Here is a 115,343-nt window from a genome sequence, read left to right on the forward strand (position 1 = left end):
GTAGTTGATGCCCCGCTTCAGGGCGCCGACCGGTTCACCGCCGTGGGTGTACGACGTGGCGTCCCGCCACACCACGCAGTGGTACTTGCCGCCGCCGATGTCACTGCACACCGGGGCGGCGTCGGCACTGGAGGCCGGGGACGCCTTGCCGGTGGACGCGCCACCGCCGCCCTTGCCGTCCGGCGCGCCGTCTTCCGGCGCGTCCTTCGAGCTGCCCTCCGCGCCGCCCGGCGCGCGCGAGGCCGGTGGGGACGCCACCCCGCTCGCCCTCGGGCTGCTCGCGCCCGCCTCGCCGGTCGCCTCGCGGCCCCCTCCCCCGGCCCCCGACGACCCGGGTCCCGTCGGCCCCGGCGACCGGCCCGCCGTCGTACGGCCGCTCTCGCCGCCGAGCAGCGCGTACGTCACCCCGCCCCCGACCAGCACCACACCGGCCACCGCCGCCGCCACCAGCGCGCGCGTCCGCCCGCGCCCCGGCCCCGGCGCGGCGTCCGGCGCGGCGGCGACGTCCGGCGCGGTCGGGGTCCGCGGGACCTGCGGCGGCTGTGGGCTCCGCGACGCCCCAGGCACCCGCGGAGGAGACGGCCGAAGCGGCGGCGGGCCGGGCTCCGGCGCGGCCCCGGCGGCGACGGCCTCCAGCAGCTGCCGCGCCTCGGCCGCCGTGGGACGCCCCTCCGGATCCTTGTCCATCAGCTCGCGCAGGACGGGCCCCAGCGGACCGGCCAGCCGGGGCTCCGGCAGCGGCTCGTTGACGATGGCGGTCAGCGTCGACCACACGGAGGTGCGGCGGAACGGCGACGAACCCTCCACCGCCGCGTACAGCGTCATGCCCAGCGCCCACACGTCCGAGGCCGGGCCCGGATCCTGGCCCTGGGCGCGCTCCGGGGCCAGGTAGTCCAGCGAGCCGATCAGTTCGCCGCTGCGGGTCAGCTTGGTGGTCGCGCCGTCGTCGGGCGCCTCCATGCTCGCGATGCCGAAGTCGGTGAGCACCACCCGGCCCCCGCGGTCGATCAGCACATTGCCCGGCTTCACATCGCGGTGCAGCACCCCGACGTCATGGCCCGCGGCGAGCGCGTCGGCCACCTTCGCGCCGATCCGCGCGGCCTCCAGGGGCTCGACGACGCCGCGCTCGTCGATCAGGTCGTCCAGTGACGGGCCGTCGATCAGCTCCATGACGATGACCGGCAGCCCGTCCTCGTCCGCCACATCGTGCACGGTGATCACACCCGGATGGCGGATCCGGGCCGCGGCGCGCGCCTCCCGCCGCATCCGGGTGCGCAGATCGGCCAGCTCCGCGCCGGACGCGTCGGTGTAGGCGCGCAGCACCTTGACCGCGACCTCCCGGCCCAGTACCTCGTCCACCGCTGCGCAGACCACGCCCATGCCACCGCGGCCGAGCTGCCCCGTCACCCGGTAGCGACCGCCCAGCAGTCTGCCGGTCAGATCACCGCCCATGTCCCCCGGTACCACCATCGGTCCCCTCGCATCGCAAGCAGTGAGCGAACAGCTTAGGCCCTGCCCGGCGGATCTTCGTGGATCAGGCCGCGGCGTCTGGTAGGGGGCACCTCCCGGCCGTAGCCGGGGCGCGTCGCAAGGCGGAGGAGCGCTCGTACTGGGCGTACTCGGACGGCTTTGACAACGCGGCGAGGTGCGGCCCGCCGCGGCAGCGGCTGATGTCACAGCGGCGTCGCCGGCCCGCGAAGATCCGCCGGGCAGGGCCTACGGGCAGGGGGTGACCGTGCGGCTCAACCCGGGCTACCAGGCGTGGCCTGCGGGCCGAAACCCTCCAGCCGCTGTTCCTGTGCCGCCGCGGCGGCCGCGCCGACCAGACCCGCGTCGGTGCCCATCTGCGCCGGTACGACCTCCAGCCCCGTCACGAACGACAGGGTCGCGTAGTCGCGCAGGGCGCGCCGCAGGGGCGCGAAGAGCACGTCACCGGCGCCCGCCACGCCGCCGCCGATCACCGCCACCTCGATCTCGACGAGCGCCGCGGTCGCGGCGATCCCGGCGGCCAGGGCCTGGGCCGCACGGTCGAAGGAGGAGCGCGCGACCGGGTCACCGGCGTGCGCGGCGGCGGCGACGGCCGCGGCGCTGGTGTCGCCGTCCGGGCCCGGCCGCCAGCCGCCGGACAGTGCCCGGCGCGCGATGTTGGGGCCGCTGGCGATGCGCTCGACGCAGCCGCGCCCGCCGCAGGGGCACAGATCTCCGTCGAGGTCGACGCTGATGTGGCCGATGTGCCCGGCGTTGCCCGTGGGGCCGGGGTGGAGCCGCCCGTTCAGCACCAGCCCGCCGCCGACGCCGGTGGACACCACCATGCACAGCGCGCTCGCCCGCCCGCGCGCGGCGCCCTGCCAGTGCTCGGCCGCGGTCATCGCCGGTCCGTCGCCGACGAGGGTGACCGGCAGCTCGCCGGTGGTCTCCCGGACCCCGGCGACCAGCGGGAAGTCGCGCCAGCCGGGGATGTTGACCGGGTTGACGGTGCCCACCGAGGCATCCACGGGGCCCGCGCTGCCGATGCCGACGGCGGCCACCCGGGACCAGTGCGCGGTGGCCGCGAGTTCGGCCAGCACCGCGGAGACCTCCGCCATCACCGCCGGGCCGCCGGCCTGCGCGGGGGTCGCCCGCCGGGCCCGTACGACCAGCTTGCCGCCGCCGTCCACCAGAGCACCCGCGATCTTGGTGCCGCCGATGTCCAGCGCGGCGATGAGGTCACGTGCCATGGCTGTCGGCTCTCCTGGTGGGCGGTGTGTCATCCGTACGCGGCCACAGTCTTCCCTGCCGCTGACAACGTTGTCCAGAGGCTATGCTCGACACCCCTTCCACCACGACGACCAGCGACGGGACGAGCACACCGTGACCGACACCGCCCGGGACACCGCCACCGGCACCCCACCCCGCCGCTACGGCTCCCGGCCCACGATGAAGGACGTCGCCACCCGGGCCGGGGTCGGCCTCAAGACGGTCTCGCGCGTGGTCAACGGCGAGCCGGGGGTCACCCCCGACACCGAGCACCGCGTCCAGGAGGCGATCACCGCGCTCGGCTTCCGCCGCAACGACAGCGCCCGGATCCTCCGCAAGGGGCGCACCGCGAGCGTCGGCCTCGTCCTGGAGGACCTCGCCGATCCGTTCTACGGCCCGCTCAGCCGGGCCGTCGAAGAGGTGGCCCGGGCCCATGGCGCGCTGCTGATCAACGGCTCCAGCGCCGAGGACCCGGTCCGCGAGCAGGAGTTGGTGCTCGCCCTGTGCGCGCGCCGGGTGGACGGCCTCGTCATCATCCCGGCGGGTGACGACCACCGCTATCTGGCCCCCGAGCTGGCGGCCGGTGTGGCCACCGTCTTCGTCGACCGCCCGGCGGGCCGCATCGACGCCGACGCGGTGCTCTCCGACAGCTTCGGCGGCGCGCGGGACGCGGTCGCCCATCTGATCGCCCATGGCCACCGCCGGATCGGTTTCCTCGGCGACCAGCCGGGCATCCACACCGCCGCCGAGCGGCTGCGCGGCTACCACGCCGCGATGGCCGCGGCCGGGCTGCCGGTCCACGACGGCTGGCTCTCCCTGGGCCCCACCGACCCGGAGCGGGTGCGCGGCGCGGCCGCCGCCATGCTGGACGCCGCCGAGCCGGTCACCGCGCTCTTCGCGGGCAACAACCGGGTGACGGTCACGGTGGTGCGGGTCCTCACCGAGCGCGCCGCCGCCGCGCCCGTCGCCCTGGTCGGCTTCGACGACTTCGAACTCGCCGATCTGCTCTCCCCCGGCATCACCGTGGTCGCCCAGGACGCGGGCAGACTCGGCCGCACCGCCGCGGATCTGCTCTTCCGCCGTCTCGACGGCGGCGGCGGCGAACCGCGCCGGGTCGTACTGCCGACCCGGCTGATCGCCCGCGGCTCCGGCGAACTGTCCCCCTCCCCGGCCTGACGGGCGTCCCGGGCGGCGTCCTGAACGGCCCCGCCCCGGTTGCCCCGGCTCCCGGCCCCGGCCACGGTGGGGTGCGGAGGGCCGGGAGACGCCGGCCGACGGGACGCCAGGAGGTGCGATGACCGGGCGCCGTACGCGAACGATCCGCGCGGCGGTCCCCATGGCCGCGCCGGCACCGGTCACCGCGGGCCGCTCGCAGGAGGGCGGCACCCCGTCGGCCGCGCTGTCCCGGACCTCCGCCGCCTGCGCCTCGTCCTGACCGTCTCGCCGTCTCACCGTCTCCTCAGGCGGCGAGCACCTTGGCCTTGGCGCGTTCGTACTCCTCGGCCGTGATGTCACCGTGGTTCTTCAGCTCCACCAGCCGTGAGAGCTCATCGGCGTGGCCGGTCGCCGCGGTCCCGCGCACGAACTCCCGGAGTTCCTCCTCCGCCTGCTCGGCCCGCCTCATCTCGCGCCGGCCCATCCCGCTGCCCCGTGCCATCAGGTACACGAAGACGCCGAGGAAGGGCAGGACGATGACGAAGACGCACCAGCCCGCCTTGGCCCAGCCGTTCAGCGAGTCATCGCGGAACATGTCCCCGATCACCCGGAAGAGCAGCATCAGCCACAGGACCCATAGAAAGATCCACATCGTGGTCCAGAACACATTGAGCAGTGGGTAGTCCATCGTCTGCCTCCCATCGGACGCGCCCGGCGGGACCCACGACGGCCGCCACCGAGGCCGACGTATCCAGCGTACGGCGGCGGGCGCGCCGCGGCCGGAGGGTGCCCGGGACCCGGTCGGCGTAAGCCCGGGTGCGCCACGGGCCCGGCCGCGTACCAATGGAGGCAGGGCGACGGGGCCGGAAGGGCGGGCGATGGACCTCCAGATTCTCCCGCTGGCGGTCACCATGATGGCGGGGCCGCAGATCGTGGCCGCCGTGATCCTGGTGACCACCGCGCGGCCGGTACGGGTGTCCGTGGCGTTCCTGCTCGGGGTGGCGGTCGCGACGGCGGTGGGTGTCGCCGTCACCCGGGGGATCTTCGCGCTGCTGGGCGAGGCGGTCTCCCCGGGCCGCGCGTCCGACCGGGGGTCGGCCGCGACCATCGTGCAGCTGGTGCTGGTGGGGCTGCTGGTGCTGATCGCGGTGCGGAACCTGGTGCGCCGGGAGTCGGCCGAGCCGCCGAAGTGGCTGGGGTCGCTGATGGAGGCGGGCCCCGCGCGGGCGCTGACGACCGGGCTGATGGTCATCCTGCTGATGCCGTCCGACATCATGGTGCTGCTGACGGTGGGGGCGAATCTGGAGCAGCACCGGGCGGCCCTGACGGCGGCGCTGCCGTTCATCGGCGCCACCGTGCTGATCGCGGCGCTGCCGCTGCTGATCTATCTCGTCTTCCGGCAGCGGGCGCGGAGCGCGATGCCCCGGCTGCGGGAGTGGCTGAACACCCACAGCTGGGTGGTCAACATCGCCGCCTGTCTGCTGTTCATCGTCCTCATCCTCGCGCCCTAGTGCCGCGTCAGCCAAGGTTCACCCCGCTCGCCGCCCTGGCACGGCCATCTGCGGCGTTGCCGAATCGACCGAGTAGGCCCACTACGAGGCCGATCCGGCGCCTTGCATCTGACCGCACCAGGACGCCTCGCTACCGGGCAAACCTTGGCTGACGCGGCCCTAGCCAGGCGGTCTAGGCCTCGTCCTCGAAGTGGCGGCCGGTCGCGGCCAGCAGCGTGATCACCGCGAGGGCGGCCAGCAGGACCAGCACCAGGAACAGCACGGTCAGCACGGTGGGGTGGTTCCACAGCGCGAAGACGGCGGCCGGGGTCAGCAGCGCGGCGACGGTCAGCTCCCGCCGGTGGTCCGCGGTCCAGGCCCCGGCCCGTCCGGTGCGCATCCCCCGGGCCGCGCCCCACCGCGCGGCGGAGTCGGCCGCGCGCTCGGCCGCGGCCCGTACGGCGCGGGGCAGCCGCCCGGGACCGGCCAGATAGGCGCCCGCCGCGACGACGGAGCTGAGCACCAGCACGGTGAGCACGGTGACCCGCAGGAAGCGCACCACGGTGTCGAAGAGGGCCGAGGCGGCGGCGCGGGACAGCACGCCCGGCGGCACATGGTCGAGGCAGTACCGGCGGGCCACCGTGAGCGCGAGGGCCAGCGCCAGCGAGGCGGCGGCCGTGCCGAGGGCGGCGCCCACGAGCGCGCGGCGGCGGCCCCGGGCGAGCAGGACACCGGTGGCGCCGAGGGCGGCGGTCAGGGTGGGCAGCCAGTTGCCGGCCACGTCGAGCAGGTGTACCGCCCGCTTGACGCGGTCGAGTTGATGGGAGTGGAAGAGGATCGTGCGCCGGTGGATGTCGGGGATGTCCCTCGCCGAGGGGAATCCGGCGTTCACGAGCTGGAGTTTGACCTTCTCCACGGCGGCGCCGACGTTCAGGGTGACGGTGTCGCCGCGTACGCCGACCGGGCCGTGGCCCTCGCCGGTGAGGGCGTGCACGACGGCCGCGTGGGCGGCGCGGTTGGCGCCGGTCCAGACGGCGGCGAACTCCTCGGTGTGCACGATGTGCGTCGCGACCTTGCGCACGGCCTGGTCGAGGGCCGCGTCCAGCTGGGGGGCCAGGCCCTCGATGGTGTCGGCGGCCCGGGACGGCAGGCCCTGGTCGCGCAGCCAGTCGGCGATGTCGGAGGTGACCTTCCGGCTGTTGTGCCGGAGGTCCACGGCGTCGCCGATATGGTCCACGGCCGCCTCCTGGATCGCCGGATCGGTCGCCAGCGGGGCGACCGTCGCCACGTAGCGGTCGGTGTCCAGGACGATGCCGTCGACCCATACGGTCAGCACGGACACCGGCACGAGCAGGCAGCCGAGCAGGATCAGCAGGGCTGACACGGCACTTCTGACCATGCCACCATCTCCCGCCCTCCCCGGCGGCCGCGCATCCCGGGTGACACGCAGGGGTGAGCGAATGCGGCCGCCGGGTCAGCGCGCGGACCGGACCGCGGGCGGTTCAGCGCGGGGCGTGCCGGTTCAGCGCGGGGCGCGCCCGGCGAGGGCGTCGAGTTCGGCGCGGCCCAGCCCGGTCAGCTGCCCCACCTCGGCGGCGTCGACCGCGCCGCAGTCCAGACCGCGCAGCAGATGGCCGCTGAGCGCCTTGGCGGTGGCGGGCTCGTCCATGACGTCCCCGCCCGTGCGGTTCACATACGCCGCGAGCCGGGCCGCGGCGGTCTCCAGGCCCTCCCGGTAGAAGGCGTAGACGGCGGCGTAGCGGGTGGGCAGATGGCCGGGGTGCATGTCCCAGCCCTGGTAGTACGCGCGGGCCAGGGACCGCCGGACGAGGCGGTGGTGGAGCCGCCAGGCGTCGTGGACGTGCTCGGTGGGGCCTACGGGAAGCACATTGGTCGAGCCGTCGGAGAGCCGTACGCCGGTGCCCGCGGCGGCGACCTGCATGACGGCCTTGGCGTGGTCGGCGACGGGGTGGTCCATGGCCTGGTGGGCGGCGCTGACGCCGCAGGAGGCGCTGTAGTCGAAGGTGCCGTAGTGCAGTGCGGTGGCGCGGCCCCGGGCGGCGTCGATCATGCGGGCGACGGTGGCGCGGCCGTCGGAGCCCAGGATGGACTGGGTGGTCTCGATCTGGATCTCGAAGCCGATGCGGCCCTCGGTGAGCCCGCGGGCCTTCTCGAACTCCTCGCACAGCCGGACCATGGCGCTGACCTGTTCGGCGTACGTCACCTTGGGGAGGGTGAGCACGAGTCCGTCCGGCAGGCCTCCGGAGTCCATCAGTCCGGTGAGGAAGATGTCGAGGGTGCGGATGCCGCGGTCGCGGACGGCGGCCTCCATGCACTTCATGCGGATGCCGATGTAGGGCGGTGCGGTACCGGCCGCGTGGGCGGCGGCGACCAGGGCGGCGGCGTGGGCGGCCGCGGCGTCCTCCTCGGAGTCGGGGCGCGGTCCGTAGCCGTCCTCGAAGTCGATGCGCAGGTCCTCGACCGGTTCGCGCTCCAGCTTGGCGCGCACCCGCCGGTACACGGGCCCGGCCAGTTCGTCGGGGAGGCCGAGGACGGCGGCGAGGGCTCCGGCGTCGGGCGCGTGGGCGTCGAGCGCGGCGAGCGCCTGGTCGCCCCAGTCGCGCACGGTGCTCTCGGTGAGGGCGTCGGCGGGTACGTAGACGGTGTGCACGGGCTGGCGGGTGCCGGAGTCGCCCGGGTAGCGGCGGGCGAGGTCCGCGTCGACGGGGGCGAGGGACGCGGTGATCCCTTCGCGTACGCCGCGCGGCAGGCTGGTCCCCACCGTCTCGTGCTGAGTCATGCCCGCACCTCCGCCTTTCGCCTTCACTCCATCGACCAAAGTTTCCGCCCTGCGGAAACGAATATCCGTAGAGCGAAGTTATATGGGCTCCGAGTGGAGGTCAACACCCCATTGACGCACGTGAGGGCCCCGTACGCGCGGTGCGTACGGGGCCCTCACGAAACCGGCCGGACGGTCAGCCCTTGCGGGCCTTGACCTCCTCGGTCAGCTGCGGGACGACCTCGAAGAGGTCGCCGACCACGCCGTAGTCGACCAGGTCGAAGATCGGGGCCTCGGCGTCCTTGTTGACGGCCACGATGGTCTTCGAGGTCTGCATACCGGCCCGGTGCTGGATCGCGCCCGAGATGCCGGCCGCGATGTACAGCTGCGGGGACACGGACTTCCCCGTCTGGCCCACCTGGTTGGTGTGCGGGTACCAGCCCGCGTCCACCGCCGCGCGCGAGGCGCCGACCGCGGCACCGAGCGAGTCGGCGAGGGCCTCGACGACGGGGAAGTTCTCCGCGCCGCCGACACCCCGGCCGCCGGAGACCACGATCGCGGCCTCGGTCAGCTCCGGACGCCCCGTCGACTCCCGCGCCGCACGAGAGACGACCTTGGTGCCGGTGGCGGTCCCGGAGAAGGAGACCTCCAGCGTCTCGGCGGCGCCCGCGGCCGGGGCCGCCTCCGGCGCGGCCGAGTTGGGCTTGACGGTGATGACCGGCGTGCCCTTGGTGACCCGGGACTTGGTGGTGTAGGCGGCCGCGAACACCGACTGCGTCGCCACCGGGCCCTCGGCACCGGCCTCCAGGTCGACGGCGTCGGTGATCAGCCCTGAGCCGATGCGGACCGCGAGCCGGGCCGCGATCTCCTTGCCCTCCGCGGAGGACGGGACGAGCACGGCGGCCGGGTTCACGGCCTGGTACGCGGCCTGGAGCGCGTCCACCTTCGGTACGACGAGGTAGTCGGCGAACTCCGGGGCGTCGGCGGTCAGCACCCGCACCGCGCCGTACTCGGCGAGGGTGGCGGTGGTGTCCGCGGCACCGGCCCCGAGGGCGATGGCGACGGGCTCGCCGACGCGGCGGGCCAGCGTCAGCAGCTCCAGGGTGGGCTTGCGGACGGCACCGTCCACGTGGTCGACATAGACGAGGACTTCAGCCATGGGACTTCTTCTCTCCTGCGAATACGAGGGGGTCGGGGCGGTGAGGCGGCTCGGTGTGGGAGGTCCGACCCGCCGGGCTGCGCAATCAGACGAACTTGCGCTCCGCGAGGAATGCGGCGAGCTGCTTGCCGCCCTCACCCTCGTCCTTGACGATCGTGCCCGCCGTGCGGGCCGGGCGCTCCTCGGCGCCGTCGACCTTCGTCCAGGCACCCTCGAGGCCCACGTCCTCGGCCTCGATGTCGAGGTCGGACAGGTCCCAGGAGGTCACCGGCTTCTTCTTGGCCGCCATGATGCCCTTGAAGGACGGGTAGCGGGCCTCACCCGACTGGTCGGTCACCGACACGACCGCCGGGAGCGACGCCTCAAGGTGCTCGGTCGCGGTGTCGCCGTCCCGGCGGCCCTTGACCGTGCCGTCAGCGCCACCCTCGACTGAAACCTCCGACAGCAGCGTGACCTGCGGGACGCCCAGGCGCTCGGCGAGGATCGCCGGCAGCACGCCCATCGTGCCGTCGGTGGAGGCCATACCGCAGATGACCAGGTCGTAGCCGGCCTTCTCGACCGCCTTGGCCAGCACCAGCGAGGTGCCCAGCGCATCGGTGCCGTGCAGATCGTCGTCCTCGACGTGCACGGCCTTGTCGGCGCCCATCGACAGCGCCTTGCGCAGCGCGTCCTTGGCGTCCTCCGGGCCCACGGTCAACACCGTGATCTCCGCGTCGTCCGCCTCGTCGGCGATCTGGAGGGCCTGCTCGACCGCGTACTCGTCCAGCTCCGAGAGCAGGCCGTCCACATCGTCACGGTCGAGCGTCAGGTCCTCGGCGAAGTGCCGGTCGCCGGTGGCGTCGGGCACGTACTTCACACAGACAACGATCCTCAAGCTCACGCCGGCTCTCCTACTGCATCGTCTCTTCCGGGCTGCCTTGTGCTGGCAGCATAGGCGCCCTCGGGGGCTCTTCCCGGTCGGTTGGCGGCCGGGGGGCGGCCCATGCACCGAACGAAATATTACTCGTCAGTACACCCAGGGTGTTCCCCGTATGCAACCCGGTTGAACTGTGACCTTGCCAACGGATGATCAGTGGGACGGATCAGTCGCGCAGTGCGTTGAAGCGCCCCTGGTGGTACAGGAGCGGACGGCCCGCTCCCGCCGGGTCGCCCGCGACCACCTCGCCGATCACCACGCGATGGTCCCCGGCGGGTATCCGGGCCACCACCCGGCACACCAGCCACGCCAGCACGCCGTCCAGCACCGGCACCCCCTGGGGCCCGGTGTGCCAGCCGGTGCCGGGGCCGAAGCGGTCCGCGCCGCTGCGCGCGAAGGTCGCGGCCAGCTCCCGCTGGTGCTCGCCGAGGACGTGTACGCCGACGTGCTCGGCCTCGGCGATCACCGGCCAGCTGGAGGAGCCCTTGCCGACGCCGAAGGAGAGCAGCGGCGGCTCGGCGGCGACGGAGGCCAGGGAGGTCGCGGTGAAGCCGACGGGATGCGCCCCGTGCGCGGTGATCACCGCGACGCCGGCGGCGTGCCTGCGGAAGACGGAGCGGAAGAGTTCGGGGGCGCTGAGCCGGGGCGTGCCGAGGCCGGGCGAAGCCGTCATGAACATGTCCTTCTGCGGTGGGGTACGAGCGGGGGGAGCCGTGCTGTCGTCGTCGCTCACCCGCCCGGACACCGCGCACTCGCGGTCCGCGAGAGGTCCACGTGTACGCGTCCGCAGAGAAGAATAAGTCCAGGCCGCATGACGTCACCCTGACGATGCCCGCGGCGCACCGTCAAGTGCGGACCGCTGGTGGGACGTCCGCCGCGGGGCCCTCCCCCGCGATCTCACGCCGGATCAGACCGCCTCGCCCAGGGCGGCGATGACGTCCGCCGTCCGCGGCTGTCCGGCCGCCCGGCGCACGATCCGGCCGTCCGCGTCGAGCACCAGCACGGTGGGCGTCCGCACGATGTCCAGCATCCGTACGAGCTCCAACTGCGCCTCGGCGTCGATCTCGACATGGGCCACGCCGTCGACCATGTGCGCCACCTCGGCCAGGACCCGCCGGGTGGCCCGGCAGGGCTGGCAGAAGGCACTGGAGAACTGGACGAGGGTGGCCCGGGCGCCCAGATCCGCTCCCAGCTGGGCGGCTGCCAGCCGCCCGCCGTCGTCCGCCACGCCCTGCCCCTGCTCGTTTCGCACGTTGTCCTCCGCATCGGATGCCGTCATAGAGTGCAGCGACATGGGCTTCGAGGGGATTCCCCGGAGCCCGACGTGATGAGGATCTCCCGGCCCGGCGAGGACCCGCGCTAGCACAGAGAGATGACATAGGGCACCATCTGCCAGAAGCCGGGAAACCTACGGCTGCGTAACTTCCGCCGGGAGAGCCCTCCCAGGGAGAAAGATGAAGGGTCCCTCTATGGCAGAGCTCGTCTATCCGCCGGTGATCGGCGCGGCCCGCACCATGTTCAAGGCGCTGGACCTGCGTATCGACATGAAGGGCACCGAGAATGTCCCCGAGCGGGGTGGCGCTGTTCTGGTGAGCAACCACATCGGCTATCTCGACTTCGTGTTCGCCGGGCTCACCGCCCGCCCCTCGAAGCGGCTGGTGCGGTTCATGGCGAAGGAAGCGGTCTTCCGGCACAAGATCTCCGGGCCGCTGATGCGCGCCATGAAGCACATTCCGGTGGACCGGGCCGCGGGCATGGACGCCTACAAGCACGCCCTCAAGGCGCTGCGCTCCGGCGAGATCATCGGCATCTTCCCGGAGGCGACGATCTCGCGCTCGTTCACCCTCAAGAACTTCAAGTCGGGCGCCGCCCGGCTGGCCCAGGAGGCGGGCGTACCGCTGCTGCCGATGGCGCTGTGGGGCACGCAGCGGGTGTGGACCAAGGGCCACAAGCGAGCGCTGGGCCGCAATCACTTCCCGATCACCATGCGCGTCGGCGAGCCCGTCGAGGCCGATCCGACGGAGCCGTCCGACACGCTCACCGAGCGGGTGCGGACGCGGGTGCAGGAGCTGCTGGAGGCGGCGCAGCGGGCGTATCCGGTGCGGCCCAAGGGCCCCGACGACACCTGGTGGGTCCCGGCCCACCTGGGCGGTACGGCCCCCACCCCGGCGGAGGCCATCGCCCTGGACCGCGGGCGGTAGCCCTCATCCGGCCGGGCGGCGGCCGTCCCTCCCGGCGGGGGGACGGCCGCCGCCCGGGCAGGATCAAGCCCGGCCGGTCAGCGCTTCATCTCCTCCCGGAGAGCCGCCACGAAGCCGTCGACGTCCTCTTCCCGGGTGTCGAAGGAGCACATCCAGCGCACGTCGCCCGCCGCCTCGTCCCAGAAGTAGAAGCGGTACCGCTTCTGGAGGCGTTCGCTCACATCGTGCGGCAGCCGGGCGAAGACCGCGTTGGCCTGCACGGGGTGCAGGATCGTGACGCCGTCGACCGTGCGCACCCCCTCGGCGAGCCGCTGGGCCATCGCGTTGGCGTGGCGCGCGTTGCGCAGCCACAGGTCGCGGGCGAGCAGGGCCTCCAGCTGGACGGAGACGAACCGCATCTTGGACGCCAGCTGCATGGACAGCTTGCGCAGATGCTTCATGGCGCGCACCGCGTCCGGGTCGAGCACGACGACGGCCTCGCCGAAGAGCATGCCGTTCTTCGTGCCGCCGAAGGACAGCACGTCCACGCCCGGCACATTGGTGAACGACCGCATGGGCACGTCCAGCGCGGCGGCCGCGTTGGCTATCCGGGCCCCGTCGAGGTGGACCTTCATGCCGCGCTCATGGGCGTGCTCGCAGATCGCGCGGATCTCGTCGACCGTGTAGACGGTGCCCAGCTCGGTGTTCTGGGCGATCGAGACGACCTGCGGCATCGCCCGGTGCTCATCGTCCCAGCCGTACGCCTCACGGTCGATGAGGTCGGGGGTGAGCTTGCCGTCCTCGGTGGGCACGGTGAGCAGCTTCAGCCCGCCGACCCGCTCGGGCGCACCGCATTCGTCGACGTTGATGTGCGCGGTGTCCGCGCAGATGACCGCGCCCCAGCGGTCGGTGAGCGCCTGGAGCGCGACGACGTTGGCGCCGGTGCCGTTGAAGACGGGGAACGCCTGCGCGTAGGGCCCGAAGTGGCTGCGCATGACGTGCTGCAGATGCGCGGTGTAGTCGTCCTCGCCGTAGGAGACCTGATGGCCGCCGTTGGCGAGGGCGAGCGCGGCGAGGATCTCCGGGTGGCCACCCGCGTAGTTGTCACTGGCGAAGCCGCGTACCTCGGGGTCGTGATGACGGCGGGCGTCGGTCCTCACGGCTTGGGGGTCAGCCACAGTCGGGTTCCGTTCACTTCCCGGGCGGGCCGCTCCCAGACTCCGGCGATGGCCTCGGCCAGCTCCGTGACGTCGGTGAAGCCCGCGAACTTCGCGTTGGGGCGCTCCGCGCGCATGGCGTCGTGCACCAGCGCCTTGACCACCAGGATGACAGCCGCGGCCGCCGGGCCGCCCTCGCCCCCCAGCTTGGCGAAGGAGTCGCCGAGCGCGAGCGTCCACGCCTCGGCGGCGGCCTTGGCGGCGGCGTACGCGGCGTTGCCGGCGGTGGGCCGGGACGCGCCCGCCGCGCTGATCAGCACATAGCGGCCGTTGCGGGTGCGCCGCAGGGCGTCGTGGAAGGCGAGCGAGGTGTGCTGGGCGGTGCGGATGAGCAGATTGTGCAGGGTGTCCCAGTCGGCGAGCGGGGCGTCGGCGAAGGTCTTGCTGCCGCGCCAGCCGCCGACGAGGTGGACCAAGCCGTCGACGCGGCCGAATTCCTTCTCGATGCGGTCGGCCCAGGCGCGGGTGGCGTTCAGGTCGAGCAGGTCGACCGTCTCCCCGGTGACGCGGGCGCCGCCGTGGGCGTAGCGCGCCGCGTCGACCGCCTCGGCCAGCCGCGCCGGGTCGGAGTCGGAGGCGACGACGGTGGCCCCGGCCTCGGCGAGGCGGAGCAGCGTGGCGCGGCCCGCCGGGCCCGCCGCACCGGCCACCGCCACCACGGCGCCGTCCAGCGGCGTGCGGCCGTCCGGCTCGTTGGGGCTCGGGCTCGACGTCGGTGTGGTCATGCTCGCTGTCTCCTCATCGTCCGGTGCCGTGGGGCGGCCCTGCGGTGGTGGGGGGCGGTCCGCCACCGGGTCACGCCGCCGCTCGTATGCTGTCGTCGCCCGCCGTGATGCCCTTGGTGGAGGCGACCACGTCCCGCAGCTTCTTGGCGAGCGCCTCGTAGAACATGCTCAGCGGAAACTCGTCGGGGAGCACGTCGTCGACGAGCTTGCGCGGCGGCCGGCTCAGGTCCAGCGCGTCGGGGCCCTTGGCCCAGACGGATCCGGGGTGCGGGGCGAGATAGGTCGACACCAGCTCGTACGCCTTGAACCAGTGGACGAGCTTGGGCCGGTCGATGCCGTCCCGGTACAGCTTCTCGATCTCACCGCACAGCTGGTTGGTGACCTGCGAGGCGCGCGACCAGTCGATGTGCAGGGTGTTGTCCGTCCAGCGTACGACGTCGTGCTGGTGGAGGTAGGCGAACAGCAACTGGCCGCCGAGCCCGTCGTAGTTGCGGACCCGCTCGCCGGTGACGGGGAACCGGAACATCCGGTCGAAGATCACGGCGTACTGGACGTCACGGGCCTGGGCGAGCCCCTCCGCGTCGAGCTTCACGGCCTCCTTGAAGGCGGTGAGGTCGCAGCGCAGCTCCTCCAGGCCGTACATCCAGAACGGCTGGCGCTGTTTGATCATGAAGGGGTCGAACGGCAGGTCACCGTGGCTGTGGGTGCGGTCGTGGACCATGTCCCACAGGGCGAACGCCTCCTGGCAGCGCCGCTGGTCGGCCAGCATGTCCCGGATGTCGTCGGGGAGTTCGATGCCCAGCGCCCGGACGGCGGCCTCGCTGACCCGGCGGAAGCGGGCGGCCTCCCGGTCGCAGAAGATGCCGCCCCAGGTGAAGCGCTCGGGGGCCTCGCGCACGGCGATGGTCTCAGGGAAGAGCACCGCCGAGTTGGTGTCGTAGCCGGGGGTGAAGTCCTCGAAGGCCAGGCCCAGGTAGAGCGGGTTGTCGTAGCGGGTGCGCTCCAGCTCGGCCAGCCAGTCGGGCCAGACCATGCGCAGGACGACCGCCTCCAGATTGCGGTTCGGGTTGCCGTTCTGCGTGTACATGGGGAAGACGACCAGGTGCTGGAGGCCGTCGGCGCGCCCTTGCGCGGGCTGGAAGGCGAGCAGCGAGTCGAGGAAGTCGGGGACACCGAAGCCGTCGTCGGCCCAGCGGCGCAGATCGGCGACGAGCGCGCGGTGGTAGGCGGCGTTGTGCGGGAGCAGCGGGGCCAGCTCCTCGACGGCCGCGATCACCCTTTCGAGCGTGTCGCGGGCGCGGTGGCGCGGTGGCGCCCCCTCGGCGTCGAAGTCGATGGAACCGTCCTTGGACTGCCAGGGGCGAATCGTTTCTACAGCGTCCTTGAGGGCCGGCCAGGCCGGGTGCTCGATCACACGCCCCGCAGGCAGAATGCCACCGTCCGCTATCACGGACGAAAGAATTTCCGTCATGATGACCCCTTCGCCGAAGAACCTTCCGTCTAGACACCGTATCCGTGGATGATCCGCCACTCAAGGGCGGGTAACGGAAATCGTCCTGCGTCACCTCCGCACCACCGCTGTTTTTCCTGCCCCATCCGCCCCGGACCATGCCACGGCCACGCTTGAGCGGTCCTGCCGGAGCCGGCCGTTAGGCTGAGCGCCGGTCCGGCGAGCCCGTGCCTCCCTCACAGCCGAAAAGACGACAAAAAGCCCGACAGAAGAGCGAGATCACGTTGACCTTTCTCACCATCGGACACCGCGGAGTGATGGGCGTCGAACCGGAGAACACCCTGCGCTCGTTCGTCCGGGCCGAGCACGAGGGCCTGGATGTCATCGAACTGGACCTGCATCTCAGCAAGGACGGCGCGCTCGTCGTGATGCACGACGCCGACGTCGACCGCACGACCGACGGCAAGGGCCCCATCAGCGACTTCACCCTCGCCGAGCTGCGTGAATTCGACGCCGGGGAGGGCGAGCGGATCCCGGTCTTCGAGGAGGTCGTGGACGCGGTGAAGGCGCCGCTCCAGGCCGAGATCAAGGACGTGGCCGCCGCGCGGGCCCTGGCCGAGGTGCTGACCAGCCGCGATCTCCTCGGCCGGGTCGATGTGATCTCCTTCCACGACGAGGCCCTCGCCGAGATCCGCACCCTGCTGCCCAGCGCCCGCACCGCCCTGGTGGCCAGCCGCTACGGGCTCGACGCCATCGACCGGGCGCACGCCGTCGGCGCCGGGATGCTGGTGCTCAACATCCGCCGGCTCACCCTGGAGCTGGTGGAGCGCGCCCACGCCGCCGATCTCAAGGTCATCGGCTGGACGGTGAACACCCCGGACCATCTGAGGCTGGCCCGCGGCCTCGGCCTCGACGGCGGCACGACCGACTTCCCGGAGATCCGCCGGGCGGCGCGCTACACGGCGTGAGCGCGGCCCGCGTGACCTGGTTCAGCCCAGCGGCTTGACCAGCAGCTCGAACTCCAGGTCGGGGCGGCGCGGCACGCCGAAGCGCTCGTCGCCGTACGGGAACGGGGTCCTCCGTCCCGTACGGGCGTAGCCGCGCCGCTCGTACCAGGCGATCAGCTCCTCGCGGGCGGTGATCACGGTCATGTGCATCTCGCGGGCGGCCCACTCGGCCGCAGCGAACCGCTCGGCCTCGGCCAGGACCATCTTCCCGAGGCCGCCGCCCTGCTGCCCGGGCCGCACCGCGAACATGCCGAAGTAGGCGTGGTCGCCGCGACGCTCCAGCTGGCAGCAGGCGATCAGCTCGCCGTCGCGCTCGGCGACCATCATCCGGCCGTCCGCGTTCCGCACGACGGCCGTGACGCCCTCGGGGTCGGTGCGCTGTCCGCCCAGGATGTCCGCCTCCGTCGTCCATCCCGCCCGGCTGGCGTCCCCGCGATACGCCGACTCGATCAGCGCGACCAGCGGCTCCACGTCGGCCTCGGTGGCTCCGCGGTAGGTGAGCGCGGCGGTGCGGGTGGCGGGGGTGTTCATGGCGGCGGCGTCCTCTCCCTGGCGGCCCGGCTCCGGCCCGCGGCTCACGGCTCCCGGGTGCGGGGGGCGGGCGGGCGGATGACGAGAAGAAGACCCTAACCCGGTCCCGGCCGGGGCGGGGTGCGTAGGGTCACGGTCATGGTGCACGTACTGAGCAGCCGCACACTGCTGCGGCCGACGGACCCCGAGCGTTCACGGGCCTTCTACGGCGAGGCGCTGGGGCTGCCGATCTACCGTGAGTTCGGGACCGGCCCCGAGCGCGGCACGGTCTACTTCCTGGGCGGTGGCTTCCTGGAGGTCTCCGGCCGCTCCGACACCCCGCCCGCACCGGGGCTCCAGCTGTGGCTCCAGGTCGCGGACGCGGAAGCGGCCCACGAGGAGCTGGCGGCCCGGGACGTGGAGATCCTGCGGCCGCCGAAGAAGGAGCCGTGGGGGCTGGTCGAGATGTGGATCGCCGACCCCGATGGCGTACGGATCGCGGTCGTGGCGGTCCCCGAGGACCACCCCCTGCGCTACCGCCCCTGACACCGCTGCGGGACAGCCCTCAGACCACCCCGAGCAGACGCAGCCCGGCCGCTGTGACGGCCGCGGCCAGGACGACCACCAGGAACGGCGCCTTGCGCCAGGCGAGCACTCCGGCGACCGCGACCCCGGCGGGACGGGCGATCCCGGCGGGGCCGTGCCCCTCGGTGAGCGCCGCCGTCGCCACGACGGCGGCCAGCAGGACGACGGCTGAGGTCTCCATCAGCTTCTCCACCCGGGGTGGAAGCGTGATCCGGCTGCGCAGCAGCGGCCCGGCGAACCGGAGGGCGAACGTACCGGCCGCGAGCGCGAGGATCGCGGCGGTGAGCGTCAGGGGGCCGGGCACGGGCGCTCCTCCTCGGGGTTGCCGGTCTTGTGCGCCTTGTCTCGTTTGTGCGGTACGGCGGTGACCGCCACCCCGGCCAGGGCGAGCAGGACGGGCACTCCGGCGGGCAGGAAGGGGGTGGTGGCCAGGGCGATGGCGACGCCCACCGGGACCGCCCGCCGCTTGTCCCGGTCGCGCAGCCCGGGCAGGACCAGGGCCAGCAGGATGGCCGGGAACATCGCGTCGAGCCCGAGCAGATCGGTGTCGTCGATGGCCGCGCCGATCAGGCCGCCGGTCACCGCGCCCAGCGGCCAGCACAGCAGGACGCCCAGGCCGCAGGCCCAGTAGGCGGCGCGCTGCCGCGCGATGGTGTCCTGGGCGAGCGCGAAGACGACACTCTCGTCGTTCATCAGATGGCTGCCGAGGAGGCGCCGGCGGCCGCGTCCGAGGACATCGGGCAGGGCCAGCCCGAACGGCAGATGCCGGGCGTTGACCACCAGCCCGGCCAGCACCGCCGCGACGGGGCTGCCGCCCGCGGCGATGAGCCCGACGAACAGGAACTCCGAGGCACCGGCGAGCACCAGCACGCTCAGGGCCGCCGGAACCCACAGCGGCAGACCGGACGCCACGGCGACCGCCCCGTAGGACAGGCCGGTGACGCCGACGGCCAGGCAGACGAGCGCGATGTCCCGCAGCAGCACACGATCGAGCGTTCTCCATATCGAATGCATGACGCATAGAATGAACACAGCGCATGGCGTTCGTCAAATCGAACACGTCAACGTCTGGAGCGAACGGATGGCACAGGAAGTACCGGCGGCGCCTTCGGCGGCTCGGGCGGCTTCGGCCAAGGTCCCGATGGGCACGATCGCGGCCGTACTGCGACGCGAGCGCGGCCGGGCCGGGCTGTCGCTCACCGAGGTGGCCCGGCGCGCCGGAATCGCGAAGTCCACCCTGTCCCAGCTGGAGTCCGGCAGCGGAAACCCCAGCCTGGAGACCCTGTGGGCGCTGTGCGTCACCCTCGACGTGCCGCCCTCGCGGCTCCTCGACCCGCCGCGCCCCCGCGTCCAGGTGATCAGGGCCGACGAGGGCGCGACGCTCACCTCCGCGCAGGCCGACTACCAGGCCGCCATGCTGTCCGCGAGCCCGTCCGGCGCGCGCCGGGACATCTACCGCCTCAGCGCCGAACCCGGTGCGGCGCGCGCCTCCGAACCGCATATGCCCGGAGTGGTGGAGCACGTCGTCCTGGCGACGGGCCGGGCCCGGGTGGGCCTCGCCGACGACCCGGTGGAGTTGCGCCCCGGTGACTACATCGCCTATCCGGCCGACCTGCCCCATATCTTCGAGGCGCTCGAACCGGCGACGCGGGCCGTGCTGATCTCCGAGCACAACTGACCCGCCCGCACCGACCGCCGGGCATCCGCGCGCTCCCCCCACTGCGCCCATGCGCTCCCGTAGCCCGGTCCGCGCGCGGGCAGTCTCCCGGCATACATCCGCGGCGTTGCCGGACCGGGAGGTGTGTCGTGCACGGACCTCCGCTGATCGGCTGGCTGCTGGTCGCGCTGTGCGCCGCCACCGGCGCGTACTGCCTGCTGCAGATGCGCGCCGAGCCGCCCGGGCCGGGCCGCCGGATCGCGCGCGCCGAGGCGTTCATGGGGTGGGGGATGGCGGCGATGGCCGTGCCGTCCGCCGCCCTGGACCCCCGCCCATGGGGCCCGCCCGTCTTCGCGGCGGTGTTCGGCGTGGCGGCCGTACGGGCCGTCGTGCCCGTACGGGAGCTGCTGCCGGTGCGGCGCGGCGCCGGATGGCCGGGGCACCACCGGCTGCACCACGCCATAGGGGCGTTGGCCATGGCGTACATGGCGCTCGCGATGATGGCGGGCCCCGCGGGCGGCCACGGCCATGACGCCTCCATGGCGGCAGGCGGGGGCATGACGGCGAGCGGCGACATGACGTCGGACGGCATGACCGGCGGCATACCGGCGCTCACCGGCGCGCTCCTCGCCTACTTCGCGGTCTACGCGGTCCGTTCCGGTCTGCGGCTGCTGCCCATGACGGACACTGCGGCGGCCGCCGGGGCGCCGCGGGCCGGCTGGTCGCGGCGGCCCGAACTGCGGCATGCGTGCAGGCTCGCGATGGCCATAGGGATGTTCGCGATGCTGCTGACGCTCTGAGCCCGCCCGCCGCGTACGCCGTGCGACGCCCGCCGCGCAAACCGTGGCGTACGTCACTTCGCCCGCGCGGACGTACCCGGGCCGACCGCCCCGACCATAGGCTGACGGCCATGATGGTCCCGCTCGCGCTGATGGGCCTCGGCGCACTGGTGGCGGCAATGGCGCCGCGCCTGATGTCCCGCTCCGCATGGGTCGACCGCGAACCCGTACTCGCACTGTGGGTATGGCAATGCGTCGTCGTCGGAGTGCTGCTGTGCTGCGCGCTCACCATGGCACTCACCGCCGCGGCCGCCTCGGAGGCCGTCCGCGGGAACGTCTTCGCCCCCGCGCCCAACGGCGTCGTGGAGGCGTACGCGCTGTCCGGCTACGGCCCCTGGGCGGCGCCCGTCGCCCTCGCCCTGGCCTTGGGCGCCGTGTGGTCCGCCGCGATGCTCACCCGCGAGATCGGCCGCGCCCGCGCCTGGCGCAGGCAGCACCGCGCCGAACTCCTCGTCCGCTCCCCCGTCTTGCCCGGCGAGGAGCCCGCCGGGGAGCGGCTGGTCGTCCTGGAGGGCGACAAGCCCGACGCCTGGTGGCTGCCGGGCCCCACGCCCCAGCTCGTCATCACCACCGCCGCCCTGCGCCGCCTCAAGGGGCGCCGGCTGGACGCCGTGATCGCCCATGAACAGGGCCACGTCCGGGCCCGCCACCACTGGCTGCTGCACTGCGCCGGCGCGCTCGCCGGGGGCTTCCCGCAGGTGCCGGTGTTCGCGGCGTTCCGGGACGAGGTGCACCGGCTGGTCGAGCTGGCCGCCGACGACTCGGCGTCACGGCGGTTCGGGCGGACCACGACGGCGCTGGCGCTCGTGGAACTCAACGAGGACCGGGGAGTGTTCGGCCCCTGCCCCAGCGGACTCGCACAGGTCCCGCAGCGCGTGGACCGGCTCCTGGCCCCCGCGGCGCGCTTCTCCCCCGTACGCCGTCTGCAACTCACCGCCGCGGCGGCGCTGGTCCCCGTCGTCCCCTTGCTGGTGACCCTGGTCCCGGCGCTGCGGGTGCTGGGCTGACCCTCACGGGTACGGTTCGCCCGGGTGCTGGCCCCGCACGCCCGGCGTCGGCGATCATCGACACCATGCAGCCGCAGATCCGCCACCCCCACGCCTTCCGCGTCGCAGCGGTGCTCACCGCCCTCTTCGTCGTGCTGCTCGCGCTCGTCGCCGCCCGCTGGGGGCCGCTGCTGGACGCGGACCAGGACGTCGTCGTCCCGCTGCACCGCTCCGCGCTCGACCACCCCGGCTGGACCGGGACCAGCAGAGTGCTGACGGACTGGGTCTGGGACCCCTGGGCGATGCGCGCCCTGACGGCCGTCATGGTCCTGTGGCTGCTGCTGCGCCGGGAGCGGACGTCCGCCCTGTGGGTCGTCGCCACGGCGGCCGCCGGCACCGCGCTCCAACAGGGCGTGAAGGCCCTCCTCGACCGCCCCCGCCCGCACTGGGTGAACCCGGTGGACTCGGCGCACTACGCGGCCTTCCCCTCCGGTCACGCCCTCACCGCGACCGTGACCTTCGGACTGCTCCTGTGGCTCCTGAAGCTGCACGGCGCACCGGCCCTCTGGCAGCGACTGGTCACCACCGTGGCCGCCGTCTCCGTGCTCGGCGTCGGATTCACCCGGCTGTACCTGGGCGTCCACTGGCCCACCGACGTCCTCGGCGGCTGGCTGCTGGGCGCGGCGCTGGTCGCGTGGGCGGTCACCACCTACCCGAACGCCGTTATCCACAGGGCCGAGCGGAAGTCGCCCTCCGATGGGAGAGTTCATCCATGAGCAACCTCGATCCGCGGCCCACGGCGACCGTATGCGGCGGCCGCGCCGACGTCACCGCGCGGCCGGTGCGCGAACTGCTGACCGCCAAGCAGGTCCCGCTGGGCGAGTCCACCGTGGTGCGCCGCCTGCTGCCGAACCTGGGCCGTCGCATGATCGGCGCCTGGTGCTTCGTCGATCACTACGGTCCGGACGACATCGCCGACGAGCCGGGCATGCAGATCCCCCCGCACCCCCACATGGGCCTGCAGACGGTGAGCTGGCTGCACGACGGCGAGGTGCTGCACCGGGACAGCCTCAGCAGCCTGCAGACCCTGCGCCCCGGCGAGTTGGGGCTGATGACCTCGGGCCGGGCCATCGCGCACTCCGAGGAATCCCCCCGCGCCCACGCCCGCCTCCTGCACGGCGCCCAGCTCTGGGTCGCCCTCCCCGACAGCGACCGGCACACGGCCCCCACCTGGGAGCACCACACCGAGCTGCCCCAGGTCACCGGCGGCGGGGGCCTGCGCGCCACCGTCATCCTCGGCGACCTCGACGGCGCCGCCTCGCCCGGCACCACCTTCACGCCCCTGATGGGCGCCGACATCACCCTGACGGCAGGCGCCCAGACCCGCCTCCCGGTGCGCCCCGACTACGAGTACGCGGCCCTCACGATGTCCGGCGAAGCCGAGGTCGACGGCGTGCGCCTGTCCCCCGGCTCCCTGCTCTACCTGGGCTGCGGCCGAAGCGAGCTTCCCCTCCGCGCGGACGTGGACAGCGCGTTCATGCTGCTGGGCGGTGAGCCCTTCGAGGAGAAGATCGTGATGTGGTGGAACTTCATCGGCCGCTCCCACGACGACATCACCCAGGCCCGTGAGGACTGGTCGGCGGGCCACCGCTTCGGCACCGTGCACGGCTACGACGGCCCTCCGCTCCCCGCCCCCGAACTGCCCCCGGTGCCCCTGAAACCTCGTGGGCGTACGCGCTGACCACGCCTCCTCTGAGCGTGTGCCTGGCGGGGACCTTCGCATCAGGTGAGGGAAGCGGGCTTCTTCTCCAGATCCTGGCCGCTGGAGACGATGGAGTCCGCCTCCAGGGTCGAGGCGCGGGAGGGCTCGCGCACGAGCAGGGTGGCGAGGAAGGTGAGTGCCATACACCCCGTCACGTACCAGAAGAAGACGCTTTCGTGGCCGCTCTTCTTCAGAGCCAGGGCGATGGGCTCCGTGAAGCCGCCGAAGGTCGCCGTGACCAGCGCGTGCGGCAGGCCGACTCCCAGGGCGCGGTTCTTGGTGGGGAACATCTCCGCCTTGATGATCGGCGCCAGTGCCGAATATCCCGTCAGGACCATCAGCAACACGGTCATCAGCAGGAAGGCGATCCAGGGGTTGTGTGTGTGGCCGAGCACTGTCATGACCGGCACCGTCAGAAGCATCCCGCCCACGGAGAAGGCGAACATGACGGGGCGGCGGCCCATCCGGTCCGACAGAGCGCCTACCGCCGGCTGCAGGAGCATGAACAGGAAGAGCGCGGCGAAGCCGATGGCGGAGACCGATGCCTTGGGGATGCCGGCGGTGTTCACCAGGTACTTCTGCACGTATGTGGTGAACGTGTAGTAGCCGACCGTACCGCCGATGGCGAGCCCGAACACGGCGATCAGCTGGCGGGGGTGCTCGGTGAAGAGCGAGATCAGGCCCCGGCGCTCGGGCGTCGCGGAATGTTGCATGGCCGCTTTGGTCTTCTCCGCCTCGAAGTACTGCGACTCGTCCATGGAACGCCGCAGGTACATCACGGCCAGACCTGCTACCGCACCGATCACGAACGGAATGCGCCAGCCCCAGTCCTCGATCTGTCCGTCGCTCAGCGAGCGCTGAAGTACGATCATCACGAGGAGCGCGGCGAGCTGGCCCAGGACGATCGAGACGAACTGGAAGCTGGAGTAGAAGCCGCGTCGGCCGGCGGGAGCGACCTCGGCGAGGTAGGAGGCGCTGGAGCCCCACTCGCCGCCCACCGACAGTCCCTGGGCGAGGCGGGCCGCGACCAGGAGGGTGGGTGCCAGCGCTCCGATGGTGTCGTGGCCGGGGGTGACCGCGATGGTCAGCGAGCCGACGCTCATCAGCGTGACGGAGAGCGTGAGTGCGGCACGGCGGCCAAAACGGTCGGCGTACAGGCCGAGCAGCCAGCCGCCGATAGGCCGCATGAGGAATCCGACCGCGAAGACGATGGCGGTGGACAGTAGCTGGGCGGTCTGATTTCCCTCAGGAAAGAACGCGGACGCGAAGTAGATGCTGAAGGATGCGTAGACGAACCAGTCGTACCACTCGATGAGGTTTCCCAGGCAGCCGCGTATGACATTGGCGGTGACTCGGGGGCCGGCGGCTTTGGCCGGAACATGTTCCTGCGACATGGGAAGCTCCGTTGCTTGGCCTCGGCGCGGGGCGGCACCTGGTCAGCATGGCTTCGTTCGGCCGTTCTGCCGTTGTTCATGCCGACAACGACTCGCGCCGGACGTCGTGGCATCGCCCGTCGCCACGGGCGTGCGGGAGCGATTGCGTTGGCTCGGCGCGTTTGCCTCGTGAGGAGGGAATTCACATGTCCGGTCTCCCGACCGCGCAGGGGACGACCCACGCGCACACATCCGTCGTCGACTTTCCGATGTTCACCGGTGGTGAGTGGGCGGATTCGCTGTCGGGCCGACGGTTCGTCAGCAATGATCCGTACAACGGCAAGGCCTGGGCAAGCTTCCCGAGTGCCGGTGCCGAGGATGTGGACCGCGCCGTTCGCGCTGCCCGGCGAGCGTTCCGTGACCAGTGGCGGCGAACCACTGGTGCGGAGCGCGCCGCGCTGATGCGCGGGCTCGCCGATCTGATCGCGCGGAACGTCGAGGAACTCGCGTTCGCCGAGAGCATCGACAATGGGAAACTGGTGCGGGAGATGCGTGGCCAGGTGGAGTCGCTGCCGTCGTACTTCACCTACTTCGCCGGCCTCGCCGAAACGAATCGTGGCGCGTCGATCCAGCCGGAGAAGTCGAACTTTTTCGTGACCACCCGTCAGGAGCCGGTGGGTGTCGTCGCCGCGATCACCGCATGGAACTCGCCGCTGTTGCTGCTGACCTGGAAGCTCGCCCCCGCTCTGGCAGCGGGATGCACCTTCGTCGTGAAGCCGTCCGAGCACGCTTCGGCCTCAACGGTCCGGCTCGCCCGTCTCGTGAAGGAAGCCGGCTTCCCTGACGGTGTGTTCAACGTGCTCACCGGTGGCCCGGAAACCGGGCAAGCCCTGGTCGAGCACCCGGGCATCAACAAGATCGCGTTTACCGGTTCGACCGCGACCGGTCGCAGTGTCATGCGGGCGGCGGCGGAGAACATCACCCGTGTCTCGCTCGAACTCGGAGGAAAGTCGCCGAACATCGTCTTCGACGACGCTGATCTCGACGGCGCGATCAATGGTGCGATCAGCGGGATCTTCGCCGCCGGCGGGCAGACGTGCATGGCCGGCTCCCGGCTCTTCGTCCAGGAGAAGTCCGTGCGTGTGGTGAGCGAGGCCTTGGCCGAGCGAGCGCGATCTCTGGTCATCGGCGACCCGCTCCTCGCCGAGACGGAGCTGGGACCGCTCGCGTTCAGCGCCCAACTGGACAAGGTGATGGGTTACATCCGGGCAGGCACCGACGAGGGAGTGGACCTGCTCTGTGGCGGTCGGCGGCCCGATCGGGCCGATCTCGCGGATGGCCTGTTCGTCGAACCAACGGTGTTCGGCAGCGTCCGTAACCACCACCGGATCGCGCAGGAAGAGATCTTCGGCCCAGTGGCCTCGATCATCCCCTTCTCGACGGAGGAGGAGGTGGTCGAGATGGCCAACGACATTCCCTACGGACTGGCTTCGGCTGTCTGGACCAACGACATCCGCCGAGCGAACCGGGTCGCGGCGGCCCTGGATGCGGGGACGGTGTGGATCAACGCCTTCCGGACGGTCTCCCCGGCAGTGCCCCTGGGCGGATTCAAGGCCAGCGGCATCGGGCGTGAGAACGGTACCGAGGCACTGGCGTCCTACACCGAGACGAAGGCGGTGTGGACCGAGCTCAGTGGTGTCAGCCGTGACCCGTTCCGGCTGGGCTGAGCGCATGGCCGCGCGTTTCCCGGCCGCACCTCGGTCGTACTCACCGGGCCCCCGGCCCCGTCCGCTGACAGACCACTTGTGCAGGACGCCAAGAGGCTCGCCGAGACGTCGTGGCATCGGCCGAAGGGCCCCCGGTTCGCCGCCTCTACTGTCAAAGCTGTCCGGTGCTGTCGTCTCCACCTGCCGGGCTTACCGGCAGGTGGAACCCCCATGTGCAGGAAGGTCGATGACCGAGACAGACGTTCCGAAGACTCCCGCGATCGGCATCGAGGAACCGCCTCTGGCCGGGATTCGAGTGATCGCGCTCGAGCACGCCGTAGCCGCGCCGTTGTGTTCCCGTCACCTCGCCGATCTCGGCGCCGACGTGATCAAGGTCGAGAGTCCGTCGGGTGGAGACCTGGCCCGTCACTACGACTCCGTGGTGGAGGGACAGTCCGCCTATTTCGTTTGGGCCAACCGCGGCAAGCGGAGCATCACTCTCGATCTCACATCCGACGAGGGCCGGGAAGCGTTCGACGGCCTGCTCGGACGCGCCGACGTTTTCGTCCACAACCTCGGGCCGGGCGCCGTGGACCGGCTCGGATTCGGGCGCGAGAAGCTGCGGAAGCGGTTTCCCAAGCTGATCAACTGCGCCATATCGGGTTACGGTTCCGATGGTCCATACCGGGATCGTAAGGCGTTCGATCTGCTGATTCAGGGTGAAGCCGGCCTGCTGTCAGTCACCGGTGAACCCGAGCGCCCGGCAAAGGTCGGGATATCGGTGGCCGACATGTGCGCGGCGGTCTACGCGGTGTCGTCGATCCTCGCGGCTGTCCTGCATCGCGAGCGGACCGGTGCCGGCACCTTCATCGACACCTCGATGCTCGACTGCCTCAGCGAGTGGATGATGGCGCCCGCCTACCACCAGCTCTACGCCGACGTCCAGCTGCCGCGAGCCGGTGCGCGCCACAACATGATGGTGCCGTACGGCGTCTACCCCACCGGCGACGGTGAGCACGTCAACTTCGCGGTGCAGACCGCGGTGCAGTGGGCGCGGCTGTGCGAGCAGGTCATCGATCGCCCCGATCTCGTCGAAGACGAGCGCTTCGCGACCAACGAACTGCGGGTGAAGAATCGCGCGGACCTTGAACCGGTGATCGAGGAAAAGCTGGCCGAGCTTGGCACCGCACAAGTCATCGAACGGCTGGTCGCCGCTGGCATTCCGACCGCCGCGGTGAACGACCTCAACGGCCTCGTGCACCATCCTCAGCACGAGGCACGCGTGCGATGGGTGGAGGCGGACTCCCCAGGCGGACCGGTGCGCGTTCTACGGTCGCCGTTCAACCTGGACGGCCTCCCAGAGCCGGTTACCGCGATCCCAGGTCTGGGCGAACACACCGAGACCGTTCTGGCCGAGCTGCGTCAGGACGTCGGCAAGGCCTACTGATCCGGGGGGGGACCACTTAGCCCTCCAGCGGAGTGCGAGGGCGCGGCAGAAAGTCGGTAACTCCACGTTCACGAGGCAAAGGTGGCTCATGACCGCGCGTTCGACAAGCCCCTCAGACATCGGCGAGATACCGTCAGGCTCCATGCGCAAGGCGACATTCGCCAGTTGCGTCGGTACCACGATTGAATTCTACGATTTCTTCATCTACGCCACCGCAGCGGCCCTCGTTTTCCCCACGGTGTTCTTCCCCGCACTCGGCCCGACAGCCGGCGTCGTGGCGTCCTTCGCAACGCTCGGGGTCGCCTTCGTCGCCCGTCCGGTGGGCTCCGTCGTCTTCGGCCACTTCGGTGACCGTATCGGGCGTAAGCGCTCCCTCGTCATGACGTTGCTGATCATGGGTCTTGCCACCACCCTGATCGGTTTTCTGCCCGGATCGGCGACCCTCGGTGTCGTGGCGCCGATCATCCTCGTGCTGCTGCGGGCGGCCCAGGGCTTCGCGGTCGGCGGGGAGTGGGCAGGGGCCACCCTGCTGACGGCTGAACACGCACCTGCTGGGAGGCGGGGGCGTTACGCCGTATACCCGCAGCTGGGACCAGCTCTCGGTTTCATGCTGTCCAGTGTGACGTTCCTGGTGACCGGAGGCCTCTTCGGCAACACGAACCAGACGTTTCTCGACTACGGCTGGCGCATCCCGTTCATCGTGAGTATCGCCCTCGTCGTGGTCGGGTTGTGGGCTCGGAATTCGGTCACCGAAACACCCGAGTTCCAGCGGGCCCGGGCCGCCGCCGAGAATCACGCCGGCACCCCGCGCGTCTCGCCTCTCGTCGACGTCGTGCGCAATCAGCCCCGTGACATTCTCCTGGCGGCCGGCGGAATAACGATGCAGTACAGCTTCTTCTATATGGGCACCGCCTTCCTCACGAGCTACGGGACCAGCCCGTCCGGGATGGGGTTGAGCAGGTCCACCGTTCTCTCCATCGGAATCCTCGCCTCGGTCATGTTCGGAGCGGCGACCATCGTGGCGGGCCGAGCCTCGGACCGCTTCGGCCGACGCCCGGTCATCACGACCTCCTGCGTGAGCGGCCTGGTGTGGTCGCTGGTGCTGTTCCCCCTCCTGGGCCTGGGCGGTCCGTTCGCCTTCGCCACCGGGCTGACGGTACTGCTGGTCATCTTCGGCATCTGCTTCGGTCCCGTAGGAGCCTTCCTGCCGGAACTGTTCGAGACCCGCTTCCGCTATACAGGCGCCGGCCTGGCATTCAGCCTCGGTGGCGTTCTCGGCGGCGGCGTCGTTCCGCTGGTGGCCCCCGTGCTCTCCACGTCGTTCGGCGGCATGGCGGTGGGGGGCATGCTCGCAGCCACCGCCTTGGTCAGCCTGGTGTGCGTTCGCGCCCTTCCCGAGACGAAGGACCGCGACGTGGCGGACGGGACGACAACCGGTCAGCACGCCTGAGTGGAGCGGGAGCCCCCACCGGTCACGGCAGGCCCCCGCGCCAGGCCGTCGCGGCGGACGGTCTCTCCGGTGCGCAAAATGTCGCGCGCCTGCCTCGGAGACGGCCTACGGCCGCGAGCAGTCCGGCAACGCGCGCGCACGCAGTTGGAGGGCCAGCGCCAGCCGCTGGGACGGATCCTCCAGGTCGACCCCCGAGATTTCGGCGAGTCGCCCCAGACGGTGCCGCAAGGTGTTGGGGTGGAGGACGAGCCGCTCCGCCGCGGCGGACGTCGACCCGAACACCTCCAGATAGGTGTGCAGCGTCTTGACGAATTCCGTGCCGTGCCGAGCGTCGTGCGCGGCAAGCCGGCCCAGATGCTCAGTCAGTTCCGGATCCCCCGCTGCCACCGCTCGTTCCGCCGGCAGCAGCGTCATGTCCGCCCACAAAACCTGCTTCGTGCCGATGACCCCCGAGCTTTGCCGCCGCCCGAGCACCAGGAGTTGGTCATCGACATCGCTCCGCGAGACGGGGACCTCCCGCAGACTGGTGGCCCGCCTCCCGATGGCGGCGCACCCTTCGATATCGAGGCGTTGGAGCTGGGCGAGCGCGGGCCTGAGGCGGCTGACGAGCAACTCGTGGGCTGTTCGGCTCAGCGTGGGGATCAGGGCGTAGTAGGCGCCGTCCACCGACACCACACCCGCTGCGGGATCAAGGCTGTGAACCTGCAGGGAGAGCAGATGTATCAGGCGTTCGGCGAAGACCTCGGCCGATGTCACATCGGTCCGGTCCTCCGCGTGCAGGGCGAATCCGACGACGGTGAGCCCACGGCCGGGGTCCAGCCCGGAGCTGATCGTCTGGGCTTCCAGGGTGGGATTTCCCTCAAGGAGCCCCCGGAGCATCTGCTCACGGGCGGTACGGCCGGTGTCCTCGGCGACACGGTGGCGCAGCATGAACGGTGCCACGAGGCCGGCCGCGCGCTTGAGCGCTTCCTCGGCCTCGGCGGTGAGTGGCTGCCGTCCCTCGGCCACGGAGATTTCGCCGAGGATCTCGCCGCCGGCGTGGATCGCGATCCGTAACCGGGGCCGCATCTCCTCATAGCTGTCGACTCTGACGACCTCGCCCACGTTACGGAAGGTCTGATAAGCCGACCTGTCGATGGTGAACCGCTTGATCCACCGTTCGGGAGTCCGCTTTCCCAGGATCGCGTCTCGGCGCACGTTGTCGATCTCGTGGCCCTGCACCGCGTAGGCGATCACCCGGTGGGCCCGGTCGTACAGCACGACCGAGCCGCCGACCATCGTCGCGATCGCGTCCGCGAGACCGTGCATGGAACTCGGGGTGGGCTGGTCGGGGGAATCCGCGCTCGTCTCGTCCTGCGCGGCGGAGGCCAGGGTGCGGAGCAGCAGCAGGAGCTGCGCCCAGCCGAGGTGGGCGTCGGCGAGAAGGACGGACGTCCGGGTGCCGCTCGGCACGACGCCGACGGCCCCCGCGGCGCGGAAGACGACGGCGGCGGCTCCCGCCCTCTCCGCTTCGGCGATCAGCTCACGCCCCGAGGACGTATCGAGCTGGACTCCGACGGCCAGAATGACCTGGCCGGCAGCGGGAGGACACGCGGAATCAACGATGACGACGTCATTGATCCGGGCCAGTCCTCCGTTCACGAGGTGGACCGTTCGCAACGGGCCCGCTCCCGTTGCTTCCAACAGATCGCACAGATTCACGGCGTTCTCCTGTCCCGCTGCTCGGCTGCCGGCCTGCTGTGTGACGGCCCGACCTGGCTGCATACATCATGCATCCATGCTGGTCAGCGGCGGTAGACAAGCCCGGCAACGGCGCGGACGCCCTCGTCCTGGAGGAGCCGCACCTGGGTGAACACCGATCGGCGAGTGACCTGTTCGACCAGCGGCTCCGCCCTCACCGGCGCCGCGGCGCCGGTACCGGCCAGAAAGCGCATCGTCCCGGAGACCAACCGGGGAGGGAAGCTGTCGTCTCGAGGGGCGCCGCAGTGGGCAGCCAAGGCGAACAGCACTCCGCCCTGTACGGCGCCCGCACGATTGGTCATCGCCGCGGTCGGGGTCAGCACCAACCCACCCGGGCCGGTGACTGTGGCCTCGGTGACCAGATGGTCACCCCACGACAGACCGGTGTCCTCCGCCGCCGGCACGGAACGCAGGAGGGACTGATCAGCATCGCTCAGACTGCCCGGATCGAGCGGGACCGAGGAGCCGGGCCGGTGGGCACCATCCGGATCGTCCCAGGGCAGTTCGTCCTGTCGGCCTCGCGAAGGTACCGCGAACGTCGCGGCGCAGTGTCCGAAGACGGCTCGCGGCCCTCGGAGCGAACCGGCGGCGGTGGCAACGCCGTCTCCGACGGCGGTCTCGCGCGCCTCGGCGGTCACGGACGCGCTGTCGGCGTCGTGCGGTGCGGCGAGGTCGAGTGTGAGGCTCAGCGTCGGCAGCGGTCGGGTACGGCCGACTTCCTGACGGAGGGCTCCGCCCAACGTCAGGTCGGCCAGCATCGCCATTTCCACCAGTCCCAGCCGTTGCGGCGCAGGGCGGTCGGCGAAGCCCAACGCGAAACCTCCCGGTGTCGCCGGCCTGGCCCGGAGTCCGGCCAGGCATGCCAGGACGGGGGCGCCCGTCGACCGGGCGAGAGTCAGCGCGCGGAGCGTCCAGTCGGCAGACGAGTCATCAGGATCCGGCGTGGCGAGATGAGTGGACACGGTCGTCACCTTCCCTCGGACGGTCCGTCCGCGCGAGGTGGAACTCCCCAATCACGGCTGCCTGGCCTCAGGCTTTCCTCCGATGCCGACCGCGTCGGGCCTGCCTAGCGTTCGACGCGTCCGATTCCACTCGTCCCATGGGAGGGCGCGACGTGACTGAGCAGTCCGAACCCTTGACCGGCGTCAAGGCGTTGATGTTCGACTTCTACGGCACGGTTGTCGACATGCAAGGCAGCCTGATCAAGGCGATCACTCCGTACCTGGAGGCGAAGAACTACACCGCGCAGCCGGCGAACCGGATCGTGACCTGGTGGCGCCGTACACACTTCGAGAACTCGATGATCGACGCCCTGCTCGGCCGCGCGCACATCCCCTACCGGGAGATCGGCCGGCAGACCGTCGACTACATCCTGACGCGTGCGGGCATCCCGCACACGATGGACGAGGTCCGTGCCCTGGTCTCGGAGATCGAGCGGCTCGAGCCCTTCCCCGACGTGATCGAGGCCCTGACGCGGCTGAAGGACGCTGGATTCCAGCTCGTCATCCTGTCCAACGGTGACCCGGACATGCTGGAGTCCGGGGTGCAGTTCTCCCGTACCGAGCACCTGTGGACCCGGGTGGTCTCGGTGGCGGAGGCCGGCGCTTTCAAACCGCATTTCAGCACCTACGCGACCGGCGCCAAGGCCGTCGGCCTCGAGCCGTCCGAGGTGCTGTTCGTGGCGAACCACGCCTTCGACTGCGTAGGGGCGAAGGCCGCCGGTATGCACACGGCGTTCGTCGACCGCCGCAAGCGCCCCTTCGGCAACGAGTACTACCCGCCGACCCTGGTCGTGGACGACTTCGCGGACCTCGCGAACACGGTCGTGGCCCGGGTCAAGGGCTGACACCTCTCCCGCGGCCGGGGGCGAGCAACCGCGCCCCGGCCCGCGGAAGGCGTGGACGGGACTCATCGGAATCCCATCGCTCGGAGAACGCACATTCCGATAACGCGGAGGAAATTCCCGGTGTCGTGGAACTGAACGCACAGGGGAATTCGAAGAGATCGGTGAACAGGGCATGGGAATGGCACAACCCCGCGCGCATTTTCCCCGTCGAAATGGGTGATCGGCAATCAGATCCACTCCCCACGGAGGCTTTTCGTGTCCACCCTTGGCCCGCGCTCCCGCCGCGTCCGCCCGGTCGGCGTCGCCGCCTTACTGGCCGCCGCGGCCAGCACCGGACTCTTCGCCTGGAACGCCCAGGCCGCCACCTCGTCCGCGTCGCCGGCCACCGTGACCGTCACCGACGGAGTGATGGCCTACACGGCGGCCGACGGCCAGACCAACAAGCTCGTCATCAAGCGGGTCAGCGAGACCGACACCACGCTGACCTTCGGCGTCGACGACGTTGTCAAGATCACCACCGGCACCGGCTGCACCCACCCCACTGCCACCGACCTGACATATGTGACCTGCACCGTGCCCGTCCCCGACCCGGACCACGGCGGCGACCAGGGCAACGTCGAACTCGGCGGCGGCAAGGACAGCGCCAAGATCTCCGGCGGCGATGTGAACGTCTACGGCGGGGCCGGGGACGACACCATCACCGGCGCTTCCGTCGCGGTGGGCGGCGACGGCGACGACACCATCAGCCACGCCACGAACGCGAACGGCAACGCCGGCGACGACACCATCACCGACTCGTTCGCGGTGTGGGCCGGGGACGGCGACGACACCGTCATCGGCGATGACGTGGCCAACGAGATCTACGGCGGCCCCGGCGACGACTATCTCGACGGCGCCGGCAACGATGACTCGATCGACGGCGGAGAGGGCGACGACACCATCAAGGGCGGACCGGGCAACGACTACCTCTTCGGCGGCCCCGGCCAGGACGGCATCGACGGCGGCCCCGGCGACAACGTCATCGACCAGGACGGGTCCATCCCCGACGGGTTCTGAGGGGTTCTGAGGGGACCTCGAGAGATCACGAGGACCTCGGGGTCCTGAACGACAAGACGGCCCGGGCCGACGACCCGGGCCGTTCCCTTCTGCCTGGTACTGGCCGTCCTACCGTCGCAGAGGGTACTGGTTCTCCTCTCGCCCATGGCCGAGGGTGAACGCATAACGACGACATTCATCACAGGAGCCAACAAATCCCTCGGGTACGAGACCGCCCGCCGATTGATCGAGGCCGGCCACACCGTCCTCGTCGGCGCTCGCGATCCAGAGCGCGGCAAGGCGGCCGCCGGCGCACTCGGCGCCCGTTTCGTCCAGATCGACGTGACCGACGACGCGTCGGTGGCCGCGGCCGCAGCCGACGTCGGGGCCCGCGAGGGCGGCATCGACGTCCTGATCAACAACGCCGGTGTCCTCGGGACGCACAACCCCGCCGACCAGATCACGGCCGCTGACGCCAGCGCGGTGTTCGAGGTCAACGTCGTGGGGATCGTCCGGGTGACGCACGCGTTCCTGCCACTGCTGCGCAAGTCCGCGAGCCCGGTCATCGTCAATGTGTCGAGCGGTATGGGGTCGTTCGCGGCCACCCACGACGCCGAGCGCGTCGAGGGCCGGGTCATCGCGCCGCTCTACACATCGTCGAAGACTGCCGTGACCATGCTGACCACGCAGTACGCGAAGTCCTGGCCGGATGTGAAGGTGAACGCGGCCGACCCGGGGTACACCGCGACCGACTTCAACGGGCACAGCGGCCCGCAGACCGTGACCGAGGGGACCGACGCGATCGTCGAACTCGCCACCATCGGGGCGGGCGGACCGACCGGAACCTTCCGTGACCGCCACGGTGAGATGCCCTGGTGATCCACCTCTGCGTCGGAGGCGTGCCCGCTTCGACGAGGACGCCGAATGGAGAGGTGGTCGCGTAACGCAGCGGGACAGCGTGGCCGCAAGAGGCCCCACGACATCGGTGAGCGGTGCCGGACCGCCGGTAAGTCCTCTCCGTGCCGATCGCCGGGCCGGAACCGATCCGGCCCTGGCCGCGCTGCCACCGGCCGATCAGACGCCGGGGCCGGGCGCCCCGTCGCGGATCGCCCGGGGCGAGGCGCCGAGTTCGCGGCGGCAGGCCTTGTTGAACGCCTGGAGGTCCGCGATCCCCACCGACCCCGCGATCGTCGCGACCGGCAGCGTCGTCTCGCGCAGCAGGTGCCTGGCCCGCTCCATGCGACGGCGCCGGATGTGGGCCACCACCGTGTCCCCGGTCTCGGCCCGGAAGAGCCGGGTGAGGTGGTTGTGCGAGACGCCCGCCCCGCGCGCCACGTCCGGCACGGTGAGCGGCTCGGCGAGACGCGACTCGACGTACGCGATCGCGGCGGCGACGGCGGGGTGCCCGCCGCCCGTGCCGGTGGGGACGGACAGCTGCGCCACGCGCCACAGCACCGACCACACCTCGGCGACCGCCTGCGCCGGAGCCCTGGGGACCGCCGCGATGGCCTGGAGCAGGAGGCTGGAGAACAGGGCCGTCTGGGCCCCCGCGTTCTGCACCACCGGCACCGTACGGGCCGCCCCGCGGTCGGGTAGCCGCAGATGGGCGTACAGGTGCTCGGAGCGCCCGCGATAGCGGTAGCGCACCAGGACACCGGGCGGGACGAGGCTGACGTAACCGGGCCGCACGGTGTACGCGACGCCGTCGACCGTGAGCTCGGCGGTGTAGCGGTAGAGGTGCAGCTGCCACAGGTCGGGCAGGCGGAAGACGTCGCGGAGGCGCCGCGTGCCGTGGACGCCGACGCCGAGCCCCTCGATGTGCGGGGGCGAGTCGAGCCGGACCGGGACCCGCTGTGGCTGGGGCTCGGGAGCTGCTCCCGTCATGCCCGTCATGGTGAAAAATTACCAGTAGTAGTGAGCAAGGCCCACGCGTCCCAGGGTGGCCGCGTTCTAGCGTCGTGACGACGAACCACGACGAACCACGAGGAACCACCCACTCCCGCTCTCCCGCACCGGAGGAGAACATGGCTGCCCGACCCGCTCGCGAACAGCTCCTGACCTCGGCGCGCATGGCCCGGTTCGTGGCCCACGGCTTTCTGCGCCTCGACTCCGTCGTCCCCGACTCCCTCAACGACCAAGCCCTCGGTGTGCTCGCCGCGGGCGTGCCGGCCGTCCCGTACGGCACCCCGGTCGCCGAGGCGTTCCCCGAGGGCTCCTTCGCGCGCAGCCTGCTCGGCCTCCCGGCCGTGGCCGGTGCGCTCTACAGTCTGGTCGGCCCGGACCCCACCATCGACCACCACGCCGTGCACATCCGGCAGCCCCGGGAGGGCCAGGCCCAGCCGCTGCACGGTGACGCCATCATCGACGTCCGGCCGGACGCCTTCGACGTCCAGCTCATGTACTACCCGCGCGAGGTGACGCTGGAGGCCGGCGGGACCCTGATCGTGCCGGGCAGCCATCTGCGGCGCACCAACGAGAGCGACACCGGCCGGTACCAGAACCTGCTCGGCCAGCAGCGGTTGGTGTGTCCGGCGGGCACGGTGCTGATCCTGCACCACGGAATCTGGCACGGCGGCCGACGCAACGACAGCGGTGTCCCGCGCTACATGTTCAAAATCCGTTTCAACCCGACCGTCCCGCAGGTGCGCCTGTGGAACACCGACGACCTCGGCGACCCGGCGGTGGCGGAGGAGCTACGGACCCGGTTCCCGTGGTACGAGCAGGCGACCGGGCGGCTGGAGTTCCACAACCGGATCAGGCTGTGGCGGGCGCTGACCGGGGACCCCTCCTTCGATCTGGACCACTGGGTGACCCGGGTGACCAACCGGCCCGGCAGGGCCACCGTCGGCGCCTGAGCGCCGTCCCGACCGCCGCCTTCGCCTCACACCAGGAGCTGTCCACCGTGACCACACAGCCCATGACCGCCGAGCCCGCCCTCGCCGGCACCGTCCGGCAGCAGGTGCTCGTCCTCTACCTGAACAACTCCTCCCTCGACAGCGGCGTCATCGGCTGGGCGCGCTACGACGGCACGGGCGCCACGTCACCCACCACCGGGGACGGGGACGAGCCGCCGTACGCCACCGGCGTGGCGGCACTGCTCGATGGCTGGCGGCTGTTCCAGGCGTCGCAGCTCATCCCGCCCTACCCGGGCCACGAGTACGACGTGTCCTTCCTCAAGCACGAGTTCCTGTTCGAGAAGCTCGTCGACACAGCCACGGCCGGCGATCCCGCGTGAGGACCCCGCCGGGTCCGTCCCCGCCGTGAGCCGACGCAGCTGACGGTGGCTCAACCAGCTGTGGCACGCCCTCACCGAGCGCCCGGACCGCACCGACCCCGAGGAGGGTGTGCCCGGCTTCATCGCCACGCACCAGCTCGCCGGCATGTTCTCGGTGGGCGAGTGGGAGCCGCTCCGCGAGTCCGAGGCGCGGTCGGGAGTGCGGCTCTGGGCCGGGCGCCCCGGCCATCCGCCGCCCGCGCACGACGAGGGGGAATCCGGTAAGGCGGCCACTCCCGGCACCCAGCCCTGGCACCTCACGCGGATCGCGGCGGCCGACAACGCCTGATCCGCCGCGACAGCGAGAAACACGCGGAGGTCGTCGAGATCCTCCTCGACGCGGCCTCGGTCGACCCGCACGCCGCCGAGATGCGGCGCTTCGCATGGGCAGCCGTGACGTTCTCAGAGGAAACTGAGAACTTCGCGTGCCACGCTGACGCGCCTGACCACCGCGCTCATACTCGATCCGCCGGAGGACCCACCGTGAGCTTGATCAACGGACTGCCCGCACACGTTCTGCTCGTGCACTTCGTCGTCGTGCTCATTCCCCTGACAGCGCTGGCACTGGTGATCTGCGCCGTCCGGCCGACGGCGGCGCAACGGCTCGGCGTGGTGCTGCCCCTGCTGGCCCTGGTCACGCTCGCGCTCGTGCCCCTCACCACGAATGCCGGGGAGTGGCTGGAGCGGCACGTCGACAGCGACGCCCTGGTACGCCGGCACGCCGAACTCGGCGACGGGCTGCTCCCCTGGGCCGGCGGTCTCTTCGTGCTGGCGGCCGTCGTCTGGTGGACGGCCCGCCGGGCCGCCGCATCCGGTTCCGGCACGCCCGGCAGCGCCCGCGGGTCCGGCACCGCGGTGCGCGTCGCGGCCGCGGTTCTGTCGGTCCTCGTGGCCGGCGGAGCCGTCGTGGACGTCTACCGCATCGGCGACTCCGGGGCGAAAGCTGCGTGGCACGACGCCTTCTCCACGAGCTCGTCGGGCGGCGGCGACGGGGACGAGGGCTGACCGACCGGCTCAGCCATGGGCTGGGCCGCGCGCCGGGCGGGCGTGGGGTGGGCGCTCCGGGAAGAGCCGCCGCTGGGCGCGCATGACGACGTGCCCGAGGCCGGAGAGCACGCAGGCGATCGCGAGGTCGGCGGGCGGCAGTGGTTCGGTGCCCAACAGGGCGCGCAGGGGCGGCAGATAGACGCCGGCCGCCTGCAGGGCCAGGGCCGTGCCCACGGCGACCAGCAGGAACGGGTTGGTGAGGCTGCCCGGACGGGCACGGGAGCCCAGTGCGATGCCGAGCTGGGTGGCGCCGAGGACCAGGAACATCATGGACTGCCAGGGGCGGCCGGCCTCCCGCGCCCACACTCCGGCGGCCAGGGTGACGCAGGCGACGAAGGCGCCCATGGCCAGGATGCGGGGCCACAGCCCGGCGCCGAGGACGCTCTCCTCGGGCGGGCGCGGCGGGTGTCGCATCACGTCCGGGGCCACGGGTTCGGCTCCGAGCGCCACTCCGGGGAGGCCGTGGGTGAGCAGGTTGATCCACAGGATCTGGGCGGGGAGCAGGGGCAGGGGCATGCCGAGGAACGGGCCGAGGAGCATGACCAGGATCTCCGCCGTTCCCCCGGCGAGGGCGTAGAGCAGGAACCGGCGCACATTGGCGTACACGCGGCGGCCTTCCTCGACGGCGGCGACGACGGTGGACAGATTGTCGTCGGCGAGCACCAGGTCGGCCGCCTGGCGGGCCACTTCGGTGCCGCGCCGTCCCATGGCCACGCCGATGTCCGCCCGGCGCAGCGCGGGCCCGTCGTTGACGCCGTCGCCGGTCATCGCCACCACATGGCCCGCCGCGCGCCACGCCTGGACGATGTCCAGCTTCTGGTCGGGCGTGGTCCGCGCGTAGACGCGCAGGGCGGTCAGCTCACCCGCGGTGCCCGTGCGGATGCGTGTCCCCGTGGTGACCTCGTCCTGCCGGGCGGCGATGCCCGAACGGGCCGCCACGGCACGTGCGGTGAGGGGGTGGTCGCCCGTGATGAGGACGGGGGTGATGCCGGCCCGTTCGCATGCGGCGATGGTCGTACGGGAGGTGTCGCGGGGCGGGTCGAGGATGCCGACGAGGCCGAGCAGTGACAGGCCCGACTCCCAGGTGTCGTGGGTCGCCGGCGGCGTCTTGTCGTGGTCGGCCGAGGCGACGGCGAGGACCCGGTAGCCGCCGCGGGCCAGTTCCTCGGCCCGGGCGGCGGCCCGGGAGAGCGTGTCCGGAGGGTCGGCGAGGACCGGGGGCCGGAGCATGACCTCGGGCGCTCCCTTGGAGACGACCCGCAGCCCGCCGCCCCGGCGGTGCACGGTCGTCATGCGCTTGCGCGCGCTGTCGAAGGGGATCTCGTCGAACCGTGGCAGGTCGCGTTCCAGGGCCGCGCGGTCCAGGCCCAGCCTGGCCCCGGCGGTGAGCAGGGCGGCCTCGGTGGGGTCGCCCATCGGGCGCCACCGGGCCCCGCCGTCCGACGGGGGTTCCAGCGCGGCGTCGTTGCACAGCATCGCGGCGCTCAGCAGCGCGGCCAGATCGGGGGCGTCGCTCGCGGTCACCAGGTGGCCGTCGCGCGCCACGCGCCCCTCGGGGCCGTAGCCGGTACCACTGACGGTGGCCGTGCCCCGGGGCGTCCACAGCCTCTCGGCGGCCATCCGGCCCTCGGTCAGGGTGCCGGTCTTGTCGGTGGCGAGCACCGTGACCGAGCCCAGCGTCTCCACCGCGGGAAGCCGCCGGACGATGGCGTGCCGGTCGGCCATCCGCCGTGCCCCCAGGGCCAGGGCGAGGGTGACCACGGCGGGCAGGGACTCGGGCACGGCCGCGACGGCGAGGCTGATCGCGGCCACGACCATCAGCTCGACCGGCTGCCCGCGGACCAGCCCCAGGGCGAGCACCACCGCGCACAGCGCGACGGTGACGGCCGCCAGCACCCGGCCGAACCGGGCCAGCCGTCGCTGCAGCGGGGTCAGGCCGGGGGCGTTCCCCATCAGCGCGGCGATCCGGCCGAGCGCACTGTCCGGCCCGGTCCCGGTGACCCGTACGCGTCCGCGCCCGCGGACGACCACCGTGCCGGCCGACACCGTGCCGAGCGCCACGTCCGTGCCGACGGTCTTCTCCACCGGAACGGACTCCCCCGTCAGCGCCGACTCGTCGACCAGGAGCAGCGCCGCGTCGAGGACGTCACCGTCCGCGGGCACGATGTCCCCCTCACCGAGCAGGACCAGATCCCCCGGCACCACATCGGCGGCCGGTACGGAGGTCTCGGCGCCGTCGCGCACCACCCGGGCGGTGGGGGCGCTCAGGGCCGTCAGTGCGGCCACGGCCCGTTCCGCCCGGACCTCCTGGGCGACTCCGGCCACGGTGTTCACCGTGATGACGAGCAGGATCACCGCGGTGTCGGGGAAGTCCCTGGTGGCGAGGGTGAGGGCGGCGGCCACGAGCAGCACCACGATCAGCGGGTCGCGCAGCTGCTGTGCCACCCGGCGCCACACGGGCGTAGGTCTCTCCTGGGCGACGGCGTTGGCCCCGTACCCCCCCAGCCGCCGCGCCGCCTCCTCCCGCGACAGCCCAGCGGTCACCCCGGGCCGTCCACCGCGGTCGGTCGTACCGCCGCGACCTTGTACTCGGGGCATGGGGTGACCATGTCGGCCGACATGCCTTCATCCTGCGACCGGTCTTCCCGGGCCGCATCCGGGGGCCGCCGCCGGGGGCCGGAACCGCCGGCGGTGCGAGCGTGGCCACGGGGTACCCAGGGCGGATGAGTCGACCGCAGGAAGGCGGTGGGGATGATGGCGCTCCCGCTGGTCGTGGGTGTTGACGGGTCGGATTCCAGTCTTGAGGCGGTGGACTGGGCCGTGGACGAGGCGGCCCGCCACGAGCTGCCCCTGCGCCTGGTCCACGCCTCCCGATGGGAGCAGTACGAGGGTGGTCTGCCCTCGTACTCCGTCGGCCGCTCCTCCGGGGAGATCGTGGCCGAGAACATCGTCGCCTCCTGCACGCGGCGCGCGACAGCGCGCAACCCGGAGGTGAAGGTGTCCGCCGAGGCCCTGGCCGAGGACACCGTGTCGGCGCTGCTGCACGAGGGCCGCGAGGCGTTCGCCGTGGTCACCGGTTCCCGTGGCAGGGGCGAGCTGGCGGACACGCTTCTGGGCTCGGTCAGCCTGGCGGTGGCGGCCCGTTCCGTCTCCCCCGTCGTCGTGGTCCGCGGCGCGGAGCGCAACCGGCGAGGAGACTTCGGGCGCGTGGTCCTCGCGGTGGGCGATGTCGCGGAAGGGGCGGCCGCCGTCCGGTTCGCCTTCCGCGAGGCGCGGGCGCGGGACGCCGAACTGCACGCCGTACGCACCTGGCGGCGCCCGGCGCACTCACACGCGGGCCAGTCGGTGCTCATGCACGAGGCGAGCACCCTGCTCTACGAGGAGCAGGCGGCGTCCGTGCTCAATGAGGTGCTGGACGAGGTCGAGCGGGAGGAGGGCGACCAGACCGTGTGCCACCGCCAGGTGATCGAGGGCCCGGCGCACCGGGTCCTGCAGGACGTGTCGGAGCAGGCCGACCTGCTGGTCGTGGGCTCTCTGCACCGCCGCGACCGCTCCGGGCTGCAGCTCGGCCGGGTCAGCCACGCCATGCTGCACCGCGCGGCGTGCCCGGTGGCCGTCGTCCCGCAGCGGATCTGACAAGCGGCCCCATCGCGGGCACGGACCGCGTGCCGTCGCGGTGGCCGGCATGGGGCGCTCATCTCCCCGTCCCATCAGGGGAACGCCACCCCGACGGCGCACGCCGACCGACCGGGGCGGCGGGGCCCTTCGGCCCATGGCCGGTCCCCTCCGCCGGACCGATCCTGGACATCGGACGGTCGGGATACGAGGCGGTGAACGAGATGTCCGACGCGACCACCACCGACCTGTACGAGGTCACGATGGCCATGGCGTACCTGGACGAGGGAATGACGGCCCCCGCCACGTTCAGTCTCTTCGCGCGGGACCTGCCACCCTGTCGCGGTTTCCTCGTCAGCGCGGGCCTGGAGTCGGCGCTGGACTTCCTCTCCGCCTTCCGTGTCGACCCCGAGGACACGCGCACCTTCGCGGAGGTACTGCACCGTCCGGCCCACGACCTGGCAGCCCTGACCGGTCTGGAGTTCACCGGAGAGGTACGGGCGGTACCCGAGGGCCGGGTCGTGCTCGCCGGAGAACCGCTGCTGGAAATCACGGCGCCACTTCCCCAGGCCCAGCTGGTGGAGACGTACGTGCTCAACCAGCTCAGCCACCAGACCGCGATCGCCTCCAAGGCCGCGCGCTGCGTACTCGCGGCGGCGGGCCACCCTGTCGTGGACTTCTCCCTGCGGCGGACACACGGGACGGAGGCCGGATTCCAGTGCGCCAGGCTGGGCGCGATGACGGGATTCGCGGGCACCAGCAACGTGGCCGCGGCAGCCGCCTGTGGGCTACCGGCCATCGGCACGATGGCCCACTCGTTCGTGGAGGCGTTCGCCACGGAGGAGGAGGCGTTCCGCGCGTTCGCCCGCACCCACCCAGGACCAGTGACACTGCTGGTGGACACCTACGACACCCCGCAGGGCGTCGTGACGGCGGCGCGCGTGCTGCGCGCCCTGGGGTGCGCCCCCGGCTCGGCGGTACGGCTCGACAGCGGCGACCTCGGCGCGCTGGCGAGCGAGGCCCGCGCGATCCTGGACAGCGCCGGGCTGCCGGAGGTGCGCATCGTCGCGAGCGGCAGCCTGGATGAGTACGCGGTGGACCGGCTGGTCCGCTCGCAGGCTCCCATCGACGTCTACGCGGTGGGAACACGGGTCGGCGTCTCCGCCGACGCCCCCTACCTGGACTCCGCGTACAAGATGGTCCAGTACGACGGTCGGCCGGTGATGAAGCTCTCCGCGGCCAAGGTGACCGCTCCGGGACCGAAACAGATCTTCCGCCGCCCGGGACACCCCGATCTGATCGCCCTCAGCGACGAACCGCCCCCGCCCGACAGCCACCCCGTGCTGGAAACGGTGATGCGCCACGGACGGCGCACCGCCCCACGCCCCACGCTCGCGGAAAGCCGTGAGCGCTTGACCGCCGATCTGGCCGATCTGCCGTACGCCGCCCGGCTCATCGAGCATCCGATCGCGCCGAAAGCCGTCCCCTCCGCAGCGCTGACCGCGCTCACCGATCGAGTACGCGACCGCCTTCACGCCCTCGCCGGCCCGGGGGTGCACACCGGTTCGGTGCGATGACACGCGCTCGGCCGTGCCGATCACTGCCCGCGCGGTGCGTACATGATCACTGCCATGACGTCGAAGAGGTCGGGCGGTAACCGTCGCCGACCATGCCCCGGGCGATGGAGCGGGCGACGAGCCGTCCGGTCGGCGGGCAGGGCCAGCCGCAGCCCGTCGGGGACCGGTGTGTCTGAGGATGCCTCGGACAGATCCCGCTGCCGGGCCTTCCACTCGGCGGTGTGCTCCGCGAACCGCATCGCTGGACGACACGCTCTGCTCGCCGGACCATGGCGAAGCCTCCCGGGACGCCGCGCAGCACCAGTTCCGCGAGCGGATCGGTGGCGTTCTGGGAGACAGCGGTGGACGGGGTCGGCTCCGCCCGGAGCCGGACAGCCGCGCGTCGCTTCGGCACGGGGGACCAGACGGACGCCCTCGCCTCCCGGGTCAGCTCGGCAAAGCGTTCGTCCCGGGCCCGGGGCCCAGCGGGTGGATGGGCGGGTTCCGTCCGGCCCCGGCCGGCGGGCTCGAGTTGAGGCTTCCGGCCGGCTGACCATTGCGGCCGCTGCTGACGGACCGTTGCGGCGACAGGTGGGGGCGGCCAGGGAGGCGGTGCTGGGATCGCCGGTGGCCACGGAGCGCGGGGCGCTCACGAGTCAGCATGACGCCGGCCGGCAGGTGGCTTCAAAACGACCACGGTGCCGACCGAACGCATCACAGGTCGGCTGGATGGGATCGGCGCCAGATATGGGATGAATCATGGCGGCGGGTATTGACCATTGGCTTCGGATTCCTATCATCCAGAGCATCCGAAGTTCCGAGCATCGTTCGGCATTCCGAACAAACTGCTGAGGTTCGACTCTGCGTCACCTGTCCCGCCTCCAGCACGGCGTTGGAAGCGCGATGGCACACCACGCACCACGGCACCCGTACCGCCTGTACCGGCCCTTGACAGTGAGGTTTGCCCCCATGTCTTCTTCCGGACTCAGCCGTCGCAGCATGCTCATTCTGACCGGCCTCACCGGAGCAGCCACCACCGGACTGATACCCGGCGGTACCGCCAAGGCCGCCAATGGTCCGAGCAATTACACCCCGAGCTGGTCGTCGGTCGACCAGCACCCGCCCGCACCGGAATGGTTCCAGGACGCCAAGTTCGGCATCTACTACCACTGGGGCGCCTACAGCGTCCCGGCGTACGGCAGCGAGTGGTATCCGCGCCTGATGTACAAGGCGGGCGACGGCTGCAACACCCATCACAAGGCGACGTACGGCGACCCCTCGGCGTGGCCGTACCACAACTTCATCCTGGGGGCCCGGGACAAGGCCGGTGGCTTCGTCCAGTTCGCTCCGAAGCTGAAGTCGGCGGGCGGCAACTTCGACCCCGACGAGTGGGCCCAGCTCTTCGCCGACGCCGGTGCGAAGTTCGCCGGGCCGGTCGCCGAGCACCACGACGGGTTCTCCCTGTGGAACAGTTCCGTCAACGAATGGAACTCGGTCGCCAGGGGGCCCAAGCTCGACCTGCTGCGCCTGCATGCCGACGCGATCCGCAGGAAGGGACTCAAACTGTGGGTCTCCCTGCACCACGCGTACAACTTCCTGGGCTACTTCGACAGCGTGCCCACCCAATCGGACAACAGCCTGAAGAAACTGTACGGCCAGCTCGGCCGGGCAGCGGAACAACAGCTGTGGCTCGACAAGCTCAAGGAAGTCGTCGACGGATACCAGCCCGACATCCTCTACCAGGACTTCGACCTGAACAACATCGACGAGTCGAAGAGGCTGGAGTTCCTCGCCCACTACTACAACCAGGCGTTGGCCTGGAACGAGGACGTCGTCGCCACCTACAAGGACGGCTTCAACAACAAGGGCGAGGTCTACGACTTCGAGCGGGGCGGGCCGGCCGACATCCTGACCCCCTACTGGCTGACTGACGACTCCGTGTCCAGTTCGAGCTGGTGCTACACCACGGGCATCGGCTACTACTCCCTCAAGGCACTGCTGCACGCCCTGCTCGACCGCGTCAGCAAGAACGGCACCATGGTGCTGAACATCGCCCCGATGGCCGACGGCACCATCCCGGCGGGCCAAAAGGCCATCCTCCAGGGCTTCGGTGACTATCTCCGGCGCTTCGGTGAATCCGTCTACGCCACCCGGGCCTGGGTGGCCTACGGCGAGGGCCCCACCAAGATGGGGGGCGGCTCCTTCACCACGCCGGTGGAGGGCAAGAACACGGACATCCGGTTCACCCGCAGCAAGGACAACACGGTCCTCTACGCCACGGTCCTCGGCTGGCCCGGCAGCACCCTGACCATCACCACGCTGAAGTCGAGCCGGATCAACCTGTCCACGCTGAAATCGGTCCAGCTGCTCGACTCGACGGCCGGGAGCTACGTCAATCTGCCCAACCGCGTTCAGGACGGCTCGGGACTGCGCCTCTCGATGCCGTCGGCCACCGCGCCCTTCAGCGCCCCCGCCTACGTGGTCAAGCTGACCTTCTCGGGACAGATCCCGCCGCTGAGCGCCGGCCCGATGCCCACCGGTTGGGTGAAGATCGGCAACGTCACCAACGGCCTGGCCCTGGACAGCGGAGGCAACGTCGCCGCCGGGTCCGTGCTGAAGCAGTGGACCCACAGCGACGGATCCACCAACCTGCAGTGGCAGTTGGTGGACCTCGGAAACGGATACCACCGGATCGTGAACCGGACCAACGGCATGGTGGCCGACAGCCTCGGCGACGCGACCGTCGGCGCCACCGCACGGCAGGCCGCCTGGACCGGTGGCGACAGCCAGCAGTGGAAGATCAGCGACATCGGCAACGGCCGCTACACCATCGCCAACCGGAGCACGGGAACGTACCTGGATTCGGGCGGCGACAGCAGCGCGGGCTCAGCGGTCAAGCTCTGGTCCGCCGACAGCAGCACCAACCTCCAATGGACCATCACCGCGGTCTGACCCCGCCACCCCGTGCTCCTCGGGCATCCGGGCGGCCGCTGAGCGCCGCCGCGCGCCCCGGACCAGGAAACACAGCGACAAGGAGTGAACCGATGCCACTCTCATCCGTCCCCTTACCGCGCCACTCATCCCCCGCCCGGCGTTCGCCGGCCAACGCTGCCGCGTGTGTGGCGGCGGTCCTGGCCATGGTGCTGGCCGCACTGACGTGGCCGGTGCCGGCGTCGGCGGCCGGTGCCGGCCCCTGCGACATCTACGCCTCGGGCGGCACTCCCTGCATCGCCGCGCACAGCACCGTGCGCGCCCTGTACGCCTCGTACAACGGCGCCCTCTACCAGGTCAGGCGCTCCTCGGACAACGCCACCAAGGACATCGGTGTCGTGACCGCGGGCGGGGCGGCCAACGCCGCGGCCCAGGACTCGTTCTGCTCCGGCACCACGTGCGTCATCACCTGGGTCTACGACCAGTCCGGGCACGGCAACAAGCTCGGCTACCAGGGCCCTGGCGGGGTCGGCGGCTCCGACACGGCCGCCAAGGCCACCAGCGAATCGCTCACCGTCGCGGGCAGCAAGGCGTACTCCCTGTACATCAACCCCGGCAACAGCTACTGGCGTGACGGTCACCTCACGGGCGTGCCCACCGGCAGTGCGCCCGAGGGGATGTACATGGTGACCAGCGGCACGCACGTCAACAGCGGCTGCTGCTTCGACTACGGAAACAGCGAGACCACCCGCAAGGCCGATGGCCCAGGGGCCATGGACGCGATCAACTTCAGCACGTCGTGCTGGTTCGGCGGCTGTTCGGGATCAGGTCCCTGGGTGCAGGCGGACTTGGAGTGGGGCCTCTTCCCCGGCGGCAGTACCGCGTGGAACCCCAACCAACGGGCCTTCACCAGTAAGTTCGTCACGGCGACACTCAAGAACAACGGGACGTCACGGTTCGCGATGAAGGGCAGCAACGCACAGTCCGGCGCCCTGGCCACGCTGTACGACGGCGCCCTCCCCCGCGGATACAACCCCATGAAGAAGCAGGGGGCCATCATCCTCGGCAGCGGCGGCGACTGCTGCAACGGCAACACCAACCTCAGCGCCGGCACGTTCTACGAGGGAGCCATCGTCTCCGGCTATCCCTCCGACGCGACGGAGAACGCCGTACAGGCGAACATCACCGCGGCCGGCTACGGCAAGTGACGCAAAGGGCGGGATGACGCGCGCGAGCCGGGGCGGTCAAGGCCGTCCCAACGGCTGCGGGGCGGGTGACTTCGCCGTATGCCGCCGGGGCTCTGCGCAGGCGAAGACGCCGGGGTGAACGTCGACGAGAACCGAAGATCCGTGAACGAGCGCAGCTCGGGTTCTGGCCGAACTCCTCGTCGGCGGCGAACAGACGCGGCACCTGGGGTGACGAGTCACCCGTAACCTCCCCCGCACGCCCCGCGGAGGGGCAGACTTGGCTCATGTCGCAGCGAGATGAGCAGGTACGCGAGATTCGATCGCTCTCCGACGTGGAGGCTGTGCGGGCGTTGACGGTGCTGGTGGAGGACAGGGGGTTGCTGTCCTCGGCCATGGACATCGCCTTGCGCGACGAGGAGTTGCGCGACGAGGAGTTGCGGGACGCTCTCAAGGCTGCGGGAATCGAGCCGGGCGGCGGCGAAGGAGAAGGCGACGTCGCGCGGGCGGCGTTGGAGTATCTCGCCCTGAGCGGAGACGGCGTCGTCGGTGAGGCCGTGGAGTATGTGCGGTCGCCGATGGAGCGGTTCGACCCGGTGTCCGTGTCCGTGGGGGTGCTGGTCGTCACGTTGTTGCAGACCGAGGTCGTGGTCAAGCGGGACGCTCAGGGGCGGTGGAGTGTGACCGTGCACAAGCGGGCCCTGAAGGACGCGGCGCTCGCGAGGGTGCTGACGGCTTTGCTCTCCCATCTCACCGACGGCAAGTAGGCCTGCGGTGACGGTCTCCACGAGGGCGCCGTACGAGTGGCGGTGTGAGCAGTGTGGTCGGCAGTGTCGGGCGCCGGTGTGGCGCATCGTCGACAGCCGTGAGCGTGCCGATGTCCTCGAAAGCCGCGGTGGGCTCGACAGGTTCGGGCCCGGGCTGCACTGGGCGGGCTGCCCCGGCTGCGGGACCCGGGCGCATGTCGAGGCGCCGGTGCTGGTGCTGCGGGCCGGGACGCTCGTACCGTCGTTGTTCGCCACCTCCGTCGCGGAGCTCCAGCACGATGCCACCGCGAGCGCGGCCGCGCTGGTGGAAGAAGCGCGGCTCGCCGGGGCCTTCGCCAGTGGGCGGTTCGGCGGGAACGTGGTCGTGCTGCCGCGCAGGCTGCTGCCCTTCGTGCTGAGCCGGGACACGGAACGGGATCTGGCGGACCCCGAGGCGGCATGCGCGGAGTTGACGTCGTACGGGGCGCCGACGGTGGACAACTACCGGATCTTCCTGGACAACGTGGCGGCGGAGTCGGCGGGATCCGGTGTCCGGGAGCTGCTGTACGCCGTCACCGTGACCATGCCGGACCGGCTCGCCGAACTGGTCCGGGCGCATCCCCGGCTCACCGAAGACACCCTGGTGTGCGACGCCGGGGCGCGGGAGCTGCGCGAGGTCGCCGGCACCCCGCTGGAGGCTCCGCTGCGGCTGCGGCAGCGGTTGCTGAGGGACCTGTGCGCGGGGCGTGTGCCCGTGGGTACGGCGATCGAGCGCTACGCGGTGGCGATGGCCGCCTTCGGACAGGGGCTGCGGGCCCGGCTGTACGAGATGTACGACGAGGTTCGGGGCACGGACGGCCCGGAAATCATCCCACTCGCACGCCAAGCGCTCGAACTCGCCGGGCAGACGGGTGAAACGGCGGTGGAGGGCGAACTCGCGGCGCGGCTGGGCGGGTTGTTGGTGTCTTCCCTGTATACGGCCCATCCTGCCGACCCCGTCGAAGCGGTGCGCGTGCTTCAACTCGCCCTCGCCCGACTGCCGGAAGGCACCCTCCAGTGGGCCGAGGTGGCTACCAACCTCGCCTCCGCCCAGTATTTCCGTGACGACGGTGACCACATCGAGCGCTGGGAGTCCGCCCGCGATCTGCTCGCCCGTGCCGCCGCCACGGTGGACCGCCGCGCCCACGGCGAGGTCTGGGCCCGGGTGCAGACCAACTACGGGCTGCTGCTCGGTCAGCGTCCGGGCGGCGGTCCCGCCGATCTGACGCTTGGTATCGAGCATATCGAGGCCGGCCTGGGCGAACGCTCCCCCGAACGCGACCGCGTCGACTGGGCCTACTCCCTGATCAACCTCGGGCTGCTCCTGTTCCGGCGCGGCGAACCGGGCGACCAGGAGCGGGCCGAGCGGTGCTACCGGGACGCCCTCGGCCGGCTGCGTCCGGGGGACGACCCCGTGCTGTGGTCGCAGCTCCAGTGCAACCTGGCCGATCTGCTGCTCGCCCCCGGGCGCGATGCCGCCGACCCGCGCGGCGCCCATGGCGCGGCGACCGCCGTGGTCGCCTTCGACGCTGCGCACCCGGGGCTCCTCGACATCAGCCGCGCCACCTGGCTCCTGGCGCGGACCGCCGACCTGCTCGACGGTCCGGGGAGCGCCGAGGGTCTACGGCTGCGGCGCGCGGCGCTGACCACCGTACCGCCGCGGGTCTTTCCGTTCCTGCATCTGTCCATCGCCCGGGAGGCGATCGACGCACTCGCCGCGGCCGAGGACTGGGGTGGCGCGGCGGATGTGGCATCGGGCATGCTGACCGCCGTCCATGCACTCTACGACGCCCAGATCACCACCGCCGGCCGCCGGGGCGTACTCCTGCTGACGCGCGGAACCGCCCGTCAGGCCGCGTTCCTACTGGCCCGCGCGGGGCGCCCGGAGCGTGCGGTGGAGGCAATCGAGCGGGGGCTCGCCCGTGAGTTGTCGGCAGTGGCCGGGCGGGACACGGTGGATCTGGCGGCGCTGGAGGGGGTCGATCCGCTGCTGGCCCGCCGGTTCCGGGAGGCACGGGAGCGGTATCGGGTGGTGGTCGCCGGGGTTGAGGGGGCGGGCACCGAGCCGACCAGCAGGTTCACCGCCCCGGCCGGAGGGTTCGTCACCTCCGTGGGCGCGCAGGCCGCAGCCGAGCGCGGCGTACGCACCGTGGTCGAGGAGATCCGGGCGATCCCCGGCTTCGAGGGGTTTCTGCGGACGACCGAGGTAGCGGATGTCGTCTGGGCGGCGGGCGGGATGCCGCTTGCCTATCTGGTCAACTCGGTCTGGGGCAGCTGTGTCCTCGTGGTGCCGCGGGACGCGCGGACCGGGGTGCGCGCCGTGTTCGTCCCCGAGGTGACCAGCTCCTCGATCGTCCGGCTCCTGACGCTGGACCTGGAGGCCCAGAAGGCGGGACTGTTCCTCGTCCAGCAGGCCGGTGCGCTCAAGCGGCGGCGTGAACTGCCCGGCGCGGTGGACCGGTTGCGGGGACTCGCCCCGCTGCTGCGGCCCCTCGCCGGGCTGCTGGCGGAGGATCCGCGGCACGAGGTGGTCGTCGTACCGACCGGGCTGCTGGGACAGGTGCCGTTGCAGGCCGTGCCGGTGGGGGAGGGTGGTGAATTGCTCGATGACCTGGGGACGTTGACGCTGGCCCCGTCGGCCGGGGTGTACGCCGCCTCCCGGGTCGCCGCCGGCCGGCCGCCGTCGCCCGTGCCGCGGCTGGTCGCCGTCTCCGATCCCGACGGCTCGCTGCCAGGCGCGCGCAGTGAACTGGCTCAGATCCGGAGCCTGTTCGAGGCGGGCGGGGAGACCATGTCCGCCGTGGGGGACGATGCCACGGTCGAGTGGCTGCTCGGGCATCTCGCGGAGGCATCGTATCTGCACCTCAGCTGCCATGGGAGGGCGGAACTCGGCGGGCAGGGCGGCACGTTGGCGCTCGCGGACGGCATCCTGGATCTGGACGCGCTCGTACGCCGCCAACTCCCGCACTGCCGCATGGTGGTGGCGGGGGCCTGTCAGTCCGGGCGGTACGAGGTCATCGACGCGCCCGACGAGTTCACCGGGCTGCCGGGCGGCTTCCTCCAGGCCGGAGCCGCCTGTGTGATCACCAGCCTGTGGCAGGTGAACGACCTGGCGACGGCACTGCTGATGACCCGCCTGTACGAGCTGCTCGCCCCCGTCGGCGGTGCGCATGGTGGGCCCCCGGTGTCCGCCCTGCGCGCGGCGCGAACCTGGCTGCGGCGGCTGACCTGGTCCGGCCTCGCGCGGTACACCGACGCCCACCCCCACCTCGCGTCCCTGGCCGGGCGGTACGCCCGGATCGAGCGCGACGCCGACGAACGTCCCTTCGCATCCCCCGTGTACTGGGCGGCGTTCACGGCGTGGGGGGTGTGAGCAGGGTCAGCCCCGGTAGGTCGGGCCGAACTGGTCGAGCGTGTAGTAGGCGTCGGGGTCGGAGGGCGACTGCGGGGCCCTGATCTCCATCAGAGAGTAGCGGCCGCCGACAAGGCCGGAGACGACGACCGTGGCGGCCGAGGTGACCTCCCGGCCGTCGGCACAGCTCGGCTGGCAGACCACCTCCGAGACGACGCCCTGCCCGGTGGCCTTGGCGCTGCCCCAGTCGGTCCAGATCACGTCGTGCAGCGTGGCCTTGCCGTCCCCGCAGGCCAGCAGGAGCGAGACGGGCTCGGTCAGGGGCTTGCCCGAGCAGTCGTCGATCGTCCCGGTCTGCCGGGTCCGCTGGGGGTTCGGGGCGGGCGGCGCCTGACCGGTGGGCGTGGCGGGCTGAGTGACCGGCTGAGTGGCGGGATCCGTGGAGGGGGTCTGTTCCTCGCTCGGCTCCTGCTGCGGGGTCGTCCGCTGTTGCGGTGTGTCGTCCTCGGTCGGCTGGAGCCGGGTCGGTCGGCTCGTCACCGGGGCGTCGGCGATGCGGGTGCCGCCGTCGCGGCTCGGGACCAGGAGCAGCAGCGCTGTGAGGACCACGCCGACGAGGACCGCGGCCACGACCACGAGGGCGAGCCGGGCCCCCGACAGGCCGTGCGGCTCCGGGCGCGGCGGCGCCTCGACCGGGGGGTCCGAGGCCGGGGCGGTGTCGGCGGGGGCGATCAGGTCGTCGACCTCCGCCGTCCAGACAGGCGCCTCGGGCTCCAACGTCGCGATCACGTTCAGCAGTTGGGCGGGGTTCGCCCGCTCCTCCGGGTCCTCGGCCAGGCATACGGCGACGACCTGCCGCAGCCGCACCGGTAACTTGTCGAGGTCGGGCTGTCGCTTGCTGACGCCGGTGTACGCGGCGACCAGCAGCATCCCCAGCGCGACCATGTCGGCCGCCGGCACAGACGCCCCGCCGCCCCGCCCCGGCGCGTCGCTGGTCAGCAGCGGCCCGCCCCGCGTCAGCAGCACGTTCCCGGCCCGCACGTCCCCGTGCGCCCGCCCGGTCCGGTGCAGCACGGCCAGCGCCCCGGCCAGCCCCGCCGCGATCCACAGCACCGCGTCCTCCGGCAGCCCACCGGCGGTCCCGACGACCTCCTCGAGCGAGGGCACGGGCCCGGCGCCGTCGGCATCCTTCCGCGCCAACTTCCCACCGGACCACACCCTCACGTGCCCCGCCCCGCCTTCTACCGGATCACTGCCTGCCGAACGGCTCATCCCATCCCCCCGACCAGAAGAAGTTCCAGGACGAGTCTGACCAAATCCGGCCTGACCTACAAGGACTTGGACACCGGGGCCCAGCCCTTCACCACACCAACACGCACCGAGAGATGCCCAAGGCGTACGTGTGACTCACCCGGGAGCCGGACCGTTCAGTTCCCCATAAGACACTTCAGTGGCGCACGGGCGGCGAGGCGAGCAGCCGCGTGTGACCATCAGCACCGTGCGCTGCCGCTTTGAACCCATCGTTTCGGGAAGGACGTGCCCCTCGTGTCCATCACACAGGACGAATGGAACTCCGGCTACGCCGATGGCCGCCGCTATCGCCGGCTCACCGACCGTGAGCGGTCACTGCTTGCCACCCACCTTCCCGCCCCGGTCGACGGCAAGGCCCTCGATGTCGGGTGCGGGGTCGGAGAACTCGCAGCCCATCTGTCCTCGCTCGGCTACCACGTCGACGCCGTCGACTGGTCCGACAACGCCCTCGCCGAGGCGACCGCCCAGCACGGAAATGCCGCCCGGTGGCTGCGCCTGGACATCGAGCTGGAGGACTGGGCACCACTGCACGCCGACGGCTACGATCTGATCACCCTCCGGCTCGTGTATCCCTTCCTGAAGCACCGCGACCGAACCATGCGGGCCCTCGGCAGCCGCCTGCGACCCGGCGCCGCCATCGTGGCCATCACGCCCCTCGCCGCCGACACCCCGGCGGAGCGGCGCGACATCGCGCTCGACGAGGACGAACTCGCCCACTTGCGGGCCGGCTGGTCCACCTCGGAACGCCACGACGCTGAAGGACTGGCCTTCGTCGTCCTGCGCGGCCCTCGTCCGGCCGACGCCACACCACCGTCCTCGCCATCGGCCGACCGCACGCCACGCGCACCCGCCGACGCCCGAGACGCCACGCCCACCTCGCGGCAGCATCACTTCAGCCTGCGGGAGCGCTACTACACCCAGGTGGAGTCCGGACGCAAGACGATCGACATACGCGTCGGGACACCCAAGAAGGCGGCCGTCGAGACCGGGGACACGATCGTCTTCCGCGCGCCGAACAGCGGGCGGGAACTCGACATCGTCGCGAAGCGGATCACCCCGTACACCTCTTTCGAGGAGCTTCTGGACGCGGAGGATCCAGCACGCATCGATCCCGACCGCACGCGCGAGGAGCAGCTCGCCAACCTCCGCCGCATCTACGAGGACCTCAACGCCGAAACCTGGACCGTTTACGGCCAACGTCAGCTAAACCGTGGGTACATGCCGCCTCTCCCCAAACGACTGGAGTGGGCTCCGTGGGAGGGGGTCGGTCCCGGTGCCGAGATCCTCGGTGACGTCACCGGCAAACGCGTCCTGGACATCGGCTCCGGCCCCGGCCACCACGCCGTACACCTGGCCCGCATGCACGATGCGCAGGTCACGGCGATCGAGCTGTCCCCCACCCAGCACCAACGCGCCACCGGTACGCACGCAGGCACCCCCGGCGTCCGATTCGTACATGGCGACGTGATCGACTACCTCCGCACCGCCCAGCCCTTCGACGCCGCGTACGCCATCGGCAGCCTCGCCTTCACCGACCCACACCGCTCCCTGCCCGCGCTACGCGACGGCCTGCGCCCCGGCGCACCGCTGATCCTCTCGCTCCTCCACACCGACCTGCACGGCCGCAGTCCATCCACGACAGTCGCGCCACGCGAACAGATGATCAAGCTCCGCGACGATCCACCACTGCCCACCCGGATGTGGGTCCTGGCACCGCAACTGTGGGAAGAACTGCTCACCGAGAACGGCTTCCGAGTCGAGGCCATCGACCTCCTGCTCCCCCCGGAGGAGAACAACCCCGTCGTGCAGCAGCTCATCCGCGCACGCCGCCTCCCGAACCGTCCCACCCGCGTCTCCAGTCGACCCCGCACCAAGCGGCCGCCCGCGCCGCACGCCGCCATCGGTGTCGGCGCCATCGTCCTCAGCGACCAGGGCGTACTCCTCGGCCGTCACCGTCGCGGCACCCTCGAACTGCCGGGAGGCACCGTGGAGGCCGGGGAATCTCTGGAAGCGGCCGTGACCCGCGAACTCGCCGAGGAGACCGGCCTGATCGCCCAACCCGACGACGTCACACTCCTGGGCACACTTGTCGACCACGTCGGAGTCATCGTGCGGGTCACCGTCGGCGCCGTCGTCAGCACCTGGCAAGGGCAGCCGGCCACGCAGCCGGACGAGAGCGTCGGTGACTGGGCTTGGTACCCCCTGGACCAATTGCCCGACGGCCTGTTCGTGTGCAGCGCCCAGATCCTCACGGCCTGGCGCCCCGACCTGCCCATCGACCACACCCCAGCACATTTCACCCCCTACGCCTAACGCGCGGTACAGAGCGCTCGGGTCCGTGCGCGTCAGGTCCGAAGGCCGGATCGCGTCCGCCTGGGCACCCGTCAGCGTCGAAGGTGGCGGTCTGCCCTGCCTCAACGGGGTGCTCGGTGCCGTTGACAACGAGCACCGTCTGTCCGGCGGTGACGTTGACGGTCTCCACGACGCCGGCGTGGTCGGCCGCCGCGTTCGTCCTGCTCTACAAGACCCTGGCGATCGGCCCCATGAACGTCCTGTCCCCGGTCACGGCACTGGTCTCGGCGATGGTGCCGGTCGCTGTCGGGCTGGTGCAGGGTGAACATCTGGGGCTGGCCGGGCTGATCGGCCTGCCGTCGGCGCTGACGGCGGTGGTGCTGGTCAGCGCGGGACACGGTGCGAAAGTCGGCCCGGCCGTCGCGCACCGCACTGCTGACGGGACCGCACCGAACAGCTCGCCGTCCAGTTCGAGCCTGGGCGGCGAGCTGTACGCGGTGGCCGGCCCCGGGTGCGGAGGCGGCTCCCACGGCTCAGGCGGGGAGGGACTTCCCGCGGGTTTCGGGGGCGAGGCGGACCAGTCCCATGCCGAAGACGAACACCACGGCGGTGAGGGAGAGCGGGAGTGTGAGGGATCCGGTGCTGTGGATGCCGTAGCCGATCAGGAAGGTGCCGGCGGCGGCGACCCAGCGGGAGAAGGTGGTGGTGAAGGCGAATGCGGTGGCTCGCATCCGGGTGGGGTACTGCTCGGGGAGCCAGATGGTGAAGACGGCGAAACTGGCTCCGCCGAGGCCGAGTACGGGCAGGAAGGCGAAGGTCAGGCCGATGGAGTGGAGCGGGTAGGCGATGCCGTAGGCGCCGATGATGCCGACAGCCATGAGACCGAAGAGGGCGACGAGCGCGCCACGTCGTCCGATGTGGCCGGCCAGCCGCGGTACAGCGAAGCATCCCAGAATGGTGAACGCGGCCACGGTCATGGAGGAGAGGCTGGCGAGATGCACGGTGGTGTCGTGGCCGTTGCCCGCGTCATCCGACAGGTTGGTCATCGCGGTGGGCACGTAGGTCGACCCGGCCCACAGGCCGATGACGCAGACCACGAGCAGCAGCAGGTTGCCGATGGTGCGGGCGCGGTAGGGCGGCGAGAGCACTTCGACGACGGGTTGCCAGAAGGAGCGGGCCTCACGTTCCGAGGCGTCCTCCTGCCAGCGCTCGGGCTCGGGGGTGGTGCGGCGCATGAGGAAGACGGCGAGGGCGGGGATGCCGCCGATGAAGAACATGCCGCGCCAGCCGAGTTCGGGGCCGAAGAGCAGGTAGACGGCCGAGATCGCCAGCACGCCGAAGTACGCGGCCGAGTGCATCAGGCCGCCGAATCGTTCCCGCACGCGTTCGGGGATGACTTCGGAGAGCAGGGTGCCGGCCATGGCCCATTCGCCTCCGACACCGACGGCGGCCAGGAAGCGGTAGGCGTTCCACTCCCAGACGTTGGTGGCGATGCCGGCGAGGGCGGTGAAGACGCCGTACATGATGATCGAGCCCATCATGGCGGGCTTGCGGCCGAACCGGTCGGCGATGGGGCCCCAGATGAAGGCGCAGCCCCAGCCGAGGAGGAAGACGGCGGCGCCGATCTGGCCGTACCAGCCGATGTTCTCGGGGGTGGCCTCGACGCCCGCGGCGGGGAGCAGCTGGGTCAGGGTGGGGGCGAGGACGAGTCCGGGGATGGTCCAGCTGAAGCCGTCCATGGCCCAGCCGCCGAAGGAGCCCCAGAAGGCCCGGCGCTGGGGTTTGGTGAGGCGGGTGGGGGCGGTGTCGGCGGTGGTGTCGTGAGGTGTTTGCTCGTTGATCGTCACAGGGACCTCGATTTCGGCTCAGGAGGTGGCGACGCCGGGGAGAGAGAGCGGGACCTGCGGTCCGGGGCAGGTCAGGCGGTGAGGCGGGAGAGAAACGTGCTGAGGCCGTTCTGCATGCTGTCGTAGTCGGCGGCGGGGCCGGCCGGGAGCTGACGCAGACGGTCACGCGCGGGGTCGAGGAGGATGTCGACGGATCGTTTCGCGGCACGGATCGCGGCCGTGGGATGGGCGGTGATCGATGCGATCACATCGGCCGTGGCGGTGTCCAGGGTGATCTCGGGGACGCTGGTGGTGGCCAGCCCGAGCCGTACCGCCTCCGCGCCGTCGGCCAGCCGTCCGGTGAGGAGCAGGTCGCGGGCCGTCGCCGGGCCGGTGAGCAGGGCGATGCGGGCCGCGAAGGAAGGAGGCACCAGGATGCCCCAGCGGGCGATGGGCATGCCCATCGTGGCCTCGGATGAGATGATCCGCAGGTCGCAGGCGCAGGCCAGCTGGCAGCCGGCTCCGACGGCGGCACCGCGGATCTGCGCGATGACGGGGATGGGGAGACGTTCGATGGCGGTGAGCGCCGACTCCATCGCGGCGAAGCTCGCGTCGATCTCGGCCGGGTCGGCGGACAGCCATTCCCGCATGTCGGAGCCCGCGCTGAACGTGCGGTCCCCCCTCCCGGTCACGACCACCACGCCCAGCGACCGGTCCTCGGCCAGATCCTCGAAGAGTGCGGCAAGTGCTTGCCAGTCGCGGGTGCCCAGGGCGTTGGCCCGGTGCCCGGTGCCGACCCGGACGGTGGCGACGGCCTCGTCACGCTGGATGCTGATCGCTCCGGTGTCCGTCATCGGACGGCTCCCGCGGCGTGCAGCTCGGCGATCTCCGCCTCGGTGTAGCCGGTCTCGGCGAGTACCTCGTCGGTGTGCTGGCCGAGGACCGGGGGCGCGGTGCGTATGCGGGTGGGTGTTCCGCTGAGTTTGAGCGGGGAGCCGACCGTGCGCAGTGTGCCCACGGTGGGGTGGTCGAGTTCGGCGACCATGTCCCGGGCCGCGGCCTGCGGGCTTGTCAGGGCCTCCCCGACGGTGTTGACCGGGGCACACGGCACGCCGGCGTCATCGAGCAGCTGTGCCCACTCGGCGCTGGTGCGCCGGGAGAGTTCCGCTTCCAGCAGTGGGATCAGCTCGTGGCGGTTGCGGACCCGGTCGGGATTGGTGACGAAGCGCGGGTCGGCGGCGAGCGCGGCGATGCCCAGTACGCCGGTGAGGCGCTGGAAGAGTCTGTCGTTGCCGGCGGCGACCATCAGGTAGCCGTTTCCGGTGGTCAGGACCTGGTAGGGGACGATCGTGGGGTGTGCCGAGCCGTGCGGCACGGGGGTGACGTCGGTGGCGAAGTAGCCGCCGGCGACGTAGGTGAGCCAGGCGAGCTGCCCGTCGAGCAGTGACACGTCGATGTGCTGGCCGCGTCCGGTGGCGTGACGGGCCTGGAGGGCGGCGAGGATGCCGATGGTGGCCCACATACCGGCGCCGATGTCGGCGGTGGCGACGCCGGGCCGCATCGGCGGGCCGCCGGGCTCACCGGTGATGCTCATCATGCCGCTCTGGGCCTGGGCGATGGCGTCGTAGCCGGGACGGGCGGCCCAGGGGCCGGTGTGCCCGTAGCCGGATATCGAGGCGTACACCAGCCGCGGGTTGCGGGCGGACAGCTCACGGTAGCCAAGGCCGAGGCGGTCGGCCGTGCCCGGACGGAAGTTTTCCACCACCACGTCGGCGAGGTCGGCCAGGCGCAGGACGAATTCGCGGCCCTGGTCGGTCTTCAGATCCACCGAGACGCCGCGCTTGTTGCGGTTGGCGGCGAGGAAGTAGGCCGCCTCGGTGCCCTGGAAGGGCGGGCCCCACTGGCGGGTGTCGTCACCGTCCTTGGTGTCCTCGACCTTGACGACGTCGGCTCCGAGGTCGGCCAGGACCATGGTGGCCATCGGCCCGGACAGGATGCGCGACAGATCGAGGATCCGGATCCCCTCCAGCGCGGCGGTAGCCGTCGTGGGCGGGGGTGTGGAGTGTGCGTCGTGCGTAGACATACGCGGTCGTGCCTTTCGTGGTGCGGAAGCCGGCGGCGAAAAATTGGATGGACCACTGAGCCACTGGACCTGCGATACAGTGTTCGCCGGACCGATTACCTGTCAAGGGGTCGGGAGGGAGTCCGTCCAGGGAGAGGATCCGCACCGGTGTCTGAGTCACTGCGTCCGCTGGCACGGCCCCGGCTGTATGAGCAGGTGGTGGCCAGACTGCGCGAGTACGTCCAGGCCGAGGGCCTGCGTGCCGGAGACCGCATGCCTCCGGAGCGGGATCTCGCCGACCAGCTCGGGGTGAGCCGTACGTCCGTACGGCAGGCCATCGTCGCGCTGGAAGTGCAGGGCCTGGTCGAGGTGCGCCATGGAGGAGGCACCTATCTGTTGCGCGACCGGCTGGACGCCGAGCCGCTGGAAGCCATGATCGACCGGCGCCGTCGGCTCCCGGATGTCCTGGACGCCCGGGACGCGCTGGAGACCAAACTCGCCGCCCTCGCGGCCACCCGCCGAACGGAAGAGGACCTCGTTCAGATCGACGCAGCTCTGGCCGCGATGAAGGAGGCGGTGGACCACGGAGAGCTCGCCGTCACCGAGGACGAGCGCTTCCACGCCGCCGTGACGGCGGCGGCGCACAGCCCACTGCTCGCCGAATTCATGGCCGAGATATCGCTGTCGATCGCCGAGAGCCGCACCGAGTCCCTGCGCCAGCCGGGGCGCCCCGCGCAGTCACTTCACCAGCACGCCCTCATCGCGGAAGCCGTGCGCGCCAAGGACCCCGAAGCCGCCGCACGCGCCATGCACACCCACGTCGAAAGCGTGGGCCACGTCAAACTCCTCGAATGGCAGGCGAACTCCGACGAGGAATGAGTGAGTCCGCCTTACGGTCACCCGGCTTGCCGTGGTCCAGCTTGTTCTCCCACCTGCCCGAGCGACTCCGCGAGTCCCCGCACGAGGCCGAGGCCGGACCAACCGGCTGGAGCGAAGCGAACGTCAAGGCCGCCGAGGGCTTTTTCGCGCACCACCTGGACCGCCCGGGAGTCGGCTTGTCCACGGACAGCATCGTGCCCGCGAGCGATCAGGTGGGCGACTCCGTCCTGGGCCCCCGCACGGTTGGAGCTGCGCCCTGGCCCGCCTCGACGGCGACCGCTCCCGGGACCGCACCATCACCGTGCCCACCCGGCTGGTCGTCCGAGGCTCGGAGGGAGCAACCCGCGCCCGAGCCGTAAGCGGTCTGCTCATGTCGGCCGACGAGCCGAGAGCAGTCGCAGAGCGCGATCACTGATCGTGCCCATACTCGGACAATCGCAAAGCCCCAGGTCAACCACAGTACGGCAATCAAGACACCCTTCAGGGCCTGCGTCCGAAGACCACCAGCGCCTCCCGGGGCATCGTGACCGTCACCGCGCCCGTGCCGGCGTCGGACGATACCTGCACCTCGCGGAATCCGCCGTCAGCGTCCTCGTAGCGAAAGATGTCGCAGACCAGTTCGAAGGCGCGGCGGTGGGCACCCTGCTCACCGAGTTCGTCGCGGAGCCGGTCCAGGCCGTACATGTCGACCATGTAGCGGCCCAGTTCCTGTTCCGCCTGCTGTTCCGTGGCGCCGGAGACGACGAAGGAGTCGTCCATCACGGTGGCCACCACGTCCTCGAAGCCCGTCGACGTCAGGTACGACATGGCCTCGTCGCGCGCGAAGTGGGGGTAGTCGTGGCCCGTGGGCGCGTACACGTCGACGACCTTCCTGAACCACATGTCCACCGGTGAGTCGGTGAGGAAGTCGTGGAGCACGAACATCCCGCCCGGCTGCAGGACCCGGAACGCCTCTTCGGCCACCGTCCCGCGCCGTGGCACCGGAATGTGGTGGCTGCCGTAGGCGAGCAGCACACCGCCGACCGAGGCATCCCGGAAGAGGAGGGACTCGGCGCGCTGCCGCAGCGCAGGGGTGCCGCTCGCCCAGGCCTGGCTCACCATGAACGGCGAGGCGTCACAGGTGGCTATCACGGTGTCGTCGCGTCCGCTCAGGGCGACGACACGGCTCACCAAGCCGTCGCCGCCCAGCAGGTCGACCAGGATGCGGGAGTCGGCGCGGCTGTTTCCGGTGACGATGTCCACCAGCTGGTTGATGCCCCGGGCGCGGGTCCGGGTGGCACGCTGTGCGACGACGTAGCTCTCGCCCCGGCCGCCGCTGCCGGAGTCACCGAAGTCGTCCGGAGCGCTCGGGAGTTCCAGGGACCGGTGCCGCTGTGCCGCCACCCGGGCCGGGTCGAGAGCGGCATGGATGTCAGGGTGTCTCCCGGCCAGCATCCCGGCCTGTGCGCCAACGTCCGTCCCGATCACGCATTCCTCCAATGTCCCGGCGTGGTGGCTGTCACGGCCGGCTCGTCGGTCGCAGGGGCGCGCACACCTGTGATCCGGCCACCCGGACACCACGGGACCTGCGCAGGTCGGCCACGGCGAAGCAGCGCCGCAGCCACCGGTCGTGGCCGTCGTAGCGGGGCGTGAAGCCGGTGCGGCCGTGCACGGCAGAACGGTTGTCGATGACGATCAGGTCCCCGGCTTCGAGCACCGTGCCCACCAGCACGGCGCACATGGCGTCATGGAGTTCGCCGAACGCCCGCGCCGCCGCGTCGTCCAGCGGTTCCATGGCGTGGAAGTCGGCGACGAGTTCGGGGGCGGCATCCGGTCCGGACAGGACGGGCAGCGGAGGTGAGACGGCGCCGGCGTCGTCGCCGGTGTGGCCGAACGAACTGCTGTGCCGGATCCGGAACGAGGGCTCGCGCAGCGCCGAAACACACTCGGCCGACAGCAGGGGCAGCGCCCGGCCGATGGCGCCTGAGGTGGTGCACGCGCGGCGCTCGTGATCGGCGCGCAGGCACAGCAGCGTGAGGAAGTCCGGCTTGAACGGGTGGAAGCCGTCCTCGGTGTGCATTTCGAGCATCACACTGCCGCTGTTCTCCTGCCGCGCCTCGTCACCCCGGACCGGGGTGACGTCCTGGACGAGGCGGCCGCCCTTCTCGTCCGCGTAGGCGATGACGTCCCCCAGCCAGGACACCGCCGCGAGCTGCGCGAGGGTCGCCAGCGGCAGCCGTGACCAGTCGGGGGCGACACCGCCGGCGGGGGTCGGAGGCAGGGTGTCGTCGAGGGGCACGTTCCGCACGATCAGGGTGCCGTGCGGATTGCCGGCCCGGCGGAAGTGGCTGAGCGCGCGGGCCATACGGGGCGGGAGCCAGCGGGCCGCCACCTCGATCTCCGCGAGCAGTTCGGGGACGTCGAGCGGCTCCGGTCCGGCCAGGCCGGGGGGCGGCAGCGAGTCGGCCATCTCGGTGACGAGCCTGCGGAACCGCTCCGCCTCGTCCGGCGTCAGCTCCAGCGTCACCTCTTCCACACCGCCGAGGGCAATGTCCTGGGGCTGTGTAAGCAAACCGGTCCTCCTCACGGTCCTCCTCACGGTTTGACTCGCGGTCCACTCACGATCCGATGCGCGTGGACGCCACCGGCTCAGGCCCCGGCCTCGTCGTGGTGTCCTCGCTGCCGAGCCTTTCGGCCAGCACGCGGCCGATCCGGGCCAGTGGTTCGGCCCGGCACATCTCGTGGTGGGTGCAGTCCACGGCGTACCGCTCCACCTCCCCGGTGACCCTTGGCCCCCAGGCGGCCGCGGTGGGCATTCCATCGGGCCGGTCGACGGTCGCCGTGAAGTGCAGAAGGTTTCCGTCGAACCGGCCGGGCAGGTACGCGGCCGAGAGCCTTCTGTGGTTGGCGTAGACCTCGGTCAGCGCCGTGACGCGTCGTTCCTCCAGGTCCGCGAGGGGTCCGCCGCTCCGCCGCAGGATCTCGACGGCGTCGTCGATGCTCAAGGGCTCGCCGGTGTCCCGGTCATGGCCGGCGAAGTCGAGCAGGGTCGACAGGATCTCCGCCACGTCGGATTCGTCCACGGTCCCGACCGGGGCTCCGGGGTCCCGGGGGTAGGCGTCGAGCAGGGCGAGGAAGGACACTTCGTCGCCCTCCTCCTGGAGGCGGACCGCGATCGCGTGGGCGGCGAGGCCGCCGAACGACCAGCCGAGGAGGTGGTAGGGGCCGGTGGGCTGTACCGAGCGGATCTGCTCGACGTAGTCGGAGGCCAGGTCGTCCATCGTCGCCGGGTACGCCTCGGGCCGCGCGAGTCCGCGGGCCTGCAGCCCGTACACCGGCCGGTCCGGCCCCAGATGCCGCAGCAGTCCGGTGTAGCACCAGCTCAGGCCGCCGCCCGGGGGCAGGCAGAACAAGGGCGGACGGCCACCGGTGGCCCGCAGCGGGAGCAGGACGTCGAACGCGTCGTCCGACACTCCCAGGCGCAGCCTTTCCATGAGGCCGCTCACCGTGGGCGCCGTGAACAGGTCCCGGACCGACAGATCCAGGCTCATCGTGTCCCGGATCCGGCTCACCAGCCGGATCGCGGCCAGCGAGTCCCCGCCGAGTTCGAAGAAGTCGTCGTCGATCCCGGTGCCGGTCACGCCGAGGATGTCGGCGAACAGCCCGCAGAGGATCTCCTCCTCGGGTGTGCGGGCGGGCCGCCCGGCGGGGTGGGGGCCGGAGCCCGGTTCGGGCAGGGCACGCCGGTCCAACTTGCCGCTGGACGTCAGGGGGAACGTGTCCAGCACGACCACCGTGGCCGGGACCATGAACTCCGGCAGCGTCGCGGCGACGTGGCCCCGCAGGTCCGCCGGGCGCGGCTCGGCGCCCGGTGCCGCGACCACGTACGCCACCAGCCGCCGCTGTCCGGGCCGGTCCTCGCGGGCCACGACCGCGGCCTGGGCGACGGTCGCGTGCCGGGTCAGCACGGCCTCGACCTCGCCGGGTTCGATACGGAAGCCGCGGATCTTGACCTGCTGGTCGGCCCGGCCGGCGAACTCCAGGACCCCGTCCCCGGTCCACCGCACGAGGTCCCCCGTCCGGTACATCCGCTCCCCCGGCGCGCCGAACGGGCAGGCCACGAATCGCTCGGCCGTGAGGTCGCGCCGGTTCAGATAGCCGCGGGCGAGCTGGACACCGGCCAGGTACAGCTCCCCCGTCACCCCGGGCGGCACCGGGCCGAGGCCCGCGTCCAGCACATAGGCGCGTACGTTCCGCACCGGCCGGCCGATCGGCACCGGGCGGCGGCCCGTGTCCGCGGCTTCCGGGCGCGGTTCACAGGTCCAGGACGTGGCGTGGATGGCGGTTTCCGTCGGCCCGTACAGATGGTGCAGTTCCGCGCCCAGTACGCGCTGGGCGCGGTCCCGCAGGTCCGCCGGGAGCGGCTCCCCGCCGGTCAGCACCTGCCGCAGGCCGGTGCATCCGGCCGCGGCGGGCTCGTCGAGGAAGGCCCGCAGCATGGACGGGACGAAGTGCACGGTCGTCACCGCGTGCTCGCGGATCACCGACGCCAGGTACACCGGGTCCCGGTGCCCCTCCGGTTCGGCGACCACGATTCGCGCGCCGGTGGTCAGGGGCCAGAAGAACTCCCATACGGAGGCGTCGAACGCGGCCGGCGCCTTGTGGAGCACGATGTCGGAGGGGCCCAGCGCGTACTGGGCCGCCATGCCGAGCACCCGGTTCACCACGGCGGCGTGCGGGACGACCACCCCCTTGGGGGTGCCGGTGGAGCCCTCGGTCAGCCGGAACAGCAGGTCGAACTTGGCCGACCGCGATGCCATCTCCTCGGCCCGGCAGCGCAGGCCGGGAAGGTCGAAGGACAGGTCCCCGGCGTGCTGGAGGGCCAGCATCACCTGGAACACCGGGTGCCGGGCCACCGAGCGGACCGGGTTCAGCGCCTCGACCAGCCGCTCGAAGGGCAGGTCCTGGTGGGCGTAGGCGGCGAGTCCGGCCTGCCGTACCCGCTCCAGCAGCTCGGCGAAGCTCGGGTCCCCGCTGGTGTCGGTGCGCAGCACCAGCGTGTTGACGAAGCATCCGACGAGATCGTCGAGGGCGTCGTCGGTGCGACCCGCGACCGGGGTGCCGATCGGGATGTCGGTGCCCGCCCCGTCACGGGTGAGCAGTGCCGCCAGCGCCGCGGACAGGACCATGAACAGGCTCGCGTCGCCCGTGCGCGCCAGCTCGGCGAGCCGGGCGTGGAGGTCCGGGCCCACCCGCAGCTCCACCGTCTCGGCGCGGGAGCCCGCCTCCGCCGATCGCGGCCGGTCCCGCCGCAGCTCCAGTTCGACGGGCAGCCCCTCCAGCGTCCGACGCCAGTGGGCGAGCTGACGGGACAGCACGCTGTCCGGGTCGTCCTCGTCGCCGAGGAACCGCCGCTGCCACAGGGCGTAGTCGGCGTACTGCGCGGACAGCGGCGCGAAGGACGGGGCCCGTCCGGCGCGCCGGGCGGCGTAGGCGCCGGACAGGTCACGGACGAGCGCGCGGTTGGACCACGCGTCCCCGGCGATGTGGTGGAGGACGAGCAGCAGGACGTGCTCGTCCGGGCCGGGTGTGAACAGCTCGGCGCGCAGAGGTGGTTCGGCTGTCAGGTCGAACGGGTGCGCGGCGGCGTCCGCGAGCGCCCCGGCGAGCGCGTCCTCCCCGACCGGGCGGACGGGCAGTCCGACCGTCGCGTCGGCGGGGTCCAGGATGTGCTGGCGCGGCACACCCCCGGTGTCCGGGTAGAGGGTGCGCAGCACCTCGTGCCGGGCCACCACGTCGTTCAGGGCGGCGTGCAGGGCGGCGATGTCGAGGTCGCCGGTCAGGCGCAGCGCGTACGGCATGGTGTAGGTGGCCGACGCCGGGTCCAGCCAGTGGAGGAACCACAGCCTCGCCTGTGCGAAGGACAGGGGCAGTTCGGCGGGGCGTTCGGCGGCGCGCAGCGGCGGCCGTCGCCGCCCGCCCCGGGGCGCCCTGCCGAGCCGGGCCGCGAGCCCGGCCACGGTCGGGGCCTCGAACACATCGCGTACGGCGAGTTCCGCGCCGAGCGCCGTGCGGATGCGCGACACCAGCCGGGTCGCCAGCAGCGAGTGCCCGCCGAGGGCGAAGAAGCCGTCGTCGACCCCGGCCCCGGGGACGCCGAGCACTTCGGCGAACAGGCCGCGAAGGATCTCTTCCGCGTGGCCGCGGGGCTCCCGGCCGACGGCCCCTGCCCCACCGGACGCCGGGGCGGGGAGGTCCCGGCGCGCCACCTTGCCGCTCGGGGTCAGCGGCAGCGCGTCGAGCACGACGATCGTGGACGGCACCATGAACTCGGGCAGCGCGGCGGAGGTGTGTTCCCGCAGTTCGTCCGGGTGCGCCCGGGTCCCGGACGCGGGCACCACGTACGCGGTCAGCCGCTGGTCGCCGGGCCGGTCCTCGCGCACCACGGCCACCGCGTGCCCGACCGTGGCATGCCGCGCCAGTACGGCCTCCACCTCGCCCAGCTCGATCCGGAACCCGCGCAGCTTCACCTGATCATCCGCCCGCCCGGCGAACTCCAGCAGTCCGGCGGCGGTCCAGCGGGCCAGGTCGCCGGTCCGGTACATCCGCGTCCCCGGCGGCCCGTACGGATCGGCCACGAACCGCTCGGCGGTCAGCCCCGGCCGGTTCAGGTAGCCGCGGGCGAGCTGCGCGCCGGACAGGTAGATCTCCCCGACCACACCGGGTGGCACGGGGCGCAGCTGCGCGTCGAGCACATAGACCCGCGTGTTCCGGATCGGCCGGCCGATCACCGGCCGGGGATGGTCGCGGACCCGGGCACCGACGGCGTCCACCGTGCATTCGCTGGGCGCGTAGTAGTTGTGCACCTCGGTGTCCGGGTGTTCCCGCAGCGTCTCCCACAGCGCGGCGCCCGTGGCCTCCGCTCCGAGGAGGATCACCCCCGGCCGGTGCCCGGGGCCCTCCAGCATCCCCAGCCCGGCCAGTTCGCGCAGCAGCGACGGTGCGACGCCCAGGTAGTCGATGCCCTGGGCGCGTACGTGAGCCAGCAGCGCGGCGGGGTCGCGGCGGGTCTCGTCGTCCACGACGTGCAGTTCGTGACCGGCCACGAGGCCGAGCAACTGGCCCATGCTCGCGTCGAACGACAGTGAGGCGGTGTGCGCCACCCGCAGCCGCCGCCCGTCCGTGACGTCCACCTTCGCCGCCGCCGGGGCGTAGACCAGCTCGCGGTGGCTGGCGCACAGGTTCGCCAGGCCCGCGTGGGTCACCACGACGCCCTTGGGCACGCCGGTCGAGCCGGAAGTGTAGACGACGTACGCCGCGTGGTCTCCGTGCAGCGGCGGCAGTGGGGGCCGGACCGGTCCGTGGGCGTCCAGGGACCCGTCCGCGTCCAGGGACCCGTCCGCGTCCAGGGGCCCGTCCGCGTCCAGCAGTACGACGTCCGCCCCGCCGCCGTCGAGGCGTCCGGTCAGCGGGCGCTCGGTCACCACCACGGGCACGGCCGCGTCGGAGAGCATGAACGCCAATCGCTCCGCCGGGTAGCCGGGATCCAGCGGCACGCACACCCCGCCCGCCTTCCATACGCCCAGCACGGCGGCGATCATCGCGGCCGACCGGCGCACGCACAGCCCGACCAGGACATCGGGTCCGACGCCGCGGCCGGTCAGCCGGCGCGCGAGCCGGTCCGCCCGCGCGTCCAGTTCCGCGAACGTCCACCGCGCCCCGCCGGCGACCACGGCCACCGCGTCCGGGGTCCGCGCGGCCTGCGCCTCGAAGCACTCCGGCACCAGCGCGGCCGGGGCCTCGCCGACCGTGCCGTTCCACTCCACCAGGACCCGGTTCCGCTCCGCCGGGGCCAGCAGGTCCAGGGCGCCGAGCCGCAGATCCGGATCCGAGGCCGCCGTCCGGAGGACCCGGACCACCCGGCCCAGGATCGCCTCGGCGGCCTCCCGGTCGAACAGATCGGTCTGGTGGTCCAGGCGCAGCCGCAGCGGTCCGCCCGGCATCACCATGAAGTTGAGCGGATAGTGGGTGACGCCGTGGCTCGGGCCCGCGGTCACCCGCAGCCCACTGCCGAGCGCAGCGGCGGCGAGTCCGTCGTTCCCGGTTCCGGCGTTTCCAGCCGGAAGGTTCTCGAACACGGTGGCCGTGTCGAACAGCTCGCCCGAGCCCAGGGTGCGCTGGATGCCGGACAGTCCGACGTGCTGGCAGTCCATCAGGCGCGTCTGGTCCCGTTGCAGGCGAGCCAGCATCAGGGACAGCGGCTCGGCCGGAGTGAGCCGGACCCGGACGGGCAGCGTGTTGGCGAACAGGCCGATCATCTTCTCGGCCCCCGGCACCTGGGGCGGGCGGCCGGAGACCGTGGTGCCGAACACCACGTCGTTCCGGCCGGTCAGCTGGCCGAGCACGACCGCCCAAGCGCCCAGGAACACCGTGTTCAAGGTCAGTCCCTGGCGGCGGGCGAGGCCGTCCAGCGCCGAGGTGAGGTCGTCGGGCAGGTCGCGCAGCACCTGCCCGGGCAAGCCGGGCGCCCGGGACGGGTCGGCCGGCGCGACCCTGGTGGGCTCGTCGACGCCCTTCAGCACATCGCGCCACACGTCCTCGGCGGCCGCCCGGTCCTGGCCCGCCAGCCAGGCCAGGTAGTCGCGGTACCGGGCCGCCGGGGGCATCCCCTCCTCCCGGCCGCCGCGCGTGTAGAGCTGGAGCAGTTCGTCCAACAGCAACTGCGTGGACCACCCGTCCACCACCAAGTGATGGGCGGTGACCAGGAACCGGTGCCGGGCGGGCCCGAACCGGATGAGCGTGAACCGTAGCAGGGGCGGGTCGGCCGGATCGAAGCGACGGAGCCGGCCGTGCGCGGCGAGCCGCTCCGCCTCCGCCTCTTGCCGACCGGGTTCCACCGCGCCGAGGTCGTGCTCCTGCCACGGCGGTTCCACCTCGCGCGGGATGATCTGCACCGGCTCGTCCAGGCCCTCGTGCCAGAAACCGGCCCGCAGGCTCGCATGGCGGCGGAGCAGGGCCGACGCGGCGGCGCGCAGCGCACCGGCGTCGAGGGCACCGTCCAGGTCGAAGGCGCTCTGCACGGTGTAGAGGTCGAGCGCCGCCCCGTCGTAGAGCGCGTGGAAGAGCAGCCCCTCCTGCAGCGGTGCCAGCGGCAGGATGTCTTCCAGCTCCGCTTGTGCTTCCGCCCGCGTCATCGTGTTCTTCTCCTCCATGCGGCTTCGAGTTGTTCGAGCTTGTCCTGACTCATCCGGACCAGCGGTACGTCGGACACAGTGCGGCCACCGGCGTCGGGCCGGTCGGCGTGGGCGGCCAGGGCGCCCAGGGCGCGGGTGAAGGCGTCGGCCAGGTCGCGCACGGCGGCCTCGGTCAGCAGCGCGCGGGGCCAGGCCCAGGTCGCGGTCAGCCGCGGGCCGTCCTTGCTGTCCTTGCTGTCCTTGCTGTCCTTGCTGTCCTTGCTGTCCTTGCTGTCCGGACGATCCACGACGGCCACCCTCAGCTCGGCCTGGTACTCCGGCGGCAGGCCGCGCTCATCCGGCCAGGTGCCGGACGGGACCTGCGGGAGCCACCCGAGGTAGTGGAACGCCACCCGTGGCGAGGGCTGTTCGGCGAGGGCGGACGCGGTGCCAGGGTTGAGGTGGCGCAGCAGGCCGAATCCCAGACCGCCGTCCGGCAAGGACCTCAGCTCCTCCTTGACCCGCTTGAGCGCCGTCCCGGCGGCGGGCCCGCCGTCCCACATCTCGCGCGGGTCCAGACCGCTCAGGTCCAGGCGGACCGGATGGGTGGCGGTGAAGCGGCCCACGGTACGGGACGGATCGATGCCCTCGGCGATGTGTTCCCGGCCGGGCCGCCGGATGTCGGCCGTGACGGAGTCCCCCCGCGGATCCGGGCTGTCCCGGCGGCGCCGCCAGTCGGCCACCGCCAGCGCGAACGCGGTCAGCAGCACGTCCTCGGTGTCGGCGTGGAAGACCTTCGGCACGCTGGTGAGAAGCGGCTCGGTACGCTCCGCAGACAGGGTGACGGTCAGCGTCCCGGCCCCTGCCGCTGGTTGCCCGTCGGCCTCCCCCGGCGCGTCCGGCCCGGCGAGGATCGCGGTCCAGCGGGGCATCTCCGCGACCCGTGCGGCGTCCTGCGCCCGGGTGCGCAGATGCTGGGCCCAGCGCCGGAACGAGGTGCCGACCGGGGCGAGTTCGGGGCGGCGGCCCACGGCGGTCGCGTCGCAGGCCGCGACCACGTCGGCGAGCAGAATCCGCCAGGACTCCGCGTCCGCCACGAGGTGGTGCAGCAGCAGCGAAAGCCGCCCGGCCCGGCCGGGACCGGCCTCCCACCAGACAGCCTGGACCATCACCCCGGCCTCCGGCGCGAGGCGGGCCGCCGCGTCCCGCACCACCGCCCCGGCCCCGCCCGGCTCGGCCCCGTTCGGCCCGGCGTCGGCCAAGCCGACGTCGGCCGGCCCGGTGCCGGCCGGCTCGGTGGCGGCCCGGTGGAGGCAGTCCGCGGCTCGGACCGTTCCGGGCGGCGCTACCTCCATCAGCCACTCGTCCCGGCCCTGGCCGGGGATACGGGTCAGGCGCGCCCGCAGCATGTCGTGGTGGTCCAGGACCGCTTGCACGGCCGCCTCCAGCCGTTCCGCGTCCAGCCCGGCCGGGACCTCCACGGCCATCGCCTCGTATCCGGTGCCGGGGTCGGCGCTACGTTCCCGCAGGGCGTGCAGGGCCGGTGTCAGCGGTACCGCGCCGATGCCCGCCCGTGGCTGCCCGTCCGGGGAGGGTGCCGCGTCGGGCGTCCCGGCGACGGTGGCCAGCGCCGCCACGGTCTTGTGGCGGAACACGTCCTGCGGGGCGATCATCACCCCGGCGGCCCGGGCCCGGCTGACCACCTGGATGGAGACGATGCTGTCGCCGCCGAGCTCGAAGAAGTCGTCGTCGATGCCGACGGACGACCGCCCGAGGACATCCGCGAAGATGTCGCACAGCAGCCGCTCCCGCGCGGTCACCGGCGGGCGGCCCGCCGGGGTGCCGGGGGTCTCGGGTGCGGGCAGCGCCCTGCGGTCGACCTTTCCGCTGGGCGTCAACGGCAGCGCGTCGATGGTGACGACGGCCGAGGGCACCAGGTACTCCGGCAGCCTCTCCCGCAGCCGGGCGCGCACCGAGGCGCCCAGGGCCACCGGTGGCGTCGGCACCGGGTCGTTGGTGAAGGCTCCCAGCGACGACGCGTCCGCAGCCGCCATGGCGACCACTGGCAGGTAGATCCCGGTGGTGGCGGGGCCAGTCGCGGTATCCGCGTCGGCGAACACCGCGTCGAAGCGACCCTCGTCGGCCGCGTCGGATGTGTCGGATGTGTCGACCGCGCCCGACCAGGTGACGGCCACCCAGTACCCGAGCCGCTCGCCCAGTTCGCACAGTGTTTCCGGGTCCACGGCTCCGTCCCCCGCCAGCCGGGCGTTGGGGATCCCGGTGACGCGCAGCCGCCGGGGCCGGCGCTCCTCCAGCAGCGCCGCGCATCCCGCCGCGCCTCCGGCCACCTCCTGCCAGCGCAGCACGGGCGCGTCGTCGAACGACCGGGCCGGGGTGGCGAGCGGCACACGGTGGAGCACAACGTCGTAGCGGTACCGGGTCAGCTCGTTGTGGTAGCGGCCGCGCTTGAGGCGGACGTCCACCGCGCCGATCTCGGGCACGACCGCGGCCAGGGCGGGGAAGAAGTCCGGGTCGACCAGCAGTTCCCGCTCCGGGGCGGTGCTTCCGGTGGCCGCCCGCAACGACGGCAGGAGGCGCAGGTTGCGGATGTCGCCGAGGAACAGGGCGCCGCCCGGCGCGAGCAGCCTCATCGCGCCGCCGATCACGTCGGTCAGGTAGGCGGTGTCCGGGAAGTACTGGGCCACCGAGTTGAGCACGACGGTGTCGAAGTGGCCTTGCGGAAGTCCGGTGAAGTCGTCGGCGGGCTGGGCCCGGAGGACCACCCGGTGGGCGATGCCGGGTTCGTCGGCGACCTGCGCGGCCAGGGCTTCGACGGCGGCCGCGGACACGTCGGTGCCCCAGTACTCCGCACACTCGGCGGCGAGCGGGGCGAGGATCAGGCCCCGGCCGACGCCGATCTCCAGGACGCGTCCGGTGCCGGGGGCCCTGCCGGGCAGGCCCAGTGCGCGGATGCGTGCGACGGTCGCGTCCCGCCACTGCCGCATCTGCGCGACCGGGATCGGTTTCCCGTCGTAAGCGCTGTTCCAGCCGGTGAAGTCCTCGCCGAACGGGGCGGGCTCCGATCCCGCGTAGAGCGTGTCGTAGAGCCGTCGCCACTCGCCGACGGCGGCCCCGGACTTCACGGGCGTCCCGTTCTCCTGGCCGGCCCCGGTGTCCGCCGCCGGGACCACGTAGCCGACGAGGCGGGTTCCGCCGGGGCCGTCCTCGCGGGCCGCCGCGACGGCCTGGGCGACGCCCGGGTGGCTCGCCATCGCGGCCTCGACCTCGCCGAGTTCGATCCGGTGGCCCCGGACCTTCACCTGCTCGTCCGCCCGTCCGGCGAACTCCAGCTGCCCCGCGGCGTTCCAGCGGGCGAGGTCCCCGGTGCGGTACATCCGGGTTCCCGGCGCGCCGAACGGGTCGGCGGCGAACCGTTCGGCGGTCAGGCCGGGCCGCCGGTGGTAGCCACGGGCCAGGCCCGCCCCTGCCAGGTACAGCTCGCCGGTCACGCCCGGCGGCACTGGGCGCAGGGCCGGGTCCAGGACGTACGCCCGTGCGCCGGGGATCGGCGTGCCGATGGGCGGGACCCCGCCGTCGCCGGGCAGCGGCGGGCTCATCGTGGCGCAGACCGTCGACTCCGTGGGCCCGTAGGCGTTGACCATCCGCCGGCCACTGCTCCACGCCGCCGCCGTCCGGGGCGGGCAGGCCTCCCCCGCGACCACCAGGGTGATCACCGGGGCGAGCTGGTCGGGCGTCATCACACCCAGCGCCACCGGCGGCACGGTCAGGTGTGTCACGTCGTGTGCGGCCACCACCGCGGCGAGGTCGGGCCCGGGCAGCAGCCGTTCGGCCGGGGCCACCACCAGTGCCGCACCGGTCAGCAGCGCCATGCACAGCTCCCAGAACGCCGCGTCGAAGCTCGGCGAGGCGAACTGCAGGACCCGGCTGCCCGGTCCCGCTCCGAGGGCCTCCCGGTGCGACGCCGCCAGGGCGGCGGCACCGGCGTGGGTGACGACCACGCCCTTGGGCAGGCCGGTCGAGCCGGAGGTGTAGAGCACATAGGCGGGGTGCGCGGGTGTCGGCGGGCAGGCCCGGTGGGTGTCACCGGGGTCGGTGGCCGGGCGGGCGGCCAGGTCCGCGCGCGAGCGGCCCTCGGCGTCGTCCAGGTCCAGCCTGGGCAGGCCGTCGGCGCCGGGCACCGGGGCGCCGCCGGTACCACCGGTCAGGAGCAGCGCCGGGCGGGCGTCGTCGAGCATGAACGCGATGCGCTCGGCCGGGTAGCCGAGGTCGAGCGGTAGGTAGGCCGCGCCCGTCTTGAGCGTCGCGAGGACCGCCACGATCAGGTCGGCGGAGCGCGGGAAGGCCAGGGCGACGATCCGCTCGGGGCCGGCGCCCCGGGAGATCAGCAGGTGGGCCAGGCGGTTGGCACGGGCGTTCAGCTCCCCGTAGGTCAGCACCTCGTCCCCGGAGAGCACCGCCGGCGCCCCGGGGGCACGCGCCACGTGGCGCTCGAACAGCGCCGGGAGGCAGTCAGACGGGACCGGCCGGGCGGCGACCCCGCCGCCCAGCATGCGGACGCGCTCGGCGGGCGTCAGCAGATCGGCCCGGCCGATGGGGAGTGCCGGGTCGGCGCAGACCGCCTCCAGCAGCCGGATCCACCGGGCCACCATCGCCTCGACCGTCCCCCGGTCGAACAGGTCCGTGCTGTACTCGACGGTTCCGCGCACTCCCCCGAATCCGCCACCGGCCGCTCCGGGCGGCGCGGGACGTTCCGTGACGCTGAAGAACAAGTCGAACCGCGAGGCGCCGGCGCCCACCGGCTCGGGCGTCACCTCGACGCCGGGCAGGGCGAGCCCCGCCTGCGGGGTGTTCTGCAGGACGAGGGCCACCTGGAACAGCGGATGGCGGTTCGGGGTCCGGACCGGGTTCAGCACCTCCACCAGGTGCTCGAAGGGCACGTCCTGGTGGGAGTAGGCGGTCAGCGCCGTCTCCCGTACCCGGTGGAGCAGTTCGGCGAACGACGGATCGCCCGAGGTGTCGGTGCGCATCACCAGGGTGTTGACGAAGAGGCCGACCGCGTCGTCGAGCGCCTCGTCGTGCCGCCCGGCGACCCCGCTGCCGACCGGCAGGTCCGTGCCCGCTCCGAGCCGGGTCAGCAGGGCGGCCAGACCGGCGTGCAGCACCATGGACAAGCTGGCCTCCCCGGCCCGGGCGAGGCCGGCCAGCCGGCGGTGCAGGGCGGGGCCGAGGTCGAAGCCCAGCATCTCGCCGCGGTACGTGGAGACGGCGGGCCGGGGGCGGTCCACCGGGAGCGCGAGCTGCTCGGGCAGGCCGGCCAGGGCCTTCGTCCAGTACGCCACCTGCTGGGCGAACCGGCTGCCGGGATCGTCCTCGTCGCCCAGCAGCGCGCGCTGCCACAGGGTGTAGTCCACGTAGCCGACGGTCAGCGGCGCCCATGACGGCGCCCGGCCCCGGCAGCGCGCGGCGTAGGCGGTGGCGAGGTCCCGGGAGAGCGGGGCCATGGACCAGCCGTCCCCGGCGATGTGGTGCACCACCAGCAGCAGGACGTGTTCGCGCTTCTCCACGGCGAAGAGCTCGGCCCGCAGCGGCAGGTCGGCCGCGAGGTCGAAGGGGTAGCGGGCCGCCTCGCGCAGGGCCTCGCGCAGCCCCTCCTCGCCGATGTGCCGGACGATCAGCTCGGGGCGGGCCGCGGCCGGGTCCAGGACGAGCTGCCGGGGCACACCGCCGAGCGCGGGGAACACGGTGCGCAGGCTCTCGTGCCGCGCCGCGACGTCCGCGAGCGCGTTCCGCAGCGCCGAACGGTCCACCTCGCCGCGCAGGCGCAGGGCGACCGGCATGTTGTACGTCGCGCCCGGCCCCTCCAGCCGGTGCAGGAACCACAGCCGCGCCTGCGCGAACGACAGCGGCACCACATCGGGCCTCGGCATGGGCCGCAGCGCCGGCCGGGCCGCGTCCCCGCGCCTCTCCGCCTCGTCCAGCCGCTCGGCGAGACCGGCGACCGTGGGCGCCTCGAACAGGGCGCGCACGGGCAGTTCGGTGCCGAGGGTGGAGCGGATGCGGCTGATCAGCCGGGTGGCCAGCAGTGAATGCCCGCCGAGGTCGAAGAAGTCGTCGTCGGCGCCGACCGATGCCACCCCCAGCACCTGTGCGAACAGGTCGCACAGCATCCGCTCGCGCGGGGAGGCGGGCGGACGGGAGCCCGTCACGGAGCCGAGGTACGGCGCGGGGAGCGCCGCCCGGTCGAGCTTGCCGTGGGCGGTCAGGGGGAGTTCGCCGAGGACCGTCACCGCGGCCGGCACCATGTACGCGGGCAGGTGCTCGCGCAGCGCGGTGGTCAGCGTGGCGGCCAGTCCGGCCCGCTGCCGCGCGGCCGCCGGGTCGTTCGCGAACGCCTCGGGCGGCGTGCCGACGGCGGTGGGCGCCGGGCGGTGCACACCGCCGAGCGCGGTGGCTCCCGGGTCCGCGAAGACCACGTCGAGGCGGTCGGCGGTGTCGCCGGAGCGGGTCACCGCGACCCGGTGGCCGGTGCGCTCGCCGAGCGCGTGGAAGGCGTCAGGGCCGAGTTCCGGCGCCGACGACCGCTCGGCGGCGCCGAGGAGGCCGAACAGTTCGGCAGGCGGCCGGCCCTCGTCCAGGGCGCGCAGGGCGGCGGCCTCGTCCGCGATCCGCTCGTCCGGTACACCGGTCACCCGCAGCGCGGACCCGTGGTGCCCGGCCACGTGCCGTTCCAGGTCGTCCAGGCCGGAGACGTCGTGGCCCCAGCGCAGTTCGCGGGCGTTCTCCAAGGGGAGGGGCGTGGCGGGCCGCTTGTGGAGTACGGCGTCGTACCGGTAGCGGCTCAGCTCGTTCACGTAGGCACCGCGCTTCACCTGGAGATCGACCCCGGCGATGTCGTCGCGGCGCGCCGCGAGCGCGGTGAAGAACGCGGGGTCCAGCAGCAGTTCCTTCTCCACCAGCATGGCCTGCTCCACCGCCCGGCGTATCACGGCGCCGTCTGCGGACGGGGTCGCGCGGCGCAGCTGCGCCGCCGTGTGCAGGCACCGCAGCAGCCGAAGATCGCGCACGTCGCCCAGGAACAGGGCCCCGCCGGGCGCCAGCAGCCCCAGCGCGGTGTCGAGCACACCCTTGAGATGGCGGGCGTCCGGGAAGTACTGGGCGACCGAGTTGATCACCACCGTGTCGAAGGAGCGGGCCGGCAGGCCGTCCGCGTCCGCGGCGGCCTGGACGCGCAGCTCCACCCGCCCGGCCAGGTCCTCCCGGGCGGCCACCTGGGACCGCAGCCGTCCGATGGCGTCCGCCGCGATGTCGGTTCCCCAGTAGGTCTCGCAGTCCGGTGCGAGGCGGGCCAGCAGCAGGCCGCTGCCCACGCCGATCTCCAGCACCCGGCGTGGCCGCAGCTCACGGATGCGCGCGACCGTGGCGTCCCGCCACCGGCGCATCTGCCCGGCCGGGATCGGACGTCCGTCGTAGCTGCTGGTCCATCCGGCGAAGTCCTCGCCGAACGGAGCCGGTTCGGCGTCGGCGCGCCCGGCGCCGTAGAGGGAGTCGTACACCTCCTGCCACTCGGCGAGCTGGGTCCGTACCGCCTCGCCGTCGCGCCGCTGGCTGTCCGCCGGGACGACGTAGGCCACCAGGTGGGTGCCGGACACCCGGTCCTCGCGCGCGACGACCGCCGCGCGGGCCACCGCCTCGTGCCGGGACAGCACCGCCTCGATCTCCGCCGGTTCGACGCGGTGTCCCCGCACCTTGACCTGCTCGTCGGCGCGGCCCGCGAAGACCAGGTGGCCGTCCCCGGTCCACCGGGCCAGGTCGCCGGTGCGGTACATCCGCTCCCCCGGCCCGCCGAACGGGTCGGCGACGAACCGCTCCGCCGTGAGCCCCGGCCGGTTCAGGTAGCCGCGCGCGAGCTGCGCCCCGGCCAGATACAGCTCCCCGGTCACACCGGGCGGCACCAGCCGCAGCCCGGTGTCGAGCACGTACGCCCGGGTGTTCGGCGCGGGCCGCCCGACCGGCACCGGGCCGTCCGGGACGGCGGCGCCGGGCGGCATCCGGTAGGTGACGCAGCCCACCGTCGCCTCGGTCGGCCCGTACTCGTTGACCACCGTGGCCTGCGGCTGCTCCCGCCGCCAGGAGGCGAGCAGTTCGCCGGTGAGCTGCTCACCGCCGACGACCAGGTCCGCGACCGGCGCCACCGTCCCGTCCCGCCCGGGCGGGACGGTGAGCGAGGCGAGGTGGCTCGGTGTCACCTTGAGGAACGTGTACGGCCCGGGTGCCGGGGTATCAGGCGCCAGGTCCCCGGTCAGCACCCGGCCGCCCGCGGTGAGCGGCGCGAACAGGGCCGTGACGGTCAGGTCGAAGGTGACCGCCGAGTGGAGCAGCGCCGTCCCGGCCGTGCCCGGGTATGCCTCGCGGGCGAACGCCAGGTAGGCCGCCACCGCCCGGTGCTCGACGAGCACGCCCTTGGGCCGGCCGGTCGAGCCCGAGGTGTGGATGACGTACGCCGGATGTGCGGGAAGCAGTGCCGCCGTCCGGTCGGCGTCCGACGGATCGCTGTGCGGTTGCTCCCCGGCGGCCCGTACCACCTCGGGCGCGTCGACGGCGAGCCACCGCGAACGCGGGCCGGGCAGGTCGGCGGCGAGCGCGCTCAAGGTGAGCCCGCAGGCCGCGCGGGTGTCGTCGAGGAGGAAGCGGAGCCGCTCGGCGGGGTGGTCCGGGTCGAGTGGCAGATACGCGGCTCCCGCCTTGAGCACGGCCAGCAGCGCGACGACGAGACCGGCCGAGCGCGGCAGGGCGACCGCCACCATCTGCTCCGGGCCGATGCCACGGCCGATGAGCAGGTGCGCCAGCCGGTTGGCCCGGGCGTTCAGCTCGGTGTACGTCAGGCCGGCGGCGCCGTCGGTCACGGCGACCGCGTCCGGTGTCCGCGCCACCTGCGCCTCGAACGCCCGGGGCAGGGTCGTCAGCGGGAACGGGGACGCCGCGCCGTTCCAGGTCACCAGCAGCCGCTCGCGCTCGGCGGTGTCGGTGAGGCCGAAGGCGCTGATCGGCCGGTCAGGCCGGGCCGCCGCGGCCTCCAGCAGCCGTACGAAGCGCGCTGCCAGGGCCTCGGCGGTGACGTGGTCGAACAGGTCGGTGCTGTACTCCAGCACCCCGTCGACCCGGTCCGGGTGGCCGTCGTCGGTGTACCGGTCGGTGAGGCTGAACAGCAGGTCGAACTTGGCCGCGTCCACCTCGGCGACGTCGGGGGTCACCCGCAGGCCGGGCATGGCGAATTCGGGGTCGGCGTTGTTCTGCAGCGTCAGCATCACCTGGAACAGCGGGTGCCGGGCCGCCGACCGGACCGGGTTGAGCAGCTCGACCAGGCGCTCGAACGGCACGTCCTGGTGGGCGTAGGCGGCCAGATCGGTTTCCCGCACCCGCTCCAGCAGACCGGCGAAGGTCGGGTCGCCCGAGGTGTCCACGCGCAGCACGAGCGTGTTGACGAAGAAGCCGACGAGGTCGTCCAGGGCTTCGTCGGTGCGCCCGGCGATGGCGCTGCCGATGGGGATGTCGGTGCCCCCGCCGACCCTGCTGAGCAGGGCGGCGAGCCCGGTCTGCACCACCATGAACAGGGTCGTGCCGTGCGCGTGTGCCAGTTCGGCGAGGCGCGTGTGCAGACCGGTGTCGAGGGTGAACAGCACCCTCCTGCCGCGGTGGCCGGCCACCGCCGGGCGGGTCCGGTCGGTGGGCAGGGCCAGTTCCTCGGGCAGTCCGTCGAGGGTGCGCGTCCAGTGGGCGATCTGGCGGGAGATCAGGCTGTCCGGGTCGTCCTCGCTGCCGAGGAGGTCGTGCTGCCACAACGCGTAGTCGGCGTACTGGACGGGCAGCGGTGTCCATCCCGGGGCCCGGCCGTCGCGGCGGGCCGCGTAGGCGGCGGACAGGTCCCGGGCGAACGGCCCGTTCGACCAGCCGTCGCCCGCGATGTGGTGCATCACCAGCAGCAGGACGTGGTCGGCCGGGGCGAGCGCGAACAGGTCGGCGCGCAGCGGCGGTTCGGCGGTCAGGTCGAACCGGTACCCGGCTGCGGCGGCCAGTTTCCCGGCGAGCGCTGCCTCGTCGGTCCGGTGGACCGGAAGGGCCACGGCCGCCTGCTTCGGATCGAGCACGAGCTGATGCGGGACACCACCGCCGGTCTCGGGATAGACCGTGCGCAGGGTCTCGTGCCGGGCGACCACGTCGTTCAGTGCCGCGCGCAGCGCGGCGGTGTCGAGGTCGCCGGTCAGGCGCAGCGCGAACGGCATGTTGTAGGCCGGGCCGGACGCCTCCAGCCGGTGCAGGAACCACAGCCGCGCCTGGGCGAACGACAGCGGCACGGTGTCGGGGCGGTGTGCCGTGGCGCGCAGTGCGGGCCGCCGGTCGTCTCCTCCGGCGCCGATGCGGGCGGCGAGCCCGGCCACCGTGGGCGCCTCGAACACATCCCGCACCGACAGCTCCGCGCCGAGCACGGCGCGGACCCGCGAGACCAGCCGGGTGGCCAGCAGCGAATGCCCACCCAGGGCGAAGAACCCCTCATCGATCCCGGGACGGCCACACCCCAGCACCTCCGCGAACAACCCGCACAGCATCTCCTCCCGCGCCGTACGCGGCCCACGACCACCCACCGACCCCGCCAGATCCGGAACCGGCAGAGCACGCCGCGCCACCTTCCCACTCGGCGTCAGCGGCAACGCGTCGAGCACCACGACCACCGACGGCACCATGAACTCCGGCAGCGACCGAGCCGTATGCGCCCGCAGCTCCTCCGGGTGCGCCCGGGTGCCGGGCGCGGGCGCCACATACGCGACCAGGCGCTGGTCGCCGGGCTGGTCCTCGCGCACCACGGCCACCGCGTGCCCGACCGTGGCATGCCGCGCCAGGACGGCCTCCACCTCACCCAGCTCGATCCGGAACCCGCGCAGCTTCACCTGATCGTCCGCCCGCCCGGCGAATTCCAGGGCGCCGTCGGCCCTCCAGCGGGCCAGGTCGCCGGTGCGGTACATCCGCGTCCCCGGCGGCCCGAACGGATCGGCCACGAACCGCTCGGCGGTCAGCCCCGGCCGGTTGAGGTACCCCCGGGCGAGCTGATCGCCGGACAGGTACAGCTCTCCGGTGACGCCCGGCGGTACCGGGCCGAGGCCCGCGTCCAGCACGTACGTCCGGGTGTTCCAGACCGGTCTGCCGATCGGCACCGCGCCCGGCTCACCGTCGCAGGCCCAGGCGGTGACGTCGACGGACGCCTCGGTCGGCCCGTACAGGTTGTGCGGCTCCGTGCCCAGGACCTCCCGCGCCCGCCCGGCCAGACCGGCGGGAAGTGTCTCGCCGCTGCACAGGACCCGGCGCAGGCCGGTGCAATCGGCTGCGGCGGGTTCGTCCAGGAAGGCCCGCAGCATCGACGGTACGAAGTGCACGGTCGTCACCGCGTGTTCGCGGATCACCGACGCCAGGTACGCGGGGTCCTTGTGGCCCTCGGGGCGGGCGACGACCAGCCGTGCGCCCGCGATCAGCGGCCAGAAGAACTCCCATACCGAGACGTCGAACCCGGACGGGGTCTTCTGCAGAACGGCGTCGGAGGGCTCCAGCCGGTACGTGTCCTGCGTCCACAGCAGCCGGTTGACGATCCCCGCGTGCGGGACGGCCACCCCCTTGGGGCGGCCGGTGGAGCCGGAGGTGTAGATGACGTACGCGGGGTTCGCGGGTCCGGGCGCGACGCCCGGATCGGTGTCCGGCCGGGCGTCGTGGCCCCGGGTGTGCGCCGGGTCGTCCAGGACCAGGACCGGGCGGGCGTCGTCGAGCATGAGGCGGACGCGCTCGGCCGGGAGGTCGGGATCAAGGGGCAGATAGGCGGCGCCGGTCTTGAGGACGGCGATCAGCGCGACGACGAGTTCGGCCGAGCGGGGCAGGGCGACCGCCACCACCCGCTCGGGTCCGGCACCCCGTGCGATGAGGGTGTGGGCGAGCCGGTTGGCCCACGTGTCCAGCTCCGCGTACGTCAGGGTGGCGTCGTCGGCGATCACCGCGACGGCGTGCGGTGTCCGGGCGGCCTGTGCCGCGAGGAGTGCGGGCAGGGTGGTGGACGGGACCGGGTGCCCGGTGTCGTTCCACACCGTCAGGACCCGCTCGCGCTCGGCCTCGTCGAGGACCGGGAGGTCCGCCAGGGTCCGCTCCGGGTCGGTGGCCACCGCCTCCAGCAGCGTGACGAAACGGTCGGCGATCCCCCGGGCCGTGTCCGCGTCGAACAGGTCGCTCGCGTAGTCCAGGAGACCGCTGATCCCGGCCGGGGCGCCATCGGGGCCGCTCTCCTCGGTCACCGTGAACGCGAGGTCGAACTTCACCGCCGTGGTCGGCACCGGCAGCGGGCTCGCCTCCAGTCCGGGCAGCAGGCCGAGCGGGATCCCGTCGGTGTTCTGGAGCGCCAGCATCACCTGGAACAGCGGGTGGCGGGCCAGCGACCGGGTCGGTTCGACCACGTCGACCAGGTGCTCGAAGGGGACGTCCTGGTGGGCGTAGGCGGCCAGGCAGGTCTCGCGGGCGCGGGTCACCAGATCGGTGAAGGCGGGGTTGTCCGAGGTGCTGGTGCGCAGGACGAGGGTGTTGACGAAGCAGCCGACGGCGTCGTCCAGCGCGTCGTCGGTACGGCCGGCGACCGGGGTGCCGAGCGGGATGTCGGTGCCCGCGCCCAGCCTGCCGAGCAGCGCGGCGAGGGCGGCCTGCACCACCATGAACAGGCTCGCGTCGCGGTCGCGTGCGAGGTCGCGGAGCCGGGTGTGGGCCGCCGCGCCCACCGTGAACGCCACCCGGCCGCCCCGGTGGGAGGCGACCGCCGGACGGGGCCGGTCGGTGGGGAGGGCGAGCTGTTCCGGGAGGTCGGCCAGGGACCGCTTCCAGTACGCGACCTGGCGGGAGATCAGGCTGTCCGGGTCGTCCTCGCTGCCGAGGAGGTCGTGCTGCCACAGCGCGTAGTCGGCGTACTGGACGGGCAGCGGTGTCCATCCCGGGGTCCGGCCGTCGCGGCGGGCCGCGTAGGCGGCGGACAAATCCCGCGCGAACGGCCCGTTCGACCAGCCGTCGCCCGCGATGTGGTGCAGGACGAGGACCAGCGCATGGTCGTCGGGGCCGAGGGCGAACAGCTCGGCGTGCAGCGGGGGTTCGGCGGTCAGGTCGAAGCGGTGTCCGGCCGCCGCGGCGAGCGCCCCGGCGAGCCCGCTCTCGTCCACCTCGCGGACGGGCAGGGCGAGGGCGGCCCGCTCCGGGGCGAGCACGAGCTGCCGCGGGGTGCCGCCGGTGTCGGGGTAGACCGTGCGCAGGATCTCGTGCCGCCCGGCCACATCGGCGAGGGCGGCGGTCAGCGCGGCACGGTCCAGGGTGCCGCGCAGCCGCAGCGCGAGCGGCATGGTGTACGCGGCGCCCGCGCCGTCGAGCTGGTGCAGGAACCACAGCCGGCCTTGCGCGTACGACAGCGGCAGCGGGTCCGGCCGGTGCGCGGCCGGGCGCAGCGCGGGCCGCGCCTCGCCGGCGGTGTCCTCGATGCGGGCGGCGAGCCCGGCCACCGTGGGCGCCTCGAACACATCCCGCACCGACAGCTCCGCGCCGAGCACGGCGCGGACCCGCGAGACCAGCCGGGTGGCCAGCAGCGAATGCCCACCCAGGGCGAAGAACCCCTCATCGATCCCGGGACGGCCACACCCCAGCACCTCCGCGAACAACCCGCACAGCATCTCCTCCCGCGCCGTACGCGGCCCACGACCACCCACCGACCCCGCCAGATCCGGAACCGGCAGAGCACGCCGCGCCACCTTCCCACTCGGCGTCAGCGGCAACGCGTCGAGCACCACGACCACCGACGGCACCATGAACTCCGGCAGCGACCGAGCCGTATGCGCCCGCAAAACGGCCGGGTCCGCGACGGCTCCGGGCACGGCGACCACGTAGGCGACCAGCCGCCGGTCGCCGGGCCGGTCCTCCCGTACGACGGCCACGGCGTGGGTCACGTCCCGGTGGCGCGACAGGACGGCCTCGACCTCGCCGAGTTCGATGCGGAAGCCGCGGATCTTCACCTGGTCGTCGGCCCGCCCGGCGAATTCCAGGGCGCCGTCGGCGGTCCAGCGGCCCAGGTCGCCGGTCCGGTACATCCGCGCCCCGGGCTGACCGCTGAACGGGTCGGCCACGAACCGCTCGGCGGTCAGCCCGGGGCGGCCGAGATAGCCACGGGCGAGCTGGGCGCCCGTCAGGTACAGCTCACCCACCACCCCGGGCGGCACCGGACACAGCCCGGCGTCGAGGACGTACGCCGCCATGCCGGGGATCGGCCGGCCGATCCGGGGCCGTTCGGCGCTCGCGACGGTGGTGCCGACGGCGTCCACGGTGCATTCGCTGGGCGCGTAGTAGTTGTGCACCTCCGTGGCGGGCAGGGCCCGCAGCTTCCCCCACAGCGCCGGGCCGGTGGGCTCCGAGCCGAGCAGGATCGCGGCGGGCTGGTGTCCGTCGCCGCCGAGGAGGCCGAGGCCGAGGAGTTCCCGGGTGAAGGTCGGAGAGATGGCCAGATAGCCGATCCGGTGGCGGCGTACGTAGGCGCCCAGCGCGGCGGGGTCGCGGCGGGTGTCCTCGTCGATCACGTGGAGTTCATGGCCGGCGAGGAGGCCGAGCAGTTGCCCGACGCTGAGGTCGAACGACAGCGACGCGGTGTGCGCCACCCGCAGCCGGCCGCCGGACGCCCGCGCCGCCGGGGCGAAGACGTGTGTCCGGTGGGAGGCGTAGAGCCCCGCGATGCCGCCGTGCCGGAGGACCACGCCCTTGGGCACACCGGTCGACCCGGAGGTGTAGACGACGTAGGCGGCGTGGTCGGGGTGGACGGCGCGCGGCGGGAACGGCCCGCCGGGGGGCTCCGGAGCCGACAGGACGTCATCCAGCCAGATCACGTCCGCGGTGTGGCCGCCCAGCCGCGCGGTGGCCGCCTCCTCGGCCACCAGGACGCGCACCCCGGAGTCGGCGAGCATGAACGCCAGGCGCTCCTCGGGGTATTCCGGGTCCAGCGGTACGCACGCCCCGCCCGCCTTCCAGATGCCCAGGACGGCGGGCACCATCGCGGCCGAGCGGGTCACGCACAGCCCGACCAGCGTGTCCGGGCCGACGCCGCGTTCGGCCAGCCGCCGGGCCAGCCGGTCGGCCCGCGCGCGCAGCCGCGCGAACGTCAGCGTCTCGCCGCCGGCGACCACCGCGGGCGCGTCCGGGGTCAGCGCCGCCTGCCGTTCGAACAGCTCGGGGAAGGTGAGGACGGGAGCGGCGCCGGGGGTTCCCGCCCAGTCAGTGAGGATCCGCCGCCGCTCCTCGGGGGCCAGGATCTCCAGCGTTCCGATGCGCGCGTCCGGCTCGGCCGCCGCCGCGCGCAGCAGCGCCACGTAGCGGGTCAGGAGCTCCTGGGCGGTGGCGTGGTCGTACAGGTCGGCGCTGTACTCCAGGACGCCGCCGAGCCCTTCGGGCTCACCGGCCGGGCCGCGCGCCTCGGTGAGGCCGAACGAGAGGTCGAACTTGGCCGCGCCGACCTCGGCCATGTCCGGGCTCACCCGCAGCCCGGGCAGCTCCAGCCGGGGTTCGGCGTTGTTGTGCAGGGTCAGCATGGTCTGGAACAGCGGGTGCCGGGCCGCCGACCGGGCCGGGTTGACGGCCTCCACCAGATGCTCGAACGGCACGTCCTGGTGGGCGTAGGCGGCGAGCGCGGTCTCCCGCACCCGGGCCAGCAGGTCGGTGAATCCGGGGTCGCCGGAGGTGTCCAGGCGCAACACGAGGGTGTTGAGGAAGAAGCCGACGAGGCCGTCGAGGGCGTCGTCGGTGCGCCCGGCGATCGCGCTGCCGAGCGGGATGTCGGTGCCCGCGCCGAGCCGGGTGAACAGCGCCGCGAGAGCGGCCTGCAACACCATGAACAGGCTCGCGCCCGATTCCCTGGCCAGCGCGTCCAGCCGGGCGTGCAGGTCGGCGTCGACGCGGATCGGCACGGTCCCGCCGGTGTATCCGGCGACCGCGGGGCGGGGCCGGTCGGTGGGCAGGGTCAGTTCCTCGGGCAGTCCGTCGAGGGTGCGGCTCCAGTAGGCGATCTGGCCGGAGATGACGCTGCCCGGGTCGCCCTCGTCGCCCAGCAGCTCCCGCTGCCACAGCGTGTAGTCGGCGTACTGGACGGGCAGCGGGTCCCACCGTGGCGGCTCACCGCGCAGGCGCGCCGCGTAGGCGGCGGACAGGTCACGGGCCAGCGGGCCGTTGGACCAGCCGTCGCCCGCGATGTGGTGGACGACCACCACCAGCACATGGGTGTCGGGGGCGAGTGCGAGGAGTTCCGCGCGCAGCGGTGTCTCGTGGGTGAGCCGGAACCGGTGGGCCGCGGCGGCGGCGACGGCCTCCGCGAGGCGGGCCCGTCCCCGCTCCCCGGTGCCGTCGATCGGGCGCACCGGCAGTTCCACCGCGGCGGCGGCCGAACCGGCCTCCAGCACGACCTGGTGCGGTACGCCTCCGGATTCGGGGAAGACGGTGCGCAGGCTCTCGTGGCGGGCCACCAGGTCGCCGAGGGCGGCGGTGAGGGCGGCGTGGTCGAGGTCGCCTTCGAGGCGTACGACGAACGGCAGGTTGTAGTTCGGGGCGGCGCCCTCCAACTGGTGCAGGAACCACAGCCGGGCTTGCGCGTAGGACAACGGGATCGCCTCCGGGCGGCGCCCGCGGGGGCGCACCGGGGGGCGTCTTCGGCCGTGGGCCCCGGTCAGCCGGGCGGCGAGACCGGCCACGGTCGGGGTCTCGAACACGGCGCGGATGGGGAGTTCCGCGCCGAGTACGGTCCGGATGCGGCTGACCAGGCGGGTGGCGAGGAGGGAGTGGCCGCCGAGGGTGAAGAACCCGTCGTCGATCCCGGCCCGGTCCACGCCGAGGACTTCGGCGAACAGCCCGCACAGGATCTCCTCCTCGGGGCCGCGCGGCGGGCGGCTCGCGCCGGTCCTGGCCCGGGCGGGCGTGGGGAGGGCGGGCCGGTCGACCTTGCCGTTGGCGGTCAGCGGGAGCGCGTCGAGCGTGGTGAACAGCGCCGGGACCATGGCCTCGGGCAGCCGCCGCGCCACGTGCCCGCGCAGGGTCTCCGGGTCCGCGTCCGCTCCGCCGGCCGGGACGATGTAGGCCACCAGCCGCTGGTCGCCCGGCCGGTCCTCGCGCACCGCCACCGCCGCCTGCGCGACCGAGGGGTGGGTGGTCAGCGCGGCCTCGACCTCACCGGGTTCGACCCGGTGGCCGCGGATTTTGACCTGTTCGTCGGCGCGGCCCGCGAACATCAGCGTTCCGTCCGCGGTCCACCGGGCCAGGTCGCCGGTCCGGTACATCCGTGTCCCCGGCGCGCCGAACGGGCCCGCCACGAACCGCTGCGCGGTCGGCCCCGGCCGGTTCAGATAGCCGCGCGCGAGCTGGGCGCCGGCGATGTACAGCTCGCCGGTGACACCGGGCGGCACCGGCCGCAGCCGGTCGTCGAGCACATAGGCCCGCATGCCCGTCATGGGGCGGCCGACCGGGAGGGCCGGGCTGTCCGTCGCCTCGCCCGGGGCGAGGGCGAAGTCCAGGCAGCCGACGGTGGTCTCGGTGGGGCCGTAGTGGTTGACGACGGACACGTGCGGGTGGCGTGCGCGCCAGGCGGCGAGCGGCCCGGCGGGCAGCACCTCGCCGCCCAGCATCAGCTGTTCGACCGGGGCGAAGGTGTCGGGCAGCGCGGCCAGGAGCGCCAGATGGCTCGGGGTGGCCTTCATGAACGTGGCCGGGGTTCGGGCCAGCCGCGCCGTCAGCCAGGAGTCGTCGTCCAGCGCGGCCACGACGGCGCATCCGCCCGAGGTGAGCGCGCCGTACAGGCCCGTGACGGCCAGGTCGTAGGCGAGCGCGGTGGGCACCAGAACCGTCCCGTCCAGGCCGGTGTAGACGCGCCGGGCGCGGGCCACGTAGTCCGCCAGGCCCCGGTGGCCGACCACCACGCCCTTGGGGGTGCCGGTGGAGCCGGAGGTGTAGATGACGTAGGCGGGGTGGTCGGGCAGCAGCGGCGCGGTCCGGTCGGTGTCGCGGGGGCGGGTGGCGGACTGCCGCTCCAGCGCCCGCGCGGTGTCGGGGCCATCGAGCAGGAGGGGGACGGGGCCGACGCCGGCGGGCAGACCGGCGGCCGCCTGCCGGGTCGTCACCAGCAGTGCCGGGGCGGCGTCGTCGAGCAGGCGGGAGACGCGCTCGCGGGGCTGGAAAAGGTCGATCGGCAGATAGGCGGCGCCGGACTTGAGCACGGCGAGGAGGGTGACGACGAACTCGGCGGAGCCGGGCAGCGCGACGGCGACCACCCGCTCCGGACCGGCCCCGAGGGAGATCAGCAACCGGGCCAGACGGTTCGCCCGGGCGTCGGCCTCGGCGTACGACCACTCGTTGTCCGGCGCGGCCACCGCGGGGGCGTGCGGGGTGGCGGCGGCCTGCCGCTCGAACAGCTCCGGCAGCAGGGCGGGGGGCCGCCGGTCGGGCGCGCCGGTATCGTTCCACTCGGTCAACAGGCGGTGGCGCTCGGCCCCGCTCAGCATCTCCAGGCAGGACAGGGGCCGGTCCGGGGCGGTGGCGGCCGCCTCCAGGAGCCGTACCCAGCGGTCCGCCAGCGCCCGGGCGGTGGCACGGTCGAAGAGGTCGGCGTTGTACGAGGCGTAGCCCTCGATACCGGCCGGGGCGCCGTCGCACCGGGTGGCCCCGGTCAGGTTGAACGCCAGGTCGAACTTGGCGGTGTCCGACTCCACCCGTTCGGCGACGGCGCGCAGGCCGGGCAGGTCGACGGACGGCCGCAGCCCGCTGGTGAACGTCAGCAGCACCTGGAACAGCGGGTGGCGGCTCAGCGACCGGGTGGGGCCCAGCACGTCGACCAGGCGCTCGAAGGGCACGTCCTGGTGGGCGTGGGCGGCCAGGTCCGTCTCGCGTACGCGGGCGAGGAGTTCGCCGAAGGCCGGGTCGCCGGAGGTGTCGGTGCGCAGCACCAGGGTGTTGACGAAGAAGCCGACCAGGTCGTCCAGGGCTTCGTCGGTGCGGCCGGCGACGGGGGTGCCTACGGGGATGTCGGTGCCCGCGCCGTGCCGGGTGAGCAGCGCGGCGAGCCCGGCCCGAAGCACCATGAACAGCGTCACCCCGTGGCGTTCGGCCAGGGACGCGAGCCGCCGGTGCGCGGCGGCGTCCAGGCGCACCGGTACCGTGCCGCCCCGGTGGCCGGGCACAGCGGGGCGGGGGCGGTCGGTGGGGAGGTCGAGTTCGGCGGGGAGGCCGGCCAGCGCGCGGGCCCAGTACGCGAGCTGGCGCGCGACGGCGCTGTTCTCGTCGGCCTCGTCGCCCAGCAGCTCCCGCTGCCACAGCGCGTAGTCGGAGTAGGTCACCGGCAGCGGGTCCCAGTGGGGCGGTCCGCCGCGCAGACGGGCCGCGTAGGCCGTGGAGAGGTCGCGGGCCAGGGGGACCATGGACCAGGCGTCCCCGGCGATGTGGTGCACCACGACCGACAGCACGTGCCGGTCCGGGCCGAGGGTGAACAGTTCGGCGCGCAGAGGAGTTTCGCGGGTCAGGTCGAAGGCGGTGGCGGCGCTCGCGGCCAGGGCCCGGTCCAGTTCGGCGGGTCCGACGTGGTGTGCCGGCAGGGTGGCGGTGGCGTCCGCGGCGTCGAGCACGACCTGCCGGGGCGCGCCGTCCGATTCGGGGAAGACCGTGCGCAGGGGTTCGTGGCGGTCCACCACGTCGGTGAGCGCGGCGCGCAGTGCGGCCGGGTCGAGCGTGCCGTCCAGCCGCAGCACGAACGGCATGTTGTAGTCGGCCCCGGCCTCGGGTCCCTCCAGCCGGTTGAGGAACCACAGCCGGCGCTGGGCGGAGGAGAGGGGGATCACCTCGGGATGTGTCACGGGCCGCAGCGGTGGCCGGGTGGGTCCGTCCGCCGCGCCGAGTGCCGTGGCGAGACCGGCGGCGGTCGGGGCCTCGAACAGGGTGCGCAGCGGGAGTTCGGTGGCCAGCGCTGCCCGTATCCGGCTCAGCAGCCGGGTCGCCAGCAGGGAGTCCCCGCCGAGGTCGAAGAAGCCGTCGTCGGGCCCGACCCGGTCCACACCGAGGACGTCGGCGAACAGCCCGCACAGCAGCCGCTCGGTGGTGTTGCCCGGCTCGCGCCGGGTGGGCGCGGGGGTGAAGTCGGGGGCCGGGAGGGCGGCCCGGTCGAGCTTGCCGTTGACCGTCAGCGGCATCCGGTCCAGCACGACGACGCCGGCCGGGACCATATGGGCGGGCAGGATCCGCGCCGCGTGCGCCCGCAGCTCCGCCGGCTCGGGGCGGGTTCCGGGCGCGGGGACCGCGTAGGCCACCAGCCGTTTGTCGCCGGGCCGGTCCTCCCGCAGGAGCACCACGGCCCGGGCGACCGCCTCGTGGCGGGCGAGAGCGGCCTCGATCTCCCCGGGCTCGATCCGGAATCCGCGCAGCTTCACCTGGTCGTCGGCGCGTCCGGCGTAGTCGAGCCGGCCGTCCTGGTGGAGCCGGGCCCGGTCCCCGGTGCGGTACATCCGCGCCCCCGGCGGGCCGAACGGGTCGGCCACGAACCGCTGTGCGGTCGGCCCAGGATCGCCCAGGTATCCGCGTGCGAGCCCGGGGCCCGCCACGTACAGCTCGCCGGTGACACCGGGCGGAAGCGGCTGGAGGGCGCCGTCGAGCACGTACGCGCGCAGGTCGGGAATGGGTGCGCCGATGACGCCGCGGGGCGGCTCGGCCGTGGCGTCGGCCTGGCCGAGCGGTGCCGCGGTGACGTGCACCGTGGTCTCGGTGATGCCGTACATGTTCACCAGCCGCGGGGCGTCGGCCGGATGGCGGGCGTACCAGTCCCGCAGTTTGCCGGGGTCGAGCGCCTCGCCGCCGAAGATGACGGTGCGCAGGGCGAATTCCGCCGGGCGCCGGGCCTCCTGGTCGGCGCTGATCAGTTGGTGAAAGGCGGACGGGGTCTGGTTGAGCACGGTGACCCGCTCGCGTACGAGCAGGTCCCGGAACTGCCCCGGGGCGCGGCCGACATCGTGCGGTACGACGACCAGCCGGCCGCCGGACAGCAGCGGACCCCACATCTCCCAGACGGAGAAGTCGAAGGCGAAGGAGTGGAACAGCGTCCACACATCGTCCGTGCCGAAGCCGAACCACGGCTCGGTCTCGGTGAACAGCCGCACCACGTTGCGGTGCGGGACGACCACGCCCTTGGGGGTGCCGGTCGATCCGGAGGTGTAGATCACGTACGCCGGGTGTGCGGGGTCCAGCGGACTTCTCCGGTCGGCGTCGGTGAGGTCGCCGCCGGGCGCGGCGGCCAGGTCGCGGAGGGTGGTATCCGCGTCGAGCGGCAGCGTGGCGTCCGTACCGTGCGGCAGCCGTATGGCCACCTCTCCCGTGGTGACCAGGCACACCGGGTCGGCGTGGGCCAGCGTGAGCGCGATCCGTTCGGGTGGATAGCCGGGGTCGACCGGCAGATACGCCGCGCCCGCCTTCACCACCGCGAGGAGGGCCACCACCAGATCGGCCGAGCGTGGCAGCGCCACGGCAACCAGCCGTTCCGGCCCGGCCCCGCGCTCGATGAGCAGCCGGGCCAGCCGGTTGGCCCGCTCGCCCAGCTGTGCGTAGGTCAGGGCGGCGTCCCCGGCGGTCACCGCGATGGCGTCGGGGGTGCGGGCGGCCTGTGCCTCGAACAGCCGCGGCAGTGTGTGCGGCGGGGCGTCGTGGCGGGGTGCGGGGGCGGGTGACACCGCGCGTGCGCGCTCGTCGGGCGGCAGCAGGTCGAGCCGGCCGATCGGTATCTCCGGACCGGCCGTCGCGAAACTCTCCAGCAGGCGCAGGACGCGGCGCCCGTGGGCGGCGCCGTCGTCCGCCTCGTACACCGCCGGGTTGGTGTCCAGGTGGAGGCGCGGCGTGCCGTCGCCGGCGCGGTCGTCGACGCACAGGGAGAGGTCCTGGACCGGGCCGATCGAAAGGTTGCCGGGGACGGCCCGCGCCTCGCCGAAGGCCAGGTCGTAGGAGAAGGGCATCACGTTGACCGTCGGGCCGAAGAGGCGTCGGCCACCGGCCACCGCCCCCAGCTCCCGGCTCAGATCCTCGTAGCGGTAGCGCTGGTGCCTGAGCAACTGCCGGGCCTCGTCGTTGACGTGCCGCAGCAGCTCCCGGCCGGTCATCGCGGGCCGGATGTCCAGCCGGAGCGGCAGTTCGTTGGACATCGGTCCTCGGATGCCGCGTCCGGCGCCGGTCCGCCCGGTCACCGGGACGCCGAGGGCCACGTCGCCGGCGCCGGTGGTCCGGCTCAGGTACACGGCTGTGGCGGCCATCAGCACGGTGGGGAAACCGACCCGTAATCGGCGTGTCAGCGCCCGCAGTCCGGCCGTGGTCGCGGCCGGTATCCGGGCGGTGTGCCGGTGGAAGCTCCGCGAGACAGCACCGGTCCGCCCCGAGAGGCTCACCGGTTCGGGGCGGTCCGTCAGCCGGCCCAGCCAGTGGTCCCGGTCGTCGGTGAAGCGTGCCGATCCGCGGTACGCCGCGTCGTCGGCCAGCAGCGAGTCCAGCGAGCCGCTGCCGTCCTCGCGCACCGGCTCGCCGCGCACCAGGGCGGTGTACACCTCGGCCACGCGGTGCGCGAACAGCGCGCACATGTATCCATCGGTGACCAGGTGGTGGCCGCGCAGATAGAGGACGTGGCGGTCGCCCCCGGTCCGCAGGAGCGCGAGGACGAAGGTCCGGCCGGACTCCAGGCTCACCGGACGCGCCACTTCGGCCCGCATCCACACCTCGGCGGCGGCACGCGGATCAGGTTCCCCGGACACGTCGAGCACCGGGAACGGCCAGTCGGGCACCGGCGCGTACACCTGCCGGGGGCCGTCGTCGCCCTCGGTGAAGCCGACATTGAGCGTGTCGGTCTCCGCCACCGCCCGGCGCAGCGCGCCCTCCAGCGATGTCACGTCGAGCGGCCCCGTGATCTCCAGGTACTCGGCGGTGTTGTAGGCCGGGCTCGTGGGATCGAGCCGCTGCGCGAACCAGATGCCTCGCTGCGCCGCCGAAAGGGGCCAGCCGCGGCGCGGATCACCGGACACTACGCATCCAATCTTTCCGGCACTCGCCGAATGGCAAGGCAAGTGGAGTCGATAGTGATGACCCAAGCCGAAACCAGCAGCCTGGTAGCGATTGCGCGCATGGAGAGTACAAAGGCTTCCGTCAGGAGCTCCACGGTGACCTACGCCACGTTTGACGCGTCAACTCTCACGTCGCGCGGCTCCTCGCCCGGCCAGCGCGGCGGCGAACCCGGCAGACCACGCGTTACCCGCGGTCGGGCCTGAAAGGTCCTGACGTGTTCTGTTCACTCATCTCATGCCATCAAGCCATAATGTGCCCCCGGTAGTTGCCTCAAACCGCGACGCCCGGCCCGAAGAGGCCCCGGGGTCCGTCGCCCGTGGGCCCGATCGCCAGGCTGTGCGGTGACGGCGAAGGCAGCCGCCGCGCGGGCTCCACCGGGCTCGGGCCCGCTGCCGAGGAGAGCGGAGAAGGCGCACCCGTTGGGCGTCTCCCGCGCCGTTGCCATCGGCGGCGGCCACGACGCCCCGGAACGGGTACGGTCCGCACGCGCTCTCGGCTCCGCACGGCACCCGTCACCGCCTTGCGCTGCCATCGGCCGGCCACCGGCGGACACGCGGCCGGCCCGGCATCGCCGTCCGGCGCGTCGGCAGTGGCGCCTCCGGTGCGCAGGGCGTGCCGCGGCGATCCGGCGCCCCGGGCCGGCCGCAGCGCTACGCGGATCGCGATTCGAACGTGAAATACATACTCAGACAGTGAGGCTCGGCCTCACTGTCAAGGAAGTCCCTCCCCGCTCGGCGTGGAGTACTCCCTCACACCACTCGGCGAGTCGCTCCGCGACCCTTTCAGATGCCTGCACCAATGGACGATCGAGCACAGCGACGAGGTCCAGTCGGCGCAGCACGAATACGACGCGCGGTCATCGGGACGGTAGCCGCCCTACCAACTCCTCGGGGGGGGGTCGCCGCCGAGTACCTCGGCCTCTCGCCACACACCCTCCATGTCTGACGCCATCAGCTTGCCCGCGGAGGGCCTTCGGCCTTCATGGGGAACAAGCCCTGGGGGCCTTGACCCCGAATCCTGGGCACGGGCGTGGATGTTCGCAGCGAGGACGACGACCGCGATGACCAGGCCGGGGACGTCCCCGGCCAGGCCGCGTTCGCCTGACGCCGTGGCCGGCGGCATTCTGCCCTGCGTCAGGGCCCGGACAAGCCCGGGCCCGTCTCCGAGGTCATCCTCACCGCGCGGTGTATCCGCCGTCCGCGTAGACTTCCGAGCCGGTCATGAAGGTTGAATCGTCGCTGATCAGGAATGCGACGACGGCTGCGATCTCCTCCCCGCGGCCCAGCCTTCCGATCGGGGTGCCGACCAGCATGGCTTCGTGACGGGCCGTGTCCTCGTACCTCTCGAGCAACTGCCGGGTCCCGATGAAGCCGGGGTGCAGGGAGTTGACACGAACTGCGGAGCGCGCCCAATGCAGCGCCGCGTTCTTGGAGAGCGTGCGAACCGCCCCCTTCGCAGCGTGGTACGCCGCGCTGTTCCCCATGCCGCCCACCGTGCCGAGGATCGAGGAGACGTTGACGATCGATCCCCCTCCCGAGGAGGCGATGAGGGGGCCGAGGTGCTTCATGCCGAGCCAGACCCCGGTGGAACCGATCGACATGACCGCCTCCCAGTGCTCGATCGTCTCGTCCTCGACCGTGGCGATGCTGCCGATGGCAGCGTTGTTGACCAGTCCGTCCAGTCGGCCGTACTCACCGCGGATGAACGCGGCCACATCAACCCACTGCGACTCCTCGGCCACATCGAGCCGCGCCGTCACATGCCGTCCCGGCGTGCCGTTCAACTCTGTGGCGAGGGCGGCGCACGCCTGCTCGTCGAGGTCGGTGAGCACAAGGCGGGCGCCCTCCTCCGCGAGTCTGGCGGCCGCGGCCGCGCCCAGTCCTCCGGTGGCACCGGTCACGCACACGACCTTGCCCCTGATGCGTTCATCCACCGCCGGCACAGCACACCCCATTCATCGAGTCAGCCGAGGCTGACGAGTGTCTTTCCGGTCGTTCGGCCGGCGATCATCTCCGTCAGCGCGTGCGGAGCCGACTCCAAGCCCGTGAACACGGTCTCGTGATGAGCCAGCTCGCCGCTGCGAAGCCATGCCGTCATCCGGTGCTGCATCTGTCCCAGGAGCCGCAGGTTGCTGCTCCCTCGGAACCCACGAAGGGTCAAGTCCTTGGACACCGCGAGGAACAGATTCCGTGTCCCGGCCGAGCCGGACTCGTACTCCGAGATCGAGCCACACATCGCTACGCGCCCGCCCCTCCTCAAGTGCGAAAGGGCGGCCTCGAGGTGGGTCCCCCCGACGGAGTCGAAATAGACGTCGATGCCGTCGGGCGCGATGTCGCCCAGCCTCGCCTCGAGGTCCCCCGCCCGGTAGTTGAAGGCGTCGAGGCCGAAGCGGTCGCGCAGCCACTTGACCTTGTCGTCGGTGCCCGCGCTGGCCACTACCCGGTTGCCCACGAGCCGTGCGATCTGCACGGCCAGGCTGCCCACCGCCCCCGCGGCGGCCGAGATCCAGACGGTTTCCCCACCTCGTAGCGCGTCAACGACGTGCAGACCGGCATAGGCCGTCAATCCCATGCCGCCCAGCGGGCCCAGATACCACTGCGGCTCGCACGCACCGACGTCCAGGCGTGTCAGGGTGCCGAGTCCGTTGAGCTGCTCGGCCTCCGCGTCCACGACGGCGTACTCGCGCCAGCCCTGGGCGTGCCACACGGCATCACCCGGAGTGAAGCCCGCGGCCCGGGACTCCACCACCTCCCCCACGGTCATGATGCCGTCCATGGCGCGGCCGAGTGGGAAGGCGGCGAAATAGCCGGAGGGCGCGTCGGGACGTAGCCGCAGCCGAAGGCCGGGGTCCACCGATGTCCAGGTGTTGCGCACGAGCACCTGCCCCGGCCCCGGCCGGGGCACGGGGACCTCGACCACTTCGAAGTCGTCCGGGCTGACGCCGCCGACCGGGTATGTCCTGACCTGGATCTCCCGCCCAGTCCGCATCATGCCGGTACCACCGCTTGACGTACTCCGACGCTGCATATTGAACCAATATCAGTTTGGTTTGATCGGGCGCAAGGGCCTTGGCGCGCCGACTGAGCGAGGTGGAGGAGGTCAGGGAGGCTGTTCCAGGGGGTGGGCTGCGATGTCGTTGCGGACAGAAGAGCTACCAGCGAATCCCGGCGAGGACAGTGCGGCCCGCCCGGTGGCCACATGCACCGGGCGGGCCGTGCGGCGTTGCGACCGCGGGGAAGGCGCCGCTCTCATCCGCGGATCGGGTCAGTGCCGGGGCTGGGTTCGGTCGCGGGCTCTGGCGGCGTGCCGGCCGCTGGGGACATGGTCAGCGACCTTGGCGCTGTGCTCGAAGCCCGTGACGACGGCCTGACGCGGATCGGCGCCTGCCGACTCCGACCTTCAGCCCGGTGGCCGGGATCTCCCAGGCGTAGGCCGCCGGTGCGATGTCGGCCGTGTTCACAGCAGGCATCATGTGGTCTTCCTTTCCCATGGTGTGGTGAGGGGCGGATCGGCGACCTGGGCGACGGCCAGGTCGCCGAAGCCGACCACTGCGACGTCGGCGGAGACCGGTCGGCCTGCCTCGCACAACGCGCGCAGCGCTCCCACACCCATGTTTGCCGTCGGCGGCGAACACCCCTTCCACGTCGGGGCGGTTCGCCAGCAGTGCGCCCATGGCGGCGCAGGCGGGCGGGGCCGGGCTGTCCGGTCCTCCGCACCGCCCCACCGGACGTGGCGGCCTCGGTGTCCGGACGCTCTCCGTCTCCTCGGCCATACGGGCCATCGGATCGTCCTCACGCAGCGCCATCAGCATGATGCCGTCGGCCGCCCTCGGGCCGAAGGAGCTCCCCGACCCGACGCCGGCGAGTTCGGTCCCCTCGTCGAGCGTCGGCTGCCGACGCGGCGCGTCTTCCGTCATGCGTCATGACCCCTTCCCTCTCGGTCGGACGGGAAGCGTTGTCCTCGGAGACCGGAGGTTGGGAGCGCTTCCAATTACGAGTCTGTAGAGCCTCGTTATCGCTCCGTGAAGGGCGAGTTGCACCTCGGCTCTTGACAGCTTGACCAGCTAGCAACACGATACGGGCCGCACCTCAAGTTCTCTCAGTCCTGCGTGGGAGCGCTCCCAAACAGGGCGCCTCCGATGCTCGCTGCCGACCTTCGACCCTGTCGTCCTTGCCGGAGGATCACCGGCACAAGGGGGCGTTGTACCACCGCACTTCCTCAGCGCGTCGCTCGCTCGTGGCCGGGAGCGTGCGACACATCCCTGTCAGGAAACCGAGGTACAGCCATGCGCCACAGACTCCGCGCCCTGGTGACAGCGCTCCTCGCGCTGCCGCTGGCGCCGGCGCTGGCGCTGGCCGTCGCACCGTCCGCCCACGCGGCCGACCCGACCACCATGACCAACGGGTTCTATACGGACCCCGACTCCAGCGCGAAGCGGTGGGCCGCCGCCAAGCCCGGCGACGGCCGGGCACCCGCGATCGACGTCCCCATCGCCAATACCCCGATGGCCCGCTGGTTCGGCTCCGGGAGCCACCGACTCGCGCAAGGCTCGTGGGCATCCCGTACACCGCGCAAGACAGCCATCCAGGCAGGGAGGGCATCGCGCGGCGGACTTGTATCACGACGAATCCGTCCGGACAGCCTCTGACGGGGCCAACCGGAATCGCCTACTCAAGAATCAAGAGGTCCTCATGCGCAGAGGAAGTTTCAGCCGCAAACGTCTGTCTGTGATGTTCGGCGCCCCGGTCGCAGCCCTGGTCTCGTTGGCGGCGACGCTGGTCGCCAGCCCGGCTCAGGCGGACACCAGCGCGTGTTCTCTTCCGTCGACGTACCGGTGGACGTCTACGGGTGTGTTGGCGCAGCCGTCGAACGGGTGGGTCTCGCTGAAGGACTTCACCAACGTGGTGTACAACGGCAAGCACCTGGTCTACGCGTCGAACGTGTCGGGCTCGTCCTACGGTTCGATGAGGTTCAGTCCCTTCACGAACTGGTCGGACATGGCGTCGGCCGGACAGACCGGGATGGGCCAGGCCGCGGTGGCGCCCACGCTGTTCTACTTCGCACCCAAGAAGATCTGGGTGCTGGCGTACCAGTGGGGTGCGTGGCCCTTCATCTACCGCACGTCGAGCGACCCCACCAACCCCAACGGCTGGTCCTCGCCGCAGCCGCTGTTCACCGGCAGCATCTCCGGCTCCGGCACCGGTCCGATCGACCAGACCCTGATCGGTGACGACCAGAACATGTACCTGTTCTTCGCCGGTGACAACGGCAAGATCTACCGAGCGAACATGCCGATCGGGAACTTCCCGGGCAGCTTCGGCTCGTCGTACACGACGGTCATGAGCGACTCGACGAACAACCTGTTCGAGGGGGTGCAGGTCTACAAGGTCCAGGACCAGAACCAGTACCTCATGATCGTGGAGGCGATGGGTTCGAAGGGGCGCTACTTCCGCTCGTTCACGGCCTCCAGCCTGAACGGTTCGTGGACCCCGCAGGCCAGCAGCGAAAGCAACCCCTTCGCCGGCAAGGCCAACAGCGGTGCCACCTGGACCAACGACATCAGTCACGGTGACCTGGTCCGCAACAACCCCGACCAGACCATGACCATCGATCCCTGCAACCTGCAGTTCCTCTACCAGGGCAAGTCCCCCTCCGCCGGCGGCCCCTACGACCAACTCCCCTGGCGGCCGGGCGTCCTTACCCTGCAGCGCTGACCTCGCGCTTTCATCGGGTGAGCTGCCCGCGGCTTGATCGCCGACGCGAGAAGTGCTTCTGACCCGCGACGACAGGGCTTGGCGAGAATCCTGTCGGTTGCGGGGAAAGAAGCACTTCTCAGGTGAGCCCTCGGGGCATACCCGAGGGTCCGTGTTGAGGCGACGCCACCTCCACCACGGCAACCGCGACGTCATCGCCGACAACGACCCGGCCGAGCAGAAGAAGGCGATGAAGTTCAACGCGCCGCTCACGAAGTCGAGCGTGTAGCTCGTCATCGACGGTGCCAGTGCGGCCACACGCTGACCTCCAGCAGTCCCGACAGCGTGTCGAGGACGTTGGAGGCCCTACGGGGTGTTCCGGCTCACCCGCGCACAGCTCGACACAGCCGAGGGAGCCGCGACCTGGCCCGTCGAGACCGAGGCGTGGGTCGGGTCTGACACCGAGCTCCGTGTCACCGCTCCCGTGGCGGCCCAGGTCGTCGCGGCGGACGGGACCGCGACCACCCTCCGGATCGACGCCGACTGGTTGCTGGTCCTGACCGGCATACAGCCACACACACCTCGGCTGTGTCCGGGAAGCCAGGTCGAACCCGGCGACGAGATCGGCGTGCTGCCGGGCGGGGCGGCTCCGCGGCGGCTCGTCGTGCGCCTGTGCCGCTCCGACACTGATCCCTCAGGACCCTCCTTGGTCACCGCGGACCGGGTTCCGGCCTGGCTGCGGCTCACCCGCGACCCAGCCGGGCTGATCGGACTGACGTCGCTCGTCGAGCACGACACAGCGGCGGCCGAGCTGCAGCGGCGCGAACGCATCTTCTCGCATGCCCAGGAGCGGTATTACGAGCGCCCGATGCAGATCGAGCGCGGCTGGCGACACCACCTCGTCGACACCACCGGCCGCGCGTACGTCGACATGGTCAACAACGTGGCCGGGCTCGGACACGCACACCCGGCCGTGGCCGATGCGCTCAACGACCAGTCTCGCCTCCTCGCCACGAACTCCCGCTTCCTTTACCGCGAGCTCGCCGACTACAGCGAGCGCCTCCTCGCCACTCTCCCCGAGGGCACCGGCCTCGACACCGTACTGCTGGTGAACAGCGGCTCCGAAGCGGTCGACCTGGCCATCCGGCTGGCCCAAGCAGCGACGGGACGCGACACGATCGTCGCGATGCGCGAGTCCTACCACGGCTGGACGATCGGCACCGACGCCGTCACCACCAATACCTACGGCCTCGTCGACAGCGTCGGCCCGCGCCCGGACTGGGTGCACGTCGCCGACAGCCCCAACGCCTACCGCGGCACCCACCGTGGTCCGGACGCCGGCGCGCGCTACGCGGCCGACCTCGGCGCCGACCTCCTCCGCCTCACCTCCGAGGGACGTGACGTCGCGGCCTTCCTCTGCGAACCGCTGCTCGGCAATGCGGGCGGGGTACTGCTCCCGGATGGCTACCTCGCCGAGGCGGCTCCTTCGGCACCGCCCAGTTCTACCGCACCCGCACCACGGCCTTCAGTCCCGCATGACCTCGGGTTCATGCCGGCGCAGCAGGCGGGCCACCGCGAAGCCGCAGGCCAGCCCGATGGCCAGGAGCACACCGAGGTCGATGCCCCACTGGGTGACGGTGTGGGCCCACAACGGGTCGACGTCGTCCGGCTTGTCGAGATTCCAGGGTGGCATGGTGTGCGCGAGGTCCAGTGTGGTCCCGGCGCCCGCGACCGCCCAGCGGGCGGGCATCAGCCAGCCGACCTGTTCGATGCCCGGGGAGTCGAACAACTGGAAGAGGACCCCGGTGAAGACGACCTGGACGACGGCGAACATCACGAGCAGCGGCATGGTCTTCTCCGTGGTCCTCACCAGCGCGGAGATGACCAGACCGAACATCATGGTGGTGAGGCCCAGCGCGCTGATGACCACGCAGACCTCGACGGCCGTGGGCATGAGCACCCCCCGGGCGGGCAGTTGGCGGACGGAGAAGCCGATCACGCAGATGATGACACCCTGCATCGCGGTGATCAGGCCGAGGACGATCACCTTTGACATCAGATAGGCGGATCGGGACAGCCCCGTGGCTCTCTCCCGTTCATAGATCACCCGTTCTTTGATCAACTCACGTACGGAGTTGGCCGCGCCGGAGAAGCACATGCCGACGACCAACACCAGCAGAATCGTTCCGGACTCCTGGTTGTAGCGGAAACGACTGTCGGGCGGTGGCGGAGCGAGTCCGTAGGGCGCGGGAACCAGACAGCTCACTCCGCCCAGCACGGCCGGGAGCAGCAGCATCAGCGCCATGAAGCCCCCGTCGGAGGCGATGACCGACACATAACGGCGCATCAGCGTCCACAACTGGCCGAGCCAGCCCTGCGTTCTGGGCTTCAGGGCTCGCGCGCGCGGGTGCGCCGCGGGGGTGCCCTGCGCTTGCGGCGGTACGGCCGAGTCGATCTCCGCGAGGCACCGGTCGTACTGCCGGGAGGCCAGCCAGCGCCCGCCCCAGTCGTCGTCGCGATGGTTCTCGAAGGCGGAGAAGACATCGGCCCAGCTGTCGTGACCGAAGAAGTCCAGGGCCTCGCCCGGGGGACCGAAGTACGCCACGGAGCCACCGGGCGCCATGACCAGCACCCGGTCGCACAGGGCAAGTTCGGCGACCGAGTGGGTCACCACCAGCACGGTGCGGCCGTCGTCGGCGAGCTCCCGCAGCAGCTTCATGACATCACGGTCCAGGCCCGGGTCCAGACCGGAGGTGGGCTCGTCGAGGAAGAGCAGGGAGGGCTTGGTCAGCAACTCCAGGGCGACGGACACCCGTTTGCGCTGGCCGCCGGAGAGCGAGGCGACCTTCTTGTCCCGGTGGACGTCGAGCTTGAGCTCCCGGAGCACCTCGTCGATGCGGGCCTTGCGCTCGGCCGCCTTGGTGTCACCGGGAAAGCGGAGCCTGGCGGCGTACTTCAGCGCGACGTCGACGGTCAGCTCCTTGTGCAGGATGTCGTCCTGCGGGACGAGGCCGATGCGGTGGCGCAACTCGGCGAACTGGGCGTAGAGATCGCGCTGGTCGTAGAAGACCTGACCGCGGTCCGCGGGCCGGTAGCCGGTGAGTGCGCGCAGCAGGGTGGACTTCCCCGAGCCCGACGGCCCGATCACCGCGACCAGCGACTTCTCGGGGATGCCGAAGGAGACATCGTCCAGGATGGTCTTGCCGCGCCCGACGGTCACGGTCAGGTCGCGGGCGGTGAAGGAGACCTCGCCGGTGTCGACGAACTCCTCCAGCCGGTCCCCGGCGAGCCGGAACGTGGAGTGGCCGACACCCACGATGTCGTGCGGGCCGATGATCCGGCGGCGGTCCACGGGCTGCCCGTTGACGTAGGTGCCGTTGTGACTGCCGAGGTCGACGATTTCGAAGCGGCCACCGGGCAGGGGCCGGAACTCCGCGTGGTGGCGGGAGACATGCGGGCCCTCCACCACGAGTTCGTTGTCCTGGGCGCGACCGATCCGCAGCCGCTGCCCCCTGACGATCTGGTGGACGCCCGAGGGGTTCCGGTCGAAGGAAAGGGTCGCGGCGGCTCCACGGGGAGCGTCCGCGGGTGTGTCGTCAGCACGCGTCTGATCGTCACGCACCGCCTCCGGGGCTCCGGTGAAGTCCAGCCGTGTGCCGGTGGAGACGTCGCCCAGCCGGACGATCGAACCGTGGGCGATCTCGATCCGCTGGACGCGGCTCCCGTCGGCGAACGTGCCGTTGGCGCTGCCGAGATCTTCGATGACCCATGTTCCGCCGTCGCAGCGGATCATCAGGTGCCGCCGGGAAACCCGGCGGTCGACGCACGGGATATCGGCCTGCTGGTCGCGCCCGATGGTGTAGCTCCGGGACGCGTCCAGGGGCCAGGTGCGTCCATTGGTATGCAGTACAAGTTCCGGCACGTGTGTTCCAAGTCGGTCGTCGGCGCGTAGATCATGGCCGGCGTGGAAGAGGGCGCCGGAGCCGCGGAGGTTGCGCGCCGCAGGTGTGCGTTGTGCCCGGCTGCGCGCGTAACAGGACGGTAATGGGTTGCGGTTGGGCGGAACGGGCCGTCGACCGGTCCGATCTTGGTGCTCGACATCGCTCGCTCGTACCGACGCGCCGCGTCTTCCTCGGGCGGCGGTTCGGGGCAGGGCGGTGGGAGGGAGTCCGCCGGGACCGGCTGTGCTCGGGCCGCACCACGCCGCTGCCCGAGCACCCACCGGGGCGGACTCCCCTGTTCCGTAGCCGTGACAGGGGTGTGACGGCACCGGCGTTGATGTGGCTTGATGCGGTCACGATGATGGCCATATGGCTGAAAACGGGGGCGGGGCGGTCAGGCCACCGCGGAACAGAACGTCTGACGATCCTGAATCCGTCGCGCGCAGACGGGCCTTCGCCGAGCTGCTGGGCGAGTTCCGGCGTACGGCGGTGCTGGTGCCGCTGGGCGACGAGCCCGGCCCGGACGGCGAACGGGGGCTGCTGACCGCCGACTGGGGCGGCATCCGCTTCATCCTCGCCTTCTCCGACGAACAGTCCCTGGCCCGTTACGCCCAAGCCCGCGACGCCTACCACCGCGAGTGGACGTACCAGACGATCCTGGGCGCCCGCCTCCTCGACGTGGCCGTCCCGGCCGCCGGGGTGCCCTGCGGGGTCGCGCTGGACTGCGCGGATGGCGAGGACGGGATGGTCTTCCCGCCCGTGCGCGGCATTGTCCCGGACGGGGCGGCCGTCGACCGTGACGAGGACGAGGGGCGTGCCGTATGACCGCCGGGGGCGGCAAGGACCTCAAGACGGACGGCCTGAGCCTGATCGCCAAGGGGCTGACGGAGGCCCTGGGGGAGCTGAAGGAACTCGGGATGGTGGGCATGGCCGGGGCCGGGCGCGGCTTCGGGGACATCGCGCTGTCCGGTCTGGAGCTGGGCCATGAGGGGCTGACGGGGCAGTTCACCTCGTTCTGCGAGCGCTGGGAGTGGGGGGTGCGGTCGCTGATCAACGAGGGCAACACGCTGGCGAAGAAGACCGGTATGGCCGCGGGCACGTACTACGAGACGGAGAAGTACGCCGAGGGCACCTTCAAGGTCGTCGCCAACGCGGCCATCGGCAATCCGTACGCCTCCGAGGAGGAGGTCACCCAGAAGGGCTGGGGCGACATCGCCACCTCCGGCGCGTTCGGCGGCGTGGACTACAGCAAGGAGTCCTTCGACCAGGCCATGGCCAACAGCGCGCAGGGCTGGAAGGACGCGGGCCGGGACGTGATGACCTCGCACACGGTCGGGCCGCTGGGCCTGAACCCGGAGAACCTGCACGGTGCGCTCGGGGTCTCCGACGCCGAGTACGACCGGATGCTGGACGACACCTTCGGCCCCTCCCCCGAAGACCGCGCCAAGGCGGCCGGACAGCAGGGCGCGGACCAGGGCGGTGAGGGCTGATGGGCCTGCTCGGCGACATCGGCGACGGCATCAAGAGCGGCGTCAACAAGGGCCTGAGCATCGGTGAGGACCTCATCGACGAGGGCAAGAAGAAGCTCGGCGAGGGCATCGACTACGCCACCGACAAGCTCGGCGACGGGCTCGACTACGTGGGTCTCGAGGGCGCGGCGGACGCCGTGGAGGACTGGGGCGACGAGGTCGCCTCGGACCTGGGCGCCACCCCCGGCGAACAGCAGCTCGGCGAGACCGAGGAGGCCAATGAGCTGATCCACGGCGACCCCGGCAAGATCCGCGAGAGCGCCAAGCACCTCAAGGACTTCCACACCGCCTTCGACAAGGTCGCCCAGGGCATGCGGAAGGTCGACTCCGACGGCTGGAAGGGCGAGGGCGGCGAGGGCTTCCGCGAGAAGTTCGGCCTCCACCCCACCAAGTGGGCACAGGCGGCACAGGCGTGCGAGACGGCGGGCGGCGCCCTGGACGCGTACGCCGACACCGTCGCCTGGGCCCAGGGGCAGGCGCAGGACGCGATCGACCTGTACAAGAAGGGCAGGAAGACCTCCGCGGACGCCGTGAAGGCGTACAACGAGAAGGCCGACGCCTACAACGCCAAGCTCAAGGCGAACGAGGACCCGGGCCCCCGGCCCGCCCCCTTCCAGGACCCCGGCAAGGCCGACCTCGCGACCGCCCGGAGCAAGCTCGCCGAGGCCCGTAAGCAGCGCAACAGCGCGGCCTCCGACGCCCAGAAGAAGGTCGAGTCCGCGCTCGCCCACGCCCCGGCCGAGCCCCCGCCGCTGGACCGCCTGGGCGACAACCTGGCCGACGGCTACCAGGCGGCGAACGTCGAACTCACCCATGTCGTCGGCGGCGTCCTCAAGGGCGGCGCGGGGCTGGTCAACTTCGCCCGCGGCCTCAACCCCACCGACCCCTACAACCTCACCCACCCGGCCGCGTACCTCCAGAACGCCTCCACGACGCTCTCCGGCCTCGTCTCCACCGCCGCCCACCCCGAGCGCGTGGTGCAGGCCGCGGTGGACGGCTTCACCAAGGACCCCTCCGAGTTCGTCGGCCGCCTCATCCCCGAACTCGTCGGCACCAAGGGCGCGGGGCTCGCCCGGGGCGGACTGCGCCTCGGGATCCGGGCCGGCGAGAAGGCCGCGCTGCGCGAAGGGGAGAACGTCGCCCGCAAGGCGGTGGAGAAGGAGCCGCACGCCCGGACGGAGACTCCGCGGGAGAAGTACGAGCACGACCCCAGCGACCCGATCGACCTGGTCACCGGCAAGATGTACCTGCCGGAGACCGACATCACGCTTCCGGGCACGCTGCCGCTGGTGTTCCGGCGCCGGGTGGAGTCCGGTTCGCGCCTGGGCCGCTGGTTCGGCCCGTCGTGGACCTCGACGCTGGACCAGCGTCTGGAGATCGACGCCGAGGGCGTCATCCTCGTCACCGAGGACGGTCTGCTCCTCACGTACCCGCATCCGGCACCCGGCGTCCCGACCCTGCCCACGCACGGCAGCCGCCGCTGGCCCCTGGACCGCCTCGACGGCGGCTACACCGTCGGCGACCCGCACACCGGCCGCACCTGGCACTTCGCCGACCAGGGCGAGGACCGGGCCGTCCTGGAACAGATCGACGACCGCAACGGCAACTGGATCACCTTCGAACACGATGCCGAGGGCACCCCACTCGCCGTCGTCTCCTCCGGCGGCTACCGCCTGAAGGTCACGGTGGAAGACAGCCGGGTCACGGCCCTGCGCCTGGCCGGTGCGGGCCCCGACGGGGCGGACCAGGAGATCAAGCGCTACGCCTACTCCGAGGCCGGCGACCTCATCCAGGTCTTCAACTCCTCGGGTCTGCCCCTTCAGTTCACCTACGACGACCGTGGCCGCGTCACCTCCTGGACCGACAGCAACGACCGCTCGTACACCTACACGTACGACGACCGGGACCGGTGCGTCGCCGAGGGCGGTGCCGCCGGGCACATGACGCTGCGTCTGTCGTACGACGAGGTGGACGAGGCCACCGGATACCGTGTCACCACGACGACCAGCGCGGAAGGCCACCGCATCCGCTATCTCATCGATCACGACGGCCAGGTGATCGCGGAGACGGACCCGCTGGGCCACACCACACGCTTCACCCGTGACCGTTTCGGCCAGGTCCTGACCCGGACGGATCCGCTCGGCCACGTCACGTCGTACGCTTACGACGACGCCGGGAACGTCCTCGTGGTCGTACGTCCCGACGGCCGCGAAGTCACCGCGGAGTACGCCGAGTTCGGTCTTCCGTCCCGGATCAGGAGTGCGGACGGGACCACCACGCACCACACCTACGACGACCGCGGCAACCGCGTGTCGACGACGAGCCCTTCGGGACGCACCACCGTCTTCGCCTACGACGAGGCGGGCCGTCTGACCACCGTCACCGATCCGCTCGGCCACGTCACGACCGTCCGCTGCGACCGGGCGGGCCTGCCGGTGGAGATCACGGACCCGCTCGGCGCCGTCACCCGCTACGAGCGCGACGCCTTCGGCCGCCCGGTGCGTCTGGTCGACCCGACGGGGCTCGTCACCCAACTGGAGTGGACGGTCGAGGGGCACCTGGCCCGCCGTGTCTCACCCGACGGCACCAGCGAGTCCTGGACGTACGACGGCGAGGGCAACCGCACCAGCCACACCGACCCCGTCGGCGGCACCACCCGCTACGAGTACACCCACTTCGACCTCCTCACCGCCCGCACCACGCCCGAAGGCGCCCGCTACGAGTTCTCCCACGACAGCGAACTCCGCCTCACCCAGGTCACCAACCCCCAGGGCCTGACCTGGACCTACGCCTACGATCCCGCCGGACGCCTGACGACCGAGACGGACTTCGACGGCCGCACCCTCACCTACACCCACGACGCCGCGGGCCGCCTCACGTCCAGGACCAACGCCCTGGACCAGACGACCTCCTACGCGCGCGACGCCCTCGGCCGCACCACCGCCAAGGACGCGGACGGCCAGGTCACCACCTACGCCTACGACCTCACCGACCAGGTCGCCGAAGCCACGGGTCCCGACGGCACACGCCTGACGATCCTGCGCGACCGGTACGGCCGCGTCCGCTCCGAGACAGTCGACGGCCGCACCATCGCCTACGCGTACGACGGGTTGGGCCGCCGCACCGGTCGGACCACGCCCACCGGGGCACGCACGACCTGGTCGTACGACGCGGCGGGCCGCCCGGTGGACCTGGTCGTCTCCGGCCGCCCCGTCGACATCGGCTACGACGCGGCCGGGCGCGAGCTCACGCGCGGCATCGGCGGCTTCCTCACCCTCGAGAACACCTTCGACCCGATGGGCCGGCTGTCCGCACAGACGGCGACGGCGGGCGCGGACGGACGCACGCTCCAGCGCCGTGCCTACACCTACCGCGCCGACGGCAACCTCACCGCCCTCGACGACCACCTCGACGGCCCCCGCACCTTCGACCTCGACCCGGCAGGCCGCGTCACCGCCGTCCGTGCCGCCGGCTGGACGGAGACCTACGCCTACGACGCGGCCGGTAACCAGACGACGGCCGACTGGCCCGCTTCCCACCCCGGCCACGAGGCCACCGGCGAGCGCGGCTACGCGGGCACCGGCATAGTCCGGGCCGGTGGCGTCCGTTACGAGCACGACGCGCTGGGCCGGGTCACGCTCCGCCAGAAGACCCGCCTCTCCCGCAAGCCGGACACCTGGGCTTACGCGTGGGACGCCGAGGACCGCCTGACCCGGGTCACCACGCCCGACGGAACGGTGTGGCGCTACACGTACGACCCGAAGGGCCGGCGCACGGCGAAGCTGCGCATGGCGGCGGACGGCACGACCGTCGCCGAGCGCACCACGTTCACCTGGGACGACACGACCCTGTGCGAGCAGACCCAGCACTCGGCGGACCTGCCCCATCCGATCACCCTCACCTGGGACCACCGCGGCCTGCACCCCATCGCGCAGACCGAACGCATCACCGCGGCCCAGGACCCGCAGGAGGAGATCGACTCCCGTTTCTTCGCCATCGTCACCGACCTCGTCGGCACCCCGCGCGAACTGATCGACGAGCGCGGCGACATCGCCTGGCGGACCCGCAGCACCCTGTGGGGCACCACCACCTGGGACACGAGCGCGACCGCTTACACGCCACTGCGCTTTCCCGGCCAGTACTTCGACCCCGAAACAGGTCTGCACTACAACTACTTCCGGCACTACGACCCGGAAACCGCCCAATATCTCACGTCCGACCCTCTGGGTCTCGCGCCGGCACCGAATTCGTCGTCCTACGTCACGAATCCGCACACCATCTGTGACCCCTTGGGGCTGATGCCCTCCGACTACAAGGAGATCACCTACGGCGAGTCCAAGGGTGTTGGCAAGGATCTCAAACGGACGGCGCAGGTCGGCGACGACGGCTGGCAATTCAATACCGGCCACGGATACGACCGCCCGCACCAGGGCCCCAACGGCGTCAACGATTTGCGGACCACCGGCCTGACTCCCGACCAGATCGAGCAGGGAATCGTCAACTCCGTCTACGATCACATGAAGAACGGTGGGACCGTGCCCCGCGTGGGGCCGGGATTCACCGGCCCCATGGACGGGTCCGTCAAGATCGGGGGCCATGACATCGGGTACCGCGTCTCCCAGACACCCGACTCTGTGTACCGTGTGGCCACGTACTGGCTCAACCCGTGAACGAAATCGGATCATGACTGAACTGACGCAGCTGACCCAAGAATTGATCGATTCGACTTACGAGGAGGGTGCGCCGCGCCTTCCTGACCCTGTCCGGGATTTCATCGAGAAAATCACGTTCGCCACGCCTGAAGAAATCCTCCCGGCGCTGCGCGGCGCGCTGGCCGAGGACTGGATGGCCATGCCGGTCTGGGCCCGAAATCTCGCGTACCGACTGGCCTGCCTACAGCACCCGGACGACCCCGCACTCCTGCGCGAGGCGGCGGCCGACCTCCTGTCTTTCGGACCCGACTGGGATCGCTTCGCGGAAGACCTGAAGGCCCGAGCCGCCCGCCTGGACGGCTGATTCCGCCCTTGCCGGAAATCTCATCGACCCTGCGCCCGAACGGAACGTCGCGGGCGGCCCTCATCGAGTCAAGGTGGCGCCTGAACCCGACGAGGTGGTGATCGGAGATCCGGATGGCGGCAAGGCCCGTGGCAACGGGCTCGAAGGGCCTGCGCACTTTGGTCACATCCGGCAAGGTGCGGCTCGATGCGCCCGAACCGCTGCCCCATGCCGCCGGAGAGGGTCACGCCGCGACGATGCCCTCCATGCCACCGGTCTCGGCGGAGAAACGGGGCAGGCCGTCGGTGGCCTTGGTGACCAGCGTCAGCTTGCCGTCGGCCCCGACCTCGTAGCTGCTGACCGTCGACTTCTCCGCCTCGGTGACGACCATCCGGCCGCCCTGATCGAAGGTGAAGCCGAAGGGGACGTTGCCCGCCGACTTGTTCGAGACCGCCTCCCGGGCGAGCGAGCCGTCGGACCCGACGGGGAAGACCTCGATCGAGTTCGTCGACTTGATGGTCACCGCCAGGTTCTTGCCGTCGGGCGTGAACGAGACCTGCGCGGGGTTGTCGCTGAAAACGGGCACCGCCGGGCCCTTGACACCCAGCGAGCGCTTGGAGCCGGGCATGGGCTTCAGACCGTTGTCGGTGATGGTGAAGCCCTGTACCGACGCCTCGCCACCGCCATTGAGCACATAGGCGGTATCGCCGTACACCGCGACCGACAACGGGAAGTCACCCCCTGAGGAGACCGAGTGGCGGTCCGAGAGCTTCTGACCGGACACACTGAACGAGGTGACCGACCCGCTACCCGCGTTGACGCCGATGAGCATCCGGTGACGCGCGTCGTACACCAGGGAACCCTGCGAGGCCAGGGCGTCCGTGGGCGCGCCCGTGGCAACCGCTCCCTTTCCTCCGGTCTTGTACGTGCCGGCGGCGGTCAGTTCGCCGGTGTCGGAGCGCTTGAAGGCATGAATGGTGTTGCCGGACACCTCGTTGCCCTGCACGAACACCGCGTGGTCCGCCCCGGCTGCGGCCGGGGCGGACTCCTCGCTGGCGTTGGCCAGACTGAACGTCGCCACGGCAGCCGCCAAGCGCAGAACGCGCCGGATCGTGGCGGCGGCAATCCGATGGCCAAGCCATCGCGGTTCACCCTGGCTCCTGACGTATTCCCAGGTCGGCTCTCCCTCTCCAGACGCTGGATGAGCGCCGCAATCCCTTCCGGCAACGGTGGCCGGAGGTTCCTGCGCAGCCCGCCGAGCACGAGACGGCTCCCGAACGGTTCGGCCAGCGGCCGTTCCTCCGCACGACGTCACTCGATCCGTCGAAGTGTGAGGAACGGCCGCCCGGCTGCCTGGGGGGGGGGAAGGACGATCAGCGGGTCAGGCGGCCGCCGAGGCCACGCAGCAGGCTCAGAGGCCGAAGAACTGCACAGCTGCCGCGGCCATGCCCCCCATCGGCAGCTGATGCCCGGCTCCGGAGACGCTGATGGCTTCCAGCCGCACAGCGCCGTCGGTGCCGGCGAAACGCTGCCGCGTCCAGTTCGGCTGCGGCTGGTCCGTCGAGGTCGGCGTCTGGCTCAGCCCGAAGACGTCCGCCCACTGCTTGGTCTCCTCCTGCATGAGCTGGAACGGCACGAGGGTGTCGTTGGTGCCGTGCCACAGCTGTACGCGAGGACGGGTGCCCGCGTAGCCAGGGTATGCCTGCCGGACCAGGTTGCCCCACTCCTGTGCCGTCTTGTGCATGTTCCCGCCCACACACTTGCTCGTCCACGGCGGGAAGTCGGCCTCGTTCGCGAAGCAGCCGAAGGGGACGCCCATGAACGCCGAACCGGCCTTGAAGACGTCCGGGTAGTCGGCCAGCAGCGCGGTGGTCTCCATGCCGCCGGACGAACTGCCGGTGACGAAGACCCGCTGCGGGTCGCCGTTGTAGCGCTGTTCCACATAGGACACCATCGAGACGACCGAGGCCGGGTCGCTCCCTCCGTTGTGGTGTTTGGAGGCATCGGACCACACGTCGAAGCAGTTGCTCATCGCCGTCTGCTTCGTGGCGGTCGGATAGATGACGACGAAGCCGCGCTGGTCGGCCAGCGACGCGAACTCGCTGCCCTGGTGGAAGCCCGGTCCCGAGCCGCCACAGCCGTGCATGGCGACCACGATCGCCGGCTTGGCCGGGCGGGAGTCCGGCACGTACACGTGCATGCGCAGGTTGCCCGGGTTGCTGCCGAAGTTCGTCACCTCCACGAGCGAAGCCGCCGTTGCCTGCGGCGCGAAAACGAGACCGGAGACGAGGAGTGCCAAGGCACCGGCGACAGCCGCCAGCACGGTTCTGATTGCGGTCATGGTGCAACCACCTCCTAGTGATCACGAGACTCACTCATGAGATTAGGCATGTCCATGACACTCGACAACATCGCGCCCCATGTTGACTCAAGGCACTCCGAGGCACCCCCTGGCGCCGAACACTTTATGAAAACTTTCGGAGATTTCATAGATTTTTTTCGCCGGATACGGCTCCCTTACCGAGCTGACACCACACTTCCACCACGACCCAACAGGTCTCAGATCAGCTGTGTGATGCGGAATCAGCCATCCACACAGGAACAAACAGCAGCCCGAAAACTTCCGGAAGCATCTGATGGCGTCGGTCATTGGCCCTGGTGCCTGTCACCATTTCCAGCGCACCAGCCGGCGGTGCCGGGTCAGCAGGGTGCCCGGAGCGACCAGGCGATGGCGACGTAAGGCAGGTGGCAGGTGCCGGGCGAGAGATCGACGTCTTCGGCACCGGGCTCTACCTGGGTGCCGACATCGACGCGGTGATCGCCCGCATCGCCGCGGACCCGGCCGTCTGCGACGGCCTGGTGACGGCCGAATACCCCGTCGAGCAGGCCGCCGCGGCCTTCGCGGCGACCGACGATCCGGAACAGGTCAAAGTCCTCATCAGCTGGCCCGAACCAGCCGCGGGCTGACGCACCCGTGGCCCAGCGCCATCATGTCTCAACGAGGAGATCCGATGTCCCGTCCCCAACCTCACTCCCCCGCAGTCTCCGCGACTCCCCCGGTCGGCCGGCCGCCCCGTATGTCCAAGGTGGCGTTCGGCAGTTTCGCCGGCGCACTCATCGAGTGGTACGACTTCTTCGTCTTCGGCACCGCGGCGGCCCTCGTCCTCGGCAAGCTCTTCTTCCCCGGCGACAACTCCACGCTGGCCACCCTCAGCGCCTTCGCGACCTACGGCGTCGGCTTCCTCGCGCGTCCCCTGGGCGGCATCGTGTTCGGCCACCTCGGCGACCGTGTGGGACGCAAGAAGGCATTGATCACCACCTTGGTCATAGTCGGCGCCAGCACCTTCGCGATCGGCCTGCTGCCCACCTACGAAACGGTCGGGTACCTCGCGCCGGGGCTGCTGGTGCTGCTGCGGCTCATCCAGGGCTTCGGGCTCGGCGGTGAGTACGGCGGCGCGTCCCTGATGACGGTCGAACACGCGCCGCTGCACCGGCGTGGCCTGTGGGGTTCCATTCCGCAGGCCGCCGCCTCCACCGGCATCCTGCTGGCCACCGGTGTCTTCGCGCTCGTCACCCGGCTGCCCGACGAGCAGCTCTACGCCTGGGGCTGGCGGATGCCGTTCCTGCTGAGCGCGGTGATGACGATCGTGGGCTTCTTCATCCGCACCAAGATCACGGAAACTCCCGACTTCGAACGCCTGAAGAAGACCAACACGGTGGCCCGGCGCCCCCTGGCCGACCTGATGCGCAATCCCCGGCCGGTGATTCTCACCTTCGGCGCCCGGATCGCCGAGGCGGTCTCCTCCAACATCGGCAACGCCTTCGCCATCTCGTACGTCGCCGGGCACCTCACCGTCGACCGGACGGTGCCCCTCAACGCCATGCTGGTGGCCTCGGCCCTCGGCATCGTGGCGACACCACTGTTCGGGGCCCTGACCGACATCGTGGGGCGCCGGCCCGTCTATCTCGCGGGCGCGGCCTTCGTGGTCCTGTCGGCATACCCGTTCTTCCTGCTCCTCGACACCCGGTCCACAGCCCTCATCTGGACCGCGATGATCGCGATGTACATCTTCGGGCCGACCCTGATGTTCGCCGGGCAGGCGACCTTCTTCACCGAGATGTTCGGCCCGAACGTCCGGTACACCGGGCTCTCCGTCGCATACCAGGGCTCCGCCGTGCTGGGCGGGCTCACCCCGCTCATCGCGGCGGCGCTGCTGACGACAGCAGGTGACCGACCGTGGCTCGTCGCGGGATTCCTGGTCCTGTGCGGACTCGTCACCACGTGGTGCGTGTACCGCAGTCCGGAAACGCTCCCCCAGCGCGCGGAACGCACCGCTGAGCCGGCGCGGGAAGGTACGGAGGTGTCCGGGGTTTCATGACCGTACCGGACAGCCCCGGGCCGCCGCGGCCCGTCACGCAACGGTGCGTGACGGGCCGCGGCGGCTCCTCCCGACTCCGGATGAGACCTCCGGGAGCGCGGCAGCCGGTGGACCGCGCGCAACGGTGCCGCCCGCCCCGACGGCCGGGTCCAGCGCACGTGCGGGCCCAGCCGGCCTGACGAGGCGTTACTGGCCGCTGGTGTTCCAGTAGACGTTGTAGTTGTGGCCATGCGCGTCGTGGAACGGGCCCAGTCCGACGGTGGAGCCGTTGGCGGTGGCCGTGAAGGCGAGCGAGCCGCTGCTGGTCCGTGTGATCGAGGACGTCTTCAGGGACGGGAGGGAGGTGAGCGTGGTGTTGCCGTAGTTGCCGGACAGCACCACCGGTCCGTAGGTGATCGCGGCGGTGTTCGCGTTGTCGTTGGCCGCCCGCATGATGATCCGCATGGGCAGGCGGACGGTGACCGTGTCGCCGGAGGTCCAGGAACGGGTCAGGGTGGCGTAGCTGCCAGGGGTTGCGGTGATGTTCTGCGTCGTACCGTTGACGCTGATGGTGGCCCCGGCGGTCCAGCTCGGGATGCGGACGCGCATCGTCCAGGTACCGCTGACGTTTCCGGTGACCTGCAGGGTCGTGGTGTCGCTGACGGGGTACGACGTGGTCTGGGTGACCGTGATCCCCCGCTGTGTCCAGTTGAGCACCGAAGGCATGAACAGGTTCACGATCAGCGTGGTGTCGCTGGAGAAGTAGACGGAGTCCATCAGCTTGGTGTGCATCTCAAGGCCGGTGCCCTGACAGCACCAGAAGCTGTCGTAGTCGGTACTCCAGGTGCCACCGCCCCACGCCGGACCCACGCCACGTCGGCCCCCCGGGTTGAGCGGGGTGAAGTAGGTGACGTGGCCGTGGTTGTCGGCCGGGTTCTGCTGGCCGATCATCTGGTTCAGCCACGCCCGTTCGTAGTAGTCGAGCAGCGCGGCCCGGTTCGGATCCAGCGTGAACAGCTCCCGGGTGAGCGTGAGCATGTTGTACGTGTTGCAGCTTTCGCACGTGTCGCGGTTCAGGTAAGCGGCGATGGCGTTCGGGGGGTGGAAGTGCTCCGCCTGGCTGTTGCCGCCGATGACGTAGGTGTGCGCGTCGACGCAGATGTTCCAGGCGTTGAAGGCGATGTCCCGGTAGCGGGTGGTACCGGTGGCCTGGTACTCCCGGGCGGCGCCGATCCACTTGGGCACCTGGGTGTTGGCGTGCAGTCCGTTCAGCCGGTCCTGATGGGACGCCAGCGGGTCGAATACCGCGGCGTGGTCGAACCGCTGGGCGGTGGTGAGCCATCGCGAGTCGCCGGTCTGCTGGTAGATGTCGGCCAGCACGGCGTTCATCCCCCCGAACTCCGTCCTCAGCACGGACTGCATCTGCCCGCTGCTCAGCCGACCCGTGCGCCGGTCGACCCACCCTGCCAGACCCAACAGCACGTCACGGGCTTGGGTACTGCCCATAGAGCGCCACACATCCAGCAGACCGGCCAGGATCTTGTGGATGACGTAGTACGGCACGTTGCCGTTGGACAGGGTTCCCGCCTCGAGAGCAGTGAATTCGGACTCGGGGAAGCCGGACAGGTACCCGGTGTTGAACCCGGCGGCGCCGTTGTTGGCCTGGCACTTGGCCAACTCGGCGACCATATGGGCGGCCTTGTCCCGGCAGGTGGTGTCCCCCGTCACGGCATACACCTGCGCCCATGCCGTGAGGAAGTGCCCCTGCGCATGGGAGCGGAAGGGGAACGTCGGCACGTCCCACCCACCGTTGGATGCCGCGCCGTTGGTGGACAGCCGGTGGTTGGCACGGAAGTTGTACAGCAACCGCTCGGCATCGACGAACCGCAGGTAGTTCCGCGTGCGGTTCTGGTTGTCCAGCCATCGGCTCGCGGTCAACTGGACCTGACCGAGTGCGAAAGGAAGGGCGGACACGCCGATACCGGCCCGCCCAGAGGTGCTTGCCGCTCGGGCGGGCGAGGATCCGATGACGGATTCCGCGGCGGAGACCGCGGCCGTGGCCCCGCTCGCCTGCAGCAGTCGTCGTCGACTGATGGAGGAGGACATGTGCACCCTTCCCGTGGTCAAGGAAAGCGGATACGTCCAATGTGTCGCGGCCGGCGCCGACCCGTGTCACAGGGCTACAGGGTCGCCCCCCCGTTCGGGCCCTCCCGCTCCAGGAGGGCGTGTAAGCGGCCACACCACTGCATGATTCTGGCGGCCGCGCCGGGAGTGTCAATACCTGACACCGCATCAGTCGTTCCGGTTTCGTCGGACCAATGCACCAGGGCCGGGTGAACGAGGGCAACGGGGAGTGGCGAACCGGACCGGGAGGTGCCGGTCGCTCGGCGGCGGAGTGCGCGGTCACCCCTCGTCGGCCGAAATGAGCGAGGTTCCCGACCGGGCCGGCGCCCGCCACCTGCCGATTGCCGCCCCGTTCGGCGACATGGGCCGGGGTGGGCGGGCCGGTTTCCGGACGCGGGCGACGCGAGAGGTGTGGACGTCCGCGCCGGGCCGCCTACGAGCGCGCCTGGACCCGCGACGACCGCGGGCTCATCCGGACACCACAGCCCGCCCCACAGACCCCGCCC

At 71.9% G+C, this 115,343-nt stretch carries 69 protein-coding genes and 9 pseudogenes; 40 read left to right on the forward strand and 38 right to left on the reverse strand.

The features are described 5' to 3' along the window. Window positions 1-1,470: serine/threonine-protein kinase (locus tag ASC60_RS30540; RefSeq protein ID WP_055556631.1), on the reverse strand; the 1,470-nt coding region annotated here is incomplete at its 3' end. Window positions 1,471-1,742: 272 nt separating this feature from the next. Then, window positions 1,743-2,717: an ROK family protein gene (locus tag ASC60_RS30545; RefSeq protein WP_055556633.1), complete on the reverse strand. Its 975-nt coding sequence runs from the start codon at window positions 2,715-2,717 to the stop codon at window positions 1,743-1,745. 133 nt (window positions 2,718-2,850) lie between these two features. Between ASC60_RS30545 and ASC60_RS30550 the strand changes: the two genes are divergently transcribed. Then, complete coding sequence (locus ASC60_RS30550; protein ID WP_107097204.1) at window positions 2,851-3,912, forward strand: LacI family DNA-binding transcriptional regulator; 1,062 nt, start codon at window positions 2,851-2,853, stop codon at window positions 3,910-3,912. Window positions 3,913-4,030: 118 nt separating this feature from the next. Further along, on the forward strand, window positions 4,031-4,171 hold the full coding sequence (locus ASC60_RS41820) for a hypothetical protein (protein ID WP_159043337.1): 141 nt from the start codon (window positions 4,031-4,033) through the stop codon (window positions 4,169-4,171). A gap of 24 nt (window positions 4,172-4,195) precedes the next feature. Here ASC60_RS41820 and ASC60_RS30555 read toward each other — a convergent pair whose 3' ends face one another. Next, window positions 4,196-4,579, reverse strand: a complete 384-nt coding sequence (locus tag ASC60_RS30555; protein WP_055556635.1) for an SHOCT domain-containing protein — start codon at window positions 4,577-4,579, stop codon at window positions 4,196-4,198. 190 nt (window positions 4,580-4,769) lie between these two features. Between ASC60_RS30555 and ASC60_RS30560 the strand changes: the two genes are divergently transcribed. After that, window positions 4,770-5,402, forward strand: coding sequence for a GAP family protein (locus ASC60_RS30560; RefSeq protein WP_055556637.1), 633 nt, complete (start codon window positions 4,770-4,772; stop codon window positions 5,400-5,402). Window positions 5,403-5,574: 172 nt separating this feature from the next. On the opposite strand, the gene ASC60_RS30565 is transcribed toward ASC60_RS30560, so the two are convergent. The 6 genes from ASC60_RS30565 to ASC60_RS30590 form a co-directional block, all read right to left on the reverse strand. Continuing rightward, window positions 5,575-6,780, reverse strand: a complete 1,206-nt coding sequence (locus ASC60_RS30565) for a hypothetical protein (RefSeq protein WP_055556638.1) — start codon at window positions 6,778-6,780, stop codon at window positions 5,575-5,577. Window positions 6,781-6,903: 123 nt separating this feature from the next. Continuing rightward, on the reverse strand, window positions 6,904-8,181 hold the full coding sequence (locus ASC60_RS30570; protein WP_055556641.1) for an aldolase/citrate lyase family protein: 1,278 nt from the start codon (window positions 8,179-8,181) through the stop codon (window positions 6,904-6,906). 175 nt (window positions 8,182-8,356) lie between these two features. Then, entirely contained in the window at window positions 8,357-9,319 is a 963-nt protein-coding gene (locus ASC60_RS30575) for an electron transfer flavoprotein subunit alpha/FixB family protein (RefSeq protein ID WP_055556643.1), read from the reverse strand. An 85-nt stretch (window positions 9,320-9,404) separates the two neighbouring features. Next, the gene (locus ASC60_RS30580) at window positions 9,405-10,199 is read right to left on the reverse strand and encodes an electron transfer flavoprotein subunit beta/FixA family protein (protein ID WP_055556645.1); all 795 of its coding nucleotides are present in this window, start codon (window positions 10,197-10,199) and stop codon (window positions 9,405-9,407) included. Between the two features lie 202 nt (window positions 10,200-10,401). Beyond that, entirely contained in the window at window positions 10,402-10,908 is a 507-nt protein-coding gene (locus tag ASC60_RS30585) for a flavin reductase family protein (RefSeq protein ID WP_055556760.1), read from the reverse strand. 234 nt (window positions 10,909-11,142) lie between these two features. Then, complete coding sequence (locus tag ASC60_RS30590; RefSeq protein ID WP_055556646.1) at window positions 11,143-11,514, reverse strand: thioredoxin family protein; 372 nt, start codon at window positions 11,512-11,514, stop codon at window positions 11,143-11,145. A gap of 190 nt (window positions 11,515-11,704) precedes the next feature. Here ASC60_RS30590 and ASC60_RS30595 point away from each other — a divergent pair, with 190 nt between their 5' ends. Then, on the forward strand, window positions 11,705-12,436 hold the full coding sequence (locus ASC60_RS30595) for a 1-acyl-sn-glycerol-3-phosphate acyltransferase (protein ID WP_055556648.1): 732 nt from the start codon (window positions 11,705-11,707) through the stop codon (window positions 12,434-12,436). Between the two features lie 77 nt (window positions 12,437-12,513). Here ASC60_RS30595 and ASC60_RS30600 read toward each other — a convergent pair whose 3' ends face one another. The 3 genes from ASC60_RS30600 to ASC60_RS30610 form a co-directional block, all read right to left on the reverse strand. Beyond that, window positions 12,514-13,575, reverse strand: coding sequence for a low specificity L-threonine aldolase (locus ASC60_RS30600; RefSeq protein WP_055556650.1), 1,062 nt, complete (start codon window positions 13,573-13,575; stop codon window positions 12,514-12,516). Then, window positions 13,572-14,357: an SDR family NAD(P)-dependent oxidoreductase gene (locus ASC60_RS30605; RefSeq protein ID WP_055556651.1), complete on the reverse strand. Its 786-nt coding sequence runs from the start codon at window positions 14,355-14,357 to the stop codon at window positions 13,572-13,574. Before ASC60_RS30605 ends, ASC60_RS30600 begins: the two co-directional genes overlap by 4 nt. A 70-nt stretch (window positions 14,358-14,427) precedes the next feature. Continuing rightward, entirely contained in the window at window positions 14,428-15,828 is a 1,401-nt protein-coding gene (locus ASC60_RS30610) for a DUF6421 family protein (RefSeq protein ID WP_055556653.1), read from the reverse strand. A 263-nt stretch (window positions 15,829-16,091) separates the two neighbouring features. On the opposite strand from ASC60_RS30610, the gene ASC60_RS30615 reads away from it, so the two are divergent. Next, window positions 16,092-16,775 (forward strand): glycerophosphodiester phosphodiesterase family protein, encoded by a 684-nt coding sequence (locus tag ASC60_RS30615; protein WP_055556655.1) that lies wholly within the window; start codon window positions 16,092-16,094, stop codon window positions 16,773-16,775. A gap of 21 nt (window positions 16,776-16,796) precedes the next feature. On the opposite strand, the gene ASC60_RS30620 is transcribed toward ASC60_RS30615, so the two are convergent. After that, on the reverse strand, window positions 16,797-17,345 hold the full coding sequence (locus tag ASC60_RS30620) for a GNAT family N-acetyltransferase (protein ID WP_055556657.1): 549 nt from the start codon (window positions 17,343-17,345) through the stop codon (window positions 16,797-16,799). Window positions 17,346-17,483: 138 nt separating this feature from the next. Here ASC60_RS30620 and ASC60_RS30625 point away from each other — a divergent pair, with 138 nt between their 5' ends. Further along, window positions 17,484-17,870: a VOC family protein gene (locus ASC60_RS30625; protein WP_055556659.1), complete on the forward strand. Its 387-nt coding sequence runs from the start codon at window positions 17,484-17,486 to the stop codon at window positions 17,868-17,870. 19 nt (window positions 17,871-17,889) lie between these two features. Here ASC60_RS30625 and ASC60_RS30630 read toward each other — a convergent pair whose 3' ends face one another. Both ASC60_RS30630 and ASC60_RS30635 read right to left on the reverse strand, forming a co-directional pair. Next, window positions 17,890-18,213, reverse strand: coding sequence for an AzlD domain-containing protein (locus ASC60_RS30630; RefSeq protein WP_055556661.1), 324 nt, complete (start codon window positions 18,211-18,213; stop codon window positions 17,890-17,892). Beyond that, a complete protein-coding gene (locus tag ASC60_RS30635) occupies window positions 18,198-18,923 on the reverse strand; it encodes an AzlC family ABC transporter permease (RefSeq protein ID WP_055556663.1) in 726 nt (241 codons plus the stop codon). Before ASC60_RS30635 ends, ASC60_RS30630 begins: the two co-directional genes overlap by 16 nt. Before the next feature lie 127 nt (window positions 18,924-19,050). Between ASC60_RS30635 and ASC60_RS30640 the strand changes: the two genes are divergently transcribed. The 5 genes from ASC60_RS30640 to ASC60_RS30660 all read left to right on the forward strand — a co-directional run bounded on the left by ASC60_RS30640 (window position 19,051) and on the right by ASC60_RS30660 (window position 23,132). Further along, window positions 19,051-19,587 (forward strand): helix-turn-helix domain-containing protein, encoded by a 537-nt coding sequence (locus tag ASC60_RS30640; protein ID WP_107097205.1) that lies wholly within the window; start codon window positions 19,051-19,053, stop codon window positions 19,585-19,587. A 128-nt stretch (window positions 19,588-19,715) separates the two neighbouring features. Beyond that, entirely contained in the window at window positions 19,716-20,366 is a 651-nt protein-coding gene (locus tag ASC60_RS30645; RefSeq protein ID WP_079038723.1) for a DUF5134 domain-containing protein, read from the forward strand. Window positions 20,367-20,476: 110 nt separating this feature from the next. Next, complete coding sequence (locus ASC60_RS30650) at window positions 20,477-21,412, forward strand: M56 family metallopeptidase (protein WP_055556667.1); 936 nt, start codon at window positions 20,477-20,479, stop codon at window positions 21,410-21,412. A 65-nt stretch (window positions 21,413-21,477) separates the two neighbouring features. Beyond that, entirely contained in the window at window positions 21,478-22,167 is a 690-nt protein-coding gene (locus ASC60_RS30655; RefSeq protein ID WP_055556669.1) for a phosphatase PAP2 family protein, read from the forward strand. Continuing rightward, window positions 22,164-23,132, forward strand: coding sequence for a pirin family protein (locus ASC60_RS30660; protein WP_055556671.1), 969 nt, complete (start codon window positions 22,164-22,166; stop codon window positions 23,130-23,132). Before ASC60_RS30655 ends, ASC60_RS30660 begins: the two co-directional genes overlap by 4 nt. Before the next feature lie 41 nt (window positions 23,133-23,173). On the opposite strand, the gene ASC60_RS30665 is transcribed toward ASC60_RS30660, so the two are convergent. Further along, the gene (locus tag ASC60_RS30665) at window positions 23,174-24,547 is read right to left on the reverse strand and encodes an MFS transporter (RefSeq protein ID WP_055556673.1); all 1,374 of its coding nucleotides are present in this window, start codon (window positions 24,545-24,547) and stop codon (window positions 23,174-23,176) included. A gap of 185 nt (window positions 24,548-24,732) precedes the next feature. Between ASC60_RS30665 and ASC60_RS30670 the strand changes: the two genes are divergently transcribed. The 3 genes from ASC60_RS30670 (at window position 24,733) to ASC60_RS30680 (ending at window position 29,129) form a co-directional block, all read left to right on the forward strand. Beyond that, window positions 24,733-26,253, forward strand: coding sequence for an aldehyde dehydrogenase (locus ASC60_RS30670; RefSeq protein WP_055556674.1), 1,521 nt, complete (start codon window positions 24,733-24,735; stop codon window positions 26,251-26,253). Window positions 26,254-26,479: 226 nt separating this feature from the next. Continuing rightward, window positions 26,480-27,679 carry a CaiB/BaiF CoA-transferase family protein gene (locus tag ASC60_RS30675; protein ID WP_055556676.1) on the forward strand — a complete coding sequence of 400 codons (1,200 nt, stop codon included), beginning with the start codon at window positions 26,480-26,482 and terminating at the stop codon, window positions 27,677-27,679. A gap of 88 nt (window positions 27,680-27,767) precedes the next feature. Next, on the forward strand, window positions 27,768-29,129 hold the full coding sequence (locus ASC60_RS30680) for an MFS transporter (RefSeq protein WP_055556678.1): 1,362 nt from the start codon (window positions 27,768-27,770) through the stop codon (window positions 29,127-29,129). Between the two features lie 105 nt (window positions 29,130-29,234). Here the strand turns inward: ASC60_RS30680 and ASC60_RS30685 are convergent, their stop codons facing one another. Continuing rightward, the gene (locus ASC60_RS30685; protein ID WP_055556680.1) at window positions 29,235-30,770 is read right to left on the reverse strand and encodes a CdaR family transcriptional regulator; all 1,536 of its coding nucleotides are present in this window, start codon (window positions 30,768-30,770) and stop codon (window positions 29,235-29,237) included. Window positions 30,771-30,913: 143 nt separating this feature from the next. Further along, complete coding sequence (locus tag ASC60_RS41825) at window positions 30,914-31,681, reverse strand: PaaI family thioesterase (RefSeq protein WP_159043338.1); 768 nt, start codon at window positions 31,679-31,681, stop codon at window positions 30,914-30,916. Between the two features lie 302 nt (window positions 31,682-31,983). Here ASC60_RS41825 and ASC60_RS30695 point away from each other — a divergent pair, with 302 nt between their 5' ends. From ASC60_RS30695 to ASC60_RS30705, 3 genes are all read left to right on the forward strand, one after another. Beyond that, a complete protein-coding gene (locus ASC60_RS30695; protein ID WP_199831090.1) occupies window positions 31,984-32,715 on the forward strand; it encodes a haloacid dehalogenase type II in 732 nt (243 codons plus the stop codon). Window positions 32,716-32,970: 255 nt separating this feature from the next. Then, on the forward strand, window positions 32,971-33,771 hold the full coding sequence (locus tag ASC60_RS30700) for a calcium-binding protein (RefSeq protein ID WP_055556690.1): 801 nt from the start codon (window positions 32,971-32,973) through the stop codon (window positions 33,769-33,771). A gap of 162 nt (window positions 33,772-33,933) precedes the next feature. Beyond that, entirely contained in the window at window positions 33,934-34,629 is a 696-nt protein-coding gene (locus ASC60_RS30705) for an SDR family NAD(P)-dependent oxidoreductase (RefSeq protein WP_055556764.1), read from the forward strand. Between the two features lie 195 nt (window positions 34,630-34,824). On the opposite strand, the gene ASC60_RS30710 is transcribed toward ASC60_RS30705, so the two are convergent. After that, window positions 34,825-35,634, reverse strand: coding sequence for a helix-turn-helix domain-containing protein (locus tag ASC60_RS30710; RefSeq protein ID WP_055556691.1), 810 nt, complete (start codon window positions 35,632-35,634; stop codon window positions 34,825-34,827). A 140-nt stretch (window positions 35,635-35,774) separates the two neighbouring features. Between ASC60_RS30710 and ASC60_RS30715 the strand changes: the two genes are divergently transcribed. The 4 genes from ASC60_RS30715 to ASC60_RS30730 all read left to right on the forward strand — a co-directional run bounded on the left by ASC60_RS30715 (window position 35,775) and on the right by ASC60_RS30730 (window position 38,029). After that, window positions 35,775-36,605 carry a phytanoyl-CoA dioxygenase family protein gene (locus tag ASC60_RS30715; protein ID WP_055556693.1) on the forward strand — a complete coding sequence of 277 codons (831 nt, stop codon included), beginning with the start codon at window positions 35,775-35,777 and terminating at the stop codon, window positions 36,603-36,605. A 62-nt stretch (window positions 36,606-36,667) separates the two neighbouring features. Then, window positions 36,668-36,985, forward strand: coding sequence for a hypothetical protein (locus tag ASC60_RS30720; protein ID WP_055556695.1), 318 nt, complete (start codon window positions 36,668-36,670; stop codon window positions 36,983-36,985). Between the two features lie 109 nt (window positions 36,986-37,094). Then, window positions 37,095-37,313 carry a hypothetical protein gene (locus ASC60_RS30725; protein ID WP_055556696.1) on the forward strand — a complete coding sequence of 73 codons (219 nt, stop codon included), beginning with the start codon at window positions 37,095-37,097 and terminating at the stop codon, window positions 37,311-37,313. Window positions 37,314-37,507: 194 nt separating this feature from the next. After that, the gene (locus tag ASC60_RS30730) at window positions 37,508-38,029 is read left to right on the forward strand and encodes a DUF2231 domain-containing protein (protein WP_055556698.1); all 522 of its coding nucleotides are present in this window, start codon (window positions 37,508-37,510) and stop codon (window positions 38,027-38,029) included. A gap of 9 nt (window positions 38,030-38,038) precedes the next feature. Here ASC60_RS30730 and ASC60_RS30735 read toward each other — a convergent pair whose 3' ends face one another. Continuing rightward, complete coding sequence (locus ASC60_RS30735) at window positions 38,039-40,615, reverse strand: cation-translocating P-type ATPase (protein ID WP_234357204.1); 2,577 nt, start codon at window positions 40,613-40,615, stop codon at window positions 38,039-38,041. 210 nt (window positions 40,616-40,825) lie between these two features. On the opposite strand from ASC60_RS30735, the gene ASC60_RS30740 reads away from it, so the two are divergent. Together ASC60_RS30740 and ASC60_RS30745 are read left to right on the forward strand one after the other, a co-directional pair. Beyond that, window positions 40,826-41,707 carry a universal stress protein gene (locus tag ASC60_RS30740; RefSeq protein ID WP_055556766.1) on the forward strand — a complete coding sequence of 294 codons (882 nt, stop codon included), beginning with the start codon at window positions 40,826-40,828 and terminating at the stop codon, window positions 41,705-41,707. Window positions 41,708-41,910: 203 nt separating this feature from the next. Beyond that, a complete protein-coding gene (locus ASC60_RS30745) occupies window positions 41,911-43,263 on the forward strand; it encodes a nicotinate phosphoribosyltransferase (protein WP_055556768.1) in 1,353 nt (450 codons plus the stop codon). 20 nt (window positions 43,264-43,283) lie between these two features. Here ASC60_RS30745 and ASC60_RS41830 read toward each other — a convergent pair whose 3' ends face one another. Then, window positions 43,284-43,502 (reverse strand): hypothetical protein, encoded by a 219-nt coding sequence (locus tag ASC60_RS41830; protein WP_159043339.1) that lies wholly within the window; start codon window positions 43,500-43,502, stop codon window positions 43,284-43,286. A gap of 709 nt (window positions 43,503-44,211) precedes the next feature. On the opposite strand from ASC60_RS41830, the gene ASC60_RS30750 reads away from it, so the two are divergent. From ASC60_RS30750 to ASC60_RS43810, 4 genes and pseudogenes are all read left to right on the forward strand, one after another. Beyond that, entirely contained in the window at window positions 44,212-46,194 is a 1,983-nt protein-coding gene (locus ASC60_RS30750) for an alpha-L-fucosidase (protein ID WP_055556701.1), read from the forward strand. Between the two features lie 230 nt (window positions 46,195-46,424). Continuing rightward, window positions 46,425-47,381: pseudogene (locus tag ASC60_RS30755) on the forward strand (arabinofuranosidase catalytic domain-containing protein); the annotation flags it as partial. Between the two features lie 263 nt (window positions 47,382-47,644). Then, window positions 47,645-48,124 (forward strand): hypothetical protein, encoded by a 480-nt coding sequence (locus ASC60_RS30760; RefSeq protein ID WP_055556702.1) that lies wholly within the window; start codon window positions 47,645-47,647, stop codon window positions 48,122-48,124. Window positions 48,125-48,200: 76 nt separating this feature from the next. Further along, on the forward strand, window positions 48,201-51,515 hold the full coding sequence (locus ASC60_RS43810; protein WP_267892834.1) for a CHAT domain-containing protein: 3,315 nt from the start codon (window positions 48,201-48,203) through the stop codon (window positions 51,513-51,515). A gap of 6 nt (window positions 51,516-51,521) precedes the next feature. Here ASC60_RS43810 and ASC60_RS30770 read toward each other — a convergent pair whose 3' ends face one another. Next, window positions 51,522-52,694 carry a hypothetical protein gene (locus ASC60_RS30770; RefSeq protein ID WP_234357205.1) on the reverse strand — a complete coding sequence of 391 codons (1,173 nt, stop codon included), beginning with the start codon at window positions 52,692-52,694 and terminating at the stop codon, window positions 51,522-51,524. 345 nt (window positions 52,695-53,039) lie between these two features. On the opposite strand from ASC60_RS30770, the pseudogene ASC60_RS43905 reads away from it, so the two are divergent. Both ASC60_RS43905 and ASC60_RS43910 read left to right on the forward strand, forming a co-directional pair. Beyond that, window positions 53,040-53,492 (forward strand): annotated as a pseudogene (locus tag ASC60_RS43905) (class I SAM-dependent methyltransferase); the annotation flags it as partial. Between the two features lie 30 nt (window positions 53,493-53,522). Continuing rightward, window positions 53,523-55,118, forward strand: coding sequence for an NUDIX domain-containing protein (locus tag ASC60_RS43910; protein ID WP_370592985.1), 1,596 nt, complete (start codon window positions 53,523-53,525; stop codon window positions 55,116-55,118). Here ASC60_RS43910 and ASC60_RS44205 read toward each other — a convergent pair. Beyond that, window positions 55,102-55,296: pseudogene (locus tag ASC60_RS44205) on the reverse strand (hypothetical protein); the annotation flags it as partial. The gene ASC60_RS43910 and the pseudogene ASC60_RS44205 sit on opposite strands and share 17 nt — an antisense overlap. A gap of 4 nt (window positions 55,297-55,300) precedes the next feature. On the opposite strand from ASC60_RS44205, the pseudogene ASC60_RS44210 reads away from it, so the two are divergent. Continuing rightward, window positions 55,301-55,535 (forward strand): annotated as a pseudogene (locus ASC60_RS44210) (EamA family transporter); the annotation flags it as partial. A gap of 95 nt (window positions 55,536-55,630) precedes the next feature. Here ASC60_RS44210 and ASC60_RS30780 read toward each other — a convergent pair. The 3 genes from ASC60_RS30780 to ASC60_RS30790 all read right to left on the reverse strand — a co-directional run bounded on the left by ASC60_RS30780 (window position 55,631) and on the right by ASC60_RS30790 (window position 59,006). Continuing rightward, the gene (locus ASC60_RS30780; protein WP_055556705.1) at window positions 55,631-56,944 is read right to left on the reverse strand and encodes an MFS transporter; all 1,314 of its coding nucleotides are present in this window, start codon (window positions 56,942-56,944) and stop codon (window positions 55,631-55,633) included. Window positions 56,945-57,015: 71 nt separating this feature from the next. Further along, entirely contained in the window at window positions 57,016-57,777 is a 762-nt protein-coding gene (locus ASC60_RS30785) for an enoyl-CoA hydratase/isomerase family protein (RefSeq protein WP_055556707.1), read from the reverse strand. Continuing rightward, entirely contained in the window at window positions 57,774-59,006 is a 1,233-nt protein-coding gene (locus ASC60_RS30790; RefSeq protein WP_055556708.1) for a CaiB/BaiF CoA-transferase family protein, read from the reverse strand. The genes ASC60_RS30785 and ASC60_RS30790 overlap by 4 nt, the downstream gene beginning before the upstream one ends. A 147-nt stretch (window positions 59,007-59,153) precedes the next feature. Between ASC60_RS30790 and ASC60_RS30795 the strand changes: the two genes are divergently transcribed. Beyond that, window positions 59,154-59,864 (forward strand): FadR/GntR family transcriptional regulator, encoded by a 711-nt coding sequence (locus ASC60_RS30795; RefSeq protein WP_055556710.1) that lies wholly within the window; start codon window positions 59,154-59,156, stop codon window positions 59,862-59,864. Window positions 59,865-60,344: 480 nt separating this feature from the next. Here ASC60_RS30795 and ASC60_RS30800 read toward each other — a convergent pair whose 3' ends face one another. The 8 genes and pseudogenes from ASC60_RS30800 to ASC60_RS39990 form a co-directional block, all read right to left on the reverse strand. Then, on the reverse strand, window positions 60,345-61,331 hold the full coding sequence (locus tag ASC60_RS30800) for a class I SAM-dependent methyltransferase (protein WP_055556712.1): 987 nt from the start codon (window positions 61,329-61,331) through the stop codon (window positions 60,345-60,347). A gap of 31 nt (window positions 61,332-61,362) precedes the next feature. Next, window positions 61,363-62,415, reverse strand: coding sequence for a TauD/TfdA family dioxygenase (locus ASC60_RS30805; RefSeq protein ID WP_159043340.1), 1,053 nt, complete (start codon window positions 62,413-62,415; stop codon window positions 61,363-61,365). Window positions 62,416-62,461: 46 nt separating this feature from the next. Continuing rightward, on the reverse strand, window positions 62,462-69,037 hold the full coding sequence (locus tag ASC60_RS30810; RefSeq protein ID WP_079038733.1) for an amino acid adenylation domain-containing protein: 6,576 nt from the start codon (window positions 69,035-69,037) through the stop codon (window positions 62,462-62,464). Continuing rightward, the gene (locus ASC60_RS30815) at window positions 69,034-92,157 is read right to left on the reverse strand and encodes a non-ribosomal peptide synthetase (protein ID WP_055556717.1); all 23,124 of its coding nucleotides are present in this window, start codon (window positions 92,155-92,157) and stop codon (window positions 69,034-69,036) included. Before ASC60_RS30815 ends, ASC60_RS30810 begins: the two co-directional genes overlap by 4 nt. Before the next feature lie 1,214 nt (window positions 92,158-93,371). Further along, the gene (locus ASC60_RS30825) at window positions 93,372-94,151 is read right to left on the reverse strand and encodes an SDR family NAD(P)-dependent oxidoreductase (protein WP_055556725.1); all 780 of its coding nucleotides are present in this window, start codon (window positions 94,149-94,151) and stop codon (window positions 93,372-93,374) included. A gap of 8 nt (window positions 94,152-94,159) precedes the next feature. Then, complete coding sequence (locus ASC60_RS30830) at window positions 94,160-95,224, reverse strand: NADP-dependent oxidoreductase (protein WP_370592984.1); 1,065 nt, start codon at window positions 95,222-95,224, stop codon at window positions 94,160-94,162. 343 nt (window positions 95,225-95,567) lie between these two features. After that, window positions 95,568-95,666 (reverse strand): annotated as a pseudogene (locus tag ASC60_RS44215) (ABC transporter ATP-binding protein); the annotation flags it as partial. 23 nt (window positions 95,667-95,689) lie between these two features. Next, window positions 95,690-96,057, reverse strand: a pseudogene (locus ASC60_RS39990) (substrate-binding domain-containing protein); the annotation flags it as partial. 425 nt (window positions 96,058-96,482) lie between these two features. Here ASC60_RS39990 and ASC60_RS39995 point away from each other — a divergent pair. From ASC60_RS39995 to ASC60_RS44220, 3 pseudogenes are all read left to right on the forward strand, one after another. Beyond that, window positions 96,483-96,770: pseudogene (locus ASC60_RS39995) on the forward strand (endoglucanase); the annotation flags it as partial. Between the two features lie 238 nt (window positions 96,771-97,008). Next, window positions 97,009-97,911 (forward strand): annotated as a pseudogene (locus tag ASC60_RS30840) (non-reducing end alpha-L-arabinofuranosidase family hydrolase); the annotation flags it as partial. Window positions 97,912-98,758: 847 nt separating this feature from the next. Continuing rightward, window positions 98,759-99,310: pseudogene (locus ASC60_RS44220) on the forward strand (aminotransferase class III-fold pyridoxal phosphate-dependent enzyme); the annotation flags it as partial. A gap of 105 nt (window positions 99,311-99,415) precedes the next feature. Here ASC60_RS44220 and ASC60_RS30850 read toward each other — a convergent pair. Then, window positions 99,416-101,812 carry an FHA domain-containing protein gene (locus tag ASC60_RS30850; RefSeq protein WP_055556729.1) on the reverse strand — a complete coding sequence of 799 codons (2,397 nt, stop codon included), beginning with the start codon at window positions 101,810-101,812 and terminating at the stop codon, window positions 99,416-99,418. 388 nt (window positions 101,813-102,200) lie between these two features. On the opposite strand from ASC60_RS30850, the gene ASC60_RS30855 reads away from it, so the two are divergent. Genes ASC60_RS30855 through ASC60_RS30870 form a run of 4 tightly spaced genes read left to right on the forward strand, consistent with a single transcriptional unit; the run spans window position 102,201 to window position 108,376 of the window. Further along, the gene (locus tag ASC60_RS30855; protein ID WP_079038730.1) at window positions 102,201-102,656 is read left to right on the forward strand and encodes a hypothetical protein; all 456 of its coding nucleotides are present in this window, start codon (window positions 102,201-102,203) and stop codon (window positions 102,654-102,656) included. After that, window positions 102,653-103,321 (forward strand): hypothetical protein, encoded by a 669-nt coding sequence (locus ASC60_RS30860; protein ID WP_055556730.1) that lies wholly within the window; start codon window positions 102,653-102,655, stop codon window positions 103,319-103,321. Before ASC60_RS30855 ends, ASC60_RS30860 begins: the two co-directional genes overlap by 4 nt. Then, window positions 103,321-108,030: a putative T7SS-secreted protein gene (locus ASC60_RS30865; RefSeq protein ID WP_055556731.1), complete on the forward strand. Its 4,710-nt coding sequence runs from the start codon at window positions 103,321-103,323 to the stop codon at window positions 108,028-108,030. Before ASC60_RS30860 ends, ASC60_RS30865 begins: the two co-directional genes overlap by 1 nt. Before the next feature lie 13 nt (window positions 108,031-108,043). Continuing rightward, a complete protein-coding gene (locus ASC60_RS30870; protein ID WP_055556732.1) occupies window positions 108,044-108,376 on the forward strand; it encodes a hypothetical protein in 333 nt (110 codons plus the stop codon). A gap of 223 nt (window positions 108,377-108,599) precedes the next feature. Here the strand turns inward: ASC60_RS30870 and ASC60_RS30875 are convergent, their stop codons facing one another. Both ASC60_RS30875 and ASC60_RS30880 read right to left on the reverse strand, forming a co-directional pair. Then, window positions 108,600-109,436, reverse strand: a complete 837-nt coding sequence (locus tag ASC60_RS30875) for a beta-propeller fold lactonase family protein (protein ID WP_055556733.1) — start codon at window positions 109,434-109,436, stop codon at window positions 108,600-108,602. 330 nt (window positions 109,437-109,766) lie between these two features. Continuing rightward, window positions 109,767-110,696 carry a PHB depolymerase family esterase gene (locus ASC60_RS30880; RefSeq protein WP_055556735.1) on the reverse strand — a complete coding sequence of 310 codons (930 nt, stop codon included), beginning with the start codon at window positions 110,694-110,696 and terminating at the stop codon, window positions 109,767-109,769. Window positions 110,697-111,100: 404 nt separating this feature from the next. Here ASC60_RS30880 and ASC60_RS30885 point away from each other — a divergent pair, with 404 nt between their 5' ends. Further along, on the forward strand, window positions 111,101-111,322 hold the full coding sequence (locus ASC60_RS30885) for a hypothetical protein (protein WP_055556737.1): 222 nt from the start codon (window positions 111,101-111,103) through the stop codon (window positions 111,320-111,322). A gap of 44 nt (window positions 111,323-111,366) precedes the next feature. Continuing rightward, on the forward strand, window positions 111,367-112,734 hold the full coding sequence (locus ASC60_RS30890; protein WP_199831092.1) for an MFS transporter: 1,368 nt from the start codon (window positions 111,367-111,369) through the stop codon (window positions 112,732-112,734). Window positions 112,735-112,920: 186 nt separating this feature from the next. Here ASC60_RS30890 and ASC60_RS30895 read toward each other — a convergent pair whose 3' ends face one another. Next, complete coding sequence (locus ASC60_RS30895; protein ID WP_234357206.1) at window positions 112,921-114,819, reverse strand: beta-L-arabinofuranosidase domain-containing protein; 1,899 nt, start codon at window positions 114,817-114,819, stop codon at window positions 112,921-112,923. Window positions 114,820-115,343: the final 524 nt, after the last annotated feature.

It is taken from the genome of Streptomyces sp. NBRC 110028 (assembly GCF_001417735.1).
Lineage (GTDB): Bacteria > Actinomycetota > Actinomycetes > Streptomycetales > Streptomycetaceae > Streptomyces.

Coding starts and splice junctions, on each gene's coding strand:
- ASC60_RS30545 (WP_055556633.1), bottom strand. CDS start 2,717: ATGGCACGTGACCTCATCGCCGCGCTGGACATCGGCGGCACCAAGATC.
- ASC60_RS41820 (WP_159043337.1), top strand. CDS start 4,031: ATGACCGGGCGCCGTACGCGAACGATCCGCGCGGCGGTCCCCATGGCC.
- ASC60_RS30555 (WP_055556635.1), bottom strand. CDS start 4,579: ATGGACTACCCACTGCTCAATGTGTTCTGGACCACGATGTGGATCTTT.
- ASC60_RS30560 (WP_055556637.1), top strand. CDS start 4,770: ATGGACCTCCAGATTCTCCCGCTGGCGGTCACCATGATGGCGGGGCCG.
- ASC60_RS30565 (WP_055556638.1), bottom strand. CDS start 6,780: ATGGTCAGAAGTGCCGTGTCAGCCCTGCTGATCCTGCTCGGCTGCCTG.
- ASC60_RS30570 (WP_055556641.1), bottom strand. CDS start 8,181: ATGACTCAGCACGAGACGGTGGGGACCAGCCTGCCGCGCGGCGTACGC.
- ASC60_RS30575 (WP_055556643.1), bottom strand. CDS start 9,319: ATGGCTGAAGTCCTCGTCTATGTCGACCACGTGGACGGTGCCGTCCGC.
- ASC60_RS30585 (WP_055556760.1), bottom strand. CDS start 10,908: ATGACGGCTTCGCCCGGCCTCGGCACGCCCCGGCTCAGCGCCCCCGAA.
- ASC60_RS30590 (WP_055556646.1), bottom strand. CDS start 11,514: ATGACGGCATCCGATGCGGAGGACAACGTGCGAAACGAGCAGGGGCAG.
- ASC60_RS30595 (WP_055556648.1), top strand. CDS start 11,705: ATGGCAGAGCTCGTCTATCCGCCGGTGATCGGCGCGGCCCGCACCATG.
- ASC60_RS30605 (WP_055556651.1), bottom strand. CDS start 14,357: ATGACCACACCGACGTCGAGCCCGAGCCCCAACGAGCCGGACGGCCGC.
- ASC60_RS30610 (WP_055556653.1), bottom strand. CDS start 15,828: ATGACGGAAATTCTTTCGTCCGTGATAGCGGACGGTGGCATTCTGCCT.
- ASC60_RS30620 (WP_055556657.1), bottom strand. CDS start 17,345: ATGAACACCCCCGCCACCCGCACCGCCGCGCTCACCTACCGCGGAGCC.
- ASC60_RS30625 (WP_055556659.1), top strand. CDS start 17,484: ATGGTGCACGTACTGAGCAGCCGCACACTGCTGCGGCCGACGGACCCC.
- ASC60_RS30635 (WP_055556663.1), bottom strand. CDS start 18,923: ATGCATTCGATATGGAGAACGCTCGATCGTGTGCTGCTGCGGGACATC.
- ASC60_RS30640 (WP_107097205.1), top strand. CDS start 19,051: ATGGGCACGATCGCGGCCGTACTGCGACGCGAGCGCGGCCGGGCCGGG.
- ASC60_RS30650 (WP_055556667.1), top strand. CDS start 20,477: ATGATGGTCCCGCTCGCGCTGATGGGCCTCGGCGCACTGGTGGCGGCA.
- ASC60_RS30655 (WP_055556669.1), top strand. CDS start 21,478: ATGCAGCCGCAGATCCGCCACCCCCACGCCTTCCGCGTCGCAGCGGTG.
- ASC60_RS30660 (WP_055556671.1), top strand. CDS start 22,164: ATGAGCAACCTCGATCCGCGGCCCACGGCGACCGTATGCGGCGGCCGC.
- ASC60_RS30665 (WP_055556673.1), bottom strand. CDS start 24,547: ATGTCGCAGGAACATGTTCCGGCCAAAGCCGCCGGCCCCCGAGTCACC.
- ASC60_RS30670 (WP_055556674.1), top strand. CDS start 24,733: ATGTCCGGTCTCCCGACCGCGCAGGGGACGACCCACGCGCACACATCC.
- ASC60_RS30675 (WP_055556676.1), top strand. CDS start 26,480: ATGACCGAGACAGACGTTCCGAAGACTCCCGCGATCGGCATCGAGGAA.
- ASC60_RS30680 (WP_055556678.1), top strand. CDS start 27,768: ATGACCGCGCGTTCGACAAGCCCCTCAGACATCGGCGAGATACCGTCA.
- ASC60_RS30710 (WP_055556691.1), bottom strand. CDS start 35,634: ATGACGGGAGCAGCTCCCGAGCCCCAGCCACAGCGGGTCCCGGTCCGG.
- ASC60_RS30715 (WP_055556693.1), top strand. CDS start 35,775: ATGGCTGCCCGACCCGCTCGCGAACAGCTCCTGACCTCGGCGCGCATG.
- ASC60_RS30720 (WP_055556695.1), top strand. CDS start 36,668: ATGACCGCCGAGCCCGCCCTCGCCGGCACCGTCCGGCAGCAGGTGCTC.
- ASC60_RS30740 (WP_055556766.1), top strand. CDS start 40,826: ATGGCGCTCCCGCTGGTCGTGGGTGTTGACGGGTCGGATTCCAGTCTT.
- ASC60_RS30745 (WP_055556768.1), top strand. CDS start 41,911: ATGTCCGACGCGACCACCACCGACCTGTACGAGGTCACGATGGCCATG.
- ASC60_RS41830 (WP_159043339.1), bottom strand. CDS start 43,502: ATGCGGTTCGCGGAGCACACCGCCGAGTGGAAGGCCCGGCAGCGGGAT.
- ASC60_RS30750 (WP_055556701.1), top strand. CDS start 44,212: ATGTCTTCTTCCGGACTCAGCCGTCGCAGCATGCTCATTCTGACCGGC.
- ASC60_RS30760 (WP_055556702.1), top strand. CDS start 47,645: ATGTCGCAGCGAGATGAGCAGGTACGCGAGATTCGATCGCTCTCCGAC.
- ASC60_RS30785 (WP_055556707.1), bottom strand. CDS start 57,777: ATGACGGACACCGGAGCGATCAGCATCCAGCGTGACGAGGCCGTCGCC.
- ASC60_RS30790 (WP_055556708.1), bottom strand. CDS start 59,006: ATGTCTACGCACGACGCACACTCCACACCCCCGCCCACGACGGCTACC.
- ASC60_RS30810 (WP_079038733.1), bottom strand. CDS start 69,037: ATGACGCGGGCGGAAGCACAAGCGGAGCTGGAAGACATCCTGCCGCTG.
- ASC60_RS30825 (WP_055556725.1), bottom strand. CDS start 94,151: ATGGGGTGTGCTGTGCCGGCGGTGGATGAACGCATCAGGGGCAAGGTC.
- ASC60_RS30830 (WP_370592984.1), bottom strand. CDS start 95,224: ATGCAGCGTCGGAGTACGTCAAGCGGTGGTACCGGCATGATGCGGACT.
- ASC60_RS30855 (WP_079038730.1), top strand. CDS start 102,201: ATGGCTGAAAACGGGGGCGGGGCGGTCAGGCCACCGCGGAACAGAACG.
- ASC60_RS30860 (WP_055556730.1), top strand. CDS start 102,653: ATGACCGCCGGGGGCGGCAAGGACCTCAAGACGGACGGCCTGAGCCTG.
- ASC60_RS30865 (WP_055556731.1), top strand. CDS start 103,321: ATGGGCCTGCTCGGCGACATCGGCGACGGCATCAAGAGCGGCGTCAAC.
- ASC60_RS30870 (WP_055556732.1), top strand. CDS start 108,044: ATGACTGAACTGACGCAGCTGACCCAAGAATTGATCGATTCGACTTAC.
- ASC60_RS30880 (WP_055556735.1), bottom strand. CDS start 110,696: ATGACCGCAATCAGAACCGTGCTGGCGGCTGTCGCCGGTGCCTTGGCA.
- ASC60_RS30890 (WP_199831092.1), top strand. CDS start 111,367: ATGTCCCGTCCCCAACCTCACTCCCCCGCAGTCTCCGCGACTCCCCCG.
- ASC60_RS30895 (WP_234357206.1), bottom strand. CDS start 114,819: ATGTCCTCCTCCATCAGTCGACGACGACTGCTGCAGGCGAGCGGGGCC.